This window comes from Streptomyces sp. NPDC102258, from assembly GCF_055584685.1.
Window position 1 is genome coordinate 1 of record NZ_JBVJLO010000011.1, and the last position, 112,601, is coordinate 112,601.

Annotated in this window: 103 protein-coding genes, 3 tRNA genes and 1 pseudogene; 47 read left to right on the forward strand and 60 right to left on the reverse strand. The window is 71.2% G+C overall.

The genetic code is table 11. The features are described from left to right. Positions 1 to 364 precede the first annotated feature (364 nt). The 4 genes from ACZ6ZT_RS19550 to ACZ6ZT_RS19565 are packed head-to-tail and all read left to right on the forward strand — an operon-like array spanning position 365 to position 4,626. Entirely contained in the window at positions 365 to 1,258 is an 894-nt protein-coding gene (locus tag ACZ6ZT_RS19550) for an NTP transferase domain-containing protein (RefSeq protein ID WP_469720694.1), read from the forward strand. Beyond that, positions 1,255 to 2,538: a molybdopterin molybdotransferase MoeA gene (locus tag ACZ6ZT_RS19555; protein WP_469720695.1), complete on the forward strand. Its 1,284-nt coding sequence runs from the start codon at positions 1,255 to 1,257 to the stop codon at positions 2,536 to 2,538. The genes ACZ6ZT_RS19550 and ACZ6ZT_RS19555 overlap by 4 nt, the downstream gene beginning before the upstream one ends. Next, positions 2,526 to 3,626: a potassium channel family protein gene (locus ACZ6ZT_RS19560; RefSeq protein ID WP_469720696.1), complete on the forward strand. Its 1,101-nt coding sequence runs from the start codon at positions 2,526 to 2,528 to the stop codon at positions 3,624 to 3,626. The genes ACZ6ZT_RS19555 and ACZ6ZT_RS19560 overlap by 13 nt, the downstream gene beginning before the upstream one ends. A gap of 22 nt (positions 3,627 to 3,648) precedes the next feature. Further along, positions 3,649 to 4,626 carry an NAD(P)H-quinone oxidoreductase gene (locus ACZ6ZT_RS19565; protein WP_469720698.1) on the forward strand — a complete coding sequence of 326 codons (978 nt, stop codon included), beginning with the start codon at positions 3,649 to 3,651 and terminating at the stop codon, positions 4,624 to 4,626. Positions 4,627 to 4,889: 263 nt separating this feature from the next. On the opposite strand, the gene ACZ6ZT_RS19570 is transcribed toward ACZ6ZT_RS19565, so the two are convergent. From ACZ6ZT_RS19570 to pdhA, 3 genes are read right to left on the reverse strand one after another with little or no spacing between them, the layout of a single operon-like run. After that, positions 4,890 to 6,194: a dihydrolipoamide acetyltransferase family protein gene (locus tag ACZ6ZT_RS19570; RefSeq protein WP_469720699.1), complete on the reverse strand. Its 1,305-nt coding sequence runs from the start codon at positions 6,192 to 6,194 to the stop codon at positions 4,890 to 4,892. Then, positions 6,194 to 7,210, reverse strand: coding sequence for an alpha-ketoacid dehydrogenase subunit beta (locus tag ACZ6ZT_RS19575; protein WP_469720701.1), 1,017 nt, complete (start codon positions 7,208 to 7,210; stop codon positions 6,194 to 6,196). The genes ACZ6ZT_RS19570 and ACZ6ZT_RS19575 overlap by 1 nt, the downstream gene beginning before the upstream one ends. Continuing rightward, entirely contained in the window at positions 7,207 to 8,343 is a 1,137-nt protein-coding gene (pdhA, locus tag ACZ6ZT_RS19580) for a pyruvate dehydrogenase (acetyl-transferring) E1 component subunit alpha (RefSeq protein WP_469721026.1), read from the reverse strand. Before pdhA ends, ACZ6ZT_RS19575 begins: the two co-directional genes overlap by 4 nt. Before the next feature lie 177 nt (positions 8,344 to 8,520). Between pdhA and ACZ6ZT_RS19585 the strand changes: the two genes are divergently transcribed. Further along, positions 8,521 to 9,156, forward strand: coding sequence for an Lrp/AsnC family transcriptional regulator (locus ACZ6ZT_RS19585; RefSeq protein ID WP_469720702.1), 636 nt, complete (start codon positions 8,521 to 8,523; stop codon positions 9,154 to 9,156). Positions 9,157 to 9,218: 62 nt separating this feature from the next. Here the strand turns inward: ACZ6ZT_RS19585 and ACZ6ZT_RS19590 are convergent, their stop codons facing one another. Beyond that, positions 9,219 to 9,806 carry a TetR/AcrR family transcriptional regulator gene (locus ACZ6ZT_RS19590; RefSeq protein WP_469720703.1) on the reverse strand — a complete coding sequence of 196 codons (588 nt, stop codon included), beginning with the start codon at positions 9,804 to 9,806 and terminating at the stop codon, positions 9,219 to 9,221. Further along, positions 9,803 to 11,377 carry a 3-hydroxyacyl-CoA dehydrogenase gene (locus ACZ6ZT_RS19595; protein ID WP_469720705.1) on the reverse strand — a complete coding sequence of 525 codons (1,575 nt, stop codon included), beginning with the start codon at positions 11,375 to 11,377 and terminating at the stop codon, positions 9,803 to 9,805. Before ACZ6ZT_RS19595 ends, ACZ6ZT_RS19590 begins: the two co-directional genes overlap by 4 nt. A 167-nt stretch (positions 11,378 to 11,544) precedes the next feature. Here ACZ6ZT_RS19595 and paaN point away from each other — a divergent pair, with 167 nt between their 5' ends. After that, positions 11,545 to 13,227: a phenylacetic acid degradation protein PaaN gene (paaN, locus tag ACZ6ZT_RS19600; protein WP_469720707.1), complete on the forward strand. Its 1,683-nt coding sequence runs from the start codon at positions 11,545 to 11,547 to the stop codon at positions 13,225 to 13,227. Between the two features lie 8 nt (positions 13,228 to 13,235). Here paaN and ACZ6ZT_RS19605 read toward each other — a convergent pair whose 3' ends face one another. The 3 genes from ACZ6ZT_RS19605 to ACZ6ZT_RS19615 all read right to left on the reverse strand — a co-directional run bounded on the left by ACZ6ZT_RS19605 (position 13,236) and on the right by ACZ6ZT_RS19615 (position 16,305). Continuing rightward, the gene (locus ACZ6ZT_RS19605; protein ID WP_469720709.1) at positions 13,236 to 13,988 is read right to left on the reverse strand and encodes a TrmH family RNA methyltransferase; all 753 of its coding nucleotides are present in this window, start codon (positions 13,986 to 13,988) and stop codon (positions 13,236 to 13,238) included. A 356-nt stretch (positions 13,989 to 14,344) separates the two neighbouring features. Further along, positions 14,345 to 15,598 (reverse strand): HTTM domain-containing protein, encoded by a 1,254-nt coding sequence (locus ACZ6ZT_RS19610; protein ID WP_469721028.1) that lies wholly within the window; start codon positions 15,596 to 15,598, stop codon positions 14,345 to 14,347. After that, positions 15,586 to 16,305, reverse strand: a complete 720-nt coding sequence (locus tag ACZ6ZT_RS19615) for a DUF5819 family protein (protein WP_469720710.1) — start codon at positions 16,303 to 16,305, stop codon at positions 15,586 to 15,588. The genes ACZ6ZT_RS19610 and ACZ6ZT_RS19615 overlap by 13 nt, the downstream gene beginning before the upstream one ends. Before the next feature lie 135 nt (positions 16,306 to 16,440). On the opposite strand from ACZ6ZT_RS19615, the gene paaA reads away from it, so the two are divergent. The 6 genes from paaA (at position 16,441) to ACZ6ZT_RS19645 (ending at position 21,438) form a co-directional block, all read left to right on the forward strand. Beyond that, on the forward strand, positions 16,441 to 17,472 hold the full coding sequence (gene paaA, locus ACZ6ZT_RS19620) for a 1,2-phenylacetyl-CoA epoxidase subunit PaaA (RefSeq protein WP_469720712.1): 1,032 nt from the start codon (positions 16,441 to 16,443) through the stop codon (positions 17,470 to 17,472). Further along, complete coding sequence (gene paaB / locus ACZ6ZT_RS19625; protein WP_469720714.1) at positions 17,469 to 17,753, forward strand: 1,2-phenylacetyl-CoA epoxidase subunit PaaB; 285 nt, start codon at positions 17,469 to 17,471, stop codon at positions 17,751 to 17,753. Before paaA ends, paaB begins: the two co-directional genes overlap by 4 nt. Further along, complete coding sequence (gene paaC / locus ACZ6ZT_RS19630; RefSeq protein WP_469720716.1) at positions 17,750 to 18,508, forward strand: 1,2-phenylacetyl-CoA epoxidase subunit PaaC; 759 nt, start codon at positions 17,750 to 17,752, stop codon at positions 18,506 to 18,508. The genes paaB and paaC overlap by 4 nt, the downstream gene beginning before the upstream one ends. Next, entirely contained in the window at positions 18,502 to 19,002 is a 501-nt protein-coding gene (paaD, locus tag ACZ6ZT_RS19635; RefSeq protein ID WP_469720717.1) for a 1,2-phenylacetyl-CoA epoxidase subunit PaaD, read from the forward strand. Before paaC ends, paaD begins: the two co-directional genes overlap by 7 nt. Then, positions 19,003 to 20,145 carry a 2Fe-2S iron-sulfur cluster-binding protein gene (locus ACZ6ZT_RS19640; RefSeq protein ID WP_469720719.1) on the forward strand — a complete coding sequence of 381 codons (1,143 nt, stop codon included), beginning with the start codon at positions 19,003 to 19,005 and terminating at the stop codon, positions 20,143 to 20,145. A gap of 147 nt (positions 20,146 to 20,292) precedes the next feature. After that, positions 20,293 to 21,438, forward strand: coding sequence for an acyl-CoA dehydrogenase family protein (locus ACZ6ZT_RS19645; protein ID WP_469720721.1), 1,146 nt, complete (start codon positions 20,293 to 20,295; stop codon positions 21,436 to 21,438). Positions 21,439 to 21,447: 9 nt separating this feature from the next. Here the strand turns inward: ACZ6ZT_RS19645 and ACZ6ZT_RS19650 are convergent, their stop codons facing one another. The 6 genes from ACZ6ZT_RS19650 to ACZ6ZT_RS19675 form a co-directional block, all read right to left on the reverse strand. Continuing rightward, a complete protein-coding gene (locus ACZ6ZT_RS19650) occupies positions 21,448 to 21,792 on the reverse strand; it encodes a rhodanese-like domain-containing protein (protein ID WP_469720723.1) in 345 nt (114 codons plus the stop codon). Positions 21,793 to 21,897: 105 nt separating this feature from the next. Then, positions 21,898 to 22,728: a J domain-containing protein gene (locus ACZ6ZT_RS19655; protein WP_469720725.1), complete on the reverse strand. Its 831-nt coding sequence runs from the start codon at positions 22,726 to 22,728 to the stop codon at positions 21,898 to 21,900. Positions 22,729 to 22,849: 121 nt separating this feature from the next. Then, on the reverse strand, positions 22,850 to 24,247 hold the full coding sequence (locus ACZ6ZT_RS19660) for a DUF2252 domain-containing protein (RefSeq protein ID WP_469721030.1): 1,398 nt from the start codon (positions 24,245 to 24,247) through the stop codon (positions 22,850 to 22,852). A gap of 101 nt (positions 24,248 to 24,348) precedes the next feature. After that, the gene (locus ACZ6ZT_RS19665; protein WP_469720726.1) at positions 24,349 to 25,008 is read right to left on the reverse strand and encodes a response regulator transcription factor; all 660 of its coding nucleotides are present in this window, start codon (positions 25,006 to 25,008) and stop codon (positions 24,349 to 24,351) included. A gap of 8 nt (positions 25,009 to 25,016) precedes the next feature. Next, positions 25,017 to 26,708, reverse strand: a complete 1,692-nt coding sequence (locus tag ACZ6ZT_RS19670; protein WP_469720728.1) for a sensor histidine kinase — start codon at positions 26,706 to 26,708, stop codon at positions 25,017 to 25,019. A gap of 159 nt (positions 26,709 to 26,867) precedes the next feature. Then, positions 26,868 to 26,950, reverse strand: a tRNA-Leu gene (locus ACZ6ZT_RS19675). Positions 26,951 to 27,243: 293 nt separating this feature from the next. On the opposite strand from ACZ6ZT_RS19675, the gene ACZ6ZT_RS19680 reads away from it, so the two are divergent. The 6 genes from ACZ6ZT_RS19680 (at position 27,244) to pknB (ending at position 35,294) form a co-directional block, all read left to right on the forward strand. After that, entirely contained in the window at positions 27,244 to 28,065 is an 822-nt protein-coding gene (locus tag ACZ6ZT_RS19680; RefSeq protein ID WP_469720730.1) for an FhaA domain-containing protein, read from the forward strand. 10 nt (positions 28,066 to 28,075) lie between these two features. Continuing rightward, positions 28,076 to 28,573, forward strand: a complete 498-nt coding sequence (locus ACZ6ZT_RS19685; RefSeq protein ID WP_266575716.1) for an FHA domain-containing protein FhaB/FipA — start codon at positions 28,076 to 28,078, stop codon at positions 28,571 to 28,573. A gap of 147 nt (positions 28,574 to 28,720) precedes the next feature. Then, a complete protein-coding gene (locus tag ACZ6ZT_RS19690) occupies positions 28,721 to 30,181 on the forward strand; it encodes a Stp1/IreP family PP2C-type Ser/Thr phosphatase (RefSeq protein ID WP_469720733.1) in 1,461 nt (486 codons plus the stop codon). A 31-nt stretch (positions 30,182 to 30,212) separates the two neighbouring features. After that, the gene (locus ACZ6ZT_RS19695) at positions 30,213 to 31,637 is read left to right on the forward strand and encodes an FtsW/RodA/SpoVE family cell cycle protein (RefSeq protein WP_469720735.1); all 1,425 of its coding nucleotides are present in this window, start codon (positions 30,213 to 30,215) and stop codon (positions 31,635 to 31,637) included. Then, positions 31,634 to 33,097, forward strand: coding sequence for a peptidoglycan D,D-transpeptidase FtsI family protein (locus tag ACZ6ZT_RS19700; RefSeq protein WP_469720737.1), 1,464 nt, complete (start codon positions 31,634 to 31,636; stop codon positions 33,095 to 33,097). The genes ACZ6ZT_RS19695 and ACZ6ZT_RS19700 overlap by 4 nt, the downstream gene beginning before the upstream one ends. A 157-nt stretch (positions 33,098 to 33,254) precedes the next feature. Beyond that, positions 33,255 to 35,294 carry a Stk1 family PASTA domain-containing Ser/Thr kinase gene (gene pknB / locus ACZ6ZT_RS19705; protein WP_469720739.1) on the forward strand — a complete coding sequence of 680 codons (2,040 nt, stop codon included), beginning with the start codon at positions 33,255 to 33,257 and terminating at the stop codon, positions 35,292 to 35,294. Positions 35,295 to 35,378: 84 nt separating this feature from the next. Here the strand turns inward: pknB and ACZ6ZT_RS19710 are convergent, their stop codons facing one another. From ACZ6ZT_RS19710 to ACZ6ZT_RS19735, 6 genes and pseudogenes are all read right to left on the reverse strand, one after another. After that, complete coding sequence (locus ACZ6ZT_RS19710; RefSeq protein WP_469720741.1) at positions 35,379 to 36,113, reverse strand: class E sortase; 735 nt, start codon at positions 36,111 to 36,113, stop codon at positions 35,379 to 35,381. Positions 36,114 to 36,125: 12 nt separating this feature from the next. Next, positions 36,126 to 36,815: pseudogene (locus tag ACZ6ZT_RS19715) on the reverse strand (class E sortase); the annotation flags it as partial. 146 nt (positions 36,816 to 36,961) lie between these two features. Further along, positions 36,962 to 37,600 (reverse strand): aminodeoxychorismate/anthranilate synthase component II, encoded by a 639-nt coding sequence (locus ACZ6ZT_RS19720; RefSeq protein ID WP_030225147.1) that lies wholly within the window; start codon positions 37,598 to 37,600, stop codon positions 36,962 to 36,964. Further along, a complete protein-coding gene (locus ACZ6ZT_RS19725; protein WP_030011120.1) occupies positions 37,597 to 37,773 on the reverse strand; it encodes a hypothetical protein in 177 nt (58 codons plus the stop codon). The genes ACZ6ZT_RS19720 and ACZ6ZT_RS19725 overlap by 4 nt, the downstream gene beginning before the upstream one ends. Positions 37,774 to 37,865: 92 nt before the next feature. Next, positions 37,866 to 38,633 (reverse strand): class E sortase, encoded by a 768-nt coding sequence (locus ACZ6ZT_RS19730; RefSeq protein ID WP_469720742.1) that lies wholly within the window; start codon positions 38,631 to 38,633, stop codon positions 37,866 to 37,868. Continuing rightward, positions 38,602 to 39,378: a DUF881 domain-containing protein gene (locus ACZ6ZT_RS19735; protein ID WP_469720744.1), complete on the reverse strand. Its 777-nt coding sequence runs from the start codon at positions 39,376 to 39,378 to the stop codon at positions 38,602 to 38,604. Before ACZ6ZT_RS19735 ends, ACZ6ZT_RS19730 begins: the two co-directional genes overlap by 32 nt. Before the next feature lie 92 nt (positions 39,379 to 39,470). Here ACZ6ZT_RS19735 and crgA point away from each other — a divergent pair, with 92 nt between their 5' ends. Next, on the forward strand, positions 39,471 to 39,725 hold the full coding sequence (gene crgA / locus ACZ6ZT_RS19740) for a cell division protein CrgA (protein ID WP_469720746.1): 255 nt from the start codon (positions 39,471 to 39,473) through the stop codon (positions 39,723 to 39,725). Between the two features lie 117 nt (positions 39,726 to 39,842). Here the strand turns inward: crgA and ACZ6ZT_RS19745 are convergent, their stop codons facing one another. Both ACZ6ZT_RS19745 and ACZ6ZT_RS19750 read right to left on the reverse strand, forming a co-directional pair. Further along, positions 39,843 to 40,715, reverse strand: a complete 873-nt coding sequence (locus ACZ6ZT_RS19745; protein WP_469720748.1) for a rhomboid family intramembrane serine protease — start codon at positions 40,713 to 40,715, stop codon at positions 39,843 to 39,845. 136 nt (positions 40,716 to 40,851) lie between these two features. After that, entirely contained in the window at positions 40,852 to 41,379 is a 528-nt protein-coding gene (locus tag ACZ6ZT_RS19750) for a peptidylprolyl isomerase (RefSeq protein ID WP_469721032.1), read from the reverse strand. A gap of 175 nt (positions 41,380 to 41,554) precedes the next feature. Here ACZ6ZT_RS19750 and ACZ6ZT_RS19755 point away from each other — a divergent pair, with 175 nt between their 5' ends. Continuing rightward, the gene (locus ACZ6ZT_RS19755) at positions 41,555 to 42,265 is read left to right on the forward strand and encodes a DUF5324 family protein (protein WP_469720750.1); all 711 of its coding nucleotides are present in this window, start codon (positions 41,555 to 41,557) and stop codon (positions 42,263 to 42,265) included. Positions 42,266 to 42,325: 60 nt separating this feature from the next. Here the strand turns inward: ACZ6ZT_RS19755 and ACZ6ZT_RS19760 are convergent, their stop codons facing one another. Together ACZ6ZT_RS19760 and ACZ6ZT_RS19765 are read right to left on the reverse strand one after the other, a co-directional pair. Next, positions 42,326 to 42,928, reverse strand: coding sequence for a LysM peptidoglycan-binding domain-containing protein (locus ACZ6ZT_RS19760; RefSeq protein WP_469720752.1), 603 nt, complete (start codon positions 42,926 to 42,928; stop codon positions 42,326 to 42,328). Between the two features lie 214 nt (positions 42,929 to 43,142). Next, positions 43,143 to 43,215, reverse strand: a tRNA-Ala gene (locus tag ACZ6ZT_RS19765). A gap of 161 nt (positions 43,216 to 43,376) precedes the next feature. Between ACZ6ZT_RS19765 and ACZ6ZT_RS19770 the strand changes: the two genes are divergently transcribed. Together ACZ6ZT_RS19770 and ACZ6ZT_RS19775 are read left to right on the forward strand one after the other, a co-directional pair. Next, entirely contained in the window at positions 43,377 to 43,925 is a 549-nt protein-coding gene (locus ACZ6ZT_RS19770) for a helix-turn-helix domain-containing protein (protein ID WP_469720754.1), read from the forward strand. Between the two features lie 40 nt (positions 43,926 to 43,965). After that, complete coding sequence (locus ACZ6ZT_RS19775) at positions 43,966 to 45,087, forward strand: serine/threonine-protein kinase (protein WP_469720756.1); 1,122 nt, start codon at positions 43,966 to 43,968, stop codon at positions 45,085 to 45,087. Here the strand turns inward: ACZ6ZT_RS19775 and ACZ6ZT_RS19780 are convergent. The 11 genes from ACZ6ZT_RS19780 to dnaA all read right to left on the reverse strand — a co-directional run bounded on the left by ACZ6ZT_RS19780 (position 45,084) and on the right by dnaA (position 59,373). Next, on the reverse strand, positions 45,084 to 46,421 hold the full coding sequence (locus ACZ6ZT_RS19780) for a hypothetical protein (RefSeq protein WP_469720757.1): 1,338 nt from the start codon (positions 46,419 to 46,421) through the stop codon (positions 45,084 to 45,086). The genes ACZ6ZT_RS19775 and ACZ6ZT_RS19780 overlap by 4 nt on opposite strands. 142 nt (positions 46,422 to 46,563) lie before the next feature. Then, positions 46,564 to 46,698 (reverse strand): DLW-39 family protein, encoded by a 135-nt coding sequence (locus tag ACZ6ZT_RS19785; protein ID WP_208809277.1) that lies wholly within the window; start codon positions 46,696 to 46,698, stop codon positions 46,564 to 46,566. Positions 46,699 to 46,842: 144 nt separating this feature from the next. Beyond that, positions 46,843 to 46,916: transfer RNA gene (locus ACZ6ZT_RS19790), tRNA-Ile, on the reverse strand. Between the two features lie 83 nt (positions 46,917 to 46,999). Continuing rightward, a complete protein-coding gene (locus ACZ6ZT_RS19795; RefSeq protein WP_469720759.1) occupies positions 47,000 to 47,659 on the reverse strand; it encodes a DUF3566 domain-containing protein in 660 nt (219 codons plus the stop codon). 2 nt (positions 47,660 to 47,661) lie between these two features. Then, positions 47,662 to 50,274, reverse strand: a complete 2,613-nt coding sequence (gyrA, locus tag ACZ6ZT_RS19800; protein ID WP_469720761.1) for a DNA gyrase subunit A — start codon at positions 50,272 to 50,274, stop codon at positions 47,662 to 47,664. A gap of 41 nt (positions 50,275 to 50,315) precedes the next feature. Then, the gene (gene gyrB / locus ACZ6ZT_RS19805) at positions 50,316 to 52,337 is read right to left on the reverse strand and encodes a DNA topoisomerase (ATP-hydrolyzing) subunit B (RefSeq protein ID WP_469721033.1); all 2,022 of its coding nucleotides are present in this window, start codon (positions 52,335 to 52,337) and stop codon (positions 50,316 to 50,318) included. Between the two features lie 436 nt (positions 52,338 to 52,773). Further along, entirely contained in the window at positions 52,774 to 53,310 is a 537-nt protein-coding gene (locus ACZ6ZT_RS19810; RefSeq protein WP_469720762.1) for a DciA family protein, read from the reverse strand. After that, the gene (recF, locus tag ACZ6ZT_RS19815) at positions 53,307 to 54,443 is read right to left on the reverse strand and encodes a DNA replication/repair protein RecF (RefSeq protein ID WP_469720764.1); all 1,137 of its coding nucleotides are present in this window, start codon (positions 54,441 to 54,443) and stop codon (positions 53,307 to 53,309) included. Before recF ends, ACZ6ZT_RS19810 begins: the two co-directional genes overlap by 4 nt. Before the next feature lie 85 nt (positions 54,444 to 54,528). Beyond that, positions 54,529 to 55,476 (reverse strand): phosphogluconate dehydrogenase (NAD(+)-dependent, decarboxylating), encoded by a 948-nt coding sequence (gene gnd / locus ACZ6ZT_RS19820; RefSeq protein ID WP_469721034.1) that lies wholly within the window; start codon positions 55,474 to 55,476, stop codon positions 54,529 to 54,531. A 119-nt stretch (positions 55,477 to 55,595) separates the two neighbouring features. Then, positions 55,596 to 56,726 carry a DNA polymerase III subunit beta gene (gene dnaN, locus ACZ6ZT_RS19825; RefSeq protein ID WP_469720766.1) on the reverse strand — a complete coding sequence of 377 codons (1,131 nt, stop codon included), beginning with the start codon at positions 56,724 to 56,726 and terminating at the stop codon, positions 55,596 to 55,598. An 865-nt stretch (positions 56,727 to 57,591) separates the two neighbouring features. Then, positions 57,592 to 59,373 (reverse strand): chromosomal replication initiator protein DnaA, encoded by a 1,782-nt coding sequence (gene dnaA / locus ACZ6ZT_RS19830; protein ID WP_469720767.1) that lies wholly within the window; start codon positions 59,371 to 59,373, stop codon positions 57,592 to 57,594. Between the two features lie 360 nt (positions 59,374 to 59,733). Between dnaA and rpmH the strand changes: the two genes are divergently transcribed. The 9 genes from rpmH to ACZ6ZT_RS19875 all read left to right on the forward strand — a co-directional run bounded on the left by rpmH (position 59,734) and on the right by ACZ6ZT_RS19875 (position 66,169). Beyond that, positions 59,734 to 59,871, forward strand: coding sequence for a 50S ribosomal protein L34 (gene rpmH / locus ACZ6ZT_RS19835; RefSeq protein WP_008741645.1), 138 nt, complete (start codon positions 59,734 to 59,736; stop codon positions 59,869 to 59,871). Positions 59,872 to 59,892: 21 nt separating this feature from the next. Beyond that, the gene (rnpA, locus tag ACZ6ZT_RS19840) at positions 59,893 to 60,267 is read left to right on the forward strand and encodes a ribonuclease P protein component (RefSeq protein WP_469720769.1); all 375 of its coding nucleotides are present in this window, start codon (positions 59,893 to 59,895) and stop codon (positions 60,265 to 60,267) included. Further along, a complete protein-coding gene (gene yidD, locus ACZ6ZT_RS19845) occupies positions 60,264 to 60,545 on the forward strand; it encodes a membrane protein insertion efficiency factor YidD (RefSeq protein ID WP_075970728.1) in 282 nt (93 codons plus the stop codon). The genes rnpA and yidD overlap by 4 nt, the downstream gene beginning before the upstream one ends. Positions 60,546 to 60,548: 3 nt before the next feature. Further along, the gene (yidC, locus tag ACZ6ZT_RS19850; protein WP_469720770.1) at positions 60,549 to 61,655 is read left to right on the forward strand and encodes a membrane protein insertase YidC; all 1,107 of its coding nucleotides are present in this window, start codon (positions 60,549 to 60,551) and stop codon (positions 61,653 to 61,655) included. A gap of 16 nt (positions 61,656 to 61,671) precedes the next feature. Continuing rightward, positions 61,672 to 62,181, forward strand: coding sequence for a Jag family protein (locus tag ACZ6ZT_RS19855; RefSeq protein WP_469720772.1), 510 nt, complete (start codon positions 61,672 to 61,674; stop codon positions 62,179 to 62,181). A gap of 127 nt (positions 62,182 to 62,308) precedes the next feature. Further along, positions 62,309 to 63,025 carry a 16S rRNA (guanine(527)-N(7))-methyltransferase RsmG gene (gene rsmG / locus ACZ6ZT_RS19860; protein ID WP_469720774.1) on the forward strand — a complete coding sequence of 239 codons (717 nt, stop codon included), beginning with the start codon at positions 62,309 to 62,311 and terminating at the stop codon, positions 63,023 to 63,025. Positions 63,026 to 63,280: 255 nt separating this feature from the next. Then, the gene (locus ACZ6ZT_RS19865) at positions 63,281 to 64,381 is read left to right on the forward strand and encodes a ParA family protein (protein WP_469720776.1); all 1,101 of its coding nucleotides are present in this window, start codon (positions 63,281 to 63,283) and stop codon (positions 64,379 to 64,381) included. Then, positions 64,378 to 65,466 (forward strand): ParB/RepB/Spo0J family partition protein, encoded by a 1,089-nt coding sequence (locus ACZ6ZT_RS19870; protein WP_469720778.1) that lies wholly within the window; start codon positions 64,378 to 64,380, stop codon positions 65,464 to 65,466. The genes ACZ6ZT_RS19865 and ACZ6ZT_RS19870 overlap by 4 nt, the downstream gene beginning before the upstream one ends. 79 nt (positions 65,467 to 65,545) lie before the next feature. Continuing rightward, complete coding sequence (locus ACZ6ZT_RS19875; RefSeq protein ID WP_469720780.1) at positions 65,546 to 66,169, forward strand: GNAT family N-acetyltransferase; 624 nt, start codon at positions 65,546 to 65,548, stop codon at positions 66,167 to 66,169. Between the two features lie 94 nt (positions 66,170 to 66,263). On the opposite strand, the gene trxA is transcribed toward ACZ6ZT_RS19875, so the two are convergent. The 7 genes from trxA to ACZ6ZT_RS19910 form a co-directional block, all read right to left on the reverse strand. Then, complete coding sequence (gene trxA / locus ACZ6ZT_RS19880) at positions 66,264 to 66,599, reverse strand: thioredoxin (RefSeq protein ID WP_469720782.1); 336 nt, start codon at positions 66,597 to 66,599, stop codon at positions 66,264 to 66,266. A 49-nt stretch (positions 66,600 to 66,648) separates the two neighbouring features. Beyond that, entirely contained in the window at positions 66,649 to 67,620 is a 972-nt protein-coding gene (gene trxB / locus ACZ6ZT_RS19885) for a thioredoxin-disulfide reductase (RefSeq protein WP_469720784.1), read from the reverse strand. 146 nt (positions 67,621 to 67,766) lie between these two features. Beyond that, positions 67,767 to 68,729 carry an anti-sigma factor family protein gene (locus tag ACZ6ZT_RS19890; protein WP_469720786.1) on the reverse strand — a complete coding sequence of 321 codons (963 nt, stop codon included), beginning with the start codon at positions 68,727 to 68,729 and terminating at the stop codon, positions 67,767 to 67,769. Next, complete coding sequence (gene sigM / locus ACZ6ZT_RS19895) at positions 68,726 to 69,436, reverse strand: RNA polymerase sigma factor SigM (RefSeq protein ID WP_469720788.1); 711 nt, start codon at positions 69,434 to 69,436, stop codon at positions 68,726 to 68,728. Before sigM ends, ACZ6ZT_RS19890 begins: the two co-directional genes overlap by 4 nt. Before the next feature lie 25 nt (positions 69,437 to 69,461). Beyond that, the gene (locus ACZ6ZT_RS19900; RefSeq protein ID WP_469720790.1) at positions 69,462 to 71,183 is read right to left on the reverse strand and encodes a protein kinase family protein; all 1,722 of its coding nucleotides are present in this window, start codon (positions 71,181 to 71,183) and stop codon (positions 69,462 to 69,464) included. Between the two features lie 126 nt (positions 71,184 to 71,309). Continuing rightward, on the reverse strand, positions 71,310 to 73,487 hold the full coding sequence (gene murJ / locus ACZ6ZT_RS19905; RefSeq protein ID WP_469720791.1) for a murein biosynthesis integral membrane protein MurJ: 2,178 nt from the start codon (positions 73,485 to 73,487) through the stop codon (positions 71,310 to 71,312). Between the two features lie 46 nt (positions 73,488 to 73,533). Next, positions 73,534 to 75,801: a DUF6049 family protein gene (locus ACZ6ZT_RS19910; protein ID WP_469720793.1), complete on the reverse strand. Its 2,268-nt coding sequence runs from the start codon at positions 75,799 to 75,801 to the stop codon at positions 73,534 to 73,536. Positions 75,802 to 75,984: 183 nt separating this feature from the next. Between ACZ6ZT_RS19910 and ACZ6ZT_RS19915 the strand changes: the two genes are divergently transcribed. After that, the gene (locus ACZ6ZT_RS19915) at positions 75,985 to 77,427 is read left to right on the forward strand and encodes a CCA tRNA nucleotidyltransferase (RefSeq protein ID WP_469720795.1); all 1,443 of its coding nucleotides are present in this window, start codon (positions 75,985 to 75,987) and stop codon (positions 77,425 to 77,427) included. A gap of 72 nt (positions 77,428 to 77,499) precedes the next feature. Here the strand turns inward: ACZ6ZT_RS19915 and ACZ6ZT_RS19920 are convergent, their stop codons facing one another. From ACZ6ZT_RS19920 to ACZ6ZT_RS19930, 3 genes are all read right to left on the reverse strand, one after another. After that, complete coding sequence (locus ACZ6ZT_RS19920) at positions 77,500 to 78,780, reverse strand: MFS transporter (RefSeq protein ID WP_469720797.1); 1,281 nt, start codon at positions 78,778 to 78,780, stop codon at positions 77,500 to 77,502. 104 nt (positions 78,781 to 78,884) lie between these two features. Beyond that, positions 78,885 to 79,967 carry an inositol-3-phosphate synthase gene (locus ACZ6ZT_RS19925; RefSeq protein ID WP_384997974.1) on the reverse strand — a complete coding sequence of 361 codons (1,083 nt, stop codon included), beginning with the start codon at positions 79,965 to 79,967 and terminating at the stop codon, positions 78,885 to 78,887. A 49-nt stretch (positions 79,968 to 80,016) separates the two neighbouring features. Then, a complete protein-coding gene (locus ACZ6ZT_RS19930) occupies positions 80,017 to 80,619 on the reverse strand; it encodes a PadR family transcriptional regulator (RefSeq protein ID WP_469720799.1) in 603 nt (200 codons plus the stop codon). 271 nt (positions 80,620 to 80,890) lie between these two features. Between ACZ6ZT_RS19930 and ACZ6ZT_RS19935 the strand changes: the two genes are divergently transcribed. Next, the gene (locus ACZ6ZT_RS19935) at positions 80,891 to 83,536 is read left to right on the forward strand and encodes a transglycosylase domain-containing protein (protein WP_469720800.1); all 2,646 of its coding nucleotides are present in this window, start codon (positions 80,891 to 80,893) and stop codon (positions 83,534 to 83,536) included. 87 nt (positions 83,537 to 83,623) lie between these two features. Continuing rightward, positions 83,624 to 85,108 (forward strand): glycosyltransferase family 87 protein, encoded by a 1,485-nt coding sequence (locus ACZ6ZT_RS19940; protein ID WP_469720801.1) that lies wholly within the window; start codon positions 83,624 to 83,626, stop codon positions 85,106 to 85,108. A 12-nt stretch (positions 85,109 to 85,120) separates the two neighbouring features. Here ACZ6ZT_RS19940 and ACZ6ZT_RS19945 read toward each other — a convergent pair whose 3' ends face one another. From ACZ6ZT_RS19945 to ACZ6ZT_RS19955, 3 genes are all read right to left on the reverse strand, one after another. Further along, a complete protein-coding gene (locus ACZ6ZT_RS19945) occupies positions 85,121 to 86,152 on the reverse strand; it encodes an alanine racemase (protein WP_469720803.1) in 1,032 nt (343 codons plus the stop codon). A 74-nt stretch (positions 86,153 to 86,226) separates the two neighbouring features. Further along, entirely contained in the window at positions 86,227 to 87,345 is a 1,119-nt protein-coding gene (locus tag ACZ6ZT_RS19950; protein WP_393712533.1) for a lipid II:glycine glycyltransferase FemX, read from the reverse strand. 132 nt (positions 87,346 to 87,477) lie between these two features. After that, positions 87,478 to 87,798, reverse strand: coding sequence for a hypothetical protein (locus tag ACZ6ZT_RS19955; protein WP_469720805.1), 321 nt, complete (start codon positions 87,796 to 87,798; stop codon positions 87,478 to 87,480). A 251-nt stretch (positions 87,799 to 88,049) separates the two neighbouring features. Here ACZ6ZT_RS19955 and rpsF point away from each other — a divergent pair, with 251 nt between their 5' ends. The 4 genes from rpsF (at position 88,050) to rplI (ending at position 89,763) form a co-directional block, all read left to right on the forward strand. Then, a complete protein-coding gene (rpsF, locus tag ACZ6ZT_RS19960; RefSeq protein ID WP_004950685.1) occupies positions 88,050 to 88,340 on the forward strand; it encodes a 30S ribosomal protein S6 in 291 nt (96 codons plus the stop codon). Between the two features lie 72 nt (positions 88,341 to 88,412). After that, positions 88,413 to 89,018: a single-stranded DNA-binding protein gene (locus ACZ6ZT_RS19965; RefSeq protein ID WP_469720807.1), complete on the forward strand. Its 606-nt coding sequence runs from the start codon at positions 88,413 to 88,415 to the stop codon at positions 89,016 to 89,018. A gap of 43 nt (positions 89,019 to 89,061) precedes the next feature. After that, on the forward strand, positions 89,062 to 89,298 hold the full coding sequence (rpsR, locus tag ACZ6ZT_RS19970; RefSeq protein ID WP_005315025.1) for a 30S ribosomal protein S18: 237 nt from the start codon (positions 89,062 to 89,064) through the stop codon (positions 89,296 to 89,298). Between the two features lie 18 nt (positions 89,299 to 89,316). Continuing rightward, positions 89,317 to 89,763, forward strand: coding sequence for a 50S ribosomal protein L9 (gene rplI, locus ACZ6ZT_RS19975; RefSeq protein WP_469720808.1), 447 nt, complete (start codon positions 89,317 to 89,319; stop codon positions 89,761 to 89,763). 129 nt (positions 89,764 to 89,892) lie between these two features. Here rplI and ACZ6ZT_RS19980 read toward each other — a convergent pair whose 3' ends face one another. Beyond that, positions 89,893 to 91,230, reverse strand: a complete 1,338-nt coding sequence (locus ACZ6ZT_RS19980) for an MATE family efflux transporter (protein ID WP_469720810.1) — start codon at positions 91,228 to 91,230, stop codon at positions 89,893 to 89,895. Between the two features lie 452 nt (positions 91,231 to 91,682). Here ACZ6ZT_RS19980 and dnaB point away from each other — a divergent pair, with 452 nt between their 5' ends. After that, positions 91,683 to 93,137 carry a replicative DNA helicase gene (gene dnaB / locus ACZ6ZT_RS19985; RefSeq protein WP_469721035.1) on the forward strand — a complete coding sequence of 485 codons (1,455 nt, stop codon included), beginning with the start codon at positions 91,683 to 91,685 and terminating at the stop codon, positions 93,135 to 93,137. A 9-nt stretch (positions 93,138 to 93,146) separates the two neighbouring features. Continuing rightward, a complete protein-coding gene (locus ACZ6ZT_RS19990; protein ID WP_469720811.1) occupies positions 93,147 to 94,532 on the forward strand; it encodes a serine hydrolase domain-containing protein in 1,386 nt (461 codons plus the stop codon). A gap of 10 nt (positions 94,533 to 94,542) precedes the next feature. On the opposite strand, the gene ACZ6ZT_RS19995 is transcribed toward ACZ6ZT_RS19990, so the two are convergent. From ACZ6ZT_RS19995 to ACZ6ZT_RS20005, 3 genes are all read right to left on the reverse strand, one after another. Further along, positions 94,543 to 95,718, reverse strand: coding sequence for a winged helix DNA-binding domain-containing protein (locus ACZ6ZT_RS19995; protein ID WP_469720813.1), 1,176 nt, complete (start codon positions 95,716 to 95,718; stop codon positions 94,543 to 94,545). A gap of 70 nt (positions 95,719 to 95,788) precedes the next feature. Then, the gene (locus tag ACZ6ZT_RS20000) at positions 95,789 to 96,280 is read right to left on the reverse strand and encodes a GNAT family N-acetyltransferase (RefSeq protein ID WP_469720815.1); all 492 of its coding nucleotides are present in this window, start codon (positions 96,278 to 96,280) and stop codon (positions 95,789 to 95,791) included. Positions 96,281 to 96,304: 24 nt separating this feature from the next. Further along, entirely contained in the window at positions 96,305 to 97,186 is an 882-nt protein-coding gene (locus ACZ6ZT_RS20005) for a GNAT family N-acetyltransferase (RefSeq protein ID WP_469720817.1), read from the reverse strand. 369 nt (positions 97,187 to 97,555) lie between these two features. Here ACZ6ZT_RS20005 and ACZ6ZT_RS20010 point away from each other — a divergent pair, with 369 nt between their 5' ends. Further along, positions 97,556 to 98,737 (forward strand): globin domain-containing protein, encoded by a 1,182-nt coding sequence (locus ACZ6ZT_RS20010; RefSeq protein WP_469720819.1) that lies wholly within the window; start codon positions 97,556 to 97,558, stop codon positions 98,735 to 98,737. Positions 98,738 to 98,769: 32 nt separating this feature from the next. Here ACZ6ZT_RS20010 and ACZ6ZT_RS20015 read toward each other — a convergent pair whose 3' ends face one another. The 4 genes from ACZ6ZT_RS20015 to ACZ6ZT_RS20030 form a co-directional block, all read right to left on the reverse strand. Beyond that, on the reverse strand, positions 98,770 to 99,249 hold the full coding sequence (locus ACZ6ZT_RS20015) for an NUDIX domain-containing protein (RefSeq protein ID WP_469720820.1): 480 nt from the start codon (positions 99,247 to 99,249) through the stop codon (positions 98,770 to 98,772). 60 nt (positions 99,250 to 99,309) lie between these two features. Continuing rightward, positions 99,310 to 100,206 (reverse strand): LysR family transcriptional regulator, encoded by an 897-nt coding sequence (locus tag ACZ6ZT_RS20020; RefSeq protein ID WP_469720822.1) that lies wholly within the window; start codon positions 100,204 to 100,206, stop codon positions 99,310 to 99,312. A gap of 176 nt (positions 100,207 to 100,382) precedes the next feature. After that, positions 100,383 to 101,564 (reverse strand): cystathionine gamma-lyase, encoded by a 1,182-nt coding sequence (locus tag ACZ6ZT_RS20025; RefSeq protein WP_469720823.1) that lies wholly within the window; start codon positions 101,562 to 101,564, stop codon positions 100,383 to 100,385. 49 nt (positions 101,565 to 101,613) lie between these two features. Beyond that, entirely contained in the window at positions 101,614 to 101,994 is a 381-nt protein-coding gene (locus tag ACZ6ZT_RS20030) for a phage holin family protein (protein ID WP_469720825.1), read from the reverse strand. Between the two features lie 93 nt (positions 101,995 to 102,087). Here ACZ6ZT_RS20030 and ACZ6ZT_RS20035 point away from each other — a divergent pair, with 93 nt between their 5' ends. The 4 genes from ACZ6ZT_RS20035 (at position 102,088) to ACZ6ZT_RS20050 (ending at position 104,265) form a co-directional block, all read left to right on the forward strand. Then, positions 102,088 to 102,405, forward strand: coding sequence for a cupin domain-containing protein (locus tag ACZ6ZT_RS20035; RefSeq protein ID WP_469720826.1), 318 nt, complete (start codon positions 102,088 to 102,090; stop codon positions 102,403 to 102,405). A 150-nt stretch (positions 102,406 to 102,555) separates the two neighbouring features. Further along, on the forward strand, positions 102,556 to 102,774 hold the full coding sequence (locus tag ACZ6ZT_RS20040; protein ID WP_469721036.1) for a DUF5326 family protein: 219 nt from the start codon (positions 102,556 to 102,558) through the stop codon (positions 102,772 to 102,774). Between the two features lie 174 nt (positions 102,775 to 102,948). Then, the gene (locus ACZ6ZT_RS20045; RefSeq protein WP_469720828.1) at positions 102,949 to 103,719 is read left to right on the forward strand and encodes an IclR family transcriptional regulator; all 771 of its coding nucleotides are present in this window, start codon (positions 102,949 to 102,951) and stop codon (positions 103,717 to 103,719) included. Between the two features lie 96 nt (positions 103,720 to 103,815). Continuing rightward, the gene (locus tag ACZ6ZT_RS20050; RefSeq protein ID WP_469720829.1) at positions 103,816 to 104,265 is read left to right on the forward strand and encodes an SsgA family sporulation/cell division regulator; all 450 of its coding nucleotides are present in this window, start codon (positions 103,816 to 103,818) and stop codon (positions 104,263 to 104,265) included. 103 nt (positions 104,266 to 104,368) lie between these two features. On the opposite strand, the gene ACZ6ZT_RS20055 is transcribed toward ACZ6ZT_RS20050, so the two are convergent. Continuing rightward, positions 104,369 to 105,766, reverse strand: coding sequence for a YibE/F family protein (locus ACZ6ZT_RS20055; protein ID WP_469720830.1), 1,398 nt, complete (start codon positions 105,764 to 105,766; stop codon positions 104,369 to 104,371). 211 nt (positions 105,767 to 105,977) lie between these two features. Here ACZ6ZT_RS20055 and thiC point away from each other — a divergent pair, with 211 nt between their 5' ends. Continuing rightward, positions 105,978 to 107,765, forward strand: coding sequence for a phosphomethylpyrimidine synthase ThiC (thiC, locus tag ACZ6ZT_RS20060; RefSeq protein WP_469720832.1), 1,788 nt, complete (start codon positions 105,978 to 105,980; stop codon positions 107,763 to 107,765). A gap of 143 nt (positions 107,766 to 107,908) precedes the next feature. Then, positions 107,909 to 108,958, forward strand: a complete 1,050-nt coding sequence (locus ACZ6ZT_RS20065) for an aldo/keto reductase (protein WP_469721038.1) — start codon at positions 107,909 to 107,911, stop codon at positions 108,956 to 108,958. Positions 108,959 to 109,045: 87 nt separating this feature from the next. Here the strand turns inward: ACZ6ZT_RS20065 and ACZ6ZT_RS20070 are convergent, their stop codons facing one another. The 3 genes from ACZ6ZT_RS20070 to ACZ6ZT_RS20080 form a co-directional block, all read right to left on the reverse strand. Continuing rightward, on the reverse strand, positions 109,046 to 109,867 hold the full coding sequence (locus ACZ6ZT_RS20070) for a hypothetical protein (RefSeq protein WP_469720833.1): 822 nt from the start codon (positions 109,865 to 109,867) through the stop codon (positions 109,046 to 109,048). Positions 109,868 to 110,015: 148 nt separating this feature from the next. Then, on the reverse strand, positions 110,016 to 111,173 hold the full coding sequence (locus ACZ6ZT_RS20075; protein WP_469721040.1) for a metallophosphoesterase: 1,158 nt from the start codon (positions 111,171 to 111,173) through the stop codon (positions 110,016 to 110,018). A 215-nt stretch (positions 111,174 to 111,388) separates the two neighbouring features. After that, positions 111,389 to 112,504 carry a LacI family DNA-binding transcriptional regulator gene (locus tag ACZ6ZT_RS20080; RefSeq protein ID WP_469720835.1) on the reverse strand — a complete coding sequence of 372 codons (1,116 nt, stop codon included), beginning with the start codon at positions 112,502 to 112,504 and terminating at the stop codon, positions 111,389 to 111,391. Positions 112,505 to 112,601: the final 97 nt, after the last annotated feature.

Below are 112,601 nucleotides of genomic sequence, written 5' to 3' on the forward strand. Positions count from 1 at the left end.
CCGGCGTTTGAGGCGCGGGGGTCCGGGGGCTGGCCCCCCGCAACGGCGCCGCACCGGCACACGCCGCCCGGCCCCACCAGGCCACCAGCCGCAACGGCGCCCCGCCCGTCACACCCCTCCCGCCCACGCGCATGGGCGCCCCACCCACTGCATCCCCCCCAGCCCCGCCGGCGTTTGAGGCGCGGGGGCCCGGGGGCTGGCCCCCGGCAACGGCGCCGCACCGGCACACGGCGGTCGGCCACCGTCAGCCCCGCCGGCGCTTGAGGCGCGGGGACCGGGGCGGAGCCTCGGGGAACGGGCGAAGGGCGGGGCGGGGAGCAGCCCGCGCAGCGGCACCCCAGACGGCGAGCCGCATACTCGGGGGATGAGCTACGACGCCATCGTCCTGGCCGGCGGAGCCGCCCGCCGGCTCGGCGGAGCCGACAAACCCGCCCTCCCCGTCGGCGGCCGTACCCTCCTGGACCGCGTCCTCGACGCCTGCCCCGACGCCACCACCACCATCGTGGTCGGCAGCCGCAGGCCCACCGCCCGCCCGGTCACCTGGACCCGGGAGACCCCGCCCGGCGGCGGCCCCGTGGCCGCCCTGGACGCCGGGCTCCGCGCCACCACCGCCGGGCTGGTCCTCGTACTCTCCGCCGATCTCCCCTTCCTCGACCGGGACACCGTCCACACCCTCCTCACCACCGCCGCCACCGGCCCCGGCGACGGCGCCCTGCTCCGCGACCCCACCGGCCGCGACCAGCCCCTCGTCGCCGCCTACCGCACCGAACCCCTGCGCCGCGAAACCGCCCTCCTCGCCACCGAGCACGGCCACCTCCGCGACCTCCCGCTCCGCGCCCTCACCGCCGAGCTGGAGCTGACCCCGGTCACCCCCGCTGCGCCACTCGCCTCGTTCGACTGCGACACCTGGGAGGACCTGGCCACGGCCCGCGCCCGGATCAGGGAGCATGGAAGCGTGCTGGAGCAATGGATCACCGCCGCGAAGAACGAGCTCGGCCTCGGCGCCGACGTGGACGTCGACATCCCGATGCTGCTCGACGTCGCCCGGGACGCCGCCCACGGCGTGGCCCGCCCCGCGGCCCCGCTGACCACCTTCCTCGTCGGCTACGCGGCCGCCCGCGCCGAAGCCACCGGCGCCGACCCCGCCGAGGCGGTGGCCGAAGCCTCCCGCAAGGCCACCGACCTGGCCCTGCGCTGGGCCGCCGAGGCCCAGTCCCCGCCCGCGCCCCCACAGCCCGAGGAGACCGGCTCCGGATGACCCGTACCGACGCCGACGGAGCCCTGGACGAGGCCCTCGCCCTGGTCAGCCGTACCCCACCCGGCGGCGGCCACCGCGCCGCCCCCTGGCCGCGCGCCCGGGAGACCGCCGCCCGGGCCGGCTCGGCCGTCCGGGCCCGCACCCACCGGGTCACCCTCGCGGACGCCCTCGGCGAGGTGCTGGCCGCTCCCCTCGACGCCCTCGGCGACCTGCCGTCCTTCGACACCTCCGCCATGGACGGCTGGGCCGTCGCCGGACCCGGCCCCTGGAGCGTCCGCCCCGGCGGCGAGATCCTGGCCGGTGCCGAACCGCCCGCCGCGCTCGGCGACGGCGAAGCCGTACGGATCGCCACCGGCGCCCGCGTCCCCGCCGACACCAGCGCCGTCATCCGCAGCGAGCACGCCCGTGAATCCGGCGGCCAGCTCTACGCCGCCCGCCCCGTCGGCCACGGCCAGGACATCCGCCCGCGCGGCCAGGAATGCCGCTCCGGCGACCTGCTGCTGCCCGCCGGTTCCCTCGTCACCCCGGCCGTGCTCGGCCTCGCCGCCGCCGCCGGGTACGACGAGCTGCTGACCCGGCCCCGCCCCCGGGTGGAGATCCTGGTGCTGGGCGACGAGCTCCTCACCGAGGGCCTCCCGCACGACGGCCTGATCCGCGACGCCCTCAGCCCCATGCTCGGCCCCTGGATCACCCGCCTCGGCGCCGAGGTCATCGGCACGCGCCGGCTCGGTGACGGCCCCGCCGGGGCCGACGCCCTGCTGGCCGCCGTCACCGGCTCCCCCGCCGATGTGGTCGTCACCACCGGCGGCACCGCCTCCGGCCCGGTCGACCACGTCCACCCCGTCCTGGCCCGGGCCGGCGCCGAACTACTCGTCGACGGGGTCGCCGTACGCCCCGGACACCCCATGCTGCTGGCCCGCCTGGGAGACCGGGCGGACGGCCGGCACGTGGTCGGGCTGCCCGGCAACCCGCTGGCCGCCGTCTCCGGGCTGCTGACCCTCGCCGAGCCGCTGCTCCGCGCCCTCGCGGGGCGCCGCCAGCGCCCCCGGTACACGGTGCCGGTCGGCGACGAGGTGCACGGCCACCCGTACGACAGCCGGCTGGTGCCGGTGCTGCTGAGCGAGGAGCACGCCGTACCGCTGCGCTACAACGGCCCGGCGATGCTCCGGGGAGTGGCGGCCGCCGACGCGCTGGCCGTCGTACCGCCGCACGGTGTGCGGTCCGGTCAGGAGGTGGAGGTCCTCGATCTGCCCTGGGCGTCGGGAGGATGTTTCACGTGAAACTCCACGGCCAGGACGCCATGGCCCGGGGCGCCGACGAGAAGCTGGTCTCACGCCGCGTCAAACTGCCCAAGCGCGTGGTGGAAAAGCCGCTCCGGCAGGTCACGCGTCGCCTGCTGATGGCCCTCTTCGTGATGTTCCTGACGGTCCTGCTCGTCTGGGTCGACCGCGCGGGCTACCACGACAACGCCAACGACCAGGTCGACTTCCTCGACTGCGTCTACTACGCGACCGTGACCCTGTCGACGACCGGCTACGGCGACATCGTCCCGTACAGCGACAGCGCGCGGCTGGTCAACATCCTGCTGATCACCCCGCTGCGCGTGCTGTTCCTGATCATCCTGGTCGGCACCACCCTGGAGGTGCTGACCGAGCGCACCCGCGAAGAGTGGCGGCTCAGCCGCTGGAGGAAGAACTTGCGTGCCCACACGGTCGTCGTCGGCTTCGGCACCAAGGGCCGCTCGGCCCTGCAGACACTGCTGGCCACCGGCCTCCAGAAGGAACAGGTCGTCATCGTCGACCCCAGCGCCAAGGTCATCGACATGGCCAACGCGGAGGGCCTGACCGGAGTCGTCGGCGACGCCACCCGCTCCGACGTGCTGCTGCGGGCCGAGCTCCAGAAGGCCCGTCAGGTCGTCATCGCCACCCAGCGCGACGACACGGCCGTCCTGGTCACCCTGACGGCCCGCCAGCTCAACCGCGGCGCGAAGATCGTGGCCGCGGTGCGCGAGGAGGAGAACGCGCCGCTGCTGAAACAGTCCGGCGCTGACGCGGTCATCACCAGCGCCAGCGCGGCCGGACGGCTGCTGGGCCTGTCCGTGCTCAGCCCGAGCGCGGGCACGGTGATGGAGGACCTCATCCAGCAGGGCACCGGGCTGGACCTGATCGAGCGGCCCGTCCGCAAGAGCGAGGCGGGCCGAGGGGTGCGGGAGACCGAGGACCTGGTGGTCAGCGTGCTCCGCGGCCACCGCCTCCTTCCGTACGACGACCCGCACGCGAGCCCCCTCCAGCTGACGGACCGCCTGATCACCATCGTGCGGGCCACGCCCCCGACATCCCCTCAGGCGACCCTCGGCCCGGCGGAGTAGCGGGCGCGGTAGATTCCGGGCCATGCATGCGATCACCATCGAGCAGCCCGGCGGCCCCGAGGCCCTCGTCTGGACCGAAGCACCCGATCCCGTGGCCGGCGAGGGGGAGGTGCTCGTCGACGTCGCGGCGAGCGCCGTGAACCGCGCCGACGTCCTCCAGCGGCAGGGGTTCTACGACCCCCCGCCCGGCGCGTCGCCCTATCCCGGCCTGGAGTGTTCCGGGCGCATCACGGCCCTCGGACCGGGGGTGTCAGGCTGGTCGGTGGGCGACGAGGTGTGCGCGCTGCTGTCCGGCGGCGGTTACGCGGAGCGCGTGGCCGTCCCGGCGGGGCAGCTGCTGCCGGTGCCGGCGGGCGTTGACCTGGTGGCGGCCGCGGCGCTGCCGGAAGTCGTCTGCACGGTGTGGTCCAACGTGTTCATGGTCGCCGGGCTGCGGCCCGGTGAGACCCTCCTCGTCCACGGCGGCTCCAGCGGCATCGGCACCATGGCGATCCAGCTGGGCAAGGCGGTCGGCGCGAAGGTGGCGGTGACGGCGGGCGGCAAGGAGAAGCTGGCGCGCTGCGCGGAGCTGGGCGCGGACGTCCTGATCGACTACCGCGAGCAGGACTTCGTGGAGGAGGTGCGGGCCGCGACCGGCGGCGCCGGGGCGGACGTGATCCTGGACATCATGGGCGCGAAGTACCTGCCCCGGAACCTGGACGCGCTGGCCGTGAACGGCCGCCTCGCGATCATCGGCCTCCAGGGCGGAGTCAAGGCGGAACTGAACCTCGGCGCCCTGCTGGCCAAGCGCGCGGCCATCACGGCGACCTCGCTCCGCGCCCGCCCCCTGGGCGAAAAGGCGGCCATCGTCGCCGCCGTACGGGAACACGTATGGCCCCTGCTCACCGCGGGCCGCGTCCACCCGGTGGTCCACGCCACCTACCCCATGCCCCAGGCCGCCGAAGCCCACCGCACCCTGGAATCCAGCACCCACGTAGGCAAACTCCTGCTGACCACCTGACGCATGGCTGCCCATTGGCCGTGCGGGCCCCCGCTCGGCCAAGCCGCGCCACATCCAGCCCCACCGACGCCTGCCACATCCAGCCCCGCCGGCGTTTGAGGCGCGGGGGTCCGGGGCGGAGCCCCCGGCAGCGGCGCCGCACCCGGACGGGGTCCGGGCGCAGCCCGGGGAACGGTGGAAGGGCGGGTAGGGGACCAGCCCCGCAGGGCCCGGGCCCCCGACCCGCCCGCCACCCGACCCGGCCCGGCCAGGGCCCCGGCCGGCTACAGCCCGCGCAGCAGCACCGCCGGGTTCTCCACACAGTCGGCCACGTACCGCAGGAACCCCCCGGCCGTCCCCCCGTCACACACCCGGTGATCAAAGGTCAGCGACAGCTGCACGACCTGCCGTACGGCCAGCTCCCCCCGGTGCACCCACGGCTTCGCCATGATCCGCCCGACCCCGAGCATCGCCGCCTCGGGATGGTTGATGATCGGCGTCGACCCGTCGACCCCGAACACCCCGTAGTTGTTCAGGGTGAACGTGCCCCCCGTGAGGTCGCCCGGCGTCAGTTTGCCCGCCCGCGCCAGCTCCGTGAGCCGCGCGAACTCCGCCGACAGGGATTCGGGACTGCGCGTGTGCGCGTCCCGGACCACCGGCACCATCAGCCCCCGCTCGGTCTGCGCGGCGAAGCCCAGGTGCACGGCGGGAAGCCGCACGATCTCGTTCGCCGCGAGGTCCACGGTGGAGTTCAGTTCCGGGTACTTCGCCAGCGCGGCCGTGCAGATCCGGGCCAGCAGCGCGAGCACCGAGATCTTCGGGCCGGCCACCGCGTTCATCGCGGCCCGCGCCGCCATCAGTTCGGTGGCGTCCGCGTCGACCCAACAGGTCGCCTCGGGGATCTCCCGCCGGCTGCGCGACAGCTTCTCCGCCACGGCCCCGCGCAGCCCCTTGAGGGGGATCCGCTCGCCCTGCGCGGCGGGTACCGCGACGGCCACCGGCTCCGCCGGGACCTCCGTACGCAGCGCCGCCTCCACGTCGGCCCGCAGGATCAGCCCCTCCGGCCCCGACCCCCGCAGCGTCCGCAGGTCGATCCCGTTGTCCCGGGCCAGCTTGCGCACCAGCGGCGAAATCACGGCCACCGGCCCCACGGCGGCCACGGCCACGGCGGGAGCGGAAACAGAACCAGAAGCAGACCCCGAAGCAAAACCAGAACCCGAACCGGAACCAGACCGCCCCACCCGCCTCCGCCGCGCCGGCCGCGAGTGGTCGGTGCCGTACCCCACCAGCACGTTCCCCGACCCCGACGCCTCCGCGTCGGCGGACTCCGCGGCATCCGCCCCGGCCCCCACCGCCACGGTGAGCAGCGGCGCCCCCACCGGAAGCTCCGTCCCCTCCTCGCCGAACCGCGCGGTGACCACGCCCCCGTAGGGGCACGGCACCTCCACCATCGCCTTGGCCGTCTCGACCTCGACCACCGGCTGGTCGACCGCGACGACATCGCCCACGGCCACCAGCCAGCGCACGATCTCCGCCTCGGTCAGCCCCTCCCCGAGGTCGGGCAGCTTGAACTCCATTACCTGCGGCATCAGTTCTCCCACTGCAGCCGGGCCACGGCGTCCAGGATCCGGTCCACTCCGGGCAGGTGGTACTTCTCCAGCATCGGCGGCGGGTACGGGATGTCGAAGCCCGTCACCCGCAGCACCGGCGCCTCCAGGTGGTGGAAGCACCGCTCCGTCACCCGCGCCGCGATCTCCGCGCCCGGCCCGCCGAAGCCGGCCGCCTCGTGGACCACCACCGCGCGCCCGGTCCGGCGTACGGAGGCCACGACGGTCTCCTCGTCGAAGGGGTTGAGCGAGCGCAGGTCGACGACCTCCAGGTCCCAGCCCTCCTCGCGGGCCGCCTCGGCCGCCTCCAGGCAGACCGGCAGCGAAGGCCCGTAGGTGATCAGGGTCGCGCTCGTGCCCGTCCGCCGGACCAGCGCCTTCCCGATGCCCGGCACCGCCACCGGGGCGTCCGGCGACCACTCGGCCTTCGACCAGTACAGCCGCTTCGGCTCCAGGAAGACCACCGGGTCGTCGCTCGCGATGGACGCGCGCAGCAGCCCGTACGCGTCCTCGACCGTCGCCGGGGTCACCACGTGCAGGCCGGCCGTGGCCAGGTAGTACGCCTCGGAGGAGTCGCAGTGGTGCTCGACGCCGCCGATGCCGCCGCCGTACGGGACGCGGATCGTGATCGGCAGGGGCATGGCGCCCCGGGTGCGGTTGCGCATCTTGGCGACGTGCGAGATCAGCTGCTCGAAGGCCGGGTACGCGAACGCGTCGAACTGCATCTCCACGACCGGCCGCAGCCCGTACATGGCCATGCCGACCGCCGTGCCCAGGATCCCGGCCTCGGCGAGCGGGGTGTCCGTACAGCGGTCCTCGCCGAACTCCTTCGCGAGCCCGTCCGTGATCCGGAAGACGCCACCGAGCGCGCCGACGTCCTCGCCCATGACGTGGACGGCCGGGTCCTCGGCCATCGCGTCGCGCATGGCCCGGGTGAGCGCCTGGGCCATCGTCGCGGGCTTCGCGGGCTTCACCGCCGCGCGTGCCACCGTGGTCATGCGTCGCCCTCGGCTTCCAGTTCGGCGCGCAGCTGGTCCGCCTGCTCGCGCAGCCGGCCGGTCTGCTCCGCGTAGACGTGTGCGAAGAGGTCCATCGGGTCGAGGACCGGGTCGGCGTTCATCCGTTCGCGCAGGGTCGCGGCCATCTCCTCGGCCGCGTCGCGCGCCTCCTCGATGGCCGTCTCGTCGAGGATCTCGCGGGCGGTCAGCTCGCGCTCCAGCAGCTCCACCGGGTCGTGCGCCTTCCAGGCCGCCACCTCGGCGTCCGAGCGGTAGCGGGTCGCGTCGTCGGCGTTGGTGTGGGCCTCCATCCGGTACGTGACGGCCTCGACGAGGGTCGGTCCGCCGCCGGTGCGGGCCCGCTGGACGGCCTCGGTGAGGACCTCGTGGAGGGCGGCGACGTCGTTGCCGTCGACGAGCCGACCGGGCATGCCGTAGCCCACGGCCTTGTGGGCGAGGGTCGGGGCCGCGGTCTGCTTGGCGAGCGGGACGGATATCGCGAAGCCGTTGTTCTGGACCAGGAAGACCACGGGGGCCTGCCAGACGGCGGCGAAGTTCAGCGCCTCGTGGAAGTCGCCCTCGCTGGTGCCGCCGTCGCCGACCATGGCGAGCGCGACGACCTCGTCACCGCGCAGGCGGGCGGCGTGCGCCAGGCCCACCGCGTGCGGCAGCTGGGTGGCGAGCGGGGTGCACAGGGGGGCGATGCGGTGCTCGCGCGGGTCGTACCCGGTGTGCCAGTCGCCGCGCAGCAGCGTCAGCGCCTGTACGGGGTCCAGCCCGCGGGCCACGGCCGCGAGAGTGTCCCGGTAGCTCGGGAAGAGCCAGTCCTGCTCCTCCAGGACCAACGCGGCCGCTATCTCGGCGGCCTCCTGCCCGACGGTGGAGGGGTACACGGCGAGACGGCCCTGCCGGGTCAGCGCGGTGGCCTGCGCGTTGTAGCGGCGGCCCCGCACCAGCTCGGCGTAGTACCGGCGCATCAGCGCGGGGTCGAGGCCGGCGGCGGCCGCGGTGCCCAGCACCCGGTACGGCTCGGGGTCCGGAAGCAGCGGGGCGGCCTCCGTACGGGGCCTCCAGGCGGGCGGCGGGGTGGCACGGTGGGACGCACCGGCACCGGGCAGCTCTTGGACCGTCATGGCGGCGTACACCTCCTCGTGGGAAGCGGGCAGGGACGCCTCGGATGTGAGGCGCCTCACCTACCGATTGTTCGGTCGTCGGCGCAATTTGGCTACAGGCGGCTCCAGGCTGTGGACAAAGTGGCGATGTGGGCCTGGGATGGGTGCAGGACGTCCAGGAGAGGGAGGCAGTGGGCGATGCCGGATGAACAAATGGCCGGAGCGGGCTCCGCACCGGTCCCACCGGGGGGTGGCTCCTCAGGCCCCGGAGCCCCACCGGCACCAGCTACACCGGTGCCCCCGGCGCCGCCCGTGCCGACAGCACCGCCGGCGCCACCGGCGGTTCCGCCGCGCCCCCTGGACCCGATCGACCGGTCGATCATGCGGCTGCTCCAGGCGGACGGCCGGGCCTCGATACGCTCCGTCGCCGAGCAGGTGCACGTCTCGCGGGCCAACGCCTACGCCCGGATCAACCGGCTGATCGACGACGGGGTGATCCGCGGCTTCACGGCCCGTGTGAACCACGAACGCGCAGGTCAGGGCGCGTCGGCGTATATCACCCTGAAGATCGTCCAGAACTCCTGGCGGACGGTGCGCGAGCAGCTGCGCGAGCTGCCGGGCGCCGCGCACATCGCCCTGGTCAGCGGGGACTTCGACGTCCTCCTGCTGGTCCACACCCCGGACAACCGCACCCTGCGCGAACTGGTGCTCACCCGCCTCCAGGCCATCCCGGAGGTCCTCTCCACCCGCACCCTGCTGGTCTTCGAGGAGACCGACCTCCTCACCCCGGGCCCGACCCAGCCACAGCCCCCGGAGCCCCTCACGGAGGACTGAGGCCCTTCACCCCCGCCTGGACGGCCGAACGGGTGCCGCCCCGGCTCAGGGCCTCAGCGCGCTCAGCGGGCGGTGCGCAGGCCGTCCAGGGCCATGCTGACCACCGCGTCCGCGAGCTGGTCGGGGGTGGTGCCCGGGTGCGGGCGGTACCACTCGACCAGGGAGTTCACCATGCCGAAGAGCAGCCGGGTGGCCAGCCGGATGTCCACGTCCGCGCGCAGGTCACCCTCGGCGGCGGCGGCCTTGAGCAGCTCGGCGACCTGGTGGTCGAACTCGCGCCGCCGCTCCAGGGCCCAGCGCTCGGTCCGGGTGTTGCCGCGCACGCGCAGCAGCAGCGTGACGTACGGGAGTTCCGCGACCAGGACCTCGACCGTGCGGCGCGTGACGTACTCGACGCGCTCCACCGCGCGCCCCTGTACCGCGCCGGGCTCCTCCAGGACCGCGAAGAGGCCGTCCAGGGCCCGGCTGACGGCCCGGCGCAGGAGTTCCTCCTTGCCCGCGACGTGGTGGTAGATCGAGGACTTGGAGATGCCGGCGGCTTTGGAGAGGTGCTCCATGGAGGTGCCGTCGTAGCCGCGCTCGTTGAAGACCTGGACGGCGACGGACAGCAGCGTCTCCGGGGTGTAGGTGTCCCGCCTCACGGTGGTCATCCGGCCGTCTCCTCGTCCCCGCCGCCGTACGCGTCTGCGTCCCCGTCCCCGTGCCCGTCCTCGTGGCCGCCCTCGTCCTCGTCACCCGCGTACCCCAGCTTGAACAGGGCCAGCGAGGGCGCGTACCGGCCGCCGGGACAGCGTTCGTCGAGGCGGTGCAGCAGGTCGTACGCCCAGTCCCGGCCGAGCCGTTCGTGCCACGCGGACGGGCCGAGCGGGTAGTTGACGCCGAGCCGCATCGCGGTGTCGATGTCCTCGGCGGTGGCCACCCCGCGCGCCACGGCGTCGGCGGTGAGGTCGATCAGCATCGCGACGGTCCGGGCGACGATCATGCCGGGGACGTCACCGATGACGGAGACCTCCTTGCCGAGCTTCTGGAACAGTCCGACCGCCTCCGCGAGGGTGCGCTCGCTGGTGTCCGCGCTGGCGGAGAGCGCGATCCGGGTGGCGCCGCGGTAGTCCAGCGCGAGGTCGAAGTAGACGACGTCGGAGAACTCCACCGAGGTCTTGCCGTCCGCGAGCACCAGCTGGCCCTCGCCGGGCAGCTGGATGTACGGGCCGCCGTGCTCGGTGGCCGTCACCGCGATCCCGGCCTCCTCCAGCAGGTCGGCCAGCTCCGCCGCCGGGCCGAGGTCACCCACGAGGGTGACCTTGTCCGGCGCCGCCTCCGGGCCCGCCGTGTGCGGCTCGGGCAGCTCCGCGCCCTCCCCGTACGGGAACCAGCCCTGCCCCGACTTGCGGCCGAGGCGGCCCGACTGGACCAGCCGGCGCTGGGCGAGCGAGGGGGTGAACTTGGGGCTCCGGAAGAACGACTCCCAGACCGAACGGGTGACGGCCTCGTTGACGTCCTGGCCGATCAGGTCGGTCAGCTGGAAGGGGCCCATCTTGAAGCCGCCGCTCTCGCGCAGGACGGCGTCGATGGTGGCCGGGTCGGCGCCCCGCTCCTCGTACACCGCGAAGGCCTCGGCGTAGAAGGGACGGGCGATCCGGTTGACGATGAAGCCGGGTGTGTCGGCGCAGCGGACGGGGGACTTCCCCCAGGCCAGGACGGTGTCGTACGCGTGCTCGGCGGCGTCGGGGGCGGTCGCGAAGCCGCTCACCACCTCGACGAGCGGGAGCAGCGGGGCCGGGTTGAAGAAGTGCAGGCCGAGGAAGCGGCCGGGGTGCGCGAGACCGGCGGCGATCTCGGTGACGGAGAGGGAGGAGGTGTTGGTGGCCAGCAGGGCGTCCGGCGAAACCACCTCTTCGAGGGAGGCGAAGAGCGCGCGCTTGACGGCGACGTCCTCGACGACCGCCTCGATGACGAGCGCGGCGCCGGCCAGGGCGGCGAGGCCGTCGGCCGCGCCGATCCGGCCCATCGCGTCCCGCGCGGCGGCCTGATCGAGCCGGCCCTTCGCGGCCATCCGCTCGACGCGCTCGCGCACGCGGGCGGCGCCGGCCGCTGCGAGGTCGTGGTCGATGTCGTGGATCAGCACGCGGTGACCTGCGAGGAGGGCGACCTGGGCGATGCCCTGCCCCATGGTGCCGGCGCCGACGACCGCCACAGTGCGGGACCGCTCGATTGCTGTCATGTCCTGATCCTCCCGCACCGGGTTTTCCACAGGCCTGCCGGGCCCTCTTGTCCCGACCGATCGTTCGGTTACTCTAACTGCAGTCTGCTCTTCTTCACCCGCCCCCGCCTGATCTCAGTCTGCGAACCAGCCTGATCTTGCCCGGCTCAACGAGGAGTTGGTCCCTGATGGCCGCCGAGCTCACCCTCCCCCAGCTGACCGAGAAGCACCGGAACACCCTGGACCAGGCGCTCGCCGCCATCCGTACCCGTGCCTACTGGTCTCCGCACCCCGAACACCCGAAGGCGTACGGGGAGAGCGCCCCGGCCGACGGCCTGGCCGCCTTCGAGGCCCTGCGCGGCAGCCGCCTGGACCTCGGGCAGCCCGGCACGGACGGCTGGACCGGCGCCGAGGTGTCCCCGTACGGCCCGGAGCTGGGCGTCGAGTACCCGCACGCCGACCCGGACGTGCTGCTGCCCGCGATGAAGGCCGGCATGCCCGCGTGGCGCGACGCCGGTCCCGAGACCCGCGCCCTGGTCTGCGTCGAGATCCTGGCCCGCATTTCCGCCCGCACCCACGAGTTCGCGCACGCGGTCATGCACACCAGCGGCCAGGCCTTCATGATGGCCTTCCAGGCGGGCGGGCCCCACGCGCAGGACCGCGGCCTGGAGGCGGTGGCGTACGCGTACGAGGAGCAGACCCGCGTCCCCGGGCAGGCCGACTGGTCGAAGCCGCAGGGCAAGCGCGACCCGCTGGAACTGGGCAAGACCTTCACGGCGGTCCCGCGCGGCATCGCGCTGATGATCGGCTGCAACACCTTCCCCACCTGGAACGGCTACCCGGGCCTCTTCGCCTCCCTCGCCACGGGCAACGCCGTCCTGGTCAAGCCCCACCCGCGGGCCGTCCTCCCCCTCGCGCTCACCGTCCAGGTGGCCCGCGAGGTCCTCGCCGAGGCGGGCTTCGACCCGAACCTGGTGGCCCTGGCCGTCGAGCGGCCGGGCGAGGGCATCGCCAAGACGCTCGCGCTGCGCCCCGAGATCAAGCTGATCGACTACACCGGGTCCACGGAGTTCGGCGACTGGCTGGAGGCCAACGCCCGTCAGGCGCAGGTCTACACCGAGAAGGCCGGCGTCAACACCGTCGTCCTCGACTCGACCTCCGACTACAAGGGGATGCTCTCCAACCTGGCGTTCTCGCTCTCCCTCTACAGCGGCCAGATGTGCACCACCCCGCAGAACCTGCTGATCCCGCGCGACGGCATCGAGACGGACGCCGGCCACAAGACGTACGACGAGGTCGTCGCCGATCTCGCCGCCTCCGTCGGCGGCCTGCTGGGCGACGACGCCCGGGCCAACGCGCTGCTCGGCGCTCTGGTCAACCCGGACGTCAAGGCCCGCCTGGAGGCCGCGGCCGGCCTGGGCGAGGTCGCCCTGGCCTCCCGCGAGGTCGCCAACCCCGAGTTCCCGGACGCGGTGGTCCGCACCCCGGTGATGGTCAAGCTGGACGCCGCCAAGGCGGACTCGGAGGCGGCCTACCTCTCCGAGTGCTTCGGCCCCGTCTCCTTCGCGGTGGCGGTGGACTCCACCGCGGACGCCCTCGACCTGCTGCGCCGCACGGTGCGGGAGAAGGGCGCCATGACGGTGGGCGCGTACACCACCTCCCCGGACACCGAGCGGGCGATCGAGGAGGTCTGCCTGGAGGAGTCGGCGCAGCTGTCCCTCAACCTCACGGGCGGCGTGTACGTGAACCAGACCGCGGCCTTCTCCGACTTCCACGGCTCCGGCGGCAACCCGGCGGCGAACGCGGCCCTCTGCGACGGCGCCTTCGTCGCGAACCGCTTCCGCGTGGTGGAGGTCCGCCGCCAGGCGTGACCTGTCGCCTAGACCTTCGGGCCGCCCCAGTGGAAGAGGGTCATGGCCACGCTCGTGGCCAGGTTGTAGCTGGAGACCTGGGGGCGCATCGGCAGGGACACGAGGTGGTCGGCTCGTTCCCGGAGCTCGGGGGAGATGCCGTGGCGCTCCGAGCCGAAGGCGAGCAGGGCGTCGTCCGGGAGGGTGAGGGCACGGATGTCCTCGCCCTCCGGGTCGAGCGCGTACAGCGGCCCGGGCGGCAGTTCGTCGAGTTCCATCCGGTCGACGGTGGTGGCGTAGTGCAGCCCGGCTCCGGCCCGGACCACGTTGGGGTGCCAGGGGTCGAGGTCTCCGCGGGTCACCACCCCGGTGGCGCCGAAGCCGGCGGCGAGCCGGACCACGGCGCCGACGTTCCCGAGGTTGCGGGGGTTGTCGAGCAGCACGACGGGGGCTTCCCGGGGCCGCTTCGCCAGTGCGGCCCGCCCGGCCTCATGGTCGGGGCGGACGGCGAGCGCGGCGACCCCGGTCGGGTGCACCCGGGGCAGCAGCTCCGCGAGCACGGCCGGCCGCACCAGCCGCGCCACCTCGGGGGCCACGTCCGGAGCCAGCTCGTCGGCGAGCGCCCGTACCGCCCCCGGGTCGTCGGCGACGGCCACCAGCACCTCGGCCCCGAACCGCAGGGCGTGCTTCAGCGCATGGAACCCGTCGAGCACGACCACCCCGCCCCGCCCCACCCCTTCCCGCCAAGCCCGCCCACTCACACTGCTCCCCTGCTCACTCATACCGCCGACCTTACGAGCCACCGGCGTCACCGGCTGATGCCAGCCCGTGGCCTCACGCACCCGCTATCCAGCCCCCACGCCGCCCCGCCCGGCCTCACGCACCCGCTGTCCAGCCGCCGGCCGCCCGCCCGGCCTCACGCACCTCACCGGCTGATATCAGCCCGCCCGACGCGTCCGCCCCGCCCGCCCTCACCCGCCCCACGGGCTGATATCAGCCCGCCCGACGCGTCCGCCCCGCCCGGCCTTACCCGCTGATGCCAGCCCCGCCCGACACGTCCGCCCCGCCCGGCCTTACCCGCCTCACCGGCTGATGCCAGCCCCGCCCGACACGTCCGCCCCGCCCGGCCTCACGCGCCTCACCGGCTGATGTCAGCCCCGCCGGCGTTTGAGGCGCGGGGGTCCGGGGGCAGAGCCCCCGGCAGCGGCGCCGCACCCGAACGGGGTCCGGGCGCAGCCCGGGGAACGGGCGAAGGGCGGGTAGGGGACCAGCCCCGCAGGGCCCGCGCCCACCAGGCGGCCCCCCGCACCCCCACCCCCACCAGGAACCCCGTCGGCAGGAACACCGCGTCAGCGGCGATCATCGCCAAAGAAAAGAACGGCAGCCCCAGCAGCACCGCGATCCCCGCATGCTCCAGCATCATCGCCACCAGCAACACGTTCTTGACCCGCCGGTTGAACAGCGTGAACGGAAACGCGACCTGCACCGCCACCGTCCCGTACGACAGCAGCATCACCGCCACCCCGCTCCCCGCGAGCACTCCCGACAGCCCCGGCCACGGGGTGAAGTAGTCCAGCCGCAACGGGTAGTACAGCGCGGTCCCGTCCTGCCACCGCGACCCCTGGATCTTGTACCAGCCGGCCGTGGCGTAGATCAGGCAGACCTCCGCCATGATCACCAGCATCCCCGCGTTGTGCAGCACGTTCGCGAGCACGTCCAGCGCGGCCCGCCCCTCGCCCTCCGGCTCGTACCGATCCGCCAGCCACCACACCGCCGTCCCCACCCACACCGCCGCGAACGCCGCGAGCCACCCCGCACCGAGCCGCCCGGTCAGCGCCCCGTACGCGAACACCGCCCCCAGCACCCCCCACAGCACCGGCCCCGCCGCCCCGGCCGAGGCCGAGCCCCGCAGCCGGGCGCGCCGCGCGTCGAGGGACCACACCCGCGCGCAGCGGGTGAGGACCAGGTAGATCGCCATCAGGTGGATGACGTTGTCCCCGCCGTCGCCCATGAACACGCTGCGGTTCTGCAGCGACAGCACCCCCACCATGAACACGACGGACGTCCCCCGCGTCCGCCAGCCCAGCACCAGCAGCGCGCTCGCGAGCACGGAGACCGCGTACACGGCCTCGAACCAGAGCGTGGACTTCGACCACAGCAGTACGGTGAAGGCGTCGTTCGAGGCCACCAGCCGCTCCGCCAGCCGCCAGCTCCACGGCCCGTCGGGCCCGTACAGCTCGTGCCGGTTCGGGAACTCCCGGAGCAGGAAGAAGAGCCAGGTCCCGGCGAAACCGATGCGGACCACGGCGCTCTGGTACGGCCCCAGCGCCTCCCCGGTGACCTTCGCGAGCGCCCACCGCAGGCGGTCCGCCACCCCGCTCACACGGTCCACCACGGCAGCTCCCGGTAGTACGTCTGGGTATCGGTCTTCTCGTCGCTCCAGGCCGGCGCGGGAACGGACCGCGTCGCCGAGCGCAGCTGGATCCGCAGGATCCGGTCGTGGCGGTAGGCGGAGCGGAGCCGGTCCAGCGCTATGCGCCGCAGGTACTCCTCCGACAGCTCGCCGCGTTCGCCGTTCGGCTTGTCGTTCTCGTCGTGCGAGCCGGTGAAGAAGTCCCAGGCGCGCCGCAGCTCGTTCTGCTGCGTGTGGCTGGGCAGGAGGCCGTGCCGGATGGCCGCGCCGTCCTCGGCGGACAGGTCGCGCCAGCCGCCGGTGACGAGCGCGCCGTCGCCGGTGCGGACCTGGGCGCGGGCCTGGACGGCGATGTTCTGCTGGAGGGGGTTGGGCGCGAAGAGCTTCCAGTTCTGTTCGAACTCGGGGTAGATCCAGCCGTCGACCAGGGCCGCGTGCCGTTTGCTCAGCGTGTTGGACGGGGCGACGTGCAGGAAGACGAACGCCAGGTGGGTGCTGGCGGTGACCGCCACGGCCGCCAGCGCCAGCGCGGCGACGATCCGGTACGGGCCGGACAGCCCCGCCAGACCGGGCGCGCGGGGCCCCCGTGTCGGCTCCCGGTCCGCCTCGCCGTCCGGCTCCCCGCCCGCCCTCCCGACGGCCTCCGGAAGGACTCCTTCCGCAGGCTCGTGCGCGTTCGCGTCCATCCCGCCCCGATCATCCGGCTTCCACAGGGTTGCCCACAGAGGTTGACACCCTACGGGCCGCCGTCCCACCATTGAAGACGATGAACCGAACGATCGGTCGGTCGGGCGGACGGCACACTCTGACAGGGGGCCGGGATGGTCGCAGTGACCCCGGAAACGGGCACGTCAGGCACCGCGGACGCGCAGTCCGGGGACCTCGGGGCGCAGCTCCGGGCCTCCTTCGACGCTGCCGTGGCGGCGGACGAGCGGGTGGAACCGCGCGACTGGATGCCCGACGAATACCGCGCGTCCCTGGTCCGCCAGATGGCCCAGCACGCCCACTCCGAGATCATCGGCATGCAGCCCGAGGCGAACTGGATCACGCGCGCCCCCTCCCTGCGCCGCAAGGCGATCCTGATGGCCAAGGTGCAGGACGAGGCCGGCCACGGCCTCTACCTCTACAGCGCCGCCGAGACCCTCGGCACGAGCCGTGACGAGCTGCTCGACAAGCTGCACTCGGGCCGGCAGAAGTACTCGTCGATCTTCAACTACCCCACCCTCACCTGGGCGGACGTCGGCGCGATCGGCTGGCTCGTGGACGGCGCGGCGATCACCAACCAGGTGCCGATCTGCCGCTGCTCCTACGGTCCCTACGCCCGCGCGATGGTCCGGATCTGCAAGGAGGAGTCCTTCCACCAGCGCCAGGGGTACGAGCTGCTCCTCGCGCTCTCCCGGGGCACCGAGGCCCAGCACGCCATGGCCCAGGACGCCGTCGACCGCTGGTGGTGGCCCTCGCTGATGATGTTCGGCCCGCCGGACGAGGAGTCGGTGCACTCGGCGCAGGCGATGGCCTGGCGGATCAAGCGGCACTCCAACGACGAGCTGCGCCAGCGGTTCGTCGACATCGCCGTCCCGCAGGCCGAGTCGCTGGGTCTGACCCTGCCCGACCCGGACCTGAAGTGGAACGAGGAGCGCGGCCACCACGACTTCGGCGCCATCGACTGGGCCGAGTTCTGGGACGTCCTCAAGGGCAACGGCCCCTGCAACGAACAGCGGATCGACCAGCGGCGCACGGCGCACGAGGAAGGCGCCTGGGTCCGCGAGGCGGCCGCGGCGTACGCCGAGAAGCACGCCAGGCAAGCACAGGCCGACCAGCACACCGGCACCGGACGAGAGGTACAGGCATGACGCGGAACTGGCCCCTGTGGGAGGTGTTCGTGCGCTCGCGCCGCGGCCTCTCGCACACGCACGCGGGCAGCCTGCACGCGCCCGACGCCGAGATGGCCCTGCGCAACGCGCGCGACCTCTACACGCGGCGCGGCGAGGGCATCTCGATCTGGGTCGTGCCCTCCACCGAGATCGTCGCCTCCTCCCCGGACGAGCGGGACCCCTTCTTCGCCCCGTCCGCCGACAAGCCCTACCGGCACCCCACCTTCTACGAGATCCCCGAGGGGGTGCGGCACCTGTGACCAGCACCAGCACCGATACAGGTGCCGACACCGGCGCGCAGGCCACCGCCACGACGGCGGCCGTCCTCGCCCTCGGCGACGACGCGCTGATCCTCTCCCACCGCCTCGGTGAATGGGCGGGCCACGCCCCCGTGCTGGAGGAGGAGGTCGCCCTGGCGAACATCGCCCTCGACCTGCTCGGCCAGGCCCGGCTCCTGCTGTCCATGGCGGGCGACGAGGACGAACTGGCCTTCCTGCGCGAGGAGCGCTCCTTCCGCAACCTCCAGCTGGTCGAGCAGCCCAACGGCGACTTCGCCCACACCATCGCCCGCCAGCTGTACTTCTCCCTCTACCAGCACGAGCTCTACGCGGAGCTCGCCGCCGGCGACGGCCCGTTCGCCCCGCTCGCGGGCAAGGCCGTCAAGGAGACCGCCTACCACCGCGACCATGCCGAGCAGTGGACGCTGCGGCTGGGCGACGGCACCGAGGAGAGCCGGTCGCGGATGCGGGCGGCGCTCGACGCGCTGTGGAAGTTCACCGGGGAGATGTTCCAGCCGGTGGAGGGGCTGGCGGTCGACCTGGCCGCCCTCGAAGGCCGCTGGCTGGCCGCGCTGGCCGGCGTTCTGGAGCGGGCCGCTCTCGCCCTGCCCGAGGGGCCGCGTACGGGCGCCTGGGCCGCCGGGGCGGGCCGCCAGGGCCTGCACACCGAGCCCTTCGGCCGGCTGCTCGCGGAGATGCAACACCTGCACCGCAGCCACCCGGGGGCGTCGTGGTGACGGCGGCGCGGACCCGTCTGGAGGCGGAACTGGCCGAGCTGGCGGGCTCCGTCCCGGACCCGGAGCTGCCCGTGCTCACCCTCGCCGAGCTCGGCGTCGTGCGCGGGGTGCGGGTGCATGAGGACGGCCACGCCGAGGTCACCCTCACCCCCACCTACACCGGCTGCCCGGCCATCGAGGCCATGTCCGCCGACATAGAGCGGGTGCTGACCGGCCACGGCATACCGCGGGTGCGGGTGACGACCGTCCTGTCGCCGGCCTGGTCGACGGACGACATCACGGCCGAGGGCCGCCGCAAGCTCTCCGAGTTCGGCATCGCCCCGCCGCGTCCGCACGCCGCGGGCGGACCGGTCCCGCTCACCCTGTCCGTGCGCTGCCCGAACTGCGGCTCCACCGACACCGAGCTGCTCAGCCGTTTCTCCTCCACCGCGTGCAAGGCACTGCGCCGCTGCGTCGCCTGCCGCGAACCGTTCGACCACTTCAAGGAGCTGTAGATGGCCGTGTCAGTGCCCCCGGCCCCGGGCGGGACCGCCGGGACCGCCCGTCCCGCCCGCCACGGCGCGTTCCACCCGCTGACGGTGGCGTCGGTCGACCGGCTGACGGACGACTCGGTGGCGCTGACCCTGTCCGTCCCCGAGGAACTGCGCGCCGAGTACCGGCACGCGCCCGGCCAGCACCTCACCCTGCGCCGGACCGGTCCGGAGGGCACGGACGTCCGCCGCACCTACTCGATCTGCTCCCCCGCCCCGGCCGCCGACGGCCCCGGCCCGGCCCGGCTGCGGGTCGGGGTGCGGCTGGTGGAGGGCGGCGCGTTCTCCACCTTCGCGCACAAGGAGATCGCCGCCGGGGACGTGCTGGAGGTGATGGTCCCGGCCGGGCGCTTCGTCCTGGATCCGGCCGCGGCCCCGGCCGGCGCGCACTACGCGGCCGTCGTCGGCGGCAGCGGGATCACCCCGGTCCTGTCGATCGCCGCCTCCCTGCTGGCCGCCCGGCCCGACGCCCGGTTCTGCCTGGTGCGCGGCGACCGCACGGCCGCGTCGACGATGTTCCTGGACGAGGTCGCCGACCTCAAGGACCGCTACCCCGACCGCTTCCAGCTGGTCACCGCCCTCTCCCGGGAGGAGCAGGAGGCCGGGCTGCCGTCCGGGCGGCTCGACGAGGCCCGTCTGACGTCCCTGCTGCCCGCCCTGCTGCCGGTCGCCGACGTGACCGGCTGGTATCTGTGCGGGCCCTACGGGCTGGTCGAGGGCGCGGAGAAGGCCCTGGCCGCGCTGGGCGTCGCCCGCGGCCGGGTGCACGAGGAGATCTTCCACGTCGAGGACAGCGCGGCGCCGGCCCCCTCCCGGGCCGCCGCACCCGCCCGCGGCAGCGTCACCGCCCGGCTCGACGGCCGTTCGGGCACCTGGCCGGTCCAGGAGGGGGAGTCCCTGCTGGACGCCGTGCTGCGGGGCCGCGCGGACGCCCCGTACGCCTGCAAGGGCGGGGTGTGCGGCACCTGCCGGGCGTTCCTGGTGACGGGCGAGGTGCGGATGGAGCGCAACTTCGCCCTGGAGGAGGACGAGACGGAGGCCGGGTTCGTGCTGGCCTGCCAGTCCCACGCGGTCTCGGAGGAAGTGGAGATCGACTTCGACCGCTGACCGGCCCACCGCCGCCCGCGCGCGCCCGTTCCCGGCTTCCGTCAGGCTGTGTTTTTCCCCCGCCGTGCTCTATCTTGACGCACCGTCAGTTCTGAACGGACGACGGAGACGACCGGGATCCGGTGCGCGCGCGGGAGGACAGGCACAGTGGACTTCACCTTCACCGAGGAACAGCGGGCCGCCGTCGAGGCGGCGCGGGCCGTGTTCGCGGATGTCACCCCCGACCGCGTGCCGAGCCCCGCGCTGACACCGGGGGCCGTCGCGGAGGAGTTCGACCGGCCCCTGTGGGCCACCCTCGCCGGCTCCGACCTGCTCGGCCTCGTCCTCGCCGAGGAGTACGGCGGGGCGGGGCTCGACACCATCGCGCTGTGCCTCGTCCTGCGCGAGGCGGCGCGGGTCCTGGCCCGGGTCCCGCTGCTGGAGCACTGCGCCACGGCCATGGCCGTCCAGTCCCACGGCGGCCCCGAACTGGCCGCCGCCCTGCTGCCCGGCGCCGCGCGCGGCTCACTCGTCCTCACCGTCGCCGCGCACGGCCGCACCGGCCACGATCCGGCCGAACTCGCCGTCACCGCGCGCCGCGAGGACGACGGCCACTGGATCCTGGACGGGGTACAGACGTCCGTCCCCTGGGCCCACAGCTGCGACTGGATCGCCGTACCCGCGCACACCGGGGACGCGGAGCCGGTCCTCGCGCTCGTCCCGCGCGTCACCGACGGGCTCACCCTCGCCGACCAGTACTCCACCAGTGGCGAGCGGCTCGCCGAAGTCACCCTGGACGGGGTGCGCGTCCCCGCCGCCCACCTCATCGACGCCCCCGGGGCCTGGGAGCGGCTCCACCGGCTCCTGGCCACCGGCACCTGCGCCCTCGCACTGGGCCTCGGCGAGAGCGTCCTCGCCATGACCAGCCAGTACACCGGCAAGCGGGAGCAGTTCGGCTTCCCGGTGGCCACGTTCCAGGCCGTCGCCGTCCAGGCCGCCGACCGCTACATCGACCTCCGCGCGATGGAGGTGACCCTCTGGCAGGCCGCCTGGCGGCTGGACGCCGCGACGGGCGGCGCGGGCGGCCCGCTGCCCAGCGCGGGCGATGTCGCCGTCGCCAAGATCTGGGCCTCGGAGGGCGTACGCCGGGTCGTGCAGACCGCCCAGCACCTTCACGGCGGCTTCGGCGCCGACACCGACTACCCGCTGCACCGCTACCACGCCTGGGCCAAGCAGCTGGAGCTCCAGCTGGGCCCGGCCGCGGCGCACGAGGAGGCCCTGGGCGACCTGCTGGCCGCCCACCCCCTCGCCTGAGCGGACGGGCTAGAGCACGAAGGCCGGGTTCCCGTTGTCGGTCACCATCGGGCGCCCGGCGCTCTCCCACGCCTGCATCCCGCCGTCGATGTTGACGGCATCGATCTCCTGGCGCACCAGGTACTGGGTCACCTGCGCGGAGCGCCCGCCGACCCGGCACATCACGTGGACCCGGCGGCCGTCCTCGATGGCCTCCGTCAGCTCACCGAAGCGGGCCACGAAGTCGCTCATCGGGATGTGCAGCGCACCCTCGACGTGACCGGCCGCCCATTCGTCGTCCTCACGGACGTCCAGGACAAGGCCTTCGGCGGGCACCGCGGCGGCGTCCACCGAGGGGAGCGGTCCGAGGTTCATAACTGTCGCCTTCTCTCTTCACGGGTCTCGCCCGCCAACTTATCCGACCCCGTACGGCGCCCGACCGCACACACCACGCCCAGCGCCGGCATTCCGGCGGCAGGGCTACGCGGTGCCGAAGGCCGCCAGCTCCGCCTCGCGCTCGGCGACCTGCGCCAGCAGCTGCTCCGCGATCTCGTCCAGCAGCCGGTCGGGGTCCTCCGGGGCCATCCGCAGCATCGCCCCGATCGCGCTGTCCTCCAGCTCCCCGGCCAGCACCGACAGCAGCTCCTTGCGGCGGGCCAGCCACTCCAGCCGGGCGTACAGCTCCTCGCTCTCGCTCGGCCGCACGGCCACCGGCGCCGGACCGGCCTCCCACTCCGCGGCCAGCTCCCGCAGCAGCCCCTCCTCGCCCCGCCCGTACGCGGCGTTGACCCGCACGATGAAGGCGTCGCGACGGACCCGCTCCTCCTCGTCCTGGGCCAGGTCCGGGTGGGCCTTGCGGACCAGCTCCCGGTACAGCCGCCGGACCTCCTCCGAGGGCCGCACCCGCTCCGGCGGCCGCACGGACCGGTCGGTGAGCATGGCACCCGCGTCGTCGGAGATCCCGTCCGAGTCCATCCAGTCGTGGAACAGCTCCTCCACACCGGGCATCGGCATGACCAGGGCGCGCGCCTCACGGGCCAGCCGCAGGTCCTCGGCGTCGCCGCTGCGGGCCGCCTTCGCCTCGGCGATCAGCGCGTCCAGCTCGTCGAGCCGGGAGTACATCGGGCCGAGCTTCTGGTGGTGCAGCCGGGAGAAGTTCTCGACCTCCACCCGGAAGGTCTCCACGGCGATCTCGAACTCGATGAGCGCCTGCTCGGCGGCCCGCACGGCCCGCTCCAGCCGCGCCTCGGGCCGCTCGTCGCGGGGCTCGGCGGGCTCTTCGGGAACTGTCTGCTCGGTCTGCTCGCTCACCCGGCCAGCCTACGGCCCACCGGACCCGCCCGGACCGCCACGTTTCACGTGAAACACAGCTCACGTGAAACATGCGCCCGCCGCAGCCGAGCCGGGGCGGCCCGAAGACCGCCCTCGCCCCTCAGACCCCGGCCTCCGCCGCGATCCGGCCCGACTTCACCGCCGCCACCAGATCCGCGTGGTCGGCCTCGCTGCGGTCGGCGTAGGCCACCGCGAAGGCGGCCATGGCCTCGTCCAGCTCCTCGTTCTTCCCGCAGTACCCCGCCAGCAGCCGCGGATCCGCGCTGTGGGCGTGGGCCCGGGCCAACAGCGCGCCGGTCATCCGGCCGTAGTCGTCGATCTGCTCGACGGCCAGCGCCGCCGGGTCCACGCTGCCCTTGCGGTTGCGGAACTGCCGCACCTGGAAGGGCCGGCCCTCGACCGTGGTCCAGCCCAGCATGATGTCGGAGACGACCTGCATCATCTTCTGCCCGGCCACCACCCGCCGGCCCTCGTGCTCCTCCGGCGGCGCGTGGAAGCCCAGCCCCGGCAGGTGCGGCAGCAGCACCGACGGCCGCGCCTCCTTCACCTGGAGCACCAGCGGTTCCCCGCGGTGGTCCCGCAGCAGCACCACGTACGAGCGGGTGCCCACGCTGCCGGTGCCCACCACCCGGAAGGCCACGTCGTGGATGGCGTACCGGGCCAGCAGCGGCAGCCGGTCGCCGGAAAGGGTCTCCAGGTAGGGGCCCAGGGAGGCGGCCACGGCGGCGGCCTCCCCGTCCCCGACCCGACGCAGCACGGGCAGCGCGTCCACGAACCGGCAGGAGCCGTCCGCCGCCGTCTCGGTCGACCGGGCGGCGAACCGCGCCGAGGTGTTGTTGCGGGCCTTCTCCGAGACCCGCTCCAGCGTGCCCAGCAGGTCCCGGGCATCGGTGTGGGAGACGAGCTCCTCGTCGGCGATGGCGTTCCACGCGTCCAGGGCGGGCAGCCTGGCCAGCAGCCGCATCGTGCGCCGGTACGCGCCCACCGCGTCCCGCGCCGCCGCCAGGCAGGTGTCCTCGTCGGCGCCCGCGACCCGGCCGGCCAGCACCAGCGAGGTCGCGAGCCGCTTCACGTCCCACTCCCACGGACCGAACACGGTCTCGTCGAAGTCGTTCAGGTCGATGACGAGCCGGCCGCGCGCGTCCCCGTACAGACCGAAGTTGGCGGCGTGCGCGTCGCCGCAGATCTGGGCGCCCACACCGGTGACCGGCCCGCCCGACAGGTCGTGGGCCATCAGCCCTGCCGCCCCGCGCAGGAAGGCGAAGGGGTTGGCGGCCATCCGTCCCACCCGTATCGGGGTCAGTTCGGGGACCCGGCCGACATTAGACTCCTCCACCGCGCGGATCGCGTCGGGGCGTCCGGCGGGCGCCTCGAAGCGGGCGTGCGCCGCACGCGGCACCCGTGTCCGCAGGGCCTTCCCGGCCTCCTTCGGCGATCCGGGCACGGTCCGGGCCGCGAAACCGGCGACGCGCGGGATCCGCCCGCCCCGTTCCGCCACCGCTTCGGCCGTCTGCTGCTTCGGTACCGTCACCACTCGCGCTGCCCCCGCACTTTCGCGCCACAACCGGCCTCTTTCGCCGGTCAGATGCCCGACCGTATCTAGAGCCCGGCGTCCCTGGCCAGCAGGGCCGCCTGAACCCGGTTCTCGCACTCCAGCTTCGCCAGGATCCGGCTCACGTACGTCTTCACCGTCGCCTCGCTCATGTGCAGGCGGCGGCCCGCGTCCGCGTTGGACAGGCCCTCGCCCAGCAGGGCCAGCACCCCGCGCTCCCGCTCGCTGAGCCCGGCCACCCGGCGCCGCGCCTCCTCGCCGCGCCCCGCGCCCCGGCCGCTCGTCAGCTGGTCCACGACGTGCCGGGTCGCGGCGGGCGAGAGGTAGGCGTCGCCGGCCGCGGCCGCCCGGACCGCTCCGATCAGCTCGCCCGGCGCCGAGTCCTTCAGCAGGAACCCCGCACCGCCCCCGCTCAGCGCCCGCAGGACGTTCTCCCTCTCCCCGAAGGTGGTGAGGATCAGCGCCCGTACCCCGGGCACCGCCCGCCCCAGCTCACCCAGCGCCGTCAGCCCGTCCATCACCGGCATCTGGATGTCGAGCAGCACCACGTCCGGGGCGTGCGAACGGGCCAGTTCCACCGCCTCCCGGCCGTCGGCCCCTTCCGCGACGACCTCGATGTCCGGCGCCGAGGTCAGGATCATCCTGATCCCGGCCCGGATCAGCGGCTCGTCGTCAGCGATCACCACTCGGATCACCTTGGCTGTCACCCGCGCTCCTACTGCTTGACCTCGTACGCCTGCTTCTCCACGAGCTTGCCGTCCCGGAAGCAGAAGCGGAAAACGGAGTCGTTGGTGATCTGGGACGAGCCCTCCGTCGACAGCAGGGCCAGACAGTCGCTGCCCGCCGGCCGCGGCGGCCCCTTGCGGTCCAGTCCGGAGGTCAGGACGCTGTCGCCGTCCGGCAGCCGGTCCCGGACGGACTCCTCCGACTCGCCCACGCGCACGGAGTCGTACTCCTCCTCGCTGATCATCGCCTTGTTCGCGGAGCCCACCAGCAGCGCCACCCCGGCCCCCAGCACGATGATCAGCAGCACCACCGCCGCGACGGCGATTCCACAGCCCATCGCGATGCCGCCGGTCCGGCCGTGCACCGGAGCGGCCAGCTCCCGGTCCACCGCCGCCCAGTCCATCGGGGGCGCGCTGCGCCGCACCGAGGCGCGGGCCTGGGCCCCCTGCCCGAAGTCGTCGGCCATGTCCTCGGCGGCACCGGCCGGCTCCGTGCCGTACGGCAGCACTCCGGCGACGCGGAAGCCGCCGCCCTCGGCCGCGCCCGCGTGGACCATGCCGCCGACCAGCCGGGCCCGCTCCCGCAGCCCGGTCAGCCCCTGCCCGCCGGAGACCACCTCGCCGGTGCCCGGCCCGGCGGCGGGCCCATTGGCGATCTCCACCACCAGCGAGTCGTCCTCGTAGCGCAGTTCCACGGTGATCGCCGACCCGGGCGCGTGCTTGTAGGCGTTGGTCAGCGCCTCCTGGACGATCCGGTACGCCGCGTGGTCGCAGGCCGCGACCAGCGGCCGGGGCCGGCCCGCCGCGGTGAGCCGTACGTCGGTCCCCGCGGCCCGCGCCGCGTCCACGATGCCCGCGATCCCGGCCACCCCGCGCGCCGCCGGCTGCGCCTCCTCCACGGGGGCCGGCGCCTCCACCCCGTCGCGCAGGATCCCGACGACCTCGCGCAGCTCGTGCATCGCCGCGACCGAGGCCTGGCGCAGCACACCGACCGCCTCGCGCTGGCGGTCGGTCAGCTCGGGGTCCACCTCCAGCGCCCCGGTGTGCACCGAGATCAGGGCCAGTTGGTGACCGAGGCTGTCGTGCATGTCCTGGGCGATCCGCTGCCGTTCGCGCAGCCTGGCCTGCCCGGCCACCATCGTCCGTTCGCGCAGGAGTTGGTCGTTGCGTTCCTGGAGGGCGCTGAGCAGGGTCCGGCGCTGGTACCAGTACCGGCTGGCCAGACCGGGCATGACCGTGGCGGCGAGGAACAGCAGGGTGGAGAAGACGACGACCAGCAGGGGACGCATCTGTGTCCACTGGTCGACCAGGCTGAGGCCGACCTCGGCGAGGAAGGCCAGGACGAAGGCTCCGAGGGCCCGTCCCACGCCGATGATCCGCCGGCCCGCGGACCAGCCGAGTACGGCCGTCACGAGGAACACGGCGGGCAGGAAGGCGCTCGCCGCGGCGCCCAGCACCAGCGTGGCCGCCGGCAGCCGGCGCCGCAGCAGCGTCAGCGCCACCACGGCCACCACGCCGAGGACCATCTTCGGCCCGGAGCTGTCACTGAGCTCGTCGACGCCCAGCCCGAGCACGGCCAGTACGGCCGCCAGCGTCAGATCCCCCGCGAACGCGCGCCGGGACCAGGGCTCGGCCCCCTTCAGCCGCTCCCAGCCCGTCCGCACCGCCGCCTCGACATTCACCCGACCGACCCTAGACAGCGCCGCCCGGACCCGCCCGCCCTCTTTCGTCGCGCGCCGCCCCGACGAAAGTCGCGCACCCGGCACGCTTCCCGAAAAGGGACGCGGACACAACGAAGAACCCCCGCTTCGGATTTCTCCGAAGCGGGGGTTCTCCCGATGTGGGCGAGGGGGGATTTGAACCCCCACGTCCCGAAGGACACTGGCACCTGAAGCCAGCGCGTCTGCCGTTCCGCCACTCGCCCGAGCAGCTCCCCAGTGGACTTCCCTTTCGGGCCGCTCCCCTGGCGACGAACGAAAGATTAGCACGTCATCCGGGGTGGATTCACATCCCTTTCCCGGGGCACCCTCACCGCTGCCGGGGCGGCCCCTCCCGCAGTCACCTCCGGGTGCGGGACACTGTCCCGGGAGCACCCCTACGATCCCTTGTGAGGACCAACACTCCTGTACACGGGACCGGAGGGGAACCAGCCGAATCCGCCACGCGTGGATACGATCAGTAAGCAGTACAGGGCGACAACGACGGAGGAGGTGCCCCATGGGAGTTCTGAAGCGGTTCGAGCAGCGACTCGAAGGTCTGGTGAACGGCACCTTCGCCAAGGTGTTCAAGTCCGAGGTCCAGCCGGTGGAGATCGCCGGAGCCCTCCAGCGTGAGTGCGACAACAACGCCACCATCTGGAACCGCGAGCGGACGGTCGTGCCCAACGACTTCATCGTCGAGCTCAGCACGGGCGACTACGAACGCCTCAGCCCTTACTCCGGCCAGCTCGGCGACGAGCTCGCGGGCCTCGTCCGCGACTACGCCAAGCAGCAGCGCTACAGCTTCATGGGTCCCATCAAGGTGCACCTGGAGAAGGCGGACGACCTCGACACCGGTCTGTACCGGGTCCGCAGTCGCACCCTCGCCTCCAGCACCTCCCAGGAGGGGCCCCAGAGCCCTTCGCAGGGCCCGCAGCAGGGCGGCTACGGCTACCCGCCGGTAGCGGCCCCGCCCATGCCCGCCGGGCCGCCTCCGGGCGGACCGGCCGCGGCCGGCGGCCGCCCGGGCGGTGCTCCCGTACCGCCCGGCGCACCGGGCACCACGCGCCGCTGGATCGAGATCAACGGCACCCGCCACCAGATCTCGCGCCCCACGCTCGTACTCGGCCGAAGCACCGAGGCCGATGTGCGGATCGACGACCCCGGCGTATCGCGCCGGCACTGTGAGATCCGGACCGGAACACCCCCGACGATCCAGGATCTCGGGTCCACCAACGGCATCGTGGTGGACGGACAGCACACCACCCGCGCTACGCTCCGCGACGGCTCGCGGATCGTCGTGGGCAGCACCACCATCATTTACCGGCAAGCCGAAGGGTGAAGCGGGGGCAATGTCAGAGCTGACCCTGACGGTCATGCGGTTGGGTTTCCTGGCCGTTTTGTGGCTGTTCGTCATCGTGGCCGTTCAGGTCATCCGCAGCGACCTCTTCGGAACGAGAGTCACGCAACGCGGCTCCCGCCGCGGCGGCGCGACCAGCGCTCCGCAGCAGACGGGGCGGCAGTCCGCGCCCCCGCAGCAGCGCCAGCGCCGGGGAGCGCCGACCAAGCTGGTCGTCTCCGAGGGCACCCTCACGGGAACCACGGTGGCCCTCGCCGGCCAGACGATCACGCTGGGCCGCGCACACGACTCGACGATCGTGCTGGACGACGACTACGCCTCCAGCAGGCATGCCAGGATCTACCCCGACCGTGACGGCCAGTGGATCGTCGAGGATCTCGGGTCCACGAACGGCACCTATCTCGACCGGACCCGGCTGACCACCCCGACGCCCATTCCGCCGGGCGCCCCGATCCGCATCGGCAAGACCGTCATCGAGCTGCGGAAGTAGTACGAGAATGAGCGAGCGGAGCGAGCGAGCCGCGGCGGTCCGTCCCACCGGGGACACGGACCCGCGCGCGCTCCCGACCGGAGGGTGGGCAGTGTGGCTCGTCGAGACCGGTTGTACCCCGAGGCATCGTCGACAGGGCAGGTGCGCATGAGTCTGTCCCTGCGGTTCGCCGCCGGATCGCACAAGGGGATGATCCGCGAGGGCAACGAGGACTCCGGCTACGCCGGCCCCCGGCTCCTCGCCGTCGCCGACGGCATGGGCGGCCAGGCCGCCGGCGAGGTCGCCAGCTCCGAGGTCATCTCCTCCCTCGTGCAGCTCGACGACGACGTCCCGGGCTCCGACATCATCACCGCGCTCGCCACCGCCGTGCAGCGGGCCAACGACCAGCTGCGCGTGATGGTCGAGGAGGACCCCCAGCTGGAGGGCATGGGCACCACGCTCACCGCCCTGCTGTGGACCGGCCAGCGGCTCGGGCTCGTCCACGTCGGCGACTCCCGCGCCTACCTGCTCCGCGACGGCGTGCTCACCCAGATCACGCAGGACCACACCTGGGTGCAGCGGCTCGTCGACGAGGGCCGGATCACCGAAGAGGAAGCCACCACCCACCCGCAGCGCTCGCTCCTCATGCGGGCGCTCGGCAGCGGCGACATCGTGGAGCCCGACCTCTCGATCCGCGAGGTCCGGGCCGGCGACCGCTACCTGATCTGTTCCGACGGGCTCTCCGGCGTCGTCTCCCACCAGACCCTGGAAGAGACGCTCGCCGACTACCACGGCCCGCACGAGACCGTGCAGACGCTGATCCAGCTGGCCCTGCGCGGCGGCGGCCCGGACAACATCACCTGCATCGTCGCCGACGTCCTCGACACCGACAGCGGCGACACCCTGGCCGCCCAGCTGAGCGACACCCCGGTCGTCATCGGCGCGGTGGCCGAGAACCAGCACCAGCTCTTCGACGGCAACGCCATGCAGACCCCGGCCGGCCGCGCCTCCGGCCTCGGCCGCCCGGCCGCCCCGCCCGCCGGCTCCTTCGGTCCTCCCGGCAGCGGCGAGGCCTCCGGTTACGGCTACGGGGACGGCAAGGACGGCGGCGGCGCGTACGGCGGCTTCGGCGACGCCGAGGGCTACGAGGGTGACGGTCCGTACGAGGACACGTACGACCACCCGCGCAGGCGCCGCGGCAAAGGGCGCAAGTGGACGACGCGCACGCTGCTCCTGCTGCTCGTCGCCGGCGTCGTCGGCGGCGGCCTGTACGCGGGGCACCGCTGGACGCAGACCCAGTACTACGTCGGCGTCAAGGGTGACCACGTCGCCCTGTACCGCGGCATCAGCCAGAACCTGGCCTGGATCCACCTCTCGCAGGTGGACACGGATCACCCCGACATCGAACTGAAGTACCTGCCGAGCTTCAAGCGCAAGCAGGTCGAGAACACCATCAGCGAATCCAGCGCCGACGGTGCTCGCAAGAAGATCGACGATCTCGGCAACCAGGTCTCCGCCTGCAAGAAGGACGAAGCCCGCCGCGCCGCGGAAGCCCAGAACAACCAGACGCCCGGCCCCAGCCTGACTCCCGCGGAGCAAGCTCTCGTCGGCCAGTGCGAAAAGCAGTAGACATACGCGGGCACAGGGGGCCTGCCACACCATGAGCGTTGTCACCAACACGACCACCATCGGCGCCATCGAGGCGCCGAGCCGGCGGAACACCGAGCTCCTGCTGCTCGCCTTCGCCGTGGTCATCCCGATCTTCGCGTACGCCAACGTGGGTCTGGCGATCCACGACGAGCTGCCCCCGGGCATGTTTGTCTACGGGCTCGGCTTCGCCGTCCTCGCCGGCATCGCCCACCTCGTCGTACGGCGCTACGCCAAGTACGCCGACCCGCTGCTGCTGCCGATCGCCACCCTGCTCAACGGCCTGGGCGTCGTCCTGATCTGGCGGCTCGACCAGTCCGAGCGCCTGCGCACCCTCGCCAAGCGCAGCTTCGGCTCCTTCTCCGAGTCCGCGCCGCGCCAGATGATGTACACGGGTCTGGCCATCGCCCTGTTCGCGGTCGTGCTGCTGGTCCTCAAGGACCACCGGGTGCTCCAGCGGTTCACGTACATCTCCATGGCCGGTGCGCTGATCCTGCTGATCCTGCCCGTCATCCCGGGTCTGGGCGCGGACGTCTTCGGCGCGAAGATCTGGATCAGTGTCGGCGGCTTCTCCATCCAGCCCGGCGAGTTCGCCAAGATCGTCATCGCCATCTTCTTCGCCGGCTACCTGATGGTGAAGCGCGACGCCCTGGCCCTGGCCAGCCGGCGTTTGATGGGCCTCTACCTGCCGCGCGGCCGCGACCTCGGCCCGATCCTGATGATCTGGGCGGTCAGCCTCCTCGTCCTCGTCTTCGAGAACGACCTCGGCACCTCGCTGCTCTTCTTCGGCATGTTCGTGATCATGCTGTACGTGGCCACCGAGCGCACCAGCTGGATCGTCATCGGCCTGCTGATGTCGGTGGGCGGCGCCGTGGTCGTCGGCACCTTCGCCAGCCACGTCAAGGTCCGCGTCACCGCCTGGCTCGACCCCTTCGCCTGCTACAGCACCTCCGGCGCCTGTGAGCAGGTCGGCCAGTCGATCATGAGCTTCGGTTCCGGCGGGGTCCTCGGCACCGGCTGGGGCCAGGGCAACTCCGACCTCATCGGCTTCGCCGCCAACTCCGACTTCATCTTCTCCACCGTCGGCGAGGAGCTCGGCCTCACCGGCGTCATGGCCTTCCTGCTGCTGTACGGGCTGATCATCGAGCGCGGTGTGCGCACCGCCCTCGCCGCCCGCGACCCCTTCGGCAAGCTCTTCGCCGTCGGGCTCTCCGGCGCCTTCGCCCTGCAGATCTTCGTCGTCGCCGGCGGAGTCATGGGCCTCATCCCCCTCACCGGCATGACCATGCCCTTCCTCGCCTCCGGCGGTTCCTCGGTCCTCGCGAACTGGGTCCTCATCGCCATCCTCATCCGGATCAGCGACACCGCACGCCGACCTGCGCCGGCCCCCGCCCCGTCCCCCGACTCCGAGATGACCCAGGTGGTCCGCCCGTCATGAACAAGCCCCTGCGCCGCATCTCGCTGTTCTGCGGGCTGCTCGTCCTCGCGCTGCTGATCCGGACCAACTGGCTGCAGTACGTCCAGGCCGAGGACCTCAGCACCCGCAAGGAGAACCGCCGGGTCCAGATCGCCCAGTACGCCACCGAGCGCGGCAACATCATCGTCGAGGGCCAGCCCATCACCGGCTCCGCCGTGACCGACGGCAGCGACTACAAGTTCAAGCGGACCTACCTCGACGGCCCCCTGTGGGCGCCCGTCACCGGCTACGCCTCGCAGGCCTTCGGCTCCACCCAGCTGGAGTCCCTCGACGACGGCATCCTCACCGGCAACGACGACCGGCTGTTCTTCGACCGCACGATCGGCATGTTCACCGGCGAGAAGAAGCAGGGCGGCAACGTCGTCACCACCCTGAACGCCGCCGCCCAGAAGGCCGCGTACGAGAAGCTGGGCAGCAAGAAGGGCGCCGTCGCCGCGATCGACCCGCGCACGGGCGCCATCCTGGCCCTGGTCAGCACCCCCTCGTACGACCCGTCCACCTTCGCCGGCAACTCGAAGGCCGACGAGAAGGCCTGGGTCGCGCTGAAGGACAGCGAGGACAAGAACCTGGTCAACCGCGCCCTGCGCGAGACCTACCCGCCGGGCTCCACCTTCAAGGTGGTCACGGCCGCCGCCGCGCTGGAGAACAACGTGGTGACCGACATCAACGCCCCCACGGACACCCCCGAGCCGTACATCCTGCCGGGCACGAAGACGCCCATGGTCAACCACGCGAGCGGCTGCGAGAAGGCGACGCTGACCTACGCGCTCCAGGTCTCCTGCAACTCGGTCTTCGCGAACATGGGCGACAAGGTCGGCCGCGACAAGATGGTCGAGACCGCCCAGAAGTTCGGCTTCAACAACGACAAGATCGACATCCCGGTCCGCGCCTTCGCGAGCGTCTACGACAAGACCATGGGCAAGGACGGCAACGCCCAGAGCTCCATCGGCCAGTTCAACACCGCCGCCACCCCGCTCCAGATGGCCATGGTCACCGCGGCCATCGCCAACGACGGCAAGCTGATGAAGCCGTACATGGTCGACCAGCTGACGGCGCCCAACCTCGACACGATCGACAAGCACGAGCCGCAGGAGATGAGCCGCCCGCTCTCCCCCGCGAACGCGCAGAAGATCCAGCAGATGATGGTCAACGTCGTCGAGAACGGCACCGGCACCACCGCCAAGATCAAGGGCGTCACCGTCGGCGGCAAGACCGGCACCGCCCAGCACGGCGAGAAGAACGCGAAGCGCCCCTACGCCTGGTTCATCTCGTACGCCGAGAACGCCGACGGAACCTCCCCGGTCGCCGTGGCCGTCGTCATCGAGGACAGCGCCGCCGACCGTGAGGACATCACCGGTGGCGGGCTCGCCGCCCCGGTCGCGAAGGCGGTCATGGAAGCCGTTCTGAAGAGCAAGGGATGACAAGCGGGGACAGGATCCGAGCGCTCGGTACCGGTCCGATATCAGCCTGTGGTCACGAACCGATCACCGACGATCGGCCGGTAGCCTTGCCGCGAACAGCACACCGCCGGACCACACACCGGTGCGGTCGGGACTGACGGAGAGGGCTGCAAACGTTATGGAAGAGCCGCGTCGCCTCGGCGGCCGGTACGAGCTGAGCCACGTGCTCGGCCGTGGTGGCATGGCCGAGGTCTACCTCGGTCACGACACCCGGCTCGGCCGTACCGTCGCCGTCAAGACCCTGCGCGCCGACCTCGCCCGCGACCCGTCCTTCCAGGCCCGGTTCCGCCGCGAGGCCCAATCGGCCGCGTCGCTGAACCACCCGGCGATCGTCGCGGTGTACGACACCGGCGAGGACTACGTCGACAACATCTCCATCCCGTACATCGTGATGGAGTACGTCGACGGCTCGACCCTGCGCGAGCTGCTGCACTCCGGCCGCAAGCTGCTGCCCGAGCGCACTCTGGAGATGTGCATCGGCATCCTGCAGGCGCTGGAGTACTCGCACCGCGCCGGCATCGTCCACCGCGACATCAAGCCCGCCAACGTCATGCTGACCCGGACCGGACAGGTCAAGGTCATGGACTTCGGCATCGCCCGCGCCATGGGCGACTCCGGCATGACGATGACGCAGACGGCCGCCGTGATCGGCACCGCCCAGTACCTCTCCCCGGAGCAGGCCAAGGGCGAGCAGGTCGACGCCCGCTCCGACCTGTACTCCGCCGGCTGCCTGCTCTACGAGCTGCTGTGCGTCCGGCCCCCCTTCGTCGGCGACTCCCCGGTGGCCGTCGCGTACCAGCACGTGCGCGAGGAACCCCAGCCGCCGTCGAACTTCGACCCCGAGATCACGCCCGTGATGGACGCCATCGTCCTCAAGGCCCTGGTCAAGGACCCCGACTACCGTTACCAGTCCGCCGACGAGATGCGGGCCGACATCGAGGCCTGCCTCGACGGCCAGCCCGTCGCCGCCACCGCCTCCATGGGCGCCGCCGGCTACGGCTACCCCGACCAGGGCGGCTACGGACACCCCGGCCACGACCAGGCCACCACCGCCCTGCGCTCGCCCGACGCGGGCCAGACCTCGATGCTCCCGCCGATGCCCCCCGGGGGCGACGGCGGATACGGGTACGGGGACCAGGGTTCCGGCGGCTACGACCAGGGGCACGGCCGCCGCCAGCAGAAGAAGAGCCGCGCCTCGACGATCCTGCTGGTCCTCGCCGGCGTCCTCGTCCTGGTCGGCGCCATCCTGATCGGCCGCACCCTCTTCGAGCAGACCGCGGACAACCGCCCCACCGTGCCCAAGTTCGTCGGCATGACCTTCGAGTCGGCTCAGCAGAGCGGCACGAACGTGGGCATCACGGTGGCGAAGGAAGCCGAGGAGCCCTGCGCGGACCAGCCCAAGGGCAACGTCTGCTCGCAGGACCAGGCCCCCGAGTCCAAGGTCGACAAGGGCTCCACGGTCAAGGTCAAGGTCTCCACGGGCGCGCCCAAGGTCCCGGTGATCGACGTCGTCCGCCTGACCTACGCCGATGCCGAGCGGACGCTCAAGGACAAGAAGTTCCAGGTCGAGAAGAAGCTCGTCGAGTCCGAGAACGCCACTCCCGGCACCGTCATCGAACAGAGCCCCAAGAGCGGCACCCAGGCCGAACAGGGTTCCGTGGTCACCCTCACGGTCGCGAAGGAAGCCTCGAAGGGCGTCGTCCCGGACCTCAGCGGCAAGACGAAGGAAGAGGCCGTCAAGGCCCTCCAGGCGGCGAAGCTCAAGCTCGGCAGCACCACGGAGGTCGACTCCCCCGGCGCGGCGCCGAAGACGATCGTCGCCCAGCAGTACGCGCCCGGTCAGGAGCTGGCCAAGGACACCGCGGTCAACGTCAGCATCGCCAAGGCGACGGCCGCGCCCAGCCCGGTGCCGCTGCTGACCGGGCGGACCGTGGCCCAGGCCAAGGACGACCTCAAGCGGGCCGGCCTGACCTTCGGTGCGGTCCTGTCGGGTCCGACCGATGACAACGCCGTGGTGTTCGCCTCCGACCCCGCGGCGGGCACCCCGCAGCCCGCGGGGACCGTCGTCAACGTCCAGACCCTGCCGGGCAACGGTCAGCAGGGCGGTCAGCAGGGCGGTGGCGGCGGCATCTTCGGCGGCCTGAACGGCGGCCGCTGACACCCGCGCGTTGTTTCACGTGAAACGGCCCGGCCCCCTCGTACGTCGAGGGGACCGGGCCGTTTCACGTGAAACATCCGCCCTTCAGCGCAGCTCCGCCGGCACGGTGCGTTCGGCGTTCACCTTCTCGGTGCGCACCAGCTCGCCCCAGACGACGTAGCGGTACTTCGAGGTGTAGACGGGGGTGCAGGTCGTCAGGGTGATGAAGCGGCCCGGGGCCGTCTTCCCCGACTCCTTCGGGACCGGGTTGATGACGTCCACGTTGTACTTCGAGGTCTGGCGCAGTTCGGCGAAGACCTTGTACACGTACCAGGTGTCCCGGGTCTCGAAGACGATCGCGTCGCCGTTCTTCACCTTGTCGATGTTGTGGAACTTCGCCCCGTGCCCGTCGCGGTGGGCGGCGAGGGCGAAGTTGCCCTTGTCGTCCCAGGGCAGGGCCGCCTTCACCGGTTCCGTGTAGTACCCGGCGACGCCGTCGTTCAGCACGTCCGGCGCGGTGCCGGGTTTGACCAGCACCTCGCCGTTCTTCATCGACGGCACGTGCAGGAAGCCGATGCCGTCCCCGGTGTCGAGGGCGCCCGGCTGCACGGGCGTGGACGCGGACGGCGCGGGGGCCGCCTGCCACTGCCGGCGGACCTCGTCGCCCCGGGCCGAGGCCTGCCGGTCCGCGAGGACATTGGTCCACCACAGGGAGTACGCCACGAACAGGCCGAGGATCAGGCCCACCGTGATCAGGAGCTCGCCCAGCAGGCTCAGGAACCCGGCGACCACACTGCGGTCGGCGGGCGGCGGTGCGGAGCGGCGGCGGGCACGAGACACTGCGGGTCGTCCTTACGGGCTGGTCAGCGCGGGCGGGGCGCCCTGGCTGCGCGGGCGTTCGTCGATCATCCTGCCCCATACGATCATCCGGTAGGTGCTCGTGAATTCGGGAGTGCAGGTCGTCAGCGTGATGTACCGGCCGGGCCCGGTGAATCCCGATCCCTCCGGGACCGGCTTGATCACCGAGACGTTCGCCGGGGAGGTCTGCGGGAGCGCCGAGGTCATCTCGTACGTGTAGTACGCGTCCCGCGTCTCCACCACGATCGGGTCCCCCGGCACCAGCTTGTTGATGTAGCGGAAGGGTTCGCCGTGGGTGTTGCGGTGTCCGGCGACCGCGAAGTTGCCCTGCTTGTCGGCCGGCATCGCCGTCTTCAGCGCCCCCTCGCCGTAGTGCCCGACCATCCCCCGGTCCAGCACCTTCGCCTTGCTGATCCCCTCCGCCACCGGGACCTTCAGGTCCAGTTTCGGGACGTACAGGATCGCGAAGCCCTGGCCCGGCTCGAAGGCCGCCACCGGCGGCGCGGCCGAGGCGCCGGCCCCCGGCCCCGGCGGCTGCTCCCAGGTGTGGCGCAGCGAGCCGGCGGCCCCGTTCGCGCTGCGTTCCGCGAGCACGTTGGTGTACCAGAGCTGGTAGGTGACGAACAGCAGCATCACCACGCCGACGGTGATGAACAGCTCGCCCGCCGCCCGGCTCAGCACCACCACCGGCCCGCCCGAGCGCGGGCGGGCGCGCCGCCGCCCCCGCCCCCCGCGTTTGCGTGCCCGCGCGTGCGAGCGCTTCGCGGCCTCCTGGGCCGCCCTGCGCCGCGCGGCCCGGCCCTCGCTGGGCGCGGACGGCGCGACCGTCGTCACGCGACGGCCTTGCCCACCACCGGGGCCAGCCCCACCGACCGCTCGACGGCGCCAGCGTCACCGCAGCGCACGAGCCAGTTCGCGAGCATCCGGTGACCCCACTCGGTCAGCACCGACTCGGGGTGGAACTGCACGCCCTCGACGTCGTGCTCCCGGTGCCGCAGGCCCATGATGATCCCGTCCTCGGTCCGCGCGGTGACCTCCAGCGCGTCCGGCAGGGTCAGCGGTTCGGCGGCGAGGGAGTGGTAGCGGGTCGCGGTGAACGGCGACGGCAGACCGGCGAAGACGCCGAGGCCCTCGTGGACGACCGGGGAGGTCTTGCCGTGCAGCAGCTCGGGAGCCCGGCCCACGACGCCCCCGTAGGCGACCGCCATGGACTGCATGCCGAGGCAGACGCCGAAGACCGGAACGCCGGTGTCCGCGCAGTGCCGGACCATGTCGACGCAGACTCCCGCCTCCTCCGGCGTACCGGGCCCCGGTGAGAGGAGCACGCCGTCGAAGCCGTCCTGGGCGTGTGCGAGCTCGACCTCGTCGTTGCGCAGCACCTCGCACTCGGCGCCGAGCTGATAGAGGTACTGGACCAGATTGAAGACAAAGCTGTCGTAGTTGTCGACCACCAGAATGCGCGCGCTCACGGAGTGGCTCCCGATCCCTCGTCCACCGTCACGTCGTTGAACGGAAGGAGCGGCTCGGCCCACGGGAAGACGTACTGGAACAGTACGAACACCACCGCCAGGACCAGTACGAGAGAGATCAGCGCGCGTACCCACGCGTTGCCCGGCAGGTGCCGCCAGATCCAGCCGTACATTCCGTCCGCGTCCCTTTCGCTCTGCGCACCGCGGGAGCGGTACCGCAACAGCCTAAAGGCCAGGGGCCCGGCGGCGGGGGTCACGTGGGCAATCAGACCGGCCGGGTGCCCGTGAGCTCGGCCCAGACGATCAGCCGGTGGCTGTGCCCCCACTCCGGGTCGCAGGTGGTCAGGGTGAGGTACTTGCCGGGGGTGGTGAAGGGGGAGCGCTTCGGCACGGGGTCGACCACCCCGGTCTCGGTGGGCAGGGTGCGCAGCGGCTCCGCGCGGACCGTGTACGTGTACACCATGTCCGCCTCGCGGACGAGCACGGTGTCCCCGGGGCGCAGCTCGGGGACGTCCTTGAAGGGGTCGCCGTAGGTGCGCCGGTGTCCGGCCACCGCGAAGTTTCCCTCGTCACCGGGGCCGGCCGTGCCCGCGTAGTGGCCGAGGCCCTTCTTCAGCAGGCCGGGGTCCGTACCCTCCAGGACGGGCTTGCTCCAGTCGGGGCCGAAGCGCGGGACGTACATCTCGGCGAAGGCCCGCCCGGCCGGGTACGCGCGCGGCGCCGGCCCGGCGCCCGGGTGCCCCGAAGAAGCCGGTCCGGGGGAGGAGGATGCGGCGGACGAGGGCGCGGGCGACGAGCGCGGGACGGGCGCCGACGGTACGGGCGCCCCCGCCGGGGCCGCCGCCGCCCAGCGGTCGTGCAGCCGGTCCCGCTCACTGCCCATGGCCCGGTCCGCCGTGACCCCGGTCCACAGCAGCACGTACGCCACGAACAGCACGATCAGCGTCCCGGCCGTCAGGCACACCTCGCTGAACGTCCGTACCGCCAGGCGCAGTACGACGTCAGGGCGCGGCGGACTCCAGCGGCTTCGCATAGTGGAGGTCCACTGTGCCGGAGTAGCCCGGCAGTGTCAGCCTCTTGTCCTCGTCCACTTTCCAGCCGAGCCCGTACGCGTTGACGTACAGCTGGTAGTTCTGCAGCGCGGGGGAGGCCGCGAGGGCCTTGCGCAGCGCTCCCGGGTCGCCGACGGCCGACACCTTGTACGGGGGCGAGTACACCCGGCCCTGGAGGATCAGCGTGTTGCCCACGCAGCGCACCGCGCTGGTGGCGATCAGCCGCTGGCCCATGACCTCGATGCCCTCGGCCCCGCCCTGCCAGAGGGCGTTGACCACGGCCTGGAGGTCCTGCTGGTGGATGACCAGGTCGTTGGGCTGCGGCTCCGGCACGCCCGGGACACGCGCGGTCGCGTTCGGCGGCGCGTCGTTCAGGGTGACGCTCAGGCCCTTGCCGGAGAGCTCCTCGGTGCCCGAGGCGGCGCGCAGGGCGGCCAGCTTGGCGTCCTCGGCCTTGGTGCTGCCGTCGTCGCGCTCGGCGAGGGCGTCCACCCCGGCGCGCGCGGCGGCGGCGCTCTTTTCCAGCTCGGCGTTGTTGGCGCTGCGCTCGTGGATGAGGTCGGACAGCTTCAGCAGTGAGGCGTCCGTGCGGATGTTCGTACCCTTGGAGGTGTTGAAGCTGGTGACGAAGATCAGGCCGGCCAGGGCGAACACGGCGGCCGTCAGCAGCCGGACCGGTCTGGCCCGGCGACGGGGACCCGCGGAGGAGTCGTCGGAATTGCTCAACGTACCCTTCTCCTTCAACGCCACAGGTCCACTACGCTAACGGACGCCCGGGGCAGGCAAGGTCCCCCAGCGCATCGACAGGAGAGCCCCTCGTGCCGAAGTCACGTATCCGCAAGAAGGACGAGTACACGCCGCCGCCGACGAAGCAGGCGCAGACGATCAGGCTGACGAACCGCAGCTGGGTGGCCCCGGTCATGCTGGCGTTGTTCCTGATCGGTCTCGCGTGGATCGTCGTCTTCTACGTGACCGATACCCAGATGCCCGTCGAGGCACTGGGCAACTGGAACATCGTGGTCGGCTTCGGATTCATCGCCGCCGGGTTCGGCGTGTCCACGCAGTGGAAGTAGTGCGCATCTGACCGCGCGGCGCAAGCTCTCCCCATGAGTTATCCACAGCGTCATCCACACCTGAGGAAAAGACAGAAGATCTGTGGATAACTCTGTGGAGAGTTGACGCCGGTGTGATCAGGTGAGTGCGTTCGTCCGCATCACGATCATGGCCACGGCCAGCAGGAACACCGCCGCACAGGTCCCGGCCTGGACCAGTGTGCGCTTTCTGCCCGTGGCGGGCGCCAGCAGCCCCAGCGCCACCAGCGCACCGGTCACGACCCCGCCGATGTGCGCCTGCCAGGACACCGCCAGACCGCCCAGCGGCACGAAGGTGATCAGCAGCATCAGCCCGAGCGTCATCAGGACCGGCCGCAGTTCGTAGCGCAGCCGGCGGGCGAGGACCACGGTCGCGCCGAGCAGGCCGCAGATGGCGCCCGAGGCGCCGAGGGTCTGCGTGTTCGGCGCGGCCAGCAGGTAGACCAGGGCGCTGCCGCCCAGCCCGGACAGCAGGTAGAGGGCCAGGTAGCGGGCCCGCCCCAGCGCGGCTTCCAGCGGCCCGCCGATCACCCACAGGGCCAGCATGTTGCTGAAGATGTGCCACCACTGGGCGTGCAGGAACGTCGAGGTCAGCAGCCGTTCGTACTCCCCGGCGGCGACGCCCTTCAGCGGCCCCCCGTAGTAGTCGACGTAGCCGCCGATCAGCTCCAGCCGCAGGGCCAGCCCCGGCACGGCGTACGCGGCGAGGAAGACGGCCGCGTTGATCCCGATCAGGATCTTGGTGACGAGCTGCGGATCGGAGGCCACCAGCCCGCCCGCAAGGGTGCGCGGCGCGTTGGCCGCGCGGGTGTGCCCGGTCCCGGAGCCCTCCCGTACGCACTCGACGCACTGGAAGCCGACCGAGGCGTCCACCCGGCACTCGGGGCACACCGGACGGTCACAGCGGGTGCAGCGGATGCCCGTGTGGCGGTCCGGGTGGCGGTAGCAGCCCGGCAGACGGTCGGTGTCCATCGGTCCCCTCGATCGGCGGCGGCGGGGGCGGTGCGGGAAACGCCCCGCCGGGTCCGTACCCGGGATACGCGGATACCCGTATCCCGGTACACATCCTGGACGGACGGGCGGGGCGCAAAGGTTCCCGTCGCCGCGCTCAGCGCCGCTCGACGACGACCGACTGGATGATCACGTCGTCCAGGGGGCGCTCGGTGCGCGGGTTCGTGGGACCCGCCGCGATCGTGTCCACGACCTTGCGGCTGGCCGCGTCGGTGACCTCGCCGAAGATGGTGTGCTTACGGGTCAGCCAGGCGGTCGGCGCGACCGTGATGAAGAACTGGGAACCGTTGGTGCCCGGCCCGGCGTTGGCCATGGCGAGCAGGTAGGGCTTGGTGAAGGCCAGGTCGGGGTGGAACTCGTCGGCGAACTGGTAGCCGGGGCCGCCGGTGCCGTTGCCGAGGGGATCGCCGCCCTGGATCATGAAGCCGCTGATGACGCGGTGGAAGACGGTGCCGTCGTAGAGCGGGGCCGTGGTCTTCTGACCGTCCGTCGGGCGGGTCCACTCACGTGCGCCGGTGGCCAGTTCCACGAAGTTGCGGACGGTCTTGGGGGCGAAGTTCTCCAGCAGCTCGACCTCGATGTCGCCGTGGTTCGTCTTCAGGGTGGCGTAGAGCTTCTCGGCCACGGATCTGCCTTCCATAGTCATCACTGTCGGTCCCGATCCTCCCACGGAGGGCTGCGCCGTAGAGAAAATCCGCCACCCGTATGCCCTGTCACGCGCGCCCGGAGGGCCGGAGGCAGGCATGATCCGACAAAGGGTGGAAAGGTGAACTGTGTCCGCCACCGAGGAGGAGGATCCCGTGACCCGCAAGGACAGCGTGCGCCTGGCCGCCGAGAGCGCCAAGGACACCGTGAGGCACGCAGCGGAAGTGGTGGCGCCGTACGCAGGAACCGCCAAGGACGCGGCCGTACATTACGCGCACGAGGCGAACGAGCGGCTGGCGCCGAAGGTCTCGTACGCGGCGAGCCAGGCCTCGCTCCAGGCCCGTGCGGCCTACGACTCCCATCTGCACCCCCGCATGGTCGCGGCCCGCGCCCACGTGCCCCCGCACGTCGACCGGGCGGCCACACAGGCGGTCGAGCAGACCCGCCGCGCCGCGCGCCAGGCCGCCGAGTACACGCAGCCCCGCTTCGAGAGCGCCCTCGCGGCGGCCACTCCCGTCGCCGAGGAGGCCGCCTCGCGGTCGGTCGCGGCCCTGGCCGCGCTGCGCGGCCAGGTGACGCCCGAGGAGGTGCGCCGACTGGTACGCCGCCACGAGCGCCGGGCCCGCTGCGGCCGCTGGGTGCGCGGGGCCGCTCTCGTCGGCCTCGTCGCCGGTGGCGCGTACGCCGCCTGGAAGTGGTGGGACCGGCAGTCGAACCCGGACTGGCTGGTCGAGCCCCCGGCGGCCACCGAGTCCCACGCGCGCACCGCCGCGCCGGCGAGCTTCGACGACGAGCTGGACGAGAAGGAGCGCGAGGAGGAGTCGGGCCCGCCCACGCACCGTCCCGACAGCGACAAGCAGCTCTGACCACGCGAAGGGGCCCGGATCCGCCATCTGGATCCGGGCCCCTTCGCGTGCGCCGTGCGCCTAGTGGGGGAGGGTGAGCACCATCCCCGGGTGGACCAGGTCGGGGTTGGCTCCGATGACCGTGCGGTTCATGGCGTAGAGCTCGCGCCAGCGGGCCTCGTTGCCCAGCTCGCGGCGGGCGATCTCGTACAGCGAGTCCCCGGCCTTGACCGTGTACGTACGCTGCTTCGCGGCGGCGGCCGCCACCGGCTTGGGCGGCACCGGTACGGCCTTGTGCGCGGCCGACGCCGGACTCGGCGACGCGGGCCCGGCCGCGGCCGTGGCCTTCGGCGGCGCCGGCGGCCGGTGCGCGGGGGCCGCGGGGGCCTTGGGCGGCACCGGAACGGCCTTGTGCGCCGCCGACGAAGGCCCGGGCATCGCGGGCCCGCCCGCCGCATGGCCGCCCGCCGCGGGCCCGGCGAGCGGCGGCTTCGGCGGCGCGGTCGCGGCCATGCGGTCGGCGGCCGCCCTGGTCGCCGCCGCGGCGTCGGTGTACTTGCCGCCCATGGACGAGGGCGGCGTCGCGGGGGCCGCCGCGGACTGCTGCTCCACCTGCTCCTCCGTCTTCGCGGCGGCCTCGTGTTCCTTCTTCTTGTCGGATTTGAGGAAGTCGAAGAGTCCCATGTGCGTACGCCTCCGGCGTGGTGTTGCCCCCCGTCGGGCTCGGTGTGCCTGCTTCCACTGTCGGCCACCGTCGCCCGTCCGGCCGCACGACGGGCCCGTCCGGGGGACCGCCGCCCGCTGCTGACGCGCGCGCCGCGCGGGCCGCCGACTCCGGGTTCCGTAACGAAAAAGACCCCTTGACCTGCGTTTTAGCAGGTCAAGGGGTCTTTCACTGTGGAGCCTAGGAGATTCGAACTCCTGACATCTGCCTTGCAAAGGCAGCGCTCTACCAACTGAGCTAAGGCCCCGGGCAACCGGATGCGGCCCTCCCCCGTACGGGAGCGGGTGTTCCGCAGGACAGAGTACCCGGTGTACCCCCGCATCCCGCAAAATGATAGGGACTCCCGCCCCGCGACCACGCTCCGTAAGATGCTCGCGAGGTTCGCACCAGCGAAGGGGAGTAGTCAGAGTGGACGCAGTACAGCAAGAGGCCACGGCCAGAGCCAGGGAACTCCAGCGCAGTTGGTACGGGGAGCCGCTCGGCGCGCTGTTCCGACGGCTCATAGATGACCTCGGGCTCAACCAGGCTCGCCTCGCTGCCGTCCTCGGACTGTCGGCGCCGATGCTGTCCCAGCTGATGAGCGGGCAGCGCGCCAAGATCGGCAACCCGGCCGTGGTCCAGCGGGTCCAGGCCCTCCAGGACCTCGCCGGGCAGGTCGCGGACGGCAGCGTCAGCGCGGCCGAGGCCACCGACCGGATGGACGAGATCAAGAACACCCAGGGGGGTTCCGTCCTCAGCAACAGCGGTCAGACCACGACGGGTTCGGGGGCGCCCACCGTCAAGCGCGTCGTCCGCGAGATCCAGTCGCTGCTGCGCTCGGTCGCCGCGGCCGGGGACATCATCGACGCGGCCGACTCCCTCGCACCCACCCACCCGGAACTGGCGGAGTTCCTCCGGGTCTACGGCGCGGGCCGCACCGCCGAGGCGGTCTCCCACTACGAGGCGCACCAGAACTGACGCACCCGCGTGAAACGGGGGACGGGGGACGGGTACAGCGATGGGTGAGATCTTCGCCGGCCGGTACGAACTGGCCGACCCGATCGGACAGGGCGGGGCGGGAGCCGTCTGGCGGGCATGGGACCGGCGCCGGGGCCGGTACGTCGCCGCGAAGGTGCTGCTCCAGAGCGACGCCCCCGCCCTGCTGCGCTTCGTGCGCGAGCAGGCCCTGCGCATCGACCACCCGCACGTACTGGCCCCGGTCGGCTGGGCGGCGGACGACGACAAGGTCCTGTTCACCATGGACCTGGTCGCCGGCGGTTCCCTCGCCCATGTGATCGGGGACTACGGGGCCCTGCCGCCCCGGTTCGTGTGCGTGCTGCTCGACCAGCTCCTGTCGGGGCTGGCGGCGGTGCACGCGGAGGGCGTCGTCCACCGCGACGTCAAACCGGCCAACATCCTGATGGAGGCCACCGGAACCGGGCGGCCGCACCTGCGGCTGTCCGACTTCGGGATCTCGACGCGCAAGGGCGAGCCGCGGCTGACCGGGACCGGCCGGGTCCTCGGCACGCCGGGCTATTTCGCGCCCGAGCAACTGATGGGCGCGGAGCCCGGCTTCGCCGCCGACCTGTACGCCGCCGGGCTCGTCGCGCTGTACCTGCTGCGGGGCCGGAGGCCCGACTCCCGCGCCCTGGTGGAGCTTTTCCCGGCCCGGGGCGTCCCCGAGGCACCCGAGGGCGTCCCCGTGCCCCTGTGGGGCGTGCTCGCGAACCTCCTGCACCCGGACCCCCTGAGCCGGTTCGGGACCGCCACAGGGGCGCGCAAGGCCCTTGCCGAGGCTGTCCAGTTGCTGCCCGAGGCGGCTCCGGACGAGGATCCGGTGGAGGTGTTCGACCAACTCGGCCCGCTCCCGCCCGGCTTCGGCCCGGAAGGCCCGCTCGGGCCGCCTTCCGCACCTCCCCCGCCCGTCGGCGCGGCCGGTGCCTTCGGGCCGCCGCCTCCCGGCTACGGCCCCGAGCCGACGGACGGCTTCCACCTGGCTCCCCCGACGCCCCACACGCCCCCGGCGCCACCCCGCGCCCGCCGCCGCGTCCCGCCGCCCCCGCCCCCGGCCGTCGCCGGGATCCTCGCGGCGGCGCTGCTCTGCTTCACCACCGCCGTCTGGGCGTTGACCCGGATCTAGGCCCCGCCGGCCCGGCCCCGCCGGGCCAGCAGGAACCAGCCGCCGAGCCCGAGCAGCAGCACCGCCCCCGTCCCGAAGCCCGCGCCCGCCACCGTCCGCATCGCGGCGCGGCCGCCCTCCCGCGCCGCGGCCTCGGGGACGGTGAGCCCCTCCCGCGCCGCGGTCCGCTCGGCCGCGCCGACCCCGAACCCGGCCGCCGCCAGGCCCTCCCGGTAGGCCGGCTCCGGCGCCGGACTCCCGTGCACGTCCACCCGTAACGTCAACGGGACCGGCGAGGCGTCCTCGGTGAACTCCGCCACCTTCCCGCCCAGGGTGACGGCCAGGTAGTACCAGCCGGCCACCCGCACCGGCCGTACCGCCATCGCGTCGGAGAAGCGGTTCGCGTACGCCACGGGCACGGTCCCCGGCAGGGTGAGCGCCGCCTGCCGCCCGTCGTACGAGGTGTCCTTCGACTCCACGAGCCCCCGGTAGGGCGTGTACAGCGAGACGGTGAGCCCGTTGGCGGCGGAGCCGTACGGCCGCGTCATACGGGCCTTCGCGATCTCGGCGCCGACCGCCAGCCGCTGCCCCCAGTCCACCGGGACCCGGTAGAACCGCGTCCGGCCGGGCCACAGCTCGTCGCGCCACACCCCGGTGTCCAGCGCCCGCGCGTCGTTGAAACCGCTGCCCCCGCCCCGGCGGACGGGGTCCGTCCCGGGCAGCACCGGGGACGGCGAGGGGGAGAGCGGCGGCGGGGAGACCGGCGCGCCGCCGCCCGCCGGGGCCGGTTCGCGCATCACCAGCAGCTCCACCGGCCACGCCGCCTGGTCGGAGTCCCTCGCGGCCGTCCGCGTCACCTTCGCGTAGTACGTCCCCGCGCTCTGGCACTCGGCGTCCTCCTCCAGCCGCCGCTGGCCCGCCGCCGCCAGCGGGACGGGGTCGAGGCCGAAGCCGGCCCGGCCGGGGTTGCCCGGGCAGGAGCGGCCGGTGTTGGTCATGACCTCGACCCCGTCCGCGTAGCCGACCCTGCTCCCGGCGGGCGGCCGCAGCACCGCCGAGACGTACACGCTGGAGGCGTCGTCCAGGCCCAGCCGGTAGACCCGTTCGCCCGGCGCGACGGTGTCCTCGTAGACCACGCCCGCCTCCAGCAGCGGGGCGTCCGCCGTGGAGGGCCGGCCCGTCACCCGCCGGGCGCCCTCGGCCTCCCCGTACCGCGGCGGGGGCGGCGCGGAGGGCCCCTGCGCGGCCCGGGCGACACCAGGCGCCCCGCCGACGGCGAGCCCGGCGGCCAGTACGAGCCGCAGGGCCCCGACCGCGACGCCCCGCCCACCCTCCCGACGGCGTACCCACCTCACGCCCAGCACCCCCGAGGTTTGCCAACGCAAGCACAATATTCGCAGAACGGAATTTTCCGTCACGTCACCAAAAAACACGGCACCGCACAGCACGAAGCCCCGGCAGCAGCGGCAGCCGGGGCTTCATGGAATCAAGCGGGTCTCACACGCCGGAACCAGAGGGCACGGAGTCGGTTGCCTCCGTCCACAGGTCCTGCTCGGCGCGGTCCGCCTGGATCTGGCGGTACACGAGGAGCCCGCCGATGGCGGCCAGTGCGACCAGGAGCAGCTTCTTCACCGCGCGACCTCGTCTTTCGTTGACGTTGGGGACTTCTGGCGCCCAACAATACACACCGGCCGATACCGATCGGTTACCTGGAACCCCTCAACTGGCCGCACGACAAAGACCCCCAGGCTTTTCGCCTGGGGGTCTTCGACACTGTGGGGCTAACAGGATTTGAACCTGTGGCCTCATCCTTATCAGGGATGCGCTCTAACCAACTGAGCTATAGCCCCATCCGCGCTGCGCGCTGACTCCTGAAGATTAGCGCACAGACGCGGTCGAGCCAAAATCGCCTTCTACGGGGCGTCCGCGCAGGTCATTCGTCCTCGGCGAGCGTGAGCTCGACGCCGCCCACGAAGCCCGCCGACAGGTTGTAGATGAACGCGCCCAGCGTCGCCAGGGCGGTCATCAGCACCACGTCGATGACCGCGATCACCGAGGTGAAGATCAGCACGCGCGGCAGCGACAGGAACGACTGGAGGTCGAACCCGTTGCTCTCGTTGGACCCGGTGGCCTCGCTGATGGTGCCGCCGACGGTCGAGAAGATGCCCATGGCGTCCATGACCATCCACAGCACCACCGCCGCGACGACCGTGCACACGCCGAGCGCGATCGACAGCAGGAAGCTGACCTTCATCACCGACCACGGGTCGGCCTTGGCCACCCGCAGCCGCGCCTTGCGCGTCCGCGGCGTCGTCCGGGCGGCCGGGCGGGCCCCCCGCTGCGCGCCGGGGCCCTTGGGGGCCGCGTAGGCCTGCGGGGGCTGGTACGGCTGCCCGTCCCGCTCCTGGGCCGTCTGCGCCGCCCGGCCCGCGGCGGCGGCCTTCGGCTTCGACTTCGCCGCCGTCTTCGATTCCGGCTGCGGTCCCCGGGTGTCCGTCACCGTTCCCCCTTGTCCCCCCGTGGAGTCCGCGGCGGGGCCACGGGCACCGTTCGCTCCAGTCTTGGCCGGTCCGGCGCCCGTGGCTCCACTCACGCTTACTCCTCGTGCTCCCCAGCCGAGGGCTCGATGCCCTCGGCGGCCTCGGCGGCCTGTCCGTCGGCTGCCCCGGCCTCGATCTCTGTCTCGATCTCGTCGACCAGGTCAGCTTCCTGACCGGCCTCGGCGTTACGAGCGATGCCGACCACGGCATCGCGCTTGCCCAGGTTGATCAGCTGGACGCCCATGGTGTCACGGCCCGTCTCCCTGACTTCGTTGACGCGCGTACGGATCACACCACCGCTGAGCGTGATGGCGAGAATCTCGTCCGTTTCGTCGACCACCAGCGCGCCGACGAGCGACCCGCGGTCCTCGACGATCTTGGCGGCCTTGATGCCCAGACCGCCACGGCCCTGGACGCGGTACTCGTCCACGGCCGTCCGCTTGGCGTAACCGCCGTCGGTCGCGGTGAAGACGAAGGTACCGGGCCGCACGACGCTCATCGAGAGCAGCTCGTCCCCTTCACGGAAACTCATGCCCTTCACACCCGAGGTGGCACGGCCCATCGGGCGCAGCGCGTCGTCGGTCGCGGTGAAGCGGATCGACTGCGCCTTCTTGCTGATGAGCAGCAGGTCGTCCTCGGCGGAGACCAGCTCGGCGCCGATCAGCTCGTCGTCGCCGCCGGCCTCGGTCTCCCGCAGGTTGATCGCGATGACACCACCCGAACGGGGCGAGTCGTAGTCCTTGAGCGCCGTCTTCTTCACCAGGCCGCCCTTGGTGGCCAGGATCAGGTAGGGCGCCGCCTCGTAGTCGCGGATCGCGAGGATCTGGGCGATCTTCTCGTCCGGCTGGAAGGCCAGCAGGTTCGCCACGTGCTGCCCGCGCGCGTCGCGGCCGGCGTCCGGGAGCTCGTACGCCTTGGACCGGTAGACGCGGCCCTTGTTCGTGAAGAACAGCAGCCAGTGGTGCGTGGTGGAGACGAAGAAGTGGTCGACCAGGTCGTCCTGCTTCAGCTTCGTGCCGCGCACGCCCTTGCCGCCGCGCTTCTGCGAGCGGTAGTCCTCGGTCTTGGTGCGCTTGACGTAGCCGCCGTGCGTGATGGTGACGACGATGTCCTCTTCGGCGATCAGGTCCTCCATGGACATGTCGCCGTCGAAGGGCACCAGCTTGGAGCGCCGGTCGTCGCCGAACTTCTCGACGATCGCCGCCAGCTCCTCGCTGACGATGGTGCGCTGCTTCTGCGGCGAGGCCAGGATCGCGTTGTACTCGTTGATCTTGGCCTGGAGCTCGTCGTGCTCGGCGACGATCTTCTGCCGCTCCAGGGCCGCCAGGCGGCGCAGCTGCATCTCCAGGATCGCGTTCGCCTGGATCTCGTCGATCTCCAGCAGGCCCATCAGGCCCTCGCGCGCGATCTCGACCGTGTTGCTGCGCCGGATGAGGGCGATGACCTCGTCGATCGCGTCCAGGGCCTTGAGCAGACCGCGCAGGATGTGGGCGCGCTCCTCCGCCTTGCGCAGGCGGAACTTCGTGCGCCGGACGACGACCTCGATCTGGTGCTGCACCCAGTGGCGGATGAACGCGTCGACCGACAGGGTGCGCGGCACCCCGTCCACCAGCGCCAGCATGTTCGCGCCGAAGTTCGTCTGGAGGTCGGTGTGCTTGTAGAGGTTGTTCAGCACGACCTTGGCGACGGCGTCGCGCTTGAGCACGATCACCAGGCGCTGGCCGGTCCGGGACGAGGTCTCGTCGCGGACGTCGGCGATGCCGCCGATCTTGCCGTCCTTCACGAGGTCGGCGATCTTCTGCGCCAGGTTGTCCGGGTTGGTCTGGTACGGGAGCTCGGTGACCACCAGGCACTGGCGGTTCTGGATCTCCTCGACCTCGACCACGGCGCGCATCGTGATGGAGCCGCGACCGGTCCGGTACGCCTCCTCGATGCCCTTGCGGCCGACGACCAGCGCGCCCGAGGGGAAGTCGGGGCCCTTGATGCGCTCCAGCAGGGCGTCCAGGAGCTCCTCGTGCGAGGCCTCCGGGTGCTCCAGCGCCCACTGCGCGCCCGCCGCGACCTCGCGGAGGTTGTGCGGCGGGATGTTGGTGGCCATGCCGACCGCAATGCCGGCGCTGCCGTTGACCAGCAGGTTCGGGAAGCGGGCCGGCAGGACGGTCGGCTCCTGGTTGCGGCCGTCGTAGTTGTCCGTGAAGTCGACGGTCTCCTCGTCGATGTCCCGGAGCATCTCCATGGCCAGCGGCATGAGCTTGCACTCGGTGTAGCGCATCGCGGCGGCCGGGTCGTTGCCCGGGGAGCCGAAGTTGCCGTTGCTGTCCACCAGCGGCATGCGCATCGACCACGGCTGGGCCAGGCGGACCAGGGCGTCGTAGATCGAGGAGTCGCCGTGCGGGTGGTAGGTGCCCATGACGTCGCCGACGACGCGGGCGCACTTGTAGAAGCCCTTCTCGGGCCGGTAGCCGCCGTCGTACATCGCGTACAGCACCCGGCGGTGGACGGGCTTGAGACCGTCCCGTACGTCGGGCAGCGCGCGGGAGACGATGACGGACATCGCGTAGTCGAGGTAGGAGCGCTGCATCTCCGTCTCAAGCCCGACGGGCTCGATCCGCAGCACGGGCTGCTCCTCCGCGGCGTTCTCGGCGGTGGGGGTGGTTTCGTCGGCCATTGCTGGTCAGAAGTCCTTTCAGGCGGTCAGCGGAGACCGACTCAGATGTCGAGGAACCGAACGTCCTTGGCGTTGCGCTGGATGAAGGAGCGACGTGCCTCGACGTCCTCGCCCATCAGCACCGAGAACAGGTCGTCGGCCTGCGCCGCGTCGTCCAGCGTGACCTGGCCGAGCACGCGGTGGTCCACGTCCATGGTGGTGACGCGCAGTTCCTCGGCGTTCATCTCGCCCAGACCCTTGAAGCGCTGGATCGAGTCCTCCCTGATCCGCTTGCCGTTCTGCTTGCCCAGCTCGACCAGGGCGTCGCGCTCGCGGTCCGAGTACGCGTACTCGAAGTCGTCGCGGCCCCACTTGATCTTGTAGAGCGGGGGACGGGACAGGTAGACGTGCCCGGCCTCGACCAGCGGCCGCATGAAGCGGAAGAGGAAGGTGAGCAGCAGGGTGTTGATGTGCTGGCCGTCGACGTCGGCGTCCGCCATCAGGATGATCTTGTGATAGCGGAGCTTCGCGATGTCGAAGTCCTCGTGCACACCGGTGCCGAAGGCGCTGATCAGCGCCTGGACCTCGGTGTTCTGGAGGATCTTGTCGATCCGCGCCTTCTCGACGTTCAGGATCTTGCCGCGGATCGGCAGGATGGCCTGGTACATCGGGTTGCGGCCGGACTTCGCCGAGCCGCCGGCGGAGTCGCCCTCGACGATGAAGATCTCGCACTTCGTCGGGTCGTTCGACTGGCAGTCGGACAGCTTGCCCGGCAGCGAGGCGCTCTCCAGCAGGCCCTTGCGGCGGGTCAGGTCGCGCGCCTTGCGGGCCGCGACGCGCGCCGTGGCCGCCTGGATCGACTTGCGGATGATGTCCGCGGCCTCGACCGGGTTGCGGTCGAACCAGTCGTTGAGGTGCTCGTGGACGACCTTCTGCACGAAGGTCTTGGCCTCCGTGTTGCCCAGCTTGGTCTTCGTCTGGCCCTCGAACTGGGGCTCGCCCAGCTTGACCGAGATGATCGCCGTCAGACCCTCGCGGATGTCCTCGCCGGCGAGGTTGTCGTCCTTCTCGCGCAGCAGCTTCTTCTCGCGCGCGTAGCGGTTGACCAGACCGGTCAGCGCCGCGCGGAAGCCCTCCTCGTGGGTGCCGCCCTCGTGCGTGTGGATCGTGTTCGCGAAGGAGTAGACCCCCTCGGTGTACTGCGAGTTCCACTGCATCGCGATCTCGACCGAGAGCATGCGCTCCTTGTCCTCGGCCTCGACGTCGATGACGGTCGGGTGGATCAGCTCGCCCTTGCGCGAGTTGAGGTACTTCACGAAGTCGACGATGCCGCCCTCGTAGTAGTACTTCACCGTGCGCGCGGTCGGCTCCGCCACGTCCGCTTCGGGGTCGTCCGCGCCGACCGTCGCCTTCGCCGACTCGCGCTCGTCGGTCAGCGTCAGGGTCAGGCCCTTGTTGAGGAAGGCCATCTCCTGGAAGCGCCGCGACAGCGTCTCGAAGGAGTACTCGGTGGTCTCGAAGATGTCGCCGTCGGCCCAGAACGTCACCGACGTGCCGTGCTCGTCGGTCTCCTCGTTCTTGGCCAGCGGGGCCGTCGGCACGCCCAGCTTGTAGTCCTGGGTCCAGCGGTGGCCGTCCGTCTTGACCTCGACCGCGACCTTGGTGGACAGGGCGTTCACGACGGAGACGCCGACGCCGTGCAGACCGCCGGAGACCGCGTAGCCGCCGCCGCCGAACTTGCCGCCCGCGTGCAGCACCGTCAGCACGACCTCGACGGCCGGCTTGCCCTCGGACGGCACGATGCCGACCGGGATGCCACGGCCGTTGTCGATCACGCGCACCCCGCCGTCGGCGAGGATCGTCACGTCGATGGTGTCCGCGTGCCCGGCCAGCGCCTCGTCGACCGAGTTGTCGACGACCTCGTAGACGAGGTGGTGCAGACCACGCTCGCCCGTCGAGCCGATGTACATACCCGGCCGCTTGCGGACCGCGTCCAGGCCCTCAAGGACCTGGATCGCACTGGCGTCGTAATTCTTCTCGTTGGAGTCGCCGGAATCGGCCACGAAGCGCCCTCTCTGGCACAGCGCAGCCCGTACTCCGGACCAGCGTGTGCACCGGCGGGAGCGGCCGCGTCGATCTGCGTTGTCTGCGTTGTTCGGTGTCCCCCCGCGAACTGGGCGGGATTGCCTCCAGTCTACCGGTATCACTGACATGAATGGGGGTTTGCCGGTACCTGAGTCCGCATGTGCCGCCCTGAACCTCCACTCTCCGACTCCCCATATCCGGGGAGGGGCTCAAAGTGGCTCACGCGGGCATCCAGCGCTTCGGCCTGTCAACCCGTGGCTACCGTGAGGGACACCACCGGGAACAGGCGGCACGCGTGTGCGGAAGCCGCCATTCCGGTGGAAGGGCGGATGGCTGGAAGGAAGGGGGACGAGGGGAAAGGCGTACGGGAGGACTTCCGCGCTGCCCGGCAGGCGTCGGCGGAGCCCCGGCAGGCGTCGGCGGAGCGCACCGGCCTCAGCCGTAGGTGTCGCCCGGGCCCGTGCTGCCGGGGCTGCGCCAGGGTCCGTACCGCTTCGGCCCGCCACCCGGGCCCTGGACCTTGATCAGCCGGACCGTGCCCTGCCCCAGGTCGGCGTTGAGCCGGGCCACCAGCTGCGGGGCCAGCAGCTTCAGCTGCGCGGCCCAGGCCGAGGAGTCGCAGCGGACCAGCAGCTCGCGGTCCTCGTAGCGCTCCGGTACGCAGTGCGCGGCGATCTCCGGCCCGACGATCTCCGCCCAGCGCTCCATCACCCCGGCCACCGCGATCGGCATCTCCCAGCCGCGCTCCGTGCGCAGCCGGTCCAGCGCCGCCATCAGCGGCATCGGGTCCCGGCCGTCCGCCCGGGCGCCGGAGCGCAGGCCCGGCTGGTGCTGCCGGCGGCCCCGCCCGGTCGCCGCGTTGCCGCGGGCGCGGGCCTGCTCGCGGGCGGCGGCCAGCGCCTGCCGCGCGAGGTCGACCCCGGAGGGTTCCGGGGCCTTGCGCTGGTCCTGGCCGCCCTCGCCCGCGTTCACAGCCGGGTCACCTCGCCGTCGGCCACCGCGAACCGGGTGCCCGCCAAGATGCCCGGAACGTCGTCGTCCACCGCCGCCGTCACCAGGACCTGCTCCCCCGGAGCGACCAGTTCCGCAAGCCGCTCACGGCGGCGGGCGTCCAGCTCCGCGAAGACGTCGTCCAGGATCAGCACCGGCTCGGTCCCCTCGGAGCGCAGCAGTTCGTACGCGGCCAGGCGCAGGGCGAGCGCGTACGACCAGGACTCGCCGTGGCTGGCGTACCCCTTCGCGGGCAGCTCGCCCAGGCGCAGCAGGACGTCGTCGCGGTGCGGGCCCACCAGCGTCACGCCGCGTTCGATCTCCTGCTTGCGCACCTCGGCGAGGGCCGCGAGCAGCACCTCGTACAGGGCCTCGCGGGTCCGGGCGCCGCCGCTGTCGACCGGCTCGCCGGCCGAGGACTTGTAGGCGAGGCCGAGCGGGCCGCCCCCGGGCGCGAGCTGCTCGTAGGCCTTGTCGGCCAGCGGCAGCAGCGTCGTGATCAGGTCGAGGCGCTGCGCGAGGAGCTCGGCTCCGGCGCGGGCCAGGTGCTGGTCCCACACGTCGAGGGTGGACAGGTCCATGGAGCGGCCGCCGTGGCGGCGGGCCATGGCGGCGGACTTCAGCAGGGTGTTGCGCTGCTTGAGGACGCGCTCGTAGTCGGAGCGGACGGCCGCCATCCGCGGGGAGCGGGCGGTGACGAGCTCGTCGAGGAAGCGGCGCCGTTCCCCCGGATCGCCCTTGACCAGGGCCAGGTCCTCGGGGGCGAACAGCACGGTCCGTACGATTCCCAGCACGTCGCGGGGTCTGACCTGCGAGGACCGGTTGATCCGGGCGCGGTTGGCGCGGCCGGGGTTCAGCTCCAGCTCCACCAGCTGCTGGCGTTCGCCCTGGGTGACGGCGGCGCGGACGACGGCCCGGTCGGCGCCCATCCGCACCAGGGGGGCGTCCGAGGAGACCCGGTGGCTGCCCAGGGTGGCCAGGTAGCCGATGGCCTCGACCAGGTTCGTCTTGCCCTGGCCGTTGGGCCCCACGAACGCCGTGACGCCCGGGGCGAGGGGAACCTCGGCCCGGGCGTACGAGCGGAAGTCGGCCAGTGAGAGATGCGAAACGTGCATTCGGCGCCGACCTCCCCCGGCTTCCTGCTGCTGTGCTGTGGAGCTGTACCCGGTCCTGCTGGTGTGCTGTGCGCCGGTGGCGCGGTTACTTCTTCTCGACCGCGTGTCCGCCGAACTGGTTGCGCAGCGCCGCGATCATCTTCATCTGCGGCGAGTCGTCCTGGCGCGAGGCGAAGCGGGCGAACAGCGAGGCGGTGATCGCCGGCAGCGGCACCGCGTTGTCGATCGCGGCCTCGACCGTCCAGCGGCCCTCGCCGGAGTCCTGCGCGAAGCCGCGCAGCTGCTGCAGGTGCTCGTCCTCGTCCAGCGCGTTCACGGCCAGGTCGAGCAGCCAGGAGCGGATGACCGTCCCCTGCTGCCAGGACCGGAAGACCTCGCGGACGTCGGTGACCGAGTCGACCTTCTCCAGCAGCTCCCAGCCCTCGGCGTAGGCCTGCATCATGGCGTACTCGATGCCGTTGTGGACCATCTTCGCGAAGTGGCCCGCGCCGACCTTGCCGGCGTGCACGGCGCCGAAGTCACCTTCGGGCTTGAGGGCGTCGAAGACCGGCTGGACCACGGCGACGTCCTTCTCGTCGCCGCCGTACATCAGCGCGTAGCCGTTCTCCAGGCCCCAGACGCCGCCGGAGACGCCGCAGTCGACGAAGCCGATGCCCTTGGCCTTCAGCTCCTCGGCGTGCTTCTCGTCGTCGGTCCAGCGGGAGTTGCCGCCGTCCACGACGATGTCGCCGGGGGAGAGCAGCTCGCCCAGTTCGTCGACGGTGGACTGGGTGGCCGCGCCCGCGGGGACCATCACCCACACGACGCGGGGGGCCTGCAGGCCGTCCACAAGCTCCCGCAGGCTGTGGACATCGGCGAGGTCTGGGTTGCGGTCGTATCCGATGACGGTGTGGCCTGCGCGGCGGATGCGCTCGCGCATGTTGCCGCCCATCTTGCCGAGACCGACGAGACCGAGCTCCATCAGGTGCTTCCTTACGCGTTGTGGCCGTCTTTGCCTGTACGGGGGCTGCCCGGTCCGGGCGGCCCGCCGGATCCGAGCCTACGCCGGGCCGCGCGGCGGGGCCCGCTCCGCACGACGGCGGGCCCGGCTCCGCGGGCGGGGCCGGGCCCGGCGTCGGTGGGCGCGGGCTGAGCGCGGGCTGGGCCCGGCCGTCAGCCGGAGAGGCGCACCGGCATGATCAGGTACTTGTACGCCTCGTCCGCCTCGGCGTCGACCGCCGGCCGGCCGCTGAGCAGCGCGGGCTTGGTGGACGTGGTGAAGCTGAGCTGGGCGGCGGGCGAGTCGATCGCGCTCAGACCGTCCAGCAGGAAGGTCGGGTTGAAGGCGATCGAGATGTCGTCGCCCTCCAGGTTCGCGTCGACGCGCTCCACAGCCTGTGCGTCGTCGCTGGATCCCGCTTCCAGGATCAGGACGCCCTGCTCGAAGCTGAGGCGGACCGGGGTGTTGCGCTCGGCGACCAGGGCCACGCGCTTGACGGCCTCGACGAACGGGGCGGTCTCGATCACCGCGACGGAGTTGAACTCGGTCGGGAAGAGCGTGCGGTACTTCGGCAGGTCGCCTTCGAGCAGCCGGGTCGTGGTGCGGCGGCCCGCGCCCTCGAAGCCGATCAGGCCCTCGCCCTGGCCGGAGCCGGAGAGCGCCAGGGTGACCGTGTCGCCGCTGGTCAGCGACTTGGCGGTGTCCAGCAGCGTCTTGGCGGGCACCAGGGCGACGGCGGAGGCGTCCGGGTTCTCCGGCTTCCACAGGAACTCGCGGACCGCGAAGCGGTAGCGGTCGGTGGAGGCCAGGGTGACGCGGTCGCCCTCGATCTCGATGCGGACACCGGTCAGCACGGGCAGCGTGTCGTCGCGCCCGGCGGCGATGGCGACCTGGGCGGCGGCGGAGGCGAAGACCTCACCGGGCACGGTGCCGGTCGCGGTGGGCATCTCCGGCAGGGCCGGGTACTCCTCCACAGGCAGGGTGTGGAGGGTGAACCGCGAGGAGCCGCAGACCACGGTCGCCCGTACACCGTCTGTGGAAATCTCCACCGGGCGGTTGGGGAGGGCGCGGCAGATGTCGGCGAGGAGCCGGCCGGAGACCAGGACGGTGCCGTCCTCCTCCACGTCCGCCTCGACGGAGACCCGGGCCGAGACCTCGTAGTCGAAGCCGGAGAGGGACAGGGTGCCGTCCTCGGCCTTCAGCAGCAGGCCCGCGAGCACGGGCACCGGCGGCCGGGCCGGGAGGCTGCGTGCAGCCCAGGCCACCGCCTCCGCGAGTACGTCGCGTTCCACCCGGATCTTCACCGGAACCGCCTCCTGCTGTTGCTCGCTCGTCTGCCGGCCTTCGTCGTCGGCTCGTCGATGCCTCGACCGATGCCGGGGACCAGTCTGACGTACGGCGCCGACAGTCGTCGCGGCTGGCGGTCAAGTCGGGAGCGGGGCGTCGGAGCGGCCGGACGGCGAGTTGTGCACAGGACCCGCTTGAAAACCGAAACCGGCCTAACTCTCTATGGGGGTAGTAGTAGGGCCTGTGGAAACGGTGGATAAGCCCGTTTTCGCAGGTCAGCCCCGGTTTTTTATCCCCACACCCTGTGGGTGACACCGGTGGACAACACGGTGTCTCTGTGGAGAACGAAAAGTTCTGCACAGGCCGTCCCCAGATGACCCGCACTACTCCACAGCTGTGTCCCCAGCTTTTCCCCAGTCGTCCACACGGCAAACGTCGACATCCGTGTGACCGCTTTCACTCGCGACGGTGACGGGGGGTGGCTCGTTGCCGAACAGTGGACAACGGTGTGGAGAACCTTGGCCACCCTGTGCACGGGACGGGAGAACCTGTGGGTCGACGGTGGACAACGGCGTGAACGGCCCTGTGGACGAATATTTTGTCCACAGCCTGTGGATGACGTTTGCGCACAAGTACACAGGGGGTTGACCTGGCCTGATGATCCCTCAAGCGGCGACCCTGTGGACAGATTGTGGGCGACGGGAACTGTCCTCAGGCTGTGGACGGAAGAAAGTCGGGAAATCTGTGGACGACTTCCTCCCTGGGGGGCGTATTCGAACAGAGCAGGGGCGCGCGGACGACGAAGGGCGCCCCCGGTTCGATCCGGAAGCGCCCTGTCGTGGGGTGTGAAGTGCCCCTGACGCCACCGCCCGGGGGCCGGCGTCAGGCGTTCTTGATGCGGTTGGTGAGCTCCGTGACCTGGTTGTAGATGGAGCGGCGCTCGGCCATCAGGGCGCGGATCTTGCGGTCGGCGTGCATGACGGTCGTGTGGTCGCGGCCGCCGAACTGGGCCCCGATCTTGGGCAGGGACAGGTCCGTGAGCTCCCGGCACAGGTACATGGCGATCTGCCGGGCGGTCACCAGCACCCGGCTGCGCGAGGAACCGCACAGGTCGTCCACCGTGAGCCCGAAGTAGTCGGCGGTGGCCGCCATGATGTCGGAGGCCGTGATCTCGGGCGCGCTGTCCTCGCCGCCCGGGATCAGGTTCTTGAGGACGTCCTCGGTCAGACCCAGGTCGACCGGCTGCCGGTTGAGGCTCGCGAAGGCCGTGACCCGGATCAGCGCCCCCTCCAGCTCGCGGATGTTGCGCGAGATGCGGGAGGCGATGAACTCCAGTACCTCCGGCGGGGCGTTGAGCTGCTCCTGGACGGCCTTCTTGCGCAGGATCGCGATCCGGGTCTCCAGCTCGGGCGGCTGGACGTCGGTGATCAGGCCCCACTCGAAGCGGTTGCGGAGCCGGTCCTCCAGGGTGACGAGCTGCTTGGGCGGCCGGTCGGAGGAGAGCACGATCTGCTTGTTGGCGTTGTGCAGCGTGTTGAAGGTGTGGAAGAACTCCTCCTGCGTCGACTCCTTGCTCGCGAGGAACTGGATGTCGTCGACGAGCAGGATGTCCATCTCGCGGTAGCGCTTGCGGAACGCGTCGCCCTTGCCGTCGCGGATGGAGTTGATGAACTCGTTGGTGAACTCCTCCGAGCTCACGTACCGCACCCGGGTGCCGGGGTAGAGGCTGCGCGCGTAGTGCCCGATGGCGTGCAGCAGGTGCGTCTTGCCGAGACCCGACTCCCCGTAGATGAAGAGCGGGTTGTACGCCTTCGCCGGCGCCTCGGCGACGGCGACCGCGGCCGCGTGCGCGAAGCGGTTGGAGGCGCCGATGACGAAGGTGTCGAAGAGGTACTTGGGGTTCAGCCGGGCGGTCGGCTCCGGCGGGCCCGAGGTGGAACCGCCGGACGAGGACGGCGGCGGCGCGGGCCGGCCGGGCGCCGGGCGCGGGGCGCTCTGCTCGTACTGGTTCTGCTCGTAGCCCTGCTGCTCGTACTTCTGCTGCTCGTACTTCTGGGCGTCGTACTTCTGCTGTTCGTACTTCTGCTGTTCGTACGAACCCTGGTCGTACGCGTTCTGGTCGTAGCCGCCGGGCTCCTGCTGCTGGAGGTAGCCGGGCTGGGGGGAGGCGTACGGGTCGCGCTCCGGGAAGCCGCCGAGGCGGGGCTGCTGCCAGCCGTAGTCGTCGCCGCCCCCGCGGGGCCAGGCGCCGGGCTCCGGGCGCTGCTGCTGGTACTCGGGGTAGGCGGGGCGGGCCGTGGGGAGGTGGTCCTCGCCCGGGCCGCCGGGGCGCTGGCCGCCGTACGGCTCGTATCCCTCGCGCTGGCCGGAGGCGGGCGGCGCGGGCTCGCCCGCGGAGTCGTCCACGGTGATCGCGATCCGGATCGGCCGGCCGCACTCGCGGCTGAGGGCGTCGCTGATGAGCGGGGCGAGGCGGCCTTCGAGGACCCGCTTGCCCCATTCGTTGGGCACGGCGAGCAACGCGGTGTCGGCGACGAGGGCGAGCGGCTGGCATCGTTCCACCCACTGCTTGTCCTTGGGCTCGATCCCCTGCTGACCCTCCCCGAGCAGCTTTTCGAGCACGCGTGGCCACACTGCGGCAAGATCGGCAGGTACGTCAGCCACAGAGCACGCTCTCTCACAGGTCCCGGTCCCACGAATGTGTGGTTCTTTGGGACGGTCGGGACAAAAAATCCGGGATCACGCCACGGTAGTCAGGCCGGTGGGTAGGGTTCAAGTCGTTGTCCACAGCCTGTGCACAGTGTGGGGCAGGACGACCTCGGTTTGACCGGATGGCGTAGCCGCGCGTACCGTAACGAGGTCGAATTATCGATGGCTGCTGCCGCCTGCCTACCGATGGGCGAAGGTCACTGATCGTGATCATTTAGCGGTGCCCACTCGGGCGAACACGCGAGTTCCTCGTGGGCGCACGGTGACAGCCAGGCGATGTAACGCCATACACGATTCATTCTCTGGAGCCCCCGAGTGAGCAAGCGCACCTTCCAGCCGAACAACCGTCGTCGTGCCAAGACCCACGGCTTCCGCCTGCGGATGCGTACCCGTGCCGGTCGCGCGATCCTCGCGAACCGTCGCGGCAAGGGCCGCGCCGCCCTTTCCGCGTAATCACGCGCGGATCGTGACGTCGTGCTGTCTCCCGAGAATCGGCTGAGGCGGCGCGAGGACTTCGCGAGCGCGGTACGGCGGGGCAGGCGGGCAGGACGCCCCCTCCTCGTCGTCCACCTACGTACCAGCGGTGCAACGGACCCGCACGAGCCGGGGGAGATCGATCCCTCGCCGCGTGCGGGTTTCGTCGTCAGCAAGGCTGTCGGCGTGGCCGTCGTCCGGAACCGGGTGAAGCGCCGTCTGCGTCACCTCGTGCGCGACCGGCTGGCCCAGTTGCCCCCCGGTAGCCTGGTGGTGGTACGGGCCCTGCCCGGAGCGGGCGACGCCGGCGTAGACGAGCTGGCCCGTGACCTGGATGCCGCCTTGGCGCGGCTACTGGGAGGCGTGGCCCGATGAAGTACCCGCTGCTCGCTTTGATCAAGCTGTACCAGTGGACGATCAGTCCGCTGCTCGGGCCGGTGTGCCGCTACTACCCCTCGTGTTCGCACTACGGGTACACGGCCATCGACCGGCATGGTGCGGTGAAGGGGACGGTTCTGACCGCCTGGCGGATCCTGCGGTGCAATCCGTGGTCCCCGGGCGGTGTGGATCATGTCCCACCCCGGAAACGCCCGCGTTGGCACGAGCAGCTGCGCAGTGCGTTGCGTAGATCTCGCAATGCTCAAGGAGCCTGATTAGTGGACACGATTGCCAGTCTGTTCAGCTTTATCACCACACCCGTGTCGTGGGTCATCGTCCAGTTCCACAGCCTGTACGGGGCGATCTTCGGTGCGAACAGTGGGTGGGCCTGGGGCCTGTCCATCGTGTCCCTGGTGGTCCTGATCCGTATCTGCCTGATCCCGCTCTTCGTGAAGCAGATCAAGGCGACGCGTGGCATGCAGGCGCTCCAGCCGAAGATGAAGGTGATCCAGGAGCGCTACAAGAACGACAAGCAGCGTCAGTCCGAAGAGATGATGAAGCTGTACAAGGAGACGGGTACCAACCCGCTCTCCTCGTGCCTTCCCATCCTGGCGCAGTCCCCGTTCTTCTTCGCGCTCTACCACGTGCTCTCGGCCATCGCCAACGGCCAGACCATCGGCGTGATCAACCAGTCGCTGCTGGAGAGCGCCCGTCAGGCGCACATCTTCGGTGCCCCGCTGGCCGCCAAGTTCACGGACTCGGCGAGCAAGGTCGAGGCCCTCGGCGCCTCGATCACCGACGTGCGCATCGTGACCGCGGTCATGATCATCATGATGTCGCTGTCGCAGTTCTACACCCAGCGCCAGCTGATGCAGAAGAACGTGGACCTCTCGGTCAAGACGCCCTTCATGCAGCAGCAGAAGATGCTGATGTACGTCTTCCCGCTGATCTTCGCCGTGATGGGCATCAACTTCCCCGTCGGTGTCCTCGTCTACTGGCTGACCACCAACGTGTGGACCATGGGCCAGCAGATGTACGTGATCAGCCAGAACCCGACCCCGGGCAGCAAGGCGCAGGACATGTACCTGACCCGCCTGCTGAAGCACGTCTCCACCCACGGGGACATCAAGGGCCGGGGCAAGAAGAAGATCGTCGCGGCGATCGTGGCCAAGGGCCCGGACCGCAACGACAACGAGCGGAAGTTCATCACCGCGCTGACGAAGCAGGGCATGGCCGCCCAGCCGGACGGCTCCGTGATCAAGAGTGCCGTGGCGACCGCGGACGCGGACGCGGCGAGCGGCGGTGTCGCGACCAAGCGCCAGCAGCCGAAGCGGCAGTCGAAGTCGAAGCGTCAGACGCCCCCCAGCAAGCCCTCCAACAAGTAAGAAGGAGTTCCCTCCCGTGACGGAAGGCACCACCACCGCCGCCGCTGAGAGTGGCGACACCCTGACCCGCCTGGAGCAGGAGGGTGAGATCGCGGCCGACTACCTTGAGGGTCTGCTGGACATCGCCGACCTGGACGGCGACATCGACATGGACGTCGAGGCCGACCGCGCCGCGGTGTCGATCGTGAGTGACTCCCCCCGCGACCTGCAGAAGCTCGTGGGCCGCGACGGTGAGGTCCTGGAGGCGCTCCAGGAGCTGACGCGCCTGGCCGTGCACCGGGAGACCGGGGACCGCAGCCGGCTGATGCTGGACATCGCCGGTTTCCGGGCCCAGAAGCGCGAGGAGCTCGCGGCCCTGGGTGCCAAGGCCGCGGCGGACGTGAAGGCCTCGGGCGAGCCCCTGAAGCTGGCCCCGATGACCCCCTTCGAGCGCAAGGTGGTCCACGACGCCGTGGCGGCCGCCGGTCTGAAGAGCGAGTCCGAGGGCGAGGAGCCGCAGCGCTTCGTCGTTGTGCTTCCGGCCTGACCGGAACGTTGTGCGTCGGCCCCGTCTGTGTCGCAGGCGGGGCCGATGTTTGTAAGCCTGACAGTTGAACGGCACGGTATTGGCGTGAGCGGTTCTGTGAGCGGTTCTGTACGGAAGGACGGTCCCCGTGACGGAGGCAGCTGAGCTTCCCCCGGCGCCTGAAGAGGCGCGCGCGGTGTTCGGTGAGTTTTTCCCGGAAGCTGTGCGGTATGCGGAGCTGCTGGCGGATGCGGGGGTCAAGCGCGGCCTGATCGGGCCGCGTGAGGTTCCCCGGCTGTGGGAGCGGCATCTGCTGAACTGCGCGGTGCTTTCCGAGGTGGTGCCCGAGGGCGTCACCGTCTGCGACGTGGGTTCCGGCGCCGGTCTGCCCGGTATCCCGCTCGCACTGGTCCGGCGGGACCTGAAGATCACCCTTTTGGAGCCCCTGCTCCGCCGCACGAACTTCCTCCAGGAGGCCGTGGAGCTGCTCGGGCTGGACCATGTAACGGTGGTGCGCGGGCGGGCCGAGGAGATGCTCGGCAAGGTTCAGCCGGTGCACGTGGTGACGGCCCGGGCCGTCGCCCCCCTCGATCGGCTCGCCGGCTGGGGCGTGCCGCTGCTGCGTCCGTACGGGGAGATGCTGGCGCTCAAGGGCGACACCGCCGAGGAGGAGCTGGTGGCGGCGAAGGTCGCCCTCAGCAAGCTCGGTGTGGTGAAGACCTCGGTGCTCCAGGTCGGCGAGGGCGTGGTCGATCCGCTGTCCACGGTGGTCCGGGTGGAGGTCGGGGAAAGCCCCGGTGGGGTGAGGTTCGCGGCCAAGCGGGCTAAGGCCGCGCGCGTGGGGCGGACCCGCCGCCGCCGTTGATCTTGCTGGTTTCCGGGGCGTTGGGCCCTATAGGTATGGATTTCGGAGTGTCGTAGCGGTCTGAAGACTCCGTCCACGTTGCGTCCGGGCATCGTGTTTCACGTGAAACGTCGCTCTCTGCTGCACGGAATCATCAGCCGCGGCCGTGCCGCTGCGTCCCCCCGTCAACGCAAGGACGCGGGGGGTACGGAGTTTTCCACAACCGTGGATTCATCCACAGGAGTGCGGGCCCCGCTGGTTCACGACCCGGGTGACATGGCAGGCTCTCTTCATCGCGAGCCCGCTGCCGAGGAGAGTGACACCGTGCGGTCCGACGCCAACCTCGCGGGGCCGATGGCCGATCCGGTCCCCGGTCCCCGCTCTGAATCGCCTGGCGAGGATGTTTCACGTGAAACAGCGCCTCCGCCCCTCGTCGACAACGACGACAACGAGGACACCCCGATCGGCCGGGCCGCCCAGGTCGCGGCCGAGACCCTGGGGCGGACCGGTGCCGCTCTGCCGCGGCCTCCGCAGACCCGGATCATGGTGGTGGCCAACCAGAAGGGTGGCGTGGGAAAGACCACGACGACCGTGAACCTGGCCGCCTCGCTGGCCCTGCACGGGGCCCGGGTCCTCGTGATCGACCTCGACCCGCAGGGCAACGCCTCGACGGCCCTCGGCATCGACCACCACGCCGACGTGCCGTCCATCTACGACGTGCTCGTGGACAGCCGGCCCCTGCTGGAGGTCGTCCAGCCCGTGGTGGACGTGGAAGGACTGTTCTGCGCCCCCGCCACGATCGACCTGGCCGGTGCCGAGATCGAGCTGGTGTCACTGGTGGCCCGTGAAAGCCGCCTCCAGCGCGCGATCCAGGCCTACCAGCAGCCGCTCGACTACATCCTGATCGACTGCCCGCCCTCGCTGGGCCTGCTGACCGTGAACGCCATGGTCGCGGGCGCGGAGGTACTGATCCCCATCCAGTGCGAGTACTACGCGCTGGAGGGACTCGGGCAGCTGCTGCGCAACGTCGACCTGGTGCGGGCCCACCTGAACCCGGCCCTGCACGTGTCGACGATCCTGCTGACCATGTACGACGGCAGGACGAGGCTCGCCTCGCAGGTGGCGGACGAGGTGCGCACCCACTTCGGCAAAGAGGTGCTGCGCACGAGCATTCCGCGGTCCGTCCGTATCTCGGAGGCCCCGAGTTACGGACAGACGGTCCTCACCTACGACCCGGGTTCCAGTGGCGCCCTCTCCTACCTGGAGGCGGCGCGAGAAATGGCCCTGCGGGGGGTCGGCATCCATTACGACGCCCAGCACGCCCACCTGGGCGCGGGCACGAACAGCACGCAGAGCATGGCGGAGGGGATCCAATGAGTGAGCGACGTAGGGGTCTCGGGCGGGGGCTCGGCGCGCTGATCCCCCAGGCCCCCCAGGAGAAGACGCCGGCGATCGGGACGGGGTCGGCGTCCCCGTCGGCCGTGCCGGTCCTGATGTCGGAGCGGGGCATCGCCGCGGCGAAACTCGCCGCGCTGGCCCAGGCCGATGTTTCACGTGAAACACCGGTGGCGGACGTGGTGCCGGCTCAGCCGGAACCGGCGGCCCCGGAGGCCGACACGGTGGCGGGGGCGACGTTCGCGGAGCTCCCGCTGGACGCGATCACCCCCAACCCGCGCCAGCCGCGCGAGGTCTTCGACGGCGACGCCCTGGCGGAACTGGTGACCTCCATCCAGGAGGTGGGTCTGCTCCAGCCGGTGGTCGTACGGCAGGCGAGCCCGGGCCGGTACGAGCTGATCATGGGCGAGCGGCGCTGGCGGGCCTGCCGGGAGGCCGGTCTGGAACGCATCCCGGCGATCATCCGCGCCACGGACGACGAGAAGCTGCTGCTGGACGCGCTCCTGGAGAACCTCCACCGGGCGCAGCTGAACCCGCTGGAGGAGGCGGCCGCCTACGACCAGCTGCTCCAGGACTTCCACTGCACCCACGATCAGCTGGCCGACCGGATCGGCCGCTCGCGGCCCCAGGTCACCAACACCCTGCGGCTGCTGAGGCTCGCCCCCTCGGTCCAGCGCCGGGTGGCCGCCGGAGTGCTCTCGGCGGGTCACGCGCGGGCGCTGCTGTCGGTGGATGACACCGAGGAGCAGGACCGTCTCGCGCACCGGATCGTCGCCGAGGGGCTGTCGGTGCGTACGGTCGAGGAGATCGTGTCGCTGATGGGCTCGGAGCCGTCGAGCACGGTGAAGCCCAAGGGCCCCCGCGCGGGAGCCCGGGTGGCTCCGGCGCTCAATGAGCTCGCGACGCGGCTCTCGGACCGCTTCGAGACCCGGGTGAAGGTGGACCTGGGCCAGAAGAAGGGCAAGATCACCGTCGAGTTCGCCTCGATGGAGGACCTGGAGCGGATCCTGGGCACGCTGGCGCCGGGCGAGGGCCGGGTGCTGGAGCAGGGCCTCTCCGGGGAGTAGACCCGAGCGTCACCGCACCCCGCCTCTTCGGACGATGTCCGTACTCGAAGATGCGGGGTGCAGTCGTTACCATGCCGTCATGGGTCGTCGGCTGGTACCGCTCACGCTGGACAACCTCCAAGACCTGCCCAGGCGTTGCAGGAGCTGCGTGTTCTGGGAGCTGGATCCCGTCAGCGGCGAGGCCGCCGTGAAGGCGGGCACCGCGGAGCAGGAGAAGGAGGCGTGGATCTCCGCCGTCCTGCTGGACTGGGGGTCCTGCGGCCGGGTGGTCTACGTGGACGAGGTCCCGGTGGGCTTCGTGCTCTACGCACCGCCCGCCTATGTGCCGCGTGCCGCTTCCTTCCCGACCAGTCCGGTCTCCGCGGACGCGGTCCAGCTCATCACGGCGTGGATCATGCCCGGCTACCAGGGCCAGGGGCTGGGGCGGGTGCTGGTCCAGACGGTCGCGAAGGACCTGCTGCGGCGGGGGGTCAAGGCGATCGAGGCCTTCGGGGACGCGCGCTGGGAGCGGCCCGCCTGCCTGCTGCCGGCCGACCACCTGCTGGCGGTGGGCTTCAAGACCGTACGTCCCCACCCGGCCCATCCGCGGCTGCGACTGGAGCTGCGTACGACCCTGTCGTGGAAGGAAGACGTGGAGCTGGCCCTGGACCGGCTGCTCGGCGGGGCGCGGGCCCGGAAGGAACCGGCGCTGCGTCCGCTGTGAGCGCGGGACACCGGATACGCGAAACGGGGCCGCCCTGGAGGGCAGGCCCCGTTTCACGTGAAACATGGGGTGTGTCAGACGGACACGGTGTGCGTCAGGCGGACTTGACCGTGACGAAGCCGTCGAGGTCGCGCAGGATCGCGGCCTTCGGCTTGGCGCCGACGATGGTCTTGACGACCTCGCCGCCCTGGTAGACGTTCAGCGTGGGGATCGACATGACGCCGTACTTGGCGGCCGTCGCCGGGTTCTCGTCGATGTTGAGCTTGACGATCTCGATCTCGTCGCCGTACTCGGCCGCGATGGCCTCCAGGGACGGGGCGATCTGGCGGCACGGGCCGCACCAGGCGGCCCAGAAGTCCACCAGAACGGGCTTGGCGCTGGCCAGGACCTCGGCGTCGAAGTCGGCGTCGGTCACGGTCTTGAGAGCCACAACGGCCTCCTCTTGATACGGGGTGTGGGGTGTGGGGATGGAGCGCGGATCAGATGGTGGCGGTCGCGTTCGCGGTGGCCTGCTCGGCGTCGGCGAGGGCGGCGAGGAAGCGCTCGGCGTCGAGGGCGGCGGAGCAGCCGGTGCCGGCCGCCGTGATCGCCTGACGGTAGGTGTGGTCCACGACGTCACCGGCACCGAAGACACCGGTGAGGTTGGTGCGCGTGGAGGGGGCGTCCACCTTGAGGTAGCCCTCGTCGTCCAGGTCGAGCTGGCCGGTGAAGAGTTCGGTGCGCGGGTCGTGGCCGACGGCGATGAAGAGGCCGGTCACGGGCAGCTCGGAGGTCTCACCGGTCTTGGTGTTGCGCAGGGTCAGACCGGAGAGCTTCTGGTCGCCGTGGATCTCGGCGACCTCGCTGTCCCAGGCGAACTTGATCTTCGGGTCGGCGAAGGCGCGGTCCTGCATGGCCTTGGAGGCGCGCAGGCTGTCCCGGCGGTGGACGATGGTGACCGACTTCGCGAAGCGGGAGAGGAAGGTCGCCTCTTCCATCGCGGTGTCGCCACCGCCGACCACGGCGATGTCCTGCTCCTTGAAGAAGAACCCATCGCAGGTGGCGCACCAGGAGACACCGCGGCCCGAGAGGGTGTCCTCGTTGGGCAGGCCGAGCTTGCGGTGCTGGGAGCCGGTGGTGACGATGACGGCCTTGGCGCGGTGCACGGTGCCGGCGGTGTCCGTGACGGTCTTGATCTCACCGGTCAGGTCCACGGCGACGACGTCGTCCGGGACGAGCTCGGCACCGAAGCGCTCGGCCTGGCCGCGCATGTTGTCCATGAGGTCCGGGCCCATGATCCCGTCCTGGAAGCCGGGGAAGTTCTCGACCTCGGTGGTGTTCATGAGCGCGCCACCCGCGGTGACGGCGCCTTCGAAGACCAGCGGGTTGAGCGAAGCGCGTGCGGTGTACAGGGCGGCCGTGTAACCGGCCGGCCCGGAGCCGATGATGATCACGTTTCGTACGTCGCTCACGGGTTCTTTCCTCGTCTCTGCGGACTTCGTGGTGCCTACCGGGGGCCGGTGCGGACTCTCACCCCACCCAACGGATCCTAAGCCGCAGGCATTCCCCTTCTGTCCGCCCCCGGCTCAGAACGCGCCGGGTGCTGCCGCCGTACCGCTCAGCTGCGGGGATACGTGCTGGTCAGGAGCGGCTTTCCCGGGGCCTGCCCCGGATGGTCCACGCAGTCGGCGGGGACGACGTAGGCGTCCACCAGGGCGGGGTCGGCCGTATGCGGAACGACGACGAGGTACACGGGGGTTCCCTGGTAGGTGCCGAGCTCCGAGGCGACCGGGGTGTCGGCGCGGCCGGTGGACTGCTGTACGCAAGGGGGCACCGGCGCTGGCTCGGGCGCCGCCTGCCGGTCGGAGGGGGCCTGCTGGGGGGAGGTGGTGTCCAGCCCCATGGTCTTGTTGGTGTGGTTCTGCCCGGCTGTGGCGAGGAGGCGGTGGACGGAGTCCTCCAGCCCTTGGACCGTATATCCGTCGCCGCCCCGGGGGCGGGCGGCGCTGGACGTCTGGTGCGTGGCGCCGTCGGGTGTGCCGGTGCCCGTGAACCCGCCGAACAGGTAGACACCGAGCGCGCACGCGGCGGCCCCGGACAGACCGGCGAGCACCGCGATCCGGCGGCGGGCACGGCGTCGGCCCGGACCGGTTGGACCGGACGGGTGACCGGTAGGGCGCAGGGCTCCGGTCCGGCCGGGCGCGGAGGCGGGTGTTTCACGTGAAACATCGGCTGTTTCACGTGAAACATCGCTGCGGGTCTCGGGCTCCGTCTCGGTGCGGGGGGCCTCTGCGGAGGCGGTGGACCGGCGGGCGGTGGAATCGAGGAGTGCTTCGGCGGCCAGGGCGGCATCGACGCGTCCAGCGACGGCGGAGGGCATCCGCGGGGGGCCGGGGAGCGTGCCGAGGAGGGAGCGGATCTCCTCCAGCGAGGCGAGTACGTCGGCGCACAGGGAGCACTGGCCAAGGTGGCGGCGTACCTCGGCGGTGCGGGGCGGGGAGAGCAGCCCTTCGGTGAGGTCGGAGATCTCCGAGACCTCCGGGTGCCGGATCGTGCCGGCAGTGCCGGTCGTCGGGGTCACGGTCGTCCACCTCCGCCCTTCACAGCGTCTGGGTCTGGATCCCTCGAACCGGAATCCGTGGCGTCTGCCGCAGGTGGGACGGGCGTCCCCGGCGTCCGGTTCCTTCCCCGCTCCGAAGCGGGGTTATCCCCGGCATTCGAGCGCAGATGAGTGAGCAGCGGGAGGAGTTTCGCCCGGCCGCGAGCGCACCGGCTCTTCACGGTGCCGGTGGGCACGCCGAGGACGAGGGCGGCTTCGGCGACGGGGTATCCCTGCATGTCGACGAGGACCAGGGCGGCCCGCTGATCGGCCGGGAGGGTGCTGAGGGCGGCCAGGAGCTGGCGGTGGAGGTCGTGGCGCTCCGCGGGGGCCTCGGCGGACTCGTGGGGCTCCAGGAGGCGCTCCAGGCGGTCCGTGTCGTCGAGCGGCGAGGTCCGGCGGGAGGCCGCCTTGCGGGCACGGTCGAGGCAGGCGTTGACGGTGATCCGGTGCAGCCAGGTGGTGACGGCGGAGTCACCGCGGAAGGTGTGGGCGGCTCGGTAGGCGGAGACGAGCGCGTCCTGCACGGCGTCGGCGGCTTCCTCCCGGTCGCCGAGGGTGCGCAGCGCGACGGCCCAGAGCCGGTCACGGTGGCGGCGTACGAGCTCGCCGAAGGCGTGGGGGTCCCCGTCGACGTGCAGCGCCAGGAGTTCCTGGTCGCTGTGTTCCCCGAGCGCGGCTTCGTCCAACGGTGAGCCCCTCCCCTGGTGTGCGTCAGCCCTTGAACTTCACATCCGTGAGGCCCTGCTTGAAGCCGGCGTTGCTGAAGTCGTCGTAGGGGGCGTACGGCATGGCGGTGAGCCACACGAGCACGTACCGGGTCTTGACCGGGGTCTCGGCGGACAGGTCCACGGTGGTGTCGTTGGTGGTCGTGCCCGCGATCTTCTTCATGCCGCTGACCGACTTGCCCGGGTGCATCGAGTCGGTGGCGTACAGGGTCAGGTTGGTGTGGTCCCCGGCGAACTTCAGCAGTATCGAGGCGGCTCCGACCTCCTGCTCGGAGCCGAGGTCGTAGATGACCCCGACGCCGGGCTTGATCTTCACCTCGGGGCCGTCCATGAAGGACTTGGTGCGCCAGTACGTGGACGTGTCCCCGTCGAAGCTCTTGTAGACCCCCTCGGCGTTCTGCGGGGTGCCGTCGGGGTAGTACTCCGCGGCTCCCTTGATGGGGAGCGGGGCGGGGGCCTTCTTCTCCGGGGTGTCGTCCGTCTTCTGCTGCTGGGTGCGCGTGGTCTCGCCGGTGCCCTGCTTGTTGCGTCCCAGGAGGGTGTCCGCGAGCTGCCAGCTGCCCAGGCCGAGGGCGGCGATGAGCAGGGCGGCGACGCCCCACTTCAGAGCGCGGCCGGTGCGGCTCTGCAGCGGGGGCGGCGGCGGGAGCACCGAGGGCGACAGGACGGTGGGCGCGCCGATGGGCGCGGGCCGGCCGTAGCTGCCCTGCTGGTAGGTGGTGTGCTGGTACTCGGGCGGGGCGGTGAAGGCGGGCTCCGGCGGCCGGATGCGGGGCATTGCGGCGACGGCCTTGGACAGTTCTTCCGGGGTGGTGCAGGCCGGTTCCTGACGGGACGCGGTGGCCCCGTCGTTGGCCAGGGCGCGCATGGCGAGTTCGCCGAGGCCGCGGTGGACCCCGGCGCGGACCTGGTCGGGGGCGATCAGGCCGACGCCCTTGGGCAGGCCGCTGAGGCCGTAGGCGTCGTTCTCGTACGGCCAGCGCTGGGTGAGGGCGGCGTACAGGAGTGCGCCGATGGCCTCGGTGTCGGCCTGCTGCGGGGTCTCGCTGGTGATCCCGCGCAGGGCGGCGTTCACGGCGAGGCCGCGGATGCGGTACTGGCCGGAGGAGGTGCGCAGTATCGCGCTGGGGGTCAGGCGCAGATGGGCCAGGCCCTCGCGGTGGGCGGCGGCCATGGCCTGGGAGACCTGGCTGACGAGCTGGTAGGCCTCGTGGGGCTCCAGCGGGCCGGCGGCGAGGATGGCGGTGAGTTCGGTGGCGTCGGGCAGCCACTCGTGCACGACGTAGACGAGGTCGTTCTCCTCCACGGCATCGAGGACCTGGACGAACCGGGGGTCGCCGAGCAGGGCGGAGGAGCGGGCGGCGGCCAGCACCGTGCGGGCCCGCGGGTGGTCGGCGGGCAGGAGGTGGACGCCCACCGCGCGGCGGAGCTTCTCGTCCATCGCCCGCCAGCTGCTGAATCCGTCCAGACGGGTGACGCACTCCTCCAGCCGGTAGCGCCGCGCGAGCTTGTGACCGCTGTGCAGTTCGGGCGCGGCCGCGGGTGCCGGGCTTCTGCGTTCGCCGTCCTTCTCGGGCATGGGTCCGTCCGCGGCTCGTCCGTCCTGGGTGTCCACCCCGTCGGCCGTGGCCTGGGCCGCATCTGCGGCCAGCGGCTCGTCGCCGCTGTTGTCGGCCACGTCGACGGCAGCCGTGCTACGTTCCGCCACCGTCGTCCCTGCCTCCCCATCCGTTGCGCGCTGTCGGCCAGTCTGCGAAGCCATGCCAATTGTGCCCACAGTCCGGCCCTCCGCACGACACACGATCGGGGCCCGGTCCGCCGGCGGGTGTCCGCATCAGCGGCCCAGGCGTCCGCGGACCATTCCGACCATCGCGTTGAGCTCTTCGATCCTCATCCGCTTCGCGGCGACGAGGAACACCGCGCCGAGCGCGATGCCGCCACCGACCAGGGCGGCGAGGGAACCGGTGGCGCTGCTGCCCAGCCAGTGCGTGATGGCGTAGGCGACGGCTCCCGCCACGGCGGCGGCCGGTACGCAGGCACCGATCAGGCGGGTGTAGGTCCGCATCACGTGGGCGCCGTCGAGGTCGCCGCCCAGCCGCTTCTTCAGACGGCGCCAGGCCACGCCGACGCCGACCGCGTAGCCGAGGCCGTAGGCGGCCGCCATGCCGACGACGGCCCAGCGGGCGGGGAGGACGAAGAAGGCGAGCGTGGAGACGCCGGCGTTGACGGCCGCGACGATGACGGTGTTGTAGAAGGGGGTCCGGGTGTCCTCGTAGGCGTAGAACCCGCGCAGGACCACGTACTGGACGGAGTACGGGATCAGGCCGAGACCGAAGGCCATCAGGATGAAGCCGATGTTGGTGGCGTCGTCGGCGCCGGTGCTGGCGTACAGCAGGGTCGCCATCGGGACGCCCAGGGCCAGGAAGGCGAAGGCGCAGGGCACGATCGCGACGGCCGAGGTGCGCAGGCCGTAGGAGATGTCGTCACGGACGGCCGCGGCGTCCCCGTCGTGCGCGGAGCGGGAGATGCGCGGCAGGACCGCCGTCATGACGGAGACGGTGATGATGGCCTGCGGCATCTGCCACAGCAGCAGCGCGTAGTTGTAGCCGGTGATGCCGGTACCGCCGTGACCCTGCTTGTCGGCGACCTCACCCGCCCAGGTGGCGAGCTGGGTGACGACGACGAGGCCGATCTGGTTGGCGAGGACGAAGAAGAACGTCCACTTGGCCAGTCCGGCGGCCTTGCCGAGGCCGTGGCCCTTCCAGTCGAACCGCAGGCGCATCTTGAAGCCGGCGTCACGCAGGTAGGGGAGCATCGCCAGGGACTGGACGACGAGACCGAGGAGGGTGCCGATGCCCAGCAGGCGGACGCCCTCGGGGGTGATGGTCTGCTCGGAGACGCCGGTGGCGGTGAAGCCGCCGAACGCCCAGATGAAGGCGCCGAAGGTGGTGATGACGATGATGTTGTTGAGGACCGGGGTCCACATCATGGCGCCGAACCGGCCGCGGGCGTTGAGGATCTGACCGAGGACCACGTGGACGCCCATGAAGAACATCGTGGGCAGGCAGTAGTGGGCGAAGGCGACGGCCACGTCGAGGCGCTGCGGGTCGTCGGCGATCTTCTGCGACATCATCGCGATGAACAGCGGCGCGGCGAGGACGCAGAGGGTGGTGACCGCGCCCAGCAGCACCACGACGAGCGTCAGCAGCCGGTTGGCGTACGCCTCTCCGCCGTCGTCGTCGTTCTTCATGGCGCGGACGAGCTGGGGGATGAACACCGCGTTGAGCGCGCCGCCGCCGACGAGCACGTAGATCATCGTCGGCAGGGTGTTGGCGACCTGGTAGCTGTCGTTCAGGGTGGTGACGCCGATGGCGCCGGCGATCACCAGGGTGCGGGCGAAGCCGGTGATGCGGGAGACGATCGTGCCGGCCGCCATCAGGGCGCTGGACTTGAGCAGGCTGGAGGCCCGGCCGGCCGGCTTGCTCGGCGCCGGGGCCGCCACGGGGGCTTCCTCGGCCGGGGCGCCCGGGGCCGCCTGCTGGTCGCGGTAGAGGTGGGTGAAGGCGTCGGGCCGGGGCTGCTCCTCCGCCGCGTTCGTCACGAGCGAGTCCACCCCGACGAACTGCGTCGTCGTCGCGCGGTCGCCGTACGGAAGGTGGCGGGAGGGGCCGTCGGGCTCGGGCGGCGGGGTCTGGGCCCAGACGCGCGGGTCGGGGCCGTGCGAGAACGCCTGCGGGGCCGCGTACAGCGGACCGGGCTCCTGGTAGGTGCCGGGCGGCGGCGGGGGGTGCGAGGCACGGTCGTAGAGGACCTCGGCGACGGGGTCCTGCGCCGACAGGTCCTGCTGCCGGTACGGGTCGTAGTCGTAGGCGTCCTGGACATACGGGTCGTGGTCCGGCGCGGGCGCGGGCGCGGGAACCTGCCCGGGCACCGGGGCGCCCGGGGCAGTGCCCTGGGAGGGCATCGGCCCGCCAGTGCCCTGCGCGCGGTCACCGTCGTACGGCGCGTTCATCGCAACCCCACCTCATCGTCCCCAGGCCGAACGGCCACGGCATCGCTCAACGGTTCACTGTCTCACCCGTGCCGGACCCCTCGGCGCTTTGCGGTCCGGTGTCCGTGGACACGTCACTCGGCTGCGTGTCCTCCTCGGAGACCGCCCGCGCGGCGACGCGCTTGCGGCTGGCGTACATCTTGATGCCCGCCAGGACGAGGAGGAGCACGCCGCCGGCGATGACGAGCATGACGGTGGGAGTGATCTCGGTGGCCTCGACGGTGAACCTGCGTTCCTTGCCGTAGGGCACGCCGTCCTTGGTGAAGAGCCGCGCGGTGACCTCGACCGGACCGCTCGCCGTGGCATTGGCGGTGAACTTTACCGTCTGGCTGTGGCCGCCCTGGACGGTGACCTCCTGCTCGGCCTCACCGCTGTTCTCGAACATCAGACGGGTGGGATTCGCGGACTTCACGCGCAGTACGAGGTTGTGCACGTCCTGCACGAGGCTGTTCTGGACGCTGACCGGGATGGTGGCGCTGTGGCCGGAGAGGGTGGCGTCCGACTTGGGGACGACCTTCACCTTGTCGGCCAGTCCGATCAGGTACTCCTGCACCTGGTCCCGGTAGATGCGGCCGTCGTCGTCGCGGCCCCGCCAGGTGGTCGACATCTCCCGGTTCGTGGTGTTCCCGAAGGGGATCTCGACCCGGTCCGGCGCCGTGAGGATGACCTTGAAGTGGTCGAGCGTGTTCTGCGTCGTCCGGATCTGCTCGAACGCCGACACCGGAAGTTCCTGCTTGGCGAGCGCCTCGGGGTACTGGCCCGCGCCGGGGACCTGGGTCGCGGCGCCCGGGTCCGGCTTGGCGGCGGCGGCCGCCTCCAGGTCGGACGGCTGGGTCCAGCGCGCCGCCTGGAGGCCGCGCAGGGCGGTCGCCATCGAATCCGCCTGGGTGGCGGTGGGCCTGCGCTGGGGCGTGACGACGTAGCTGCGGGGCTCGTCGCTGTTCTGCAGGTTGAGGGCGAGGCTGTGGGCCAGGAACCGCTGGACGGCCAGCACGGAGTTCCCGGCGCGGGACATGTCGCCCTCGAAGGCGGTGGACAGATCGGCGTCGGCGACGACCGCCGTCGTGCCCGCGCCGATGGGGCGGGCGGCGGACGGGGTGTACCCGAGGGTGCCCGTCTCCTGGAGGCTGTCACTGCGGGTCAGGACGTTGTGCGCGCCGGCCGAGGTGGCGACGTTGACGATCGACGGGTCGATGGCCCCATCCACGGGCCACGAGAAGTCGGTGGACGGAGTCACGTGCAGCACCGTCTCGACGGCCTGCTTCGCCTTGTCCGTGGCCGGGCGCAGCTGGCCCAGGGTGCCGGACACGTCCTTGCCGCGGTGGGCGAGGGAGGCGATGTCGGGGTCGGCGAACGGCAGCGCGACGACCTTCTTGCCCTGGACGGCGTTCTCCAGGGCGCTCAGCCACTGCTCGGCGACGGCCTTGTTCTTACCCGGCACGGGCTTGCCGTCGGGGTCGGTGCTGCGGACCCGGTAGCCCTTGGTCATGGCGTCGACGGTGGTGAGCAGGTCGGGGTCGATGACCCAGGTGACCGGGAGGTCCTTGCCGAGGGAGACCATGCGCTCCAGACGGCCGCCGGGCGCCAGTTCTGCGGCCAGGGAGTCGTCGAGGAAGACGGGGGTCTGGAGCTCGTCCGAGCCGGTCTCCGCGGTGACCCGGGTGGTGGAGATCAGCGGCCAGACGTAGGTGAGGGAGGACCGCTTCGCGGCGGGGTCCGGCTGCCAGGGCAGGAAGGTGCGCTGGATGCCGAGGACCTGTTCGGAGGGGTGGCTGTCGGTCGTGCCGGACAGGGAGACGCCCAGCTGGTAGACGCCGTCGGCGCCGAGGTCCAGCTTGTTGACCGGCACCTTGATCGTGAACTGCTGGGCGACCTTCGAGGGCAGGGAGTCGACCTTCGCCGCGAAGGCGGAGTCGATCTCCCCCGGGTCCACGCCGGGCCGGAAGCCCTTGCGGTCCGCCACCTCGCCGATGGACGAGCGGTCCCCGAGCATGGGTCCGACCCGCAGGCCGACGTGGGCGCCCTTGATCGTCTCGCGGCCGTTGTTGGTCACCGTGCCCGAGATGGTCAGCGTGTCGCTCTTGACCGGAGCGCTGGGGGTCACGTCGTTCAGCTGGACGTCCACGGAGCTGTCGGCGGCCTGGGCCGGCGGGGCGGGGGCGTAGATCAGGGCGGCCAGTACCGGCGTCCCGGTGAGCAGGACTGCCGCCCGCCGCAGCCATCGGCGCCGGGCGGGAGCGGAAACTGCCCCCTGGATGTCTGCCGCCTCGGCCACGCGCCCGCCCGTCCTCGAAGTGTCAGTGGTCGTCGTTTCTGCGTCCACGCATGGTAACGAGGCGCGCTGTGCGCGAGTGCCGCGCCTTGCTCCACATGATCGGTCCGGGCCGGGGGCCCGGGGCAGGGGGGCCGCCGGAAACGGGGGAGCCCGCACCGGGCGGGCCACGTACCCTTTTCTGTTGTGCCGAACGCCAATGAAGACAACCCCAGTGCCCTGAGTCAGGTGCAGCGCCGAGCGGTCAGTGAACTGCTGCGGGTCGCCCCTGTCGCCGACGAGCTCGGCCGCCGCTTCCAGGAGGCGGGTTTCCGCCTCGCCCTGGTCGGTGGTTCCGTCCGCGACGCGCTGCTCGGGCGTCTCGGCAACGACCTCGACTTCACCACCGACGCGCGTCCCGAGGACGTGCTGAAGATCGTCCGGCCCTGGGCCGACTCGGTGTGGGACGTCGGCATCGCCTTCGGCACGGTCGGTGCCCAGAAGGAGGGCTTCCAGATCGAGGTGACGACGTACCGCTCCGAGGCGTACGACCGCACCTCGCGCAAGCCCGAGGTCTCCTACGGCGACTCGATCGAGGAGGACCTGGTCCGGCGTGACTTCACCGTCAACGCCATGGCCCTGGCCCTGCCTGAGCAGGAGTTCGTCGATCCTCACGGTGGCCTGGAGGACCTGGCCGCCGGGCTGCTGCGGACCCCGGGCACCCCGGAGGACTCCTTCTCCGACGACCCGCTGCGCATGCTGCGCGCGGCCCGGTTCGCCGCGCAGCTGGACTTCGAGGTGGCCCCCGAGGTCGTCGCGGCCATGAAGGCCATGTCCGACCGGATCGAGATCGTCTCGGCGGAGCGGGTGCAGGGGGAGCTGAACAAGCTGCTGCTGTCCGCGCACCCGCGCAAGGGTCTCGGGCTGCTCGTGGACACCGGTCTCGCGGACCGGGTGCTGCCCGAGCTGCCCGCGCTGCGGCTGGAGAGCGACGAGCACCACCGGCACAAGGACGTCTACGACCACTCGCTGATCGTGCTGGAGCAGGCGATCGCGCTGGAGGAGGAGGGCCCGGACCTCGTCCTGCGGCTGGCGGCCCTGCTGCATGACATCGGCAAGCCGCGTACCCGCCGGTTCGAGAGCGACGGCCGTGTCTCCTTCCATCACCACGAGGTGGTGGGCGCGAAGATGACCAAGAAGCGCATGACCGCGCTGAAGTACTCCAACGACATGGTCAGGGACGTGTCCCGGCTGGTGGAGCTGCACCTGCGCTTCCACGGCTACGGGGACGGGGAGTGGACCGACTCGGCGGTGCGGCGCTACGTACGCGACGCGGGTCCGCTGCTGGACCGGCTGCACAAGCTGACCCGCTCTGACTGCACCACGCGCAACAAGCGCAAAGCCAACGCGCTCTCGCGGACCTATGACGGCCTGGAGACGCGGATCGCCCAGCTCCAGGAGCGGGAGGAGCTGGACGCGATCCGCCCGGACCTGGACGGCAACGAGATCCAGCGGGTGCTGGAGATCGGCCCGGGCCCGATGGTGGGCAAGGCCTACGCCTTCCTGCTGGAGCTGCGTCTGGAGAACGGCCCGATGGGGCACGACGCGGCGGTGGCGGCCCTCAAGGAGTGGTGGGCCACCCAGGCCTGAGGTCCGGCCGGGCACGTTTCACGTGAAACATCACGGGATGTTTCACGTGAAACGGGAAACGGGAGGCATGTTTCACGTGAAACGTGGCGCCTGCCGCCTCCCCTGCCGGTGCAGGAGCACGGCTGTGGCGGCGTAGAGGACGGCCACGCTCAGCACGAGCGTGGCCGAGCGGCCGTCCGCGGGGAGCACGAGCGCCGCCACGGCGGCTGCTCCGACGAAGGCGACGTTGACCAGGACGTCGTACACGGAGAAGACGCGGCCGCGGAAGTCGTCGTCGACCTGTGACTGGACGACCGTGTCGGTGGAGATCTTGGCACCCTGCGTGGCGAGGCCGAGCACGAAGGCGGCGGCCAGCATCGGTCCGGGGGCGAAGGCCAGACCGAGCGCCGGGACCAGGACGGCGGCGCCCGCGGCGCAGACGACGATCCACCCCCGTGTGCCCAGTCGCCCGACGACCCAGGGAGTGACGACGGCGGCCGCGAAGAACCCGGCGCCCGAAACCCCGATCGCCATGCCCAGCAGCGCCAGCCCGTGGGCCTCGTCGTCCGACCAGGAATAGCGGCAGAGCATCAGCAGCATGACGAAGAGGGCTCCGTAGCAGAAGCGCATCAGGGTCATCGCGGTGAGCGCCTGGGCGGCCTCGCGCCGGGCGGCCAGGTGCCGCAGGCCCTGGACCATGCCCCGCACGGTGAGGGCGATGCCCTGGACGACCGTCGGATGGACGCGGCCCGGCGGATGGTCGGGTCCCAGGAGGTCCACGGCCAGCCGCAGCGCGGCCAGGGCCGCGCACAGGTAGAAGGCGGCGCCGACGAGCACGACGAGGGCGTTCGAGTCGGAGACGAACAGCCGCACGAGGAAGGCGAGGCCTCCTCCGGCGGTCGCCGCCAGGGTTCCGGCGGTGGGCGAGAGGGCGTTCGCGGTGACCAGCTGGCCGGCGCCGACGACCCGCGGCAGGGAGGCGGCGAGCCCGGCGAGCACGAAGCGGTTGACGGCGGTCACCGACAGGGCCGAGGCGTAGAACAGCCAGTCGGGCACGTGCGCGACGATCAGCACCCCGGTCACGCAGGCGAGGACCGCCCGCAGCAGGTTGCCGTAGAGGAAGACCTGCCGGCGCCGCCAGCGGTCCAGCAGTACGCCCGCGAAGGGGCCGACCACGGAGTAGGGCAGCAGCAGTACGGCCATGGCCGAGGCGATGGCGGCGGGAGAGGTCTGCTTCTCCGGGGAGAAGACCACGAAGGTGGCGAGCGCCACCTGGTAGACCCCGTCGGCGGCCTGGGAGAGCAGCCGTACGGCGAGCAGGTTGCGGAAGTCCCGCAGGCGCAGGAGTACGCGCAGATCCCGTACGACAGGCATGAGGGCAAGGGTCACACACGCCGAGGGTCCCCGGGCACATCGCCCGGGGACCCTCGGCGGAAGAACAGTCGACGACCAGGTGTCCGTGAGGACCCTCGGTCCGGCTAGCGCTCGACCTCGCCCTTGATGAACTTCTCGACGTTGGCGTACGCCTCGTCGTCGAAGTACTGCACCGGCGGGGACTTCATGAAGTAGCTCGACGCCGACAGGATCGGGCCGCCGATACCGCGGTCCTTGGCGATCTTCGCGGCGCGCAGGGCGTCGATGATGACACCGGCGGAGTTCGGGGAGTCCCACACCTCGAGCTTGTACTCGAGGTTCAGCGGGACGTCGCCGAACGCACGGCCCTCAAGGCGGACGTAGGCCCACTTGCGGTCGTCGAGCCACGCGACGTAGTCGGACGGGCCGATGTGGACGTTCTTCTCGCCGAGCTCACGGTCGGGGATCTGCGAGGTGACGGCCTGCGTCTTGGAGATCTTCTTCGACTCGAGGCGGTCGCGTTCCAGCATGTTCTTGAAGTCCATGTTGCCGCCGACGTTGAGCTGCATGGTGCGCTCAAGACGGACACCGCGGTCCTCGAACAGCTTCGCCATCACGCGGTGCGTGATGGTCGCGCCGACCTGGGACTTGATGTCGTCGCCGACGATCGGGACACCGGCCTCGGTGAACTTGTCCGCCCACTCCTTGGTGCCGGCGATGAAGACCGGGAGGGCGTTGACGAAGGCGACCTTGGCGTCGATGGCGCACTGGGCGTAGAACTTCGCCGCGGCCTCGGAACCGACGGGCAGGTAGCAGATCAGGACGTCGACCTGGCGGTCCTTGAGGATCTGGACCACGTCGACCGGGGCCTCGGCGGACTCCTCGATGGTCAGGCGGTAGTACTTGCCCAGACCGTCCAGGGTGTGGCCGCGCTGGACGGTCACGCCCGTGTTCGGGACGTCGCAGATCTTGATGGTGTTGTTCTCGCTGGCGCCGATGGCGTCCGAGAGGTCGAGGCCGACCTTCTTCGCGTCGACGTCGAACGCGGCGACGAACTCGATGTCACGCACGTGGTAGTCGCCGAACTGGACGTGCATCAGACCGGGGACCTTGGCCGCCGGGTCGGCGTCCTTGTAGTACTCGACGCCCTGCACCAGCGAGGCGGCGCAGTTGCCCACGCCGACGATGGCTACGCGAACCGAACCCATTCCGGTTGCTCCCTGTTTGTTCTCGGACGAGGCCTGCGAGATGCAGACCTCACTTTGCAGTTTCGTCGGACGGTCCGGGTCGTCTCTGATCCCGTCCCGCCCGCTCGCTCTCGATGAGCTCGTTCAGCCAGCGCACTTCACGCTCCACGGATTCCATTCCGTGGCGTTGCAGTTCGAGCGTGTAGTCGTCGAGGCGCTCCCGGGTGCGGGCGAGGGAGGCGCGCATCTTCTCCAGACGCTCCTCCAGCCGGCTGCGCCGGCCCTCCAGCACGCGCATCCGTACCTCGCGTTCGGTCTGGCCGAAGAAGGCGAAGCGGGCGGCGAAGGACTCGTCTTCCCAGGTGTCGGGACCGGTGTGGGAGAGGAGCTCTTCGAAGTGCTCCTTACCCGCGGCCGTCAACCGGTAGACGATCTTTGCGCGGCGCCCTGCGAGTGATGCGGCGACGGCGTCCTCCGGGGCGCTCCCCGGTTCCTCGATCAACCAGCCGTTGGCGACCAGCGTCTTGAGGCAGGGATAGAGGGTCCCGTAGCTGAACGCCCTGAAGACCCCCAGTGAGGTGTTGAGCCGCTTGCGCAGCTCGTAACCGTGCATGGGGGATTCGCGGAGCAGGCCGAGCACGGCGAATTCGAGGATGCCTGAGCGCCTGCTCATCCGCCTGCCCCTCTCTGCCCCTGAGTTTATGCCGAGCTGATGTATCGGCTCGATACATCCAGACGATAGAACGGGCCGCTCCCGGCGACAAGGGGTGACGTGGTGACCGGCGTCACATCACCAATTCGTACGACGCAAGTTGCCTGATTTGGGGTGAACTTCGGCACTGGTTGGGTTTTGACCGTGCGTAGTCTGTGCGGGCAAGACTCCGGGGTAACCGGAATCATCTGCCGCTTCCAGGCCACTCGCCTGCCCGAGGAGTAGTCGTTCGATGAGCGAGCACCGCCGCAAACCGCCGCAGTCCCAAGGTGGCGGCCGCGCCGCCTCCCGCCGGGCTGCCCAGCAGCGCCCCGGCCGGGGCTCCGGCCCCGGGCGTGACGTTCCCACCGCTTCGCCCTCCGCCGCGCCCGGCGGGCCGTACGCGGGGCCGTCCACCCCCGGCAGCCGCGCCGACGCCCGACGGGCCGCCCAGCGGGGAGCCGCGGGCCGTGGCCGCGCGGGGGCCAAGGGGGGCAAGGGCGGCAAGAGCGGCCGGTTCATCAACTACCCGCGCGCCGAGAAGGAGGGCTGGAAGCGCTTCGTCCCCTCCTGGAAGCTGGTCGGGGGCACGATCCTCGGCTTCTTCGCGGTCATCTTCGCGGGCGCGGGCATCGGCATCGCCAGCGTGGGAACGCCCGACCCGAACAAGGCCGCCGAGGCCCAGAACAACGTCTTCGAGTGGGAAGACGGCACCCAGATGGTCGCCACGGGCGGCTCCAAGAACCGCCAGAAGGTGACGATCGACCAAATTCCCGTATCGATGCGGAATGCCGTGATCGCCGCGGAGAACGAGTCCTTCGAGACGGACAAGGGCGTCGACCCGATGGGCATCGCCCGCGCGGTGGTCAACATGGCCTCCGGCGGTTCCACCCAGGGCGGGTCGACGATCACCCAGCAGTACGTGAAGAACATGTACCTGGACTCCGAGCAGACCCTGAAGCGCAAGATCACCGAGCTCTTCATCTCGATCAAGCTGGGTGTGTCCGAGTCGAAGGACAAGGTGCTCGCCGGCTATCTGAACACCGCCTACTACGGCCGAGACGCCTACGGCATCCAGGCCGCCGCGCGCGCCTACTTCGGCAAGGACGCCAAGGATCTCAACCCGTCCGAGAGCGCCTTCCTCGCCTCCATGCTCAAGGGCCCCAACCTCTACAACCCCGACGGTGGCGTCGGCGCCGCCGCGACCCCCGAGCTCAACGAGGCACGGGCACGCGCGCGCTGGGCCTGGGTCCTCGACCGCGAGGTCGCTGTCGGGCGGATGGAGCGGTCCGAGCGCGACAAGTACAAGGACTTCCCCGAGCGCGTCGACCTGGCCCAGGCCGGCGGCATGACGGGGCAGGTCGGCTACCTGGTCGACGTGGCCAAGGCGTACGTCATGAAGACCGGCGACATCAGCGCCGAGAAGATGGCGCTCGGCGGCTACACGATCCGCACCACCTTCCAGAAGCCCAAGGTGGACGCCCTCGTGAAGGCGGTCGAGGACACCCGCAACGACTTCCTGGACGAGAAGAAGCGCCCCGAGTACGACACGTTCGTCCAGTTCGGCGCCGCCTCGGTGGACGTGAAGTCCGGAGCGATCGTGGCCCTGTACGGCGGCCCCGGCTTCGACCAGAAGCACTTCACCAACAACGCCAACACCTCCGGCGTCCCGGTCGGCTCGACCTGGAAGCCGTACGTCCTGGCCGCGGCCCTGGAGTACGGCACCCAGAACTCCAAGGGCGAGGGCATCTCGATCGACAGCAAGTACAACGCCGACGACCTCACGGTGATCAACAACCGGCAGGGCAAGCCGCTCCTCAACGAGAACGGCGAACCCTTCAGGCAGAAGAACGAGAGCCCCGAGGCCCACGGCTACGTGACCCTCAACGAGGCGATGCGGCAGTCGATCAACGTGCCGTTCGCCCAGCTCGTCTTCGACGTCGGCCACAGCAAGGTCCGTTCCGTCGCGAAGTCCACCGGCATCCTGGAGGAGTCGATGGACAAGAACGACAACGCCTCCTTCGCCCTGGGCACCTCGACTCCGAGCGCCATCCGGATGGCCGACTCGTACGCCACCTTCGCCGCCTCCGGGACGCACCGCGAGCCCTTCTCGGTCTCGAAGGTCATGAAGGACGGCCAGCAGCTGCCCGGCTTCGAGCCCCCCAAGGAGGCCCGGGCCATGGACGACGCCGTCGCGAACAACATCACCAAGGTGCTCCAGAACGTCGTAGAGAACGGCACCGGCACCAAGGCGAAGAAGCTCGGCCGTCCCGCGGCGGGCAAGACCGGCACCACCGACCAGAACAAGTCGGCCTGGTTCGTCGGCTACACCCCGCAGCTGTCGACCTCGGTGACCCTCTTCCGCAACGACCCCAACGCCAAGGGCGCGGACCGCAAGCTGCTGTCCATGAACCACGTGGGCGGCGTCGACTCCATCCACGGTGGTGACATCCCCGCCGTGATCTGGACCGAGTACATGCGCGAGGCGCTCAAGGGCGCGCCCGTCAAGGAGTTCCCGGAGGCCGAGGACATCGGCGTCGTCGCGGACGCGGCCGGCGCCCCGAAGCCCACTCCCCCGGCGGCCCCCTCGCCCTCGGTCTCGCCCTCGACCTCCCCGTCCCCCTCCCCGTCGCTGGTGTCCCCGTCCCCGTCCGACGGCGGCAAGCCGTCCTGCAAGCCGTGGAACATCTTCTGCGACCCGCAGACGGCGGCCGGCGCGGGCAACGGCGGCAACGGTACCGGCGGCAACGGGAGCAACGGCGGCAACGGCAACGGGGGCAACGGGGGCAACGGCGGCCAGCCCGCCGGCGGCACCACGGGCGAGGCCACACCGCCCGGCAGGCCCGGCAGGCCCGGCGGAGTGACCGGCTGGGGCACCTCCACGGGCACCGGAGGCTGATCCCCGCCCGCCCCGTACCGGTGAGGGCCGTCGCACCCCGTGCGGCGGCCCTCCCGCGCGTCCGCTCCCGTACGGCAGGATGAGCGCATGACCCAGGTGCACGAGGACCGGCCCGTACTGCCCACGCAGCAGGACGAGGTCTCCGCCGCCGGCAGCGAACTCATCGGCGGCCCCATCGGCCGCCGCGCCCGGCTCGGCGGCCACTGGCTGAACCCGGTCCGCGTCGTGGTCCTCGTGGCCATCGGCATGTTCGCGCTCGGCATGGTCCAGAAGGTGCCCTGCTACGACTGGGCGTGGTTCCGGGGAGCGGGCTCGCAGTACACGCACGCCTGCTACTCCGACATCCCGCACCTGTACTCCGCCCGCGGCTTCGCCGACGGCCTCGTGCCCTACCTCGACCGCTTCCCCGACGTCGCGGCCGACCCGAAGTACGGCGGCATGCAGTACCTGGAGTACCCGGTGCTCACCGGTGCCTTCATGCAGGTCGCCGCCTGGCTGACGCCCTCGTCCGGGAGCATCCAGCACCGCGAGCAGATGTACTGGATGGCCAACGCGGGCATGCTGATGGCCTGCGCCGTCGTCATCGCCGTCTGTGTCGCCCGCACCCACCGCCGCCGTCCCTGGGACGCCCTGCTCGTCGCCCTCGCCCCGGCCCTCGCGCTCAACGCGACCATCAACTGGGACCTGCCCGCCGTCGCCCTGGCGGCCGTGGCGATGCTGATGTGGGCGCGGAGCCGTCCGCTGCTCGCCGGCGTCTTCATCGGCCTGGCGACCGCGGCCAAGCTCTATCCCGTGCTGCTGCTCGGGGTGCTGTTCGTCCTGTGCTGGCGGGCCGGGAAGTGGCGGGCGTTCGGCGCCGCCGCCCTGGGCGCCGTCGTGTCCTGGCTCGTGGTGAACGCCCCGGTCATGTTCCTCGCGTGGGACGGCTGGAAGCGGTTCTACGTGTTCAGCCAGGAGCGGCCCATCGACTTCGGCTCGGTCTGGCTGCTGATCTCTCAGCGCACCGGGAACCCCCTGGAGGGGGCCAACACGTACGCGACCGGGCTGACCCTGCTGCTGTGCCTGGGCATCGGACTGCTCGCGCTGACGGCCCCCAGGCGGCCCCGCTTCGCCCAGCTGGCCTTCCTGGCCGTCGCCGCGTTCATCCTGGCAAACAAGGTCTACTCGCCGCAGTACGTGCTGTGGCTCATCCCGCTGGCCGCCCTGGCCCGGCCGCGCTGGCGGGACTTCCTGATCTGGCAGGCCGGCGAGATCGCGTACTTCTTCGGGATCTGGCTCTACCTCGCCTACACGACCAGCGGGGACAAGCACCAGGGCCTGCCTGTGGAGGGCTACCAGGTGGCCATCGCCGCCCACCTGCTGGCCACGCTCTACCTGTGCGCCGTCGTCGTACGGGACATCCTGCTGCCGGAGCGGGACGTCGTACGGCGCGACGGTTCGGACGACCCCTCCGGAGGTGTCCTGGACGGGGCTGAGGACGTGTTCACGCTCTCGGACAAGGCGAAGGCGCCGCGGTACGCGGCGCCTTCACAGGGACAGCGGGTCGACTGGGGCACGGAGCCCCGGCACTGACCGAGGGGGTGCTCAGGCGTCGAGCACCCGGTCGAAGGTGGTGGTGGTGTGCCGCAGGTGCGCCACCAGTTCGTCGCCGACCTTGGGCTCGGTCGCGTCCGAGGGCACGAACAGGATCGACACCTGCATGTGCGGCGGCTCCGCGAACCAGCGCTGCTTGCCCGCCCAGACGAAGGGCGAGAGGTTGCGGTTGACGGTGGCCAGGCCGGCGCGGGCGACGCCCTTGGCGCGCGGCATGACCCCGTGCAGGGCCTTCGGGGCCTCCAGGCCCACCCCGTGCGAGGTGCCGCCCGCGACGACGACCAGCCAGCCGTCGGAGGCGGCCTTCTGCTGGCGGTAGCCGAAGCGGTCGCCCTTGGCCACCCGGGTGACGTCCAGGACGGCGCCCCGGTACTGGGTCGCCTCGTGGTCGCCCAGCCACAGCCGGGTGCCGATCCGGGCCCGGAAGCGGGTCTGCGGGAACTGCTGCTGGAGCCGTGCCAGCTCCTCGGCCCGCAGGTGGCTGACGAACATGGTGTGCAGCGGCAGCCGGGCCGCCCGCAGCCGGTCCATCCAGCCGATGACCTCCTCGACGGCGTCCGAGCCGTCGGGGCGGTCCAGGGGCAGGTGCAGGGCGAAGCCCTCCAGCCGGACGTCCTCGATCGCCGAGTGGAGCAGACCGAGGTCCTGCTCGGAGATGCCGTGGCGGCGCATCGAGCTCATGCACTCGATGACCACGCGGGCGCCGACCAGGCCGCGGACCCCGTCCACCGACGAGACCGAGCGGATGACCCGGTCGGGCAGCGGTACCGGCTCCTCGCCCCGCCGGAACGGGGTCAGGACCAGCAGGTCGCCGCCGAACCAGTCCTTGATCCTGGCGGCCTCGTACGTGGTTCCCACGGCCAGGACGTCGGCGCCCATCCGGGTCGCCTCCTCGCACAGCCGCTCGTGGCCGAAGCCGTAGCCGTTGCCCTTGCAGACCGGGATCAGTCCGGGGAACTGGTTGGTGATCTGCTTCTGGTGCGCACGCCAGCGCGCGGTGTCGACGTAGAGCGTGAGCGCCATGCCCGTCCGGAGCCTCTCTGGGAACGCTGCCCGGTGCGGCAGCGGTGCGGTGTGTGGGGGTGGGTGGGGCGGGGTCAGCGGCGGGACATGTAGATGTCGAGCGCCTTGTGGAGCACCTTGTTGAGCGGGAAGTCCCATTCGCCGACGTACTCGACGGCCTCGCCGCCCGTGCCGACCTTGAACTGGATCAGGCCGAACAGGTGGTCGTTCTCGTCCAGCGTGTCGCTGATGCCGCGCAGGTCGTAGACGCTCGCGCCGAGTGCGTACGAGTCGCGCAGCATGCGCCACTGCATCGCGTTCGAGGGCCGGACCTCGCGCTTGTGGTTGGCGGAGGCGCCGTAGGAGTACCAGACGTGCTGGCCGACGGTGAGCATCGTGGCGGCGGCCAGCGGCTCCCCCTCGTGCTGGGCGATGTACAGCCGCATGCGGTTGGGGTCCTCGGAGTTGAGGGCCGTCCACTGGCGCTGGAAGTAGCTGAGCGGGCGCGGGCGGAACTTGTCGCGCTCGGCGGTGATCTCGTACAGGTACTGCCAGGTCGGCAGGTCGTCGTAACCGCCCTGGACGACCTCGACGCCGGCCTTCTCGGCCTTCTTGATGTTGCGGCGCCACAGCTGGTTGAAGCCCTTGAGGACGTCGTCCAGCGAACGGTTCGCCAGCGGCACCTGGAAGACGTAGCGGGGCTGGACGTCCCCGAAGCCGGCGCCGCCGTCCTCGGCCTGCTGCCAGCCCATGCGGCGCAGCTTGTCGGAGACCTCGAAGGCGCGGGGCTCGATGACCGAGGCCTCCACGTCGCGCAGGCGCTTGACGTCCGGGTCCTGGATGCCGGCCTTGATGGCGGCCGAGTTCCAGCGGCGGATGACGACGGGCGGGCCCATCTTCACGGTGAAGGCGCCCTGGTTCTTCAGGTGCGCCAGCATCGGCTGGAGCCATTCCTCCAGGTTGGGGGCGTACCAGTTGATGACCGGGCCCTCGGGGAGGTACGCGAGGTACCGCTTCACCTTGGGCAACTGCCGGTACAACACGAGAGCGGCGCCGACGAGTTCGCCGGACTGGTTGAACCAGCCGAGGTTCTCCGAGCGCCACTCGTTCTTGACGTCGGCCCATGCCGGGACCTGGCAGTGGCTAGCCGAGGGCAGGCTCTGGAGGTAGGCCAGATGCTGCTCTCGGCTGATGGTGCTCAGGGACAGGCTCATGCGGGGTGTCTCCTCCGGCGGCTTCGCTGGCTATGGCGCGAAGCCTACTGCGACAGGGGCGCCACCCTTCTGGGGGACGGGCCGGAGCCCGGGCCTGCCTGAGGCCGGCGCCCCGTCGCGGAGGTCCCCCGGTCAGCCCAGCCAGCCGCCGAAGAGGCCCCCGTGTGCCATGCCGAGGAAGAAGCCGATGGCAGACGCGCCAAGGCCGATGATCAGTGCGAAGCGCTCGCGTGTCGTGACCGAGATGAACTGGCCGTACAGCCCGGTCACGATGCCGACCAGCCCCGCCCAGGAGCTGAGCAGGTGCAGATTGTGGAAGAACGCAGTGACGAACGCCACGGCGCCGAGTACGAGGGTGACCGCCATCAGGGCGTCCTGGAGCGGGTGGGGCTTGCCGTCGGTGGAGAAGAGCGAGATCGACTGCGAGGACTGGCGTCGCATTGCCTGTGCCATCGGAAGCTACCTCCTGGCTGCAGCAGAACAGTGGGGCGAGCCGCCTCCCGCCTGAGCCGGAGGACATAGCACCGCACACACCCGGTGCTTACAGATTGTGGCCCTCTCCTGCCGGATTTCAACCGGAAGGAGTCGACGGGGTAGTCTGTACGGTCTGCGCGGTGTCTGCTCTCGGACGCCGTGCGCACGCATCACGACCCTCCTGCCACGGAACGACCGTGGCCGCTGAGTCCAAAGGAGGTGGGTTCCACATGCGTCACTACGAAGTGATGGTCATCCTCGACCCCGATCTCGAGGAGCGCGCTGTCTCCCCGCTGATCGAGAACTTCCTCTCCGTCGTCCGTGAGGGCAACGGAAAGGTCGAGAAGGTCGACACCTGGGGCCGTCGTCGTCTCGCTTACGAGATCAAGAAGAAGCCCGAGGGCATCTACTCGGTCATCGACCTTCAGGCCGAGCCTGCGGTCGTCAAGGAGCTTGACCGACAGATGAACCTGAACGAGTCGGTTCTCCGGACCAAGGTCCTTCGCCCCGAGACCCACTGAACTTCGGTTCAGCGGTAATCGGGACCGAGTAGCACAGCAGCCCAGCAGCAATCCCCGCCGAGAGGTTCATCCATGGCAGGCGAGACCGTCATCACGGTCGTCGGCAATCTCGTCGACGACCCCGAGCTGCGCTTCACCCCCTCGGGTGCGGCGGTCGCGAAGTTCCGTGTCGCGTCCACTCCCCGCATCTTCGACAAGCAGACCAATGAGTGGAAGGACGGCGAAGGCCTGTTCCTCACCTGCTCGGTCTGGCGTCAGGCGGCGGAAAACGTCGCCGAGTCCCTTCAGCGGGGCATGCGCGTCATCGTGCAGGGCCGGCTGAAGCAGCGGTCGTACGAGGACCGTGAGGGTGTCAAGCGCACGGTCTACGAGCTGGACGTCGAGGAAGTCGGCCCCAGCCTGAAGACCGCCACGGCCAAGGTCGCCAAGACCACCGGTCGCGGTGGCCAGGGTGGATACGGCGGCGGTGGCGGCCAGCAGCAGCAGGGTGGCGGTGGCGGCGGCTGGGGCGGAGCCCCCAGTGGCGGCGCCCCTCAGGGCGGCGGAGCACCCTCCGACGACCCGTGGGCGTCCAGCGCGCCGGCCGGTGGCCAGCAGCAGGGCGGCAGCAGCGGGGGCGGCTGGGGCGGAAGCTCCGGCGGCTCCGGCGGTGGCTACTCGGACGAGCCGCCCTTCTAAGGGCTGCTCCATCCCCACTTCTTGATCACACAGGAGAGACACAATGGCGAAGCCGCCTGTGCGCAAGCCTAAGAAGAAGGTCTGCGCGTTCTGCAAGGACAAGACCGCGTACGTGGACTACAAGGACACGAACATGCTGCGGAAGTTCATTTCCGACCGTGGCAAGATCCGTGCCCGCCGCGTTACCGGCAACTGCACGCAGCACCAGCGTGACGTCGCCACGGCCGTGAAGAACAGCCGTGAGATGGCGCTGCTGCCCTACACGTCCACCGCGCGATAAGGAAAGGGTGACCGACTAATGAAGATCATCCTGACCCACGAGGTTTCTGGCCTCGGTGCCGCCGGCGATGTCGTCGACGTCAAGGACGGTTACGCTCGCAACTACCTGGTCCCGCGTGGTTTCGCGATCCGCTGGACCAAGGGTGGCGAGAAGGACGTGGCGCAGATCCGCCGCGCCCGCAAGATCCACGAGATCGCGACCATCGAGCAGGCCAACGAGTTCAAGGCCAAGCTTGAGGGTGTCAAGGTCCGTCTGGCCACCCGCGCGGGTGACGCCGGTCGTCTGTTCGGCTCCGTGACGCCGTCCGACATCGCTGCGGCGATCGAGGCGTCCGGTGGCCCGAAGGTCGACAAGCGTCGCGTGGAGCTGGGCTCCCCGATCAAGACCCTCGGTTCGTACCAGGTCTCCGTGCGTCTGCACGCCGAGGTCGCCGCGAACGTGGGCATCGAGGTCGTCGCCGCCTAAGGGCAGCGCAGGAAGGGCCGCACCCCGCTGGGGTGCGGCCCTTCTTCGTTTCACGTGAAACATGCACGGTGTCTCGTGGGCGTCTGTGGCTGTGGTCTGTGCCTGCGAGCCTATGTTTCACGTGAAACGTCAGCGGGTGGCGCCCGCGACCAGCCAGCGGCCCGAGCGGGCGCGCAGCTGGAGAGTGGCCATGCGCACCAGCATCATCAGCGTCATCGCCCACCAGAGGGCGGTCAGGCCGCCCCCGTAGGCCGGGACGAGCAGGGCCGTGGGGACGAAGACGGCGAGCGTCACCAGCATGGCGCGGGCGAGATAGGGGCCGTCGCCGGCCCCCATGAGCACGCCGTCCAGGACGAAGACGACTCCGCAGACCGGCTGGGCGAGTGCCACGACGAGCAAGGCGGGCAGCAGGGCGTCCTTGACGGCCGGGTCACCGGTGAAGAGCGGGATGAACACGGGCCGGGCCAGGACGACCAGCAGGCCCAGGACAAGGCCCGCGACGACGCCCCACTGGACCATGCGGCGGCAGACCGCCTTGGCGCCCGCGGTGTCCCCGGCGCCGAGGTAGCGGCCGATGATGGCCTGGCCGGCGATCGCGATGGCGTCGAGGGCGAAGGCGAGCAGGCTCCACAGGGACAGCAGGATCTGGTGGGCCGCTATGTCGGCGTCCCCCAGCCGGGCGGCCACGGCGGTCGCGATCATCAGGATGGCGCGCAGGGAGAGGGTGCGGACCAGCAGGGGTGCGCCCGCCTGGGCACAGGCGCGTATGCCGGCGGCGTCCGGCCGCAGGTAGGCGTGGTGGCGCCGGGCTCCGCGTACGACCACGACGAGATACGCGGCGGCCATGGCGCACTGGGCGATGACGGTGCCCCAGGCCGATCCCGCGATGCCGAGGCCCGCGCCGTAGACCAGGGCCATGTTCAGCCCGCCGTTCAGGGTGAACCCGCCGATGGCCACGTAGAGCGGGGTCCGGGTGTCCTGGAGGCCGCGTATGACGCCGGTGGCGGCCAGCACCATGAGCATGGCCGGTATGCCGAGCGCGGAGATCCGCAGGTACGTCACCGCGTACGAGGTGACGGTGTCCGAGGCGCCGAAGAGGGAGATCAGCCAGGGGGCGGTCGGCAGTACCACGGCGGCGACGGCCGCGCCGAGCAGCAGGGCGAGCCAGATGCCGTCCATGCCCTGCCGGATCGCCGCCCGCAGGTCGCCCGCCCCGACCCGTCGGGCGACGGCCGCGGTGGTGGCGTAGGCGAGGAAGACGAAGACGCTCACGGCGGTGGTGAGCAGAGCGGCGGCGATGCCCAGGCCGGCCAGCTGGGGGGTGCCGAGGTGGCCCACGATGGCACTGTCGGCCATCAGGAAGAGGGGCTCGGCGACGAGCGCGCCGAAGGCCGGGACGGCGAGTGCGAGGATCTCGCGGTCGTGCCGTCTCGGGGCGGTCGTGGGCGCGACGGGAGCCTGATTCATGGTCTCAATCTAATCTTCCACAGGTAATGGATGCAAGGTACTAGCGATCCTTACCGTGGCGCTGATTTGGGCGTTCTCCGCACCCCGTTGGAGGCGATCTTGAGACAGTGGCCAAGAAATTTCTTTCCCACAGTTCATCGTGGAAGAAATCGCAGGTCAGGGCAGGTGATGGGGTGGGGTTGGTGATTTTGTCCACAGCGCCGTCCCCCGGTCCGTGCACAGCTTCGGGCGAGTTACCCACAGCATTGGCTCCGTCGTCCACATCTCATCCACACAGCCTGTGGATAACAAGATTGGCTGACGTCGCCCGCGGCCCTACCGTTGGGCGTTGCCCGACGCGCCGAGAGCCGATTCGGGCGTCCCGAATGTCAGAGCCGTGTCGTAGAAAGAGTGGCACGGCAAGGTCCGCGTTGCGGACGGGAGGAGGCGGCCCGGTGAGTATGCCCGAGCCCATGGACGACCCCTGGGCCGACAGCGGTCCCAGTGACCGTCTGCCCGCCCGCACGCGCCGTAACGGCGAAGCCCGCGGCCGCGGGGACGACCAGGGCCGCGAGGGCGGCGCGTGGGACGGCGGCGGAAGCGGCTTCGAGCGCGTTCCCCCCCAGGACCTCGACGCCGAGCAGTCGGTCCTCGGCGGCATGCTGCTGTCCAAGGACGCGATCGCCGACGTGGTCGAGGTCCTCAAGGGCCACGATTTCTACCGTCCCTCGCACGAGACGATCTACCAGGCCATCCTCGACCTGTACGCCAAGGGCGAGCCGGCCGACCCCATCACGGTCGGCGCGGAACTCACCCGGCGCGGCGAGATCAGCAAGGTGGGCGGGGCCTCGTACCTGCACACCCTGGTGCAGTCCGTGCCGACGGCGGCGAACGCCGAGTACTACGCGGAGATCGTCCACGAGCGGGCCGTCCTGCGCCGGCTGGTAGCGGCCGGCACGAAGATCACGCAGATGGGATACGCGGCGGACGGCGACGTCGACGAGATCGTCAACAGCGCGCAGGCCGAGATCTACGCCGTCACCGAGCAGCGGACATCCGAGGACTACCTGCCCCTGGGCGACATCATGGAGGGCGCGCTCGACGAGATCGAGGCGATCGGATCGCGCTCCGGCCAGATGTCGGGCGTGCCCACCGGCTTCACGGACCTCGACTCCCTCACCAACGGCCTGCACCCGGGCCAGATGATCGTCATCGCGGCCCGTCCCGCCATGGGCAAGTCGACTCTCGCGCTGGACTTCGCCCGCGCCTGCTCGATCAAGAGCAACCTGCCCAGCGTCATCTTCTCCCTCGAAATGGGCCGCAACGAGATCGCGATGCGCCTGCTGTCGGCGGAAGCCCGGGTGGCGCTGCACCACATGCGTTCGGGCACCATGACCGACGACGACTGGACCCGGCTCGCCCGCCGCATGCCCGACGTCTCGGCCGCCCCGCTGTACATCGACGACTCCCCGAACCTGTCGATGATGGAGATCCGCGCCAAGTGCCGTCGGCTCAAGCAGCGCAACGACCTCTCCCTGGTCGTCATCGACTACCTCCAGCTGATGCAGTCGGGCGGTTCGCGCCGCCCCGAGAGCCGTCAGCAGGAGGTCTCGGACATGTCCCGAAACCTCAAGCTCCTCGCCAAGGAGCTGGAGGTGCCGGTGATCGCGCTGTCTCAGCTGAACCGTGGCCCCGAGCAGCGCACCGACAAGAAGCCGATGGTCTCCGACCTGCGTGAGTCCGGATCCATCGAGCAGGACGCCGACATGGTGATCCTGCTCCACCGCGAGGACGCGTACGAGAAGGAGTCGCCCCGCGCGGGCGAGGCCGACCTGATCGTGGCCAAGCACCGTAACGGCCCCACGGCCACCATCACCGTGGCCTTCCAGGGCCATTATTCGCGGTTCGTGGACATGGCCAACACATAGCATCCGATCATGGACGCCCTTTCTGAAGATCTGGAACTGCTCCCCTCCACCCGGCGTGCGCTGCGGCACCGGATCGCCGTGGCGCAGAGCCAGGGGCGGACTCCGTCGCTGGTGGCAGCCGTCTCGCGTGGCGGGGAGCTGGTCTGGGAGGGCTCCGCGACCTCCGTCGCGGGCCACGGGCCGGACGGGAACGTGCAGTACCGGATCGGGTCGATCACCAAGACCTTCACGGCCGTACTGGTGATGCGGCTGCGCGACGAGGGGCTGCTGGACCTGTCGGACCCGCTGGACAGGCACCTGCCAGGGACCGGCGCCGACGGGGTGACCGTCGCCCAGTTGCTCGCCCACACCGGCGGGCTGGCGGCCGAGACGCCGGGCCCCTGGTGGGAGCGTTCACCGGCCGGGCTGCGGCCGGGGCTGGCGGAGGTCCTGGGCGAGGAGCCCTTCAAGCACGCGCCCGGACGGGTCTTCCACTACTCGAACCCCGGCTACACCCTGCTCGGGTCGCTCGTGGAGGCACTGCGCGGGAAGCCCTGGGAAGAGGTGTTGCGGGCCGAGGTGCTGGAGCCGCTGGGTCTGGACCGCACGAGCGGTGCGCCGCTCGCCCCGCACGCCGGCGGCTGGGCGGTGCACCCGTGGGCGGACGTGATGATGCCGGAGCCCGCGGAAGACCTCGGGGTGATGGCCCCGGCCGGACAGCTGTGGTCCACGACCAGGGATCTGGCGAGGTTCGCGGACTTCCTGCTGCGGGGCGACGAGCGAGTGCTCGGCGCGGCGAGCGTACGGGAGATGCGCGCCCCGGCGGCCACGTCCGCGCCCGGCACCGTCGAGGGCGGCTACGGGTTCGGTCTCCAACTGGAGGACCGCGGCGGTCGGCGGCTCGCCGGCCACGGTGGTTCCCTGCCGGGATTCGTCGCGGGGCTCTGGTTGAGCGAGGACGAGGACCTGGCGGCGGTGGTCCTGTCGAACTGCACCTCGGGCGTGTCCGCTTCGACCGTGGCCACCGACCTGATCGGGATCGTCGCGGACGCGGAACCGCGCTTCCCCGAGCCGTGGCGGCCGTTCCGGGAAGCCGACCGCGTACCGCTGGAACTGGGCGGAATCTGGTACTGGGGCACCACGGCGCAGGTGCTGCGGCTGCGCGCGGACGGCTCGCTGGAGCTGGGACCGGCCGGCGGAAGCGGCCGCGCCGCCCGTTTCCGCGCCGAAGCGGACGGCAGCTGGACCGGCCTGACGGGCTATTACGCGGGGGAGACCCTGCGCGCCGTGCGCCGCGACGACGGTACGCCGAGCCACCTCGACCTCGGGTCGTTCGTGTTCACGCGCGAGCCCTACGACCCCGAGGCCCCGGTGCCCGGCGGGGTGGACCCGCAGGGCTGGCGGGGCATCGGCTGAGGGGTCCCGCTCAGGCGGAGAGTTCGCGTTCCAGCGGGGTGCGGAACCGGGGGGTGACGCGGGCGCCGCCCACCCAGTCGGCGAGCCGGGCGGCCTCCGCGGCGACCGCCTCGGCGGCCTCTCCGCCGGGATCGGCGAGCAGCCGCCAGACGACCTCCCCGTCGGGGCGCTGGGCCCAGCCTCCGATGATCTCGCCGTTCCACCACACCGTCGGGCCGATGTTGCCCGCGTAGTCGAACAGGGCGGGCCGGTGGGCGGGGTCGAGGTGGAAGCTCCGGTCGGCCCAGCCCATGCCACTGGGGTCCAGCGCCGGCAGCAGCGCCGCCCAGGGTTCCGGCGCCGGTTCGGTCAGGGTGTCGCCGGGGGAGACGAGCGCGGTGCTTCCGTCGTCGAGCCGTACCTCCTCGGGGCCCACGGCGGCCAGGGCGCGGCGCACCTCGGTGAGGGTCCAGCCGGTCCACCACTTGAGGTCGGCCTCGGTGGCGGGCCCGTAGGCGCCGAGCCAGCGGCGGGCGATTTCGGCCCGGGCCTCCAGGACGGGTACGGGAGGCCACGGCTCTGTGTGTACCCAGCGGAACTGGCTGGAGGTCCACCCCCCTCGGGGCCGGTCCCGGCGGATCCGGCCGTCGGCGGCCAGCAGCCGGATCACCCGGGTGGCGACTCCCGTCTCCGCCCCGTACGTCTTGCCCCGGCCGATGGTGATCTTCTGCCCGAGGGCGGGGACGGCCGCTGAGAGCTGACTGCCGGTCGCCGGGCCGCCCGTGTCGAGGGCGTCGAGGGTGGCCGCCTCGGCCGCGGCCAGCCAGTCGGCGTCGAGGCCCTGGCCGTCCTCGGCGAGGTGCTTGAGGAGGGACCGGCGTTCCTTCGCGGCGATGCCCCGGGCGGTGGACGCGTCCACGAAGGGGGCGAGCTCGGCGGATACGGCGAAGAGGGTGTTCCGCATGCTCAGGAGGCGGACCAGGCTGACGTCCTCGTACAGGGCCCGCTCGATCTGCGCCGGGCCGCCGCCGGTGAAGCGGGCCCGGACGGAGAGGTAGAGGCTGGCGGCGTCGGTGGCGTGCAGGGCGACGACGGCGTCCGCCGCCCCGGTGACGGTGGCGGCGCGGGCCGACGGAGCCAGGCGGTGCCGCCGGCCCAGTCGGTTGCGGCGTTCGGCGACGGTGACGAGGGGGAGGCTGCGGCTCACCCTCCGGATCGTAGGACGGACCGCTGACAACGGCCCGTCCTACACGGTGGTCCGGTCGGAGCCCGGGCCGTCAGAGCTGGAGCTTGAACCCGACGTGGGAGGCGGTGAAGCCGAGCCGCTCGTAGAAGCGGTGGGCGTCGGTGCGCGTGACGTCCGAGGTGAGCTGCACCAGTTGGCAGTTCTCCGCCCGGGACCGCTCGACGGCCCATTCGATGAACCGGGTGCCCAGACCGCTGCCGCGCTCGTCGGCGTGGACCCGGACCCCTTCGATGATGGAGCGGGTGGCCCCCTTGCGGGAGAGGCCCGGCACGATCGTGAGCTGGAGGGTGCCCACCACCCGGTCAGCGCGGACGGCGACGACGACGTGCTGGTGGGGGTCGTCGGTCAGCCGCTTCAGGGCGGTGACGTACGGAGTCAGATCGTCCGGGGACTCGCGGGTCGCACCCAGCGGGTCGTCGGCGAGCATGGCGACGATGGCGGGCAGGTCCGCTTCTGTGGCGGGCCGGATGCTCAGCTCGGGCGCCTCGGTCGCGGGGGCCGTGGGCGAGGGGGTCTCGGTCATGGGGTGGTGCCTTTCTGTCTGTCGTCAGCCCGCGGCAACGGTCAGCGGCGCCCAGCGGCGCGTCCAGTCACCGGGCAGGCCGGGGACGTCCCGGGTCATCACGGTGTTGAAAGCCAGGGACTCCAGACCGCGGTCCTTGAGCCAGGACAGGAGTTCCTCGTGGCGGACGTCGACGTCGGTGCGCAGGGGCCGGTCGGTGGTGGCTGCCAGGGCGGTCACCAGGGCCTTGGCCGTGGCGGTGTCACGGGCGATCAACGGGCCGACGACATGGGTGTCCATGTTGGGCCAGAGGGCGGCGTAGCCGATGAGGCGGCCGGCGCCGTCCTCCGCGACGAGCACCTTGTCGGCGAAGGCGGGCAGCCGCGTGATGATGTGGGTCCGGTCGGTGCCGAACACCTCCGTGTCCAGGCGGACGATCCGTGCGAGGTCCTCGGCCGTGGCCGGCCGGACCGGAACGGCGGGGGTGGCGCCGGGCTCGGGGCGGAAGGGGCCCCGGACCATTTCCGCCCGGCCCGTGGTGTCGAAACCGAGCTCCTCGTAGAGCGGGCGGCCGTACGGGGTGGCGTGCAGGGTGAGCGGGACGCCGGCGAGGACCTCGTCGCAGACGTGCGCCATCAGGCGGCGTCCGAGGCCCTGGCGGGCGTACCGGTCGGCGACGAGCACCATGCCGATGGCGGCGAGGTCCGGTTTTGCCGGGCTGTCCCCGTACCGGGTGACGACACAGGCCGCGGCCAGCCCACGGCCGTCGGGTGCGTCGACGCCGTAGCCGGTTCCGGCGGCCAGAAGCAGTCCCCACTTGTGGTCCTCACGGAGCCAGCCGCGGTCCTCGGACAGGTCAGCGCAGTGACGGCGGTCGCCCGGGTGCAGCGAACGGACGGGTAGATCGATGAGCGGTGTTGGTGTCACCGGCCCAGAGTGGATCATTCGCTCGGGGGGCGTCCAGGGGATTGGGAAGGTCCGACCGGTCGGTGTTTCACGTGAAACACCGACCGCTCCCGTCGCCGAGGCGGTCGTTTCACGTGAAACATCGCTCCGCTGCCGTCGGGCAGGCTGTTGTTTCACATGAAACACCGGCACCAGCCTTGGTACCTATGAGGGTGCGGCACCTCTTCGCCCGGCAGCCAGAGCATCTTAAGGTGGAAGGAGCCTGCGAACGCGGGTTTTCCCATTCCCCCGCAGTGCCTCCGGCCGGCTGGCACGCTGTGAAACCCGGAACCACAGATGCGAGACCGGGCGCGCGCAGACCCGACCGACATGCTCGAAGCGAGGCACCGCATGGACGCTCCGCCCACCAGATCGGCCAGACCGACGGGCCGGATACCCTCCGGGGGCGGTGCGATCGAGCCCTCCCCGGACGCCGTGCTCATCCGCCGGACCCTCGCGGAGATCGCACCCGTCGCCGACAAGATGACCTCGTACTTCTACGCCCTGGTCTTCACCCGCCATCCGCAGGTCCGGGAGATGTTCCCGGCAGCCATGGACACCCAGCGGGACCGGCTGCTGAAGGCCTTGCTCACCGCCGCCGAGCACATCGACGACCCGGCGGTGCTGACCCCGTACCTGCGCCGCCTCGGCACCGGCCACCGCAAGTACGGCACCATGGCCGGCCACTACCCGGTGGTGGGCGAGGCCCTGATCGGGGCGCTGGCCCGGTACGCCGAAGCCGTCTGGGGGCCGGAGACCGAGGCGGCGTGGGTCCGCGCCTACACCGCGATCTCCCAGACCATGATCGACGCGGCGGCCGAGGAGGCCGCGACCCCGGCCTGGTGGCACGCGGAGGTGGTCTCCCACGATCTGCGCACCTCGGACATCGCGGTGCTGACGGTCCGTCCCGACCAGCCCTACCCCTTCCTCGCCGGGCAGTACACGAGCCTGGAGACCCCGTGGTGGCCCCGGGTGTGGCGGCACTACTCCTTCGCCTCGGCGCCCCGCGCCGACGGACTGCTGTCCTTCCACGTCAAGGCCGTCCCGGCGGGCTGGGTCTCCAACGCCCTGGTGCGGCACGCCCGGCCGGGCGACGTCCTGCGGCTGGGCCCGCCCGCCGGGTCGATGGTGGTGGACCACAGCACCGACAACGGGATGCTCTGTCTGGGCGGGGGAACCGGCATCGCGCCGATCAAGGCACTGATCGAGGATGTCGCCGGACACGGCGCGCGGCGGCCGATGGAGGTCTTCTTCGGGGCGCGCAGCGACCACGACCTCTACGACAAGGACACGCTGCTGGGCCTGCAGCGCTCCCACCCGTGGCTGTCGGTGCGCCCGGTGATCGGTGAGGGGCTGGCGGGCCAGCTGCCGCAGGCGGTCGGCGAAAACGGGCCGTGGAGTTCGTACGACGCCTTTGTCTCGGGGCCGCCCGCGATGATCCGCAACGGTGTGGACGCCCTCAAGCGGATCGGGATCCCCGGAGAGCGGATCCGTCACGACGCGATCGAGGAGCTGGCGGGCGCGGCCGGCTGAGTCCGACGCGGGCCCGCCCGCTCCCCGAGCGGTCAGCCCAGGTCGGGGGCGTGCATGGCGCGCACCCCCTCGATGTTGCCGTCGAGGTAGTGGCGCAGGGAGAGCGGCACCAGGTGGACCGCGGCGATGCCGACCCGGCTGAAGGGCACGCGGACGATCTCGTACTCGCCCTCGGGTTCGTCGATCTCGGGTCCGTGGCGTTGGGTGAGGTCCATCGACTCCAGGTGGCAGACGAAGAAGTGCTGTACCTTCACGCCGGTCACGCCGCCGGAGGCGATGTGCTCGACGGTGTCGACGAAGCAGGGCACCACGTCGGTGATCTTGGCGCCGAGCTCCTCGTGGAGTTCTCGGTGGAGGGCGTCGACGACGGTGGCGTCCGAGGCCTCCACTCCCCCGCCCGGCGTGAGCCAGTAGGGGTCGACGCCGGGCTTGGTGCGCTTGATGAGGATCAGGTCGTCACCGTCGAGCAGGATCGCGCGGGCGGTGCGTTTGACCACGGGTCGTTCGGTCATGGGAGAAGAGTGGCCCAGGACTCCGCTTCTGAAACGCGCCACGGTCCGGAACCCGGCGGCTCACCAGTGCGCGGCGGCGCGCAGCAGGCGGTCGTGGGCGCGGGCGAGGTGTGCGAGGGCCAGGCCGCCGGTCCGCGCGGCGAGGAACCAGGTGCGCAGCGGCGGCACGGCGGGCTCCAGCAGGGCGACGATCTCCCCGCGGGCGAGGGCGTCGCCGCACAGGTAGCGGGGCAGGACGGCGAGGCCGGCGCCCGCCCGGACGCATTCCCGTACCGCCCGCAGGTCGGGTACGACGACGGTGGCGGTGCAGTCGGGTACGGAGTCGAACACGGCGGCCCAGTAGCGGGTGACCAGCGGCAGGCTCTCGTGGACCTCGACGACCGGGATCCCGTCGAGGGCGGCCGGTCCCTTCGCGCTCAGTTCGTCCGGATCGGTCAGGGCGGCCCAGTAGGGCGCGGCCACCAGGACCTGTTCCTCGTCGCAGAGCGGGCTCGCGGTGAACAGCGCGCCGCGCGGCCGGGAGGTGGTGACGACCAGGTCGTGCTGCCCGGAGGCCAGCCCGTCGAGGGTTTCGCGCGCGTCGGGTGCGAGGGCGGTGCGCAGGCTCTGTCCCTGTCCGACCAGCGGGGCCAGGGCGGGCAGTACCCGCAGGCACAGGAACTCGGGGGGACCGGCGAGGTGCAGGGTGCGCGAGGTGCCGGTGGCCGAGCGTTCGGTCTCGGTGATCCACAGCAGCGCGTCGAGGTGCGGGGCCGCCTTGTGGGCCAGTTCGTCGCCGACGGCGGTGGGGGTGACGCCGCGCGCGCGGCGGTGGAAGAGGGGCCGACCGAGCTGTCGCTCCAGGGTGCGGATCTGTGAGGTGACGGCGGGCTGGGACAGCCCGAGCAGCGTGGCGGCCCGGGTGAAGGAGCCGGCCCGGTGGACGGCGACGAAGGTGCGCAGCAGGGCCAGGTCCATGGCGGCCCCTCTCGGTGGGGGCCTTCAACTATAAATATGTCGATAGGCCCCTGTCGTTACCGTGATTGGACTCTGACGCTGGGTCAACTAGCCTTGTTCACGTGGTTCTTCGGCCAAGGAACCCGGGGCGGTCCGAGCCACCAGGGGGGAGGCTCGGACCGGCTACCCCGTTCCGTTCAGGCCCCGGCGCCTGACAGGGCAAGGGCCCGCAGGACATCCGCGACCAGGTCCGTCGGGTCCTCGGCGCCGGCGGAGAAGCGGATGAAGCCCTCCGGCACGGCGTCGCCGCCCCAGCGTCCGCGCCGTTCGGCGGTGGACCGTACTCCGCCGAAACTCGTGGCGTCCTCCACCAGGCGCAGAGCGGACATGAAGCGTTCCGCGTGGGCGCGGTCGGGCAGGACGAAGGAGACGACCGAGCCGAAGCCGCTCATCTGCCGGGTCGCCGTCTTGTGGGAGGGGTCCGAGGGCAGGCCCGGATAGCGCAGCCCGGTCACCTCGGGCCGGTCGGCCAGTGCCTCGGCGACGGCCAGGGCGTTGCCCCACTGGCGCTCGGTGCGCAGCTGGATGGTGGCCAGCGAGCGATGGGCGAGCCAGGCCTCCATCGGCCCCGGGATCGCGCCGACGATCTTGCGCCAGCGGCGGACGTCCGCGGCCAGGGCGGGGTCGCGGCAGACGACGTAACCGAGGAGCAGGTCGCCGTGGCCGGTCAGCCCCTTGGTGCCGCTGGCGACGGAGAAGTCGGCGCCGAGCTCCAGCGGCCGTTGCCCGAGCGGGGTCGCGAGGGTGTTGTCGACGGCGACGAGGGTGCCGCCCTCGTGTGCGGCCGCCACGAGACGGCGTACGTCGCACACGTCGAGGCCGGGGTTGGAGGGGGTCTCGATCCACAGCAGCCGGGCCCCGGCGAGGACGGTGAGCTGTGCGTCCTCGCCGGTCGGCGCGGTGCGCACGTGGATCCCGTACGCCTCCAGCTGCTCGCGGACCAGGGGGAGCGCCTGGTAGCCGTCGTCGGGCAGGACGACGGTGTCACCGGTACGGGCCTGGGAGAGCAGGACGGCGGAGATCGCGGCCATGCCGGAGGCGAAGACGATGGTGTCCACCTCCCGGCCGGGCGCCTCCAGTTCCCCGATGGCGCGCTCCAGCAGGGTCCAGGTGGGGTTGGTGTCGCGGCCGTAGGTGTACGGGCCCGCCACGTCACCGGGGAGGTGGAAGTGGGCTGCGAAGACCGGCCCGGGCAGGGGCGGTTCGTTCTTGACGGGCTCGGGCAGTCCGGCGCGCACGGCGCGCGTGGCGTCCGCGTACCGGCCGGCGTCCGCGAATCGGTCGGTGGCGGGGGCCCCGACGCCGGGGTGATCGTTCACGGGGTGGTCTCCTTCGGGGCGGTGCGTGCGGCGTTCTGCGGAGGCCCGCTCAGTCCTTGTCGGGGAGGGCCAGGTTCAAGGCCCAGGAGACGAGCGAGATGATGAGCCCGCCGAGGACGGCGGTCCAGAAGCCGTCGACGTGGAAGCTGAGGCTGAACTTCTCGGCCAGCCAGGAGGTCAGCATCAGCATCAGCGCGTTCACGACGAGCGTGAACAGGCCGAGGGTGAGGACGAACAGCGGGAACGACAGCAGCTTGACCACGGGCTTGACGATCAGGTTGACGAGGCCGAAGACCAGCGCCACCAGGATCAGGGTGAGGGCGCGGCGGCCCGTACTGCTGCCGTCGTCGAGAGTGATTCCGGAGACCAGCCAGACGGCGACGGCGAGGGCCGCCGCGTTGGCGAGCGTCTTGACTACGAAATTCGTCATGTGTCTGATCGTGGCAGAGAAGATCCCGGTGGGACATCGGCAGATCAGCGGATCCCACGACATCACCGAACCAGGGCGAGGGGCACGACAAGGATGAAGGCCTTCAGGCTGGACGAGCTCGAAGCGGAACGGGCCGCCAATGACGGCGCCTACCTCCAGTTCCTGCGCGAGCGCAACATGTCGGTGGGGCTGTACGCCCTGGAAGCCGGGCAGAGCGACCCGCAGCAGCCGCACCGACAGGACGAGGTGTACTTCGTGGTGAGCGGACGTGCCTCGATCACGGTCGGAGAGGAGACGACGGCGGTGGCGAACGGCAGCGTCGTCTACGTGCCGGCCGGGGTGCCCCACAAGTTCCACCACATCACCGAGCCGTTGAAGGTGATGGTGGTCTTCTCCCCGCCGGAGGGCTGAGCGGTCCGAGGGGCTGAGGGTCGCGGACCCTGAGCCCCTAGGGGGTGGATCAGGGGGTTCCGGGGGCTCGCGGTCCCCCGCCGCCGGCCGCGCGCTCCTAGCATCGGAGCAGGAAGTCACGGACGAGGAAGAGGTAGGAACATGGACGGCATCCGAGCGACGTTCGCGGGCACGCCCTGGTGGGTCAAGTGGGTGGCCGTTCCGCTGCTGGCGCTGTTCGTCTTCGGCGGGGTGATCCTCAGCATCCTCAGCACGCTGATCACCTTCGCCTTCAAGGCGCTGCTCTTCGTCGCCCTCGTCGGCGGTCTGATCTTCGTGGTCAAGAAGTTCACGGGCCGCGGCGCGAAGGCCTCCTCCAGCGACTGGTAGGACGCCCGCGGAGGCAGGGGTCTCCAGCGGGAGCGACAGGGCCTCCCGTTACGGGCAACCACTCGGGAGCGGTAAGCGGATTGACCCAGGAGGGGGAACGGCACCGGCCAAATCGCCCACGCCCCCACACCGCTGGATAGGGTCGCGATCTGCGCCGTTCCCTGGGGGTGAGCATTGTCTTCGGTCCACAACGCCGGCGTGCCGACCCTCATCGGTTCGGTGCAGCGGGCGCTGCGGCTGCTGGAAGCGGTGGGATCCCATGGCGGGGGAGCTCCGGCGAAACAACTGGCGCGCGAAGCCGGGCTCCCGCTCCCCACGGCCTACCACCTGCTGCGCACCCTGACGCATGAGGGCTATCTGCGCAGGGAGAGGGGGGTGTTCCTGCTCGGCGACGCGACCGGCCGGCTGGCCGGTGGTGGGCTCCAGCAGAAACGTCGCAGCATGATCCTCGACTCGCTCGCGCACTTCCGCGACGCCGTCGGCGCGCCCGTCTACTTCGCGGTCTACCGCGAGGGGGAGATCGAGGTGGTGGGCGTCAGCGACTCCCCGGCCGCCCCGGCCTGCGAGGAGTGGGCCGATTTCCGCGAGACCGGTCACGCGCACGCCATCGGGCAGTGCCTGCTCGGCCAGCTCGACGAGAAGACGCGCAAGGATTACTACGACCGCCACCCCGTGGCGGCCATCACCCCTTACACCGTGCGGGACATGGCCGCCCTGGAAGCGCGCATCGGTTCGCTGGAACGGATGCAGCCCGTGATCGAGCGGCAGGAGTACTCCCTCGGAACGGTGTGCGCCGCCATCCCGATCACCGCCGGCGACACCGCTGCGACGATGGCCATTTCTCTTCCCTTGCACCAAGAGGATCGGTTGCTGTCCGTAGTCGATCGTCTGCGTCGAGAAGTCGGCGCGCTGCTGAGCAGCCTCTCTTTCTCTATCAGTATCTGAAAACTCACTCCTTGTGATCTGCGGGCGCTTCCCCCACCCTTGTCAAGACGGCCTAGAGGGACCATTCCGGCCACTTCCACAACAACGGGGTAGGCAATGCGCGAGTCGGTACAGGCAGAGGTCATGATGAGCTTCCTCGTTTCCGAGGAACTCTCGTTCCGGATCCCGGTGGAGCTCCGGTACGAGTCCCGCGACCCCTACGCGGTGCGCCTGACCTTCCACCTCCCCGGCGACGCCCCGGTGACGTGGGCGTTCGGCCGGGAACTGCTGCTCGACGGCATCAACAAGCCGTGCGGCGACGGGGACGTGCACATCGCCCCCACCCACCCGGAGGGACTGTCCGACGTCCACATCCGGCTGCAGGTCGCCGGGGACCGGGCCCTGTTCCGCGCGAGCGCGGCGCCGCTCGTCGCCTTCCTGGACCGCACCGACCGGCTGGTTCCGCTGGGTCAGGAGCGCAGCCTCGGCGACTTCGAGGAGAACCTCGACGAGGAGCTCGGCAAGATCCTCGCCGGGTCGCGGCAGAACGAGCAGAACGCCGGCTGAGGAAACGGCCGTCGGCCCCCGGCCACCCGTCGTCGCGCGCCGCGTGCGCCCTTGCGTCCCTGCCCGTACGTGTTCGACCCGTGAGTGTGAGGACCCGACCCCGTCAGCGCTTGCGCCGACGGCCCCGGCCGCCGCGACCCGGCTTCGCGGGCGCGCCGGAGGCCGGATGTCCCGGCCGGTCGGCGGAGACCACCAGTGCCGCGAGCGCCGTCGTCATGGGGACCGAGGCCACGAGCCCGATCGACCCCACGAGGGTCCGTACGATCTCCTCCGCGACGAGCTCGCTGTTGGCCACCGACCCCATACTGCTGTTCGCGATGGAGAACAGCAGCAACAAGGGCAGTGCGGCGCCCGCGTAGGCGAGCACCAGGGTGTTGACCACCGACGCGATGTGGTCGCGGCCGATCCGGATGGCCGCCCCGTACAGGGCCCGCGAGCCCATCTTCGGGTCGGCCTGGTGGAGTTCCCAGACGGCCGAGGTCTGCGTCACGGTCACGTCGTCGAGCACGCCGAGGGAACCGATAATCACACCCGCGAGCAGCAAACCGCTCATGTCGATGGACGGGTAGAGGCCGTGGATCAGTCCGGTGTTGTCGTCCGTGTTGCCACTCAGGAACGCCCAGTCGACGAACAGCGAGCCCATCAGCCCGATCAACAGCAGGGAGGCGAGGGTTCCGAGGACGGCGACCGAGGTCCTGGCCGTCAGCCCGTGGCACATGTAGAGGGCGATCAGCATGATCGCGCTGGCTCCGATGACCGCGACGAGCAGAGGGTTCGAGCCCTGGAGGATCGCCGGGAGGATGAACAGCGTCAGGATCCCGAAGCTGACCACCAGCGCGATGAGGGCGAAGACGCCGCGGATCCGTCCGACCACGACGACCGCCACCGCGAAGATCGCGGCCAGCAGCGTGATCGGCCACTTCCGGTTCACGTCGATCACGGAATACTGGAGGTCGTGCGGGGCGTCCGGCGCGTACGCGACCACCACCTCCTGGCCCTTCTCCAACTGCCGCGGCGCGCCCGGCTGGACGATCTCGAAGAAGGCCCGGCCCTTGTCCGGGCCGCTGCCGACCTCGACGGTCGCCTTCTTGCACTCGCCGGTCTGCGCGGCCTGCGCCTCGCGTCCCTCGGGGGTGGAGGTGTCGCCGGTCGGCGGCACCTGCGAGGCGTTCACCGATTTGCAGTCGACCTTCGCCAAAGCGACGACCGTGCCCTGCTGGGTCTGACGGTCGAAGCCCACCCCGGTCCGTTCGTGTGCCGGGGCCCCGCCCGGCCAGAGCACTGCCATGCCGATGAAGACGGCGGCGGCGAAGGGGATCAGTACCGCCGCGATGACCCTGCGCAGGTGCCTGGAGACGGGGGCCGCCGGCCCGTGGCCATGACTGTGGCCGTGCGCATGGCCGTGGGAGGCACCGGCCGCCGGTCCGTGAGGCGTGTGCTCGTGACCGGTGTGGCCGTGGTGGTCCGTGGGTTCGTTGGGGCGCTGCGGCGAGGACGTCACCGGCAGATCATCGCAAGAGATGAGGGGGCCCACTGTTCAGCACGCCACAGGTGGCGCTAGCGTGGGGGCACCTTTGCACAACGCGGGAGCTCGGAGCACCGGGCTGAGAGGGCGCTGATCACCGTACGCGCATGACAAGGCGTACGGGAAGAGGCTGCGTCGACCGCCGAACCTGTTACCGGGTAATGCCGGCGTAGGGAGATCAGGTCTCATGACCATTCAGGACGCACGCACGCCTGCCGTCAGCCAGGACGCCGACGGCCAGACCGAGCGCCAGCCCGGCTGGCACAAGGGTTACCTGGCGGGCTCCCGCCCGGACATCCGGGTGCCGGTCCGCCAGGTCCACCTCACCAACGGCACGGACGTCACGCTCTACGACACGTCCGGTCCGTACACCGACCCGCAGATCGAGACCGACGTGCGCCGGGGCCTGGCACCCCTGCGCGAGAACTGGATCATCGGCCGCGGTGACACCGAGGAGTACGCGGGCCGTCCCGTGCGCCCCGAGGACGACGGCATCAAGCACACCTCGCCGCGCGGCGGCCTCAAGAACCTCGACGCGGTTTTCCCCGGCCGCCCCCGCCAGCCCCGACGCGGTCGCGGCGGCGCCGCCGTCACGCAGCTCGCGTACGCCCGCCGTGGTGAGATCACCCCGGAGATGGAGTACGTCGCGATCCGCGAGAACGTCTCCCCCGAGGTCGTCCGCGAGGAGATCGCCGCAGGCCGCGCGGTACTTCCCGCCAACGTGAACCACCCCGAGATCGAGCCGATGATCATCGGCAAGCGCTTCCTGGTGAAGGTCAACGCCAACATCGGCAACTCCGCGGTCACCTCCTCCATCGAGGAGGAGGTCGACAAGATGACCTGGGCCACCAAGTGGGGTGCCGACACGGTCATGGACCTCTCGACCGGCCGCAACATCCACACCACCCGCGAATGGGTGCTGCGCAACTCCCCCGTCCCGATCGGCACCGTGCCGCTGTACCAGGCGCTGGAGAAGGTCGACGGCCGCGCCGAGGAGCTGACCTGGGAGATCTACAAGGACACGGTCATCGAGCAGGCCGAGCAGGGCGTCGACTACATGACGGTCCACGCCGGCGTGCTGCTGCCCTACGTGCCGCTCACCGCCCGCCGCAAGACCGGCATCGTCTCGCGCGGCGGCTCGATCATGGCCGCCTGGTGCCTGGCGCACCACAAGGAGAACTTCCTCTACACGAACTTCGAGGAACTCTGCGACATCCTGGCGACCTACGACGTCACGTACTCGCTCGGCGACGGTCTGCGTCCCGGCTCCATCGCGGACGCCAACGACGCCGCGCAGTTCGCGGAGCTGAAGACGCTGGGCGAGCTCAACACGATCGCCAAGCGCCACAACGTCCAGACGATGATCGAGGGCCCGGGCCACGTCCCGATGCACAAGATCAAGGAGAACATCGACCTCCAGCAGGAGATCTGCGAGGAGGCGCCGTTCTACACGCTCGGCCCGCTCACCACGGACGTCGCGCCCGCATACGACCACATCACCTCCGGCATCGGCGCCGCGATGATCGCCTGGTGGGGCACCGCGATGCTCTGCTACGTCACGCCCAAGGAGCACCTGGGCCTGCCGAACCGGGACGACGTGAAGACCGGCGTGATCACGTACAAGATCGCCGCCCACGCCGCCGACCTGGCCAAGGGCCACCCGGGCGCTCAGGAATGGGACGACGCCCTGTCGGACGCGCGGTTCGAGTTCCGCTGGGAGGACCAGTTCAACCTGGCCCTCGACCCGGTCACGGCCCGCGAGTTCCACGACGAGACGCTTCCGGCTGAGCCCGCGAAGACCGCGCACTTCTGCTCCATGTGCGGTCCGAAGTTCTGCTCCATGAAGATCTCCCAGGACATCCGCCGCGAGCACGGCGGCGACCTGAAGGCCGAGGAGATCCAGGCGGGCATGGCGGAGAAGTCCGCGGAGTTCGCCGCCGCCGGGAACCGGGTGTACCTGCCACTGGCGGACTGACCGGACACATCGGGGGGAGTGCGGCTCCCGGGCGGCGGACCACCGCCGTCCGGGAGCCGCACGTGTCCGGAGGGGGCCGGACGAGCCACGGAAAGCTCTTGCGCTGGAGTGCGCTCCAGCTCCTAGAGTGCGGCCGCATGACCATGCGATACCGAAATCTGGGCGGGACCGGCATCGAGGTGAGTGCGCAGTGCCTCGGCACCATGATGTTCGGGGCGGTGGGGAATCCGGACCACGAGGAGTGCGTCCGGATCATCCATGCCGCGCTCGACCGGGGCATCAACTTCGTGGACACCGCGGACATGTACTCGGCCGGCGAGTCCGAGGTGATCGTCGGCAAGGCGCTCAAGGGGCGGCGTGACGACGTCGTGCTCGCCACGAAGGTCCACTTCCAGATGGGAGAGGGCCGCAACCGCAGCGGGAACTCCCGGCGGTGGATCACGCGGGCCGTGGAAGACAGCCTGCGCAGGCTCGACACCGACTGGATCGACCTCTACCAGGTGCACCGGCCGGACCACACGACCGATGTCGAGGAGACACTGGCCGTCCTCGGTGACCTGGTCAGGGCCGGAAAGATCCGGTCCTTCGGGTGTTCGACCTTCCCGGCCGAGGAACTCGTCGAGGCCCATCACGTCGCCGAGCGGCGGGCGCTGCCCCGCTTCCGGACCGAGCAGCCGCCGTATTCGATCCTCGCGCGGGGCATCGAGGCCAATGTCCTGCCGGTCGCCCAGCGCTACGGGATGGGCGTGCTGACCTGGAGTCCGCTCGCGTCCGGCTTCCTGAGCGGCAAGCAGCGTCTCGGCAGGCCCGTGGACCTGACCTCGGGACGGGCAGCGCTGCACCCGGCGCGCTTCGATCCGGCGATCCCGGGCAACATGGCCAAGCTGGAGGCCGTGGAGCGGCTCGTCGAGCTGGCCGAGGAGATCGGCTGCACGCTTCCGGAGCTGGCGGTCGCCTTCCCCGTCGCACATCCGGCGGTCACCTCCGTCATCATCGGGCCGCGGACGATGGAACAGATGGAATCGCTGGTGAAGGGCGCCGCCCTGGTCCTGGACGATGCGGTGCTCGACCGGATCGACGAGATCGCTCCGCCGGGCGGGAACCTGTACCACCCGGACGGGGTCTGGCGTCACCCGGCCTTGACGGACACCCATCGGCGTCGGCGCCCGCTGAGCGAGCGGTCCGCGGGCTAGGCGCATCCCGTCGGTGTTTCACGTGAAACACCGACGGGATGTCGTGGTTTCACGTGAAACAGCTACGGGCCGGGGCGCGGGCCCGGGCTACTCCGGGCCGGTTTCCGGGCCGCCGAAGTCCGGGCTGGTGAAGTCGGGGGGCGTGTAGCCGGGCCGGGGGTCCTGTGAGCGGGTGCCCGGGCTGCTGAAGTCGGGCCGGGAGTACCCCAGATTGGGGATGCGTCCGGCCTCCGGGGTGCGGGGTACGGGATAGCCCGGCCCGGCACTCGGATCGGCCAGGGCGTCCCGCAGGAACGGCACGATGCCTCGCTCCAGCAGGGCGTGGCGCCAGGCCTCGCGCGCGCGGGAGAGCTCGTCGGGCAGGGACACGGTCTCCTCGGCGGCCACCTCCGTGGAGCCGTTGCGTATCGCGGTCACCAGCAGTCCGATCACCGCGAAGAGCAGGGCGGCCACGGTCAGCGCGCCGAACAGCCAGCCCGCCGTCAGCATGGTGTCGGCGAACGCCGGTGCGGGTTCGAGCAGCTTCAGGCTGTAGCCCACCAGCAGGAAGATCAGCATGGCCGTACCCGCGAGGACCGGGGCGAGGACGCCGACCACGGCGCTCACACCGGCGCCGCCGCCGTCGCCCTGGCCGTCGAACCCGTCCTCGCCGTCGCTGACGGGCGATCTCAGGGCCGCGTCGCGCAGCTCCTCGCGGAGCTTCACGTAATGGTCGTACTCGGCGGCAGCCGCCGCGGTGAGCAGGGCGGTGGCGCCCAGGGCCATCGTGCGCAGTTGTTCGGCGTTCAGCCGTTCGCCCAGAGTGGCGAGTTCGGGCCGTTCGTCCGCGGTGCGCAACGCCTCGTCGAGGAGCCGGTTGAACTCGGGCCGGTCTTCGGTCAGCAGGTGCGGAGCGCTGGTCATGTGCATCCCCCGATGCTCCGTAGAAGCCGGTATGCCCGCGTAGACCCGGGCGCCGGCACAAACGGAGGAGAGCCTGCTACGGACAGAGCGATGGTAGAGCGCCCCTGCCACGCGGTGACAGGGGCTTTGCTGAAATACCCCGCTCCGAGAACGCTCAGTCGCTCAGAGGTAGTTGAACGACGAGGAGCTTGCCGGCCATGGTGACGCCGCCGTCCATGGCGATGGCCAGTCCGTCGGCGTACACGTGCGGCCCGTCCACGGCCTCGGGGCCGCGCGACTCGTCACCGTCCTCGGTGCCCACTTCGCCGAGCAGGTACGGGATGGGGCTGTGCCCGTGCACGACGCGGCCGCCGCCGTAGGTGCCGAGGAGTTCGCGTACGGCGTCGGGGCCGGTCTCCTCGTCGCGGAAGGCGAACCGCTTGGTGAACTTCCGGAACAGGTCCCACGTGATGTCCGCGTCGTGGCGGTTGAGCAGCTCGTGGATCGTGTCGTTGACATCCTCGATGGAGTCGCCGTAGTCGAGGTAGGCGGTGGTGTCGGAGTGCAGGAGCAGGTGTCCGTCGGCCAGGGTGGCCGCGTCCAGCCGGGACATCCACTGCAGGTGGACGTCCTCCAGCCGGTCCATGTCGCTGCGCTGGCCGCCGTTGAGCAGCCAGGCCGCCTGGAAGGTGGCGGTACCGGCGCCGGACTGCACCGGCGTGTCGCCGAACCGCTTGGCACCGATGAGCAGCAGTTCGTGATTGCCCATCAGGGCCTTGCAGTAGCCGCCCGCGGCGGCGGCTTCGGCGGACAGCCGCATGACGAGGTCGATGACCCCGATGCCGTCGGGACCGCGGTCGGTGAAGTCGCCGAGGAACCAGAGCCGGGCGTTCCCGGCGGACCAGTGGCAATCGGCGTCGATGAGGCCCTGGGCCTGGAGCTCGGCGATGAGTTCGTCGAGGTATCCGTGCACGTCGCCGACCACGTAGAGGGGGCCGGGGCCGGCGGCCTGGGCTTCCTGTGGCACGTACTGGACCTGGACGGTGTCGCCGGGTCCGCCGGGCACCGCGCCACGGCTGATGACGGGCAGGTCCCGCTGCGTCGGCGTGTAGCCGTCGTCCTCGGCTTCGGCTTCGGCGCCGGGGAACTCCGCCCCGGGCGCGCCCTCCGCGTAGTAGGCGGGGTACTCGCCGTACACCGCTCCCTCGCCGGGCTGCCCGGCGGGCACGGGGTACGGGCCGGGTTCGCTGACCGGCACCCGGAAGTCCCGCAGCGTGTCCGTCCGCATCGCGGGTCCCTGACCGGCCCCCTGAGTCATCGACCCCTCCACCACCGTCGCGCTGCCGTACACCTGCGGACCCTCCTGGCCTCCTGGGCGGAGGGTCCGTGATGTCGTGCGCCCATCATAGGAATGCGGCTCGCGCTCTGTGACGCACCAGGGGTGGTGAATCCTGGTCGGAGCCGGTCCTTCCTGCCGTTTTCTCCCGATATCGGTGTTGCCGAATCCTCGGCGGGGCTGTCGGCCCCGCCGTTGTGGCCCTGTGGAGGTCAGTCCTGGGCCGGTGAGCGGGGTGGGCTGACGGTGGTCCGGGGTGTCCTGCGCTGGGACGAGGTACGGATGATCAGCTCGGTCGGGACGACCTGTTCGACGGGCCCACCGGTGTCGACCCCCTCGATCGCGTCGATCAGCAGCTGCACGACGGCGGTGCCGATGCGGCGCGGCTTCAGGGAGAGGGTGGTGATGGGCGGCTCGGTGGTCGCGTAGACGGTCGATTCGCTACAGCACACCAGGAGCAGGTCCTCGGGGACGCGCAGCCCGTAGCGGCGGGCGGCGGCGAGCAGGTCGGTGCCGTTGGGGTCGAACAGGCCGTAGACGGCGTCCGGCCGGTCGGGCCGGGCGAGGAGCCGGTCGGCGGCGACGGCGCCGGCGCACGGGTCGTGGGCCGGGTAGGACTCGTAGACGGGATCTTGTCCGACGCGCTCGCACCAGCTGAGGTAGGCGGTCGTGGAAAGCCGGGTGTAGGTGTCGGTGGTGGTGCCGGTCAGGAGCCCGATGCGGCGGGCTCCGGCGGCGGCGAGGTGGTCGAGCAGGCCCAGTACGGCGGCCTCGTGGTCGTTGTCGACCCAGGCGGTGACGGGGAGGGTGCCGGCCGGGCGGCCGTCGGAGACGACGGGCAGGCCTTGGCGGACGAGTTCGCTGACGACCGGATCGTGGTCGGAGGGGTCGATCACGACGGTGCCGTCCAGGGCCACGTTGGACCAGACGTCGTGCCGTGAGGTGGCGGGGAGGATGACGAGGGCGTAGCCGCGGGCGAGCGCGGCGGAGGTGGCGGCCCGGGCCATCTCGGCGAAGTAGGCGAATTCGGTGAAGGTGAAAGGTTCATCCCCGTACGTGGTCACGGTCAGGCCGATGAGGCCGGACTTGCCGGTACGGAGGGTGCGGGCGGCGGCGGAGGGGCGGTAGCCCAGCCGGTCGGCCACTTCTCGGACGTGGCGCCGGGTGGCGTCCGGCAGCCGCCCCTTGCCATTGAGGGCGTCGGAGACGGTCGTGATGGAGACGCCCGCCGCGGCGGCCACGTCTCTGATGCCGGCGCGGCCTTGTCGGCCGCCGGCCCGCCGGGTGGTCTCGGTCCGGCTCACCTGGTGCTTCCCTGCTGCTGTCATGGCGAGCCGATAGTAGGGCTCGGAGGGGTGGGTGGTCCGGATGCATATGCACGCGTTGACAGGCACGATTCTGCAAGGTTCGCCACCCCCAATGACC

Bases quoted from the DNA above. Each gene is read 5' to 3' on its own strand.
- ACZ6ZT_RS19550 (WP_469720694.1), top strand. From the start codon at position 365: ATGAGCTACGACGCCATCGTCCTGGCCGGCGGAGCCGCCCGCCGGCTC.
- ACZ6ZT_RS19555 (WP_469720695.1), top strand. From the start codon at position 1,255: ATGACCCGTACCGACGCCGACGGAGCCCTGGACGAGGCCCTCGCCCTG.
- ACZ6ZT_RS19560 (WP_469720696.1), top strand. From the start codon at position 2,526: ATGTTTCACGTGAAACTCCACGGCCAGGACGCCATGGCCCGGGGCGCC.
- ACZ6ZT_RS19565 (WP_469720698.1), top strand. From the start codon at position 3,649: ATGCATGCGATCACCATCGAGCAGCCCGGCGGCCCCGAGGCCCTCGTC.
- ACZ6ZT_RS19570 (WP_469720699.1), bottom strand. From the start codon at position 6,194: ATGCCGCAGGTAATGGAGTTCAAGCTGCCCGACCTCGGGGAGGGGCTG.
- ACZ6ZT_RS19575 (WP_469720701.1), bottom strand. From the start codon at position 7,210: ATGACCACGGTGGCACGCGCGGCGGTGAAGCCCGCGAAGCCCGCGACG.
- pdhA (WP_469721026.1), bottom strand. From the start codon at position 8,343: ATGACGGTCCAAGAGCTGCCCGGTGCCGGTGCGTCCCACCGTGCCACC.
- ACZ6ZT_RS19585 (WP_469720702.1), top strand. From the start codon at position 8,521: ATGCCGGATGAACAAATGGCCGGAGCGGGCTCCGCACCGGTCCCACCG.
- ACZ6ZT_RS19590 (WP_469720703.1), bottom strand. From the start codon at position 9,806: ATGACCACCGTGAGGCGGGACACCTACACCCCGGAGACGCTGCTGTCC.
- ACZ6ZT_RS19595 (WP_469720705.1), bottom strand. From the start codon at position 11,377: ATGACAGCAATCGAGCGGTCCCGCACTGTGGCGGTCGTCGGCGCCGGC.
- paaN (WP_469720707.1), top strand. From the start codon at position 11,545: ATGGCCGCCGAGCTCACCCTCCCCCAGCTGACCGAGAAGCACCGGAAC.
- ACZ6ZT_RS19605 (WP_469720709.1), bottom strand. From the start codon at position 13,988: ATGAGTGAGCAGGGGAGCAGTGTGAGTGGGCGGGCTTGGCGGGAAGGG.
- ACZ6ZT_RS19615 (WP_469720710.1), bottom strand. From the start codon at position 16,305: ATGGACGCGAACGCGCACGAGCCTGCGGAAGGAGTCCTTCCGGAGGCC.
- paaA (WP_469720712.1), top strand. From the start codon at position 16,441: ATGGTCGCAGTGACCCCGGAAACGGGCACGTCAGGCACCGCGGACGCG.
- paaB (WP_469720714.1), top strand. From the start codon at position 17,469: ATGACGCGGAACTGGCCCCTGTGGGAGGTGTTCGTGCGCTCGCGCCGC.
- ACZ6ZT_RS19640 (WP_469720719.1), top strand. From the start codon at position 19,003: ATGGCCGTGTCAGTGCCCCCGGCCCCGGGCGGGACCGCCGGGACCGCC.
- ACZ6ZT_RS19650 (WP_469720723.1), bottom strand. From the start codon at position 21,792: ATGAACCTCGGACCGCTCCCCTCGGTGGACGCCGCCGCGGTGCCCGCC.
- ACZ6ZT_RS19680 (WP_469720730.1), top strand. From the start codon at position 27,244: ATGGGAGTTCTGAAGCGGTTCGAGCAGCGACTCGAAGGTCTGGTGAAC.
- ACZ6ZT_RS19685 (WP_266575716.1), top strand. From the start codon at position 28,076: ATGTCAGAGCTGACCCTGACGGTCATGCGGTTGGGTTTCCTGGCCGTT.
- ACZ6ZT_RS19690 (WP_469720733.1), top strand. From the start codon at position 28,721: ATGAGTCTGTCCCTGCGGTTCGCCGCCGGATCGCACAAGGGGATGATC.
- ACZ6ZT_RS19695 (WP_469720735.1), top strand. From the start codon at position 30,213: ATGAGCGTTGTCACCAACACGACCACCATCGGCGCCATCGAGGCGCCG.
- ACZ6ZT_RS19700 (WP_469720737.1), top strand. From the start codon at position 31,634: ATGAACAAGCCCCTGCGCCGCATCTCGCTGTTCTGCGGGCTGCTCGTC.
- pknB (WP_469720739.1), top strand. From the start codon at position 33,255: ATGGAAGAGCCGCGTCGCCTCGGCGGCCGGTACGAGCTGAGCCACGTG.
- ACZ6ZT_RS19725 (WP_030011120.1), bottom strand. From the start codon at position 37,773: ATGTACGGCTGGATCTGGCGGCACCTGCCGGGCAACGCGTGGGTACGC.
- ACZ6ZT_RS19730 (WP_469720742.1), bottom strand. From the start codon at position 38,633: ATGCGAAGCCGCTGGAGTCCGCCGCGCCCTGACGTCGTACTGCGCCTG.
- ACZ6ZT_RS19745 (WP_469720748.1), bottom strand. From the start codon at position 40,715: ATGGACACCGACCGTCTGCCGGGCTGCTACCGCCACCCGGACCGCCAC.
- ACZ6ZT_RS19760 (WP_469720752.1), bottom strand. From the start codon at position 42,928: ATGGGACTCTTCGACTTCCTCAAATCCGACAAGAAGAAGGAACACGAG.
- ACZ6ZT_RS19775 (WP_469720756.1), top strand. From the start codon at position 43,966: ATGGGTGAGATCTTCGCCGGCCGGTACGAACTGGCCGACCCGATCGGA.
- gyrA (WP_469720761.1), bottom strand. From the start codon at position 50,274: ATGGCCGACGAAACCACCCCCACCGCCGAGAACGCCGCGGAGGAGCAG.
- recF (WP_469720764.1), bottom strand. From the start codon at position 54,443: ATGCACGTTTCGCATCTCTCACTGGCCGACTTCCGCTCGTACGCCCGG.
- yidD (WP_075970728.1), top strand. From the start codon at position 60,264: ATGAAGTACCCGCTGCTCGCTTTGATCAAGCTGTACCAGTGGACGATC.
- ACZ6ZT_RS19865 (WP_469720776.1), top strand. From the start codon at position 63,281: ATGGCAGGCTCTCTTCATCGCGAGCCCGCTGCCGAGGAGAGTGACACC.
- ACZ6ZT_RS19870 (WP_469720778.1), top strand. From the start codon at position 64,378: ATGAGTGAGCGACGTAGGGGTCTCGGGCGGGGGCTCGGCGCGCTGATC.
- ACZ6ZT_RS19875 (WP_469720780.1), top strand. From the start codon at position 65,546: ATGGGTCGTCGGCTGGTACCGCTCACGCTGGACAACCTCCAAGACCTG.
- murJ (WP_469720791.1), bottom strand. From the start codon at position 73,487: ATGAACGCGCCGTACGACGGTGACCGCGCGCAGGGCACTGGCGGGCCG.
- ACZ6ZT_RS19920 (WP_469720797.1), bottom strand. From the start codon at position 78,780: ATGCCTGTCGTACGGGATCTGCGCGTACTCCTGCGCCTGCGGGACTTC.
- ACZ6ZT_RS19925 (WP_384997974.1), bottom strand. From the start codon at position 79,967: ATGGGTTCGGTTCGCGTAGCCATCGTCGGCGTGGGCAACTGCGCCGCC.
- ACZ6ZT_RS19930 (WP_469720799.1), bottom strand. From the start codon at position 80,619: ATGAGCAGGCGCTCAGGCATCCTCGAATTCGCCGTGCTCGGCCTGCTC.
- ACZ6ZT_RS19935 (WP_469720800.1), top strand. From the start codon at position 80,891: ATGAGCGAGCACCGCCGCAAACCGCCGCAGTCCCAAGGTGGCGGCCGC.
- ACZ6ZT_RS19940 (WP_469720801.1), top strand. From the start codon at position 83,624: ATGACCCAGGTGCACGAGGACCGGCCCGTACTGCCCACGCAGCAGGAC.
- ACZ6ZT_RS19945 (WP_469720803.1), bottom strand. From the start codon at position 86,152: ATGGCGCTCACGCTCTACGTCGACACCGCGCGCTGGCGTGCGCACCAG.
- ACZ6ZT_RS19950 (WP_393712533.1), bottom strand. From the start codon at position 87,345: ATGAGCCTGTCCCTGAGCACCATCAGCCGAGAGCAGCATCTGGCCTAC.
- ACZ6ZT_RS19955 (WP_469720805.1), bottom strand. From the start codon at position 87,798: ATGGCACAGGCAATGCGACGCCAGTCCTCGCAGTCGATCTCGCTCTTC.
- rpsF (WP_004950685.1), top strand. From the start codon at position 88,050: ATGCGTCACTACGAAGTGATGGTCATCCTCGACCCCGATCTCGAGGAG.
- ACZ6ZT_RS19965 (WP_469720807.1), top strand. From the start codon at position 88,413: ATGGCAGGCGAGACCGTCATCACGGTCGTCGGCAATCTCGTCGACGAC.
- rpsR (WP_005315025.1), top strand. From the start codon at position 89,062: ATGGCGAAGCCGCCTGTGCGCAAGCCTAAGAAGAAGGTCTGCGCGTTC.
- rplI (WP_469720808.1), top strand. From the start codon at position 89,317: ATGAAGATCATCCTGACCCACGAGGTTTCTGGCCTCGGTGCCGCCGGC.
- ACZ6ZT_RS19980 (WP_469720810.1), bottom strand. From the start codon at position 91,230: ATGAATCAGGCTCCCGTCGCGCCCACGACCGCCCCGAGACGGCACGAC.
- dnaB (WP_469721035.1), top strand. From the start codon at position 91,683: ATGGACGACCCCTGGGCCGACAGCGGTCCCAGTGACCGTCTGCCCGCC.
- ACZ6ZT_RS19990 (WP_469720811.1), top strand. From the start codon at position 93,147: ATGGACGCCCTTTCTGAAGATCTGGAACTGCTCCCCTCCACCCGGCGT.
- ACZ6ZT_RS20000 (WP_469720815.1), bottom strand. From the start codon at position 96,280: ATGACCGAGACCCCCTCGCCCACGGCCCCCGCGACCGAGGCGCCCGAG.
- ACZ6ZT_RS20010 (WP_469720819.1), top strand. From the start codon at position 97,556: ATGGACGCTCCGCCCACCAGATCGGCCAGACCGACGGGCCGGATACCC.
- ACZ6ZT_RS20015 (WP_469720820.1), bottom strand. From the start codon at position 99,249: ATGACCGAACGACCCGTGGTCAAACGCACCGCCCGCGCGATCCTGCTC.
- ACZ6ZT_RS20020 (WP_469720822.1), bottom strand. From the start codon at position 100,206: ATGGACCTGGCCCTGCTGCGCACCTTCGTCGCCGTCCACCGGGCCGGC.
- ACZ6ZT_RS20030 (WP_469720825.1), bottom strand. From the start codon at position 101,994: ATGACGAATTTCGTAGTCAAGACGCTCGCCAACGCGGCGGCCCTCGCC.
- ACZ6ZT_RS20035 (WP_469720826.1), top strand. From the start codon at position 102,088: ATGAAGGCCTTCAGGCTGGACGAGCTCGAAGCGGAACGGGCCGCCAAT.
- ACZ6ZT_RS20050 (WP_469720829.1), top strand. From the start codon at position 103,816: ATGCGCGAGTCGGTACAGGCAGAGGTCATGATGAGCTTCCTCGTTTCC.
- thiC (WP_469720832.1), top strand. From the start codon at position 105,978: ATGACCATTCAGGACGCACGCACGCCTGCCGTCAGCCAGGACGCCGAC.
- ACZ6ZT_RS20065 (WP_469721038.1), top strand. From the start codon at position 107,909: ATGCGATACCGAAATCTGGGCGGGACCGGCATCGAGGTGAGTGCGCAG.
- ACZ6ZT_RS20070 (WP_469720833.1), bottom strand. From the start codon at position 109,867: ATGCACATGACCAGCGCTCCGCACCTGCTGACCGAAGACCGGCCCGAG.
- ACZ6ZT_RS20080 (WP_469720835.1), bottom strand. From the start codon at position 112,504: ATGACAGCAGCAGGGAAGCACCAGGTGAGCCGGACCGAGACCACCCGG.